Annotated in this window: 107 protein-coding genes and 2 tRNA genes (2 of these 109 running past the window's edge); 60 read left to right on the top strand and 49 right to left on the bottom strand. The window is 36.7% G+C overall.

Annotated elements, in window-relative coordinates:
* Positions 1-1,999, bottom strand: partial view of a hypothetical protein gene (locus tag fad_RS03590; RefSeq protein ID WP_081141854.1) — the 5' portion only. The gene continues 293 nt to the left of window position 1, outside the view; the window shows 1,999 of its 2,292 coding nt (coding positions 1-1,999); its start codon is at positions 1,997-1,999; its stop codon lies off the left edge, out of view.
* Between the two features lie 160 nt (positions 2,000-2,159).
* Here fad_RS03590 and fad_RS03595 point away from each other — a divergent pair, with 160 nt between their 5' ends.
* Positions 2,160-2,918, top strand: coding sequence for an MBL fold metallo-hydrolase (locus fad_RS03595; RefSeq protein WP_081141855.1), 759 nt, complete (start codon positions 2,160-2,162; stop codon positions 2,916-2,918).
* 171 nt (positions 2,919-3,089) lie between these two features.
* Here the strand turns inward: fad_RS03595 and fad_RS03600 are convergent, their stop codons facing one another.
* Positions 3,090-3,755: an HAD family hydrolase gene (locus fad_RS03600; RefSeq protein WP_081141856.1), complete on the bottom strand. Its 666-nt coding sequence runs from the start codon at positions 3,753-3,755 to the stop codon at positions 3,090-3,092.
* Between the two features lie 313 nt (positions 3,756-4,068).
* Between fad_RS03600 and fad_RS03605 the strand changes: the two genes are divergently transcribed.
* A complete protein-coding gene (locus fad_RS03605; protein ID WP_081141864.1) occupies positions 4,069-5,019 on the top strand; it encodes a 3-hydroxyacyl-CoA dehydrogenase family protein in 951 nt (316 codons plus the stop codon).
* Positions 5,020-5,056: 37 nt separating this feature from the next.
* Here fad_RS03605 and fad_RS03610 read toward each other — a convergent pair whose 3' ends face one another.
* A complete protein-coding gene (locus fad_RS03610; RefSeq protein ID WP_009887800.1) occupies positions 5,057-5,248 on the bottom strand; it encodes a hypothetical protein in 192 nt (63 codons plus the stop codon).
* Positions 5,249-5,414: 166 nt separating this feature from the next.
* Here fad_RS03610 and fad_RS09460 point away from each other — a divergent pair, with 166 nt between their 5' ends.
* The 3 genes from fad_RS09460 to fad_RS03625 are packed head-to-tail and all read left to right on the top strand — an operon-like array spanning position 5,415 to position 8,118.
* Complete coding sequence (locus fad_RS09460; RefSeq protein ID WP_236940610.1) at positions 5,415-6,572, top strand: MFS transporter; 1,158 nt, start codon at positions 5,415-5,417, stop codon at positions 6,570-6,572.
* Between the two features lie 17 nt (positions 6,573-6,589).
* Positions 6,590-7,705 (top strand): RNA-guided endonuclease InsQ/TnpB family protein, encoded by a 1,116-nt coding sequence (locus fad_RS03620; protein ID WP_081141882.1) that lies wholly within the window; start codon positions 6,590-6,592, stop codon positions 7,703-7,705.
* 29 nt (positions 7,706-7,734) lie between these two features.
* Positions 7,735-8,118 carry an MFS transporter gene (locus tag fad_RS03625; protein ID WP_335589201.1) on the top strand — a complete coding sequence of 128 codons (384 nt, stop codon included), beginning with the start codon at positions 7,735-7,737 and terminating at the stop codon, positions 8,116-8,118.
* A 55-nt stretch (positions 8,119-8,173) separates the two neighbouring features.
* Here fad_RS03625 and fad_RS03630 read toward each other — a convergent pair whose 3' ends face one another.
* The 4 genes from fad_RS03630 to fad_RS03645 all read right to left on the bottom strand — a co-directional run bounded on the left by fad_RS03630 (position 8,174) and on the right by fad_RS03645 (position 13,032).
* A complete protein-coding gene (locus fad_RS03630) occupies positions 8,174-8,959 on the bottom strand; it encodes a glucose 1-dehydrogenase (RefSeq protein WP_081141886.1) in 786 nt (261 codons plus the stop codon).
* 76 nt (positions 8,960-9,035) lie between these two features.
* Positions 9,036-9,842 carry an aldose 1-epimerase gene (locus tag fad_RS03635; RefSeq protein ID WP_081141888.1) on the bottom strand — a complete coding sequence of 269 codons (807 nt, stop codon included), beginning with the start codon at positions 9,840-9,842 and terminating at the stop codon, positions 9,036-9,038.
* Between the two features lie 114 nt (positions 9,843-9,956).
* Positions 9,957-10,868 (bottom strand): transposase, encoded by a 912-nt coding sequence (locus fad_RS03640; protein WP_081141890.1) that lies wholly within the window; start codon positions 10,866-10,868, stop codon positions 9,957-9,959.
* 124 nt (positions 10,869-10,992) lie between these two features.
* The gene (locus tag fad_RS03645; protein WP_081141892.1) at positions 10,993-13,032 is read right to left on the bottom strand and encodes a xanthine dehydrogenase family protein molybdopterin-binding subunit; all 2,040 of its coding nucleotides are present in this window, start codon (positions 13,030-13,032) and stop codon (positions 10,993-10,995) included.
* A 191-nt stretch (positions 13,033-13,223) separates the two neighbouring features.
* Here fad_RS03645 and fad_RS03650 point away from each other — a divergent pair, with 191 nt between their 5' ends.
* A complete protein-coding gene (locus fad_RS03650; protein WP_081141894.1) occupies positions 13,224-13,553 on the top strand; it encodes a TA0956 family protein in 330 nt (109 codons plus the stop codon).
* 16 nt (positions 13,554-13,569) lie between these two features.
* Here fad_RS03650 and fad_RS03655 read toward each other — a convergent pair whose 3' ends face one another.
* Positions 13,570-14,730: a glycosyltransferase family 4 protein gene (locus fad_RS03655; protein ID WP_081141896.1), complete on the bottom strand. Its 1,161-nt coding sequence runs from the start codon at positions 14,728-14,730 to the stop codon at positions 13,570-13,572.
* Positions 14,731-14,988: 258 nt separating this feature from the next.
* Between fad_RS03655 and fad_RS03660 the strand changes: the two genes are divergently transcribed.
* Positions 14,989-15,912: an IS5 family transposase gene (locus tag fad_RS03660; protein ID WP_081141898.1), complete on the top strand. Its 924-nt coding sequence runs from the start codon at positions 14,989-14,991 to the stop codon at positions 15,910-15,912.
* A 355-nt stretch (positions 15,913-16,267) separates the two neighbouring features.
* Here the strand turns inward: fad_RS03660 and msrA are convergent, their stop codons facing one another.
* Positions 16,268-16,804 carry a peptide-methionine (S)-S-oxide reductase MsrA gene (gene msrA, locus fad_RS03665; protein ID WP_081141900.1) on the bottom strand — a complete coding sequence of 179 codons (537 nt, stop codon included), beginning with the start codon at positions 16,802-16,804 and terminating at the stop codon, positions 16,268-16,270.
* An 82-nt stretch (positions 16,805-16,886) separates the two neighbouring features.
* On the opposite strand from msrA, the gene fad_RS03670 reads away from it, so the two are divergent.
* On the top strand, positions 16,887-18,086 hold the full coding sequence (locus fad_RS03670; RefSeq protein ID WP_081141902.1) for a CaiB/BaiF CoA transferase family protein: 1,200 nt from the start codon (positions 16,887-16,889) through the stop codon (positions 18,084-18,086).
* A gap of 5 nt (positions 18,087-18,091) precedes the next feature.
* Here fad_RS03670 and fad_RS03675 read toward each other — a convergent pair whose 3' ends face one another.
* Positions 18,092-18,277 carry a hypothetical protein gene (locus tag fad_RS03675; RefSeq protein WP_081141904.1) on the bottom strand — a complete coding sequence of 62 codons (186 nt, stop codon included), beginning with the start codon at positions 18,275-18,277 and terminating at the stop codon, positions 18,092-18,094.
* 234 nt (positions 18,278-18,511) lie between these two features.
* Here fad_RS03675 and fad_RS03680 point away from each other — a divergent pair, with 234 nt between their 5' ends.
* Positions 18,512-19,474: an aldo/keto reductase gene (locus tag fad_RS03680; protein ID WP_081141906.1), complete on the top strand. Its 963-nt coding sequence runs from the start codon at positions 18,512-18,514 to the stop codon at positions 19,472-19,474.
* Positions 19,475-19,476: 2 nt separating this feature from the next.
* Here fad_RS03680 and fad_RS03685 read toward each other — a convergent pair whose 3' ends face one another.
* A complete protein-coding gene (locus tag fad_RS03685; RefSeq protein WP_155951101.1) occupies positions 19,477-20,640 on the bottom strand; it encodes a glycosyltransferase family 4 protein in 1,164 nt (387 codons plus the stop codon).
* A gap of 106 nt (positions 20,641-20,746) precedes the next feature.
* Here fad_RS03685 and fad_RS03690 point away from each other — a divergent pair, with 106 nt between their 5' ends.
* From fad_RS03690 to fad_RS03700, 3 genes are all read left to right on the top strand, one after another.
* Positions 20,747-21,610: an IS481-like element ISFac5 family transposase gene (locus tag fad_RS03690; protein ID WP_009886695.1), complete on the top strand. Its 864-nt coding sequence runs from the start codon at positions 20,747-20,749 to the stop codon at positions 21,608-21,610.
* Positions 21,611-21,843: 233 nt separating this feature from the next.
* Positions 21,844-22,644 (top strand): glycosyltransferase, encoded by an 801-nt coding sequence (locus fad_RS03695; protein ID WP_081141910.1) that lies wholly within the window; start codon positions 21,844-21,846, stop codon positions 22,642-22,644.
* Positions 22,645-22,910: 266 nt separating this feature from the next.
* Entirely contained in the window at positions 22,911-24,434 is a 1,524-nt protein-coding gene (locus fad_RS03700) for a thiamine pyrophosphate-binding protein (RefSeq protein ID WP_081141912.1), read from the top strand.
* A gap of 57 nt (positions 24,435-24,491) precedes the next feature.
* Here the strand turns inward: fad_RS03700 and fad_RS03705 are convergent, their stop codons facing one another.
* Positions 24,492-25,691, bottom strand: a complete 1,200-nt coding sequence (locus fad_RS03705) for a M20 family metallo-hydrolase (protein WP_081141914.1) — start codon at positions 25,689-25,691, stop codon at positions 24,492-24,494.
* A 267-nt stretch (positions 25,692-25,958) separates the two neighbouring features.
* Here fad_RS03705 and fad_RS03710 point away from each other — a divergent pair, with 267 nt between their 5' ends.
* On the top strand, positions 25,959-26,381 hold the full coding sequence (locus fad_RS03710; protein WP_081141916.1) for a CBS domain-containing protein: 423 nt from the start codon (positions 25,959-25,961) through the stop codon (positions 26,379-26,381).
* A 63-nt stretch (positions 26,382-26,444) separates the two neighbouring features.
* Positions 26,445-27,314, top strand: a complete 870-nt coding sequence (locus fad_RS03715; RefSeq protein ID WP_081141918.1) for a 3-hydroxyacyl-CoA dehydrogenase NAD-binding domain-containing protein — start codon at positions 26,445-26,447, stop codon at positions 27,312-27,314.
* A gap of 2 nt (positions 27,315-27,316) precedes the next feature.
* Here fad_RS03715 and fad_RS03720 read toward each other — a convergent pair whose 3' ends face one another.
* The 3 genes from fad_RS03720 to moaC are packed head-to-tail and all read right to left on the bottom strand — an operon-like array spanning position 27,317 to position 29,138.
* A complete protein-coding gene (locus fad_RS03720) occupies positions 27,317-28,213 on the bottom strand; it encodes a dipeptidase (protein ID WP_081141920.1) in 897 nt (298 codons plus the stop codon).
* A 30-nt stretch (positions 28,214-28,243) separates the two neighbouring features.
* Positions 28,244-28,714: a MogA/MoaB family molybdenum cofactor biosynthesis protein gene (locus fad_RS03725; protein WP_236940627.1), complete on the bottom strand. Its 471-nt coding sequence runs from the start codon at positions 28,712-28,714 to the stop codon at positions 28,244-28,246.
* A complete protein-coding gene (gene moaC / locus fad_RS03730; RefSeq protein ID WP_081141924.1) occupies positions 28,698-29,138 on the bottom strand; it encodes a cyclic pyranopterin monophosphate synthase MoaC in 441 nt (146 codons plus the stop codon). Before moaC ends, fad_RS03725 begins: the two co-directional genes overlap by 17 nt.
* A 185-nt stretch (positions 29,139-29,323) precedes the next feature.
* On the opposite strand from moaC, the gene fad_RS03735 reads away from it, so the two are divergent.
* Both fad_RS03735 and fad_RS03740 read left to right on the top strand, forming a co-directional pair.
* Positions 29,324-30,124 carry a class I SAM-dependent methyltransferase gene (locus tag fad_RS03735; protein ID WP_081141926.1) on the top strand — a complete coding sequence of 267 codons (801 nt, stop codon included), beginning with the start codon at positions 29,324-29,326 and terminating at the stop codon, positions 30,122-30,124.
* A gap of 151 nt (positions 30,125-30,275) precedes the next feature.
* The gene (locus fad_RS03740; protein ID WP_081141928.1) at positions 30,276-30,734 is read left to right on the top strand and encodes a D-glycero-alpha-D-manno-heptose-1,7-bisphosphate 7-phosphatase; all 459 of its coding nucleotides are present in this window, start codon (positions 30,276-30,278) and stop codon (positions 30,732-30,734) included.
* On the opposite strand, the gene fad_RS03745 is transcribed toward fad_RS03740, so the two are convergent.
* The gene (locus tag fad_RS03745) at positions 30,731-32,011 is read right to left on the bottom strand and encodes a hypothetical protein (RefSeq protein WP_081141930.1); all 1,281 of its coding nucleotides are present in this window, start codon (positions 32,009-32,011) and stop codon (positions 30,731-30,733) included. The two genes, fad_RS03740 and fad_RS03745, sit on opposite strands and share 4 nt — an antisense overlap.
* Positions 32,012-32,135: 124 nt before the next feature.
* Here fad_RS03745 and fad_RS03750 point away from each other — a divergent pair, with 124 nt between their 5' ends.
* The gene (locus tag fad_RS03750) at positions 32,136-33,833 is read left to right on the top strand and encodes an Hsp70 family protein (protein WP_081141932.1); all 1,698 of its coding nucleotides are present in this window, start codon (positions 32,136-32,138) and stop codon (positions 33,831-33,833) included.
* A 1-nt stretch (position 33,834) separates the two neighbouring features.
* Here the strand turns inward: fad_RS03750 and fad_RS03755 are convergent, their stop codons facing one another.
* The 5 genes from fad_RS03755 to fad_RS03775 all read right to left on the bottom strand — a co-directional run bounded on the left by fad_RS03755 (position 33,835) and on the right by fad_RS03775 (position 39,713).
* Positions 33,835-34,929 carry a mevalonate 3,5-bisphosphate decarboxylase gene (locus fad_RS03755; protein WP_081141934.1) on the bottom strand — a complete coding sequence of 365 codons (1,095 nt, stop codon included), beginning with the start codon at positions 34,927-34,929 and terminating at the stop codon, positions 33,835-33,837.
* Between the two features lie 56 nt (positions 34,930-34,985).
* Positions 34,986-35,723 (bottom strand): carbon-nitrogen hydrolase family protein, encoded by a 738-nt coding sequence (locus tag fad_RS03760; protein ID WP_081141936.1) that lies wholly within the window; start codon positions 35,721-35,723, stop codon positions 34,986-34,988.
* Between the two features lie 24 nt (positions 35,724-35,747).
* Positions 35,748-36,341 (bottom strand): nucleotidyltransferase family protein, encoded by a 594-nt coding sequence (locus tag fad_RS03765; protein ID WP_081141938.1) that lies wholly within the window; start codon positions 36,339-36,341, stop codon positions 35,748-35,750.
* Between the two features lie 370 nt (positions 36,342-36,711).
* A complete protein-coding gene (locus fad_RS03770) occupies positions 36,712-38,202 on the bottom strand; it encodes a MutS-related protein (RefSeq protein WP_081141940.1) in 1,491 nt (496 codons plus the stop codon).
* On the bottom strand, positions 38,199-39,713 hold the full coding sequence (locus fad_RS03775; RefSeq protein WP_081141942.1) for a MutS-related protein: 1,515 nt from the start codon (positions 39,711-39,713) through the stop codon (positions 38,199-38,201). Before fad_RS03775 ends, fad_RS03770 begins: the two co-directional genes overlap by 4 nt.
* Positions 39,714-40,010: 297 nt before the next feature.
* On the opposite strand from fad_RS03775, the gene fad_RS03780 reads away from it, so the two are divergent.
* Positions 40,011-40,421, top strand: coding sequence for a hypothetical protein (locus tag fad_RS03780; protein WP_009887859.1), 411 nt, complete (start codon positions 40,011-40,013; stop codon positions 40,419-40,421).
* Positions 40,422-40,481: 60 nt separating this feature from the next.
* On the opposite strand, the gene fad_RS03785 is transcribed toward fad_RS03780, so the two are convergent.
* Positions 40,482-41,696, bottom strand: a complete 1,215-nt coding sequence (locus fad_RS03785) for an MFS transporter (protein ID WP_009887860.1) — start codon at positions 41,694-41,696, stop codon at positions 40,482-40,484.
* A 50-nt stretch (positions 41,697-41,746) separates the two neighbouring features.
* Between fad_RS03785 and fad_RS03790 the strand changes: the two genes are divergently transcribed.
* The 6 genes from fad_RS03790 to fad_RS03810 all read left to right on the top strand — a co-directional run bounded on the left by fad_RS03790 (position 41,747) and on the right by fad_RS03810 (position 47,578).
* The gene (locus fad_RS03790; protein ID WP_081141944.1) at positions 41,747-42,331 is read left to right on the top strand and encodes a winged helix-turn-helix domain-containing protein; all 585 of its coding nucleotides are present in this window, start codon (positions 41,747-41,749) and stop codon (positions 42,329-42,331) included.
* A gap of 567 nt (positions 42,332-42,898) precedes the next feature.
* Positions 42,899-44,437, top strand: coding sequence for a tetratricopeptide repeat protein (locus fad_RS03795; protein ID WP_196795618.1), 1,539 nt, complete (start codon positions 42,899-42,901; stop codon positions 44,435-44,437).
* An 81-nt stretch (positions 44,438-44,518) separates the two neighbouring features.
* Positions 44,519-44,683 carry a hypothetical protein gene (locus fad_RS09240; protein ID WP_155951103.1) on the top strand — a complete coding sequence of 55 codons (165 nt, stop codon included), beginning with the start codon at positions 44,519-44,521 and terminating at the stop codon, positions 44,681-44,683.
* A gap of 265 nt (positions 44,684-44,948) precedes the next feature.
* The gene (locus tag fad_RS03800) at positions 44,949-45,953 is read left to right on the top strand and encodes an NAD(P)/FAD-dependent oxidoreductase (RefSeq protein WP_196795619.1); all 1,005 of its coding nucleotides are present in this window, start codon (positions 44,949-44,951) and stop codon (positions 45,951-45,953) included.
* 125 nt (positions 45,954-46,078) lie between these two features.
* A complete protein-coding gene (locus tag fad_RS03805; protein WP_081141950.1) occupies positions 46,079-46,639 on the top strand; it encodes a DJ-1/PfpI family protein in 561 nt (186 codons plus the stop codon).
* 120 nt (positions 46,640-46,759) lie between these two features.
* Entirely contained in the window at positions 46,760-47,578 is an 819-nt protein-coding gene (locus tag fad_RS03810; protein ID WP_081141952.1) for an isoaspartyl peptidase/L-asparaginase, read from the top strand.
* 159 nt (positions 47,579-47,737) lie between these two features.
* On the opposite strand, the gene fad_RS09570 is transcribed toward fad_RS03810, so the two are convergent.
* Together fad_RS09570 and fad_RS03820 are read right to left on the bottom strand one after the other, a co-directional pair.
* Entirely contained in the window at positions 47,738-47,977 is a 240-nt protein-coding gene (locus fad_RS09570; RefSeq protein WP_081141954.1) for an antitoxin VapB family protein, read from the bottom strand.
* Between the two features lie 35 nt (positions 47,978-48,012).
* Positions 48,013-49,002, bottom strand: a complete 990-nt coding sequence (locus fad_RS03820; RefSeq protein ID WP_009887872.1) for a GHMP family kinase ATP-binding protein — start codon at positions 49,000-49,002, stop codon at positions 48,013-48,015.
* A 116-nt stretch (positions 49,003-49,118) separates the two neighbouring features.
* On the opposite strand from fad_RS03820, the gene fad_RS03825 reads away from it, so the two are divergent.
* From fad_RS03825 to fad_RS03850, 6 genes are all read left to right on the top strand, one after another.
* Positions 49,119-49,433, top strand: coding sequence for a hypothetical protein (locus fad_RS03825; RefSeq protein WP_009887873.1), 315 nt, complete (start codon positions 49,119-49,121; stop codon positions 49,431-49,433).
* A 101-nt stretch (positions 49,434-49,534) separates the two neighbouring features.
* Positions 49,535-50,929 (top strand): MFS transporter, encoded by a 1,395-nt coding sequence (locus fad_RS03830; protein ID WP_081141956.1) that lies wholly within the window; start codon positions 49,535-49,537, stop codon positions 50,927-50,929.
* Positions 50,930-50,949: 20 nt separating this feature from the next.
* A tRNA-Arg gene (locus fad_RS03835) sits at positions 50,950-51,023 on the top strand.
* Between the two features lie 103 nt (positions 51,024-51,126).
* On the top strand, positions 51,127-52,236 hold the full coding sequence (locus tag fad_RS03840) for a cytochrome P450 (RefSeq protein ID WP_081141958.1): 1,110 nt from the start codon (positions 51,127-51,129) through the stop codon (positions 52,234-52,236).
* 59 nt (positions 52,237-52,295) lie between these two features.
* Entirely contained in the window at positions 52,296-52,976 is a 681-nt protein-coding gene (gene sfsA, locus fad_RS03845) for a DNA/RNA nuclease SfsA (protein ID WP_081141960.1), read from the top strand.
* Between the two features lie 34 nt (positions 52,977-53,010).
* On the top strand, positions 53,011-54,204 hold the full coding sequence (locus tag fad_RS03850; protein ID WP_081141962.1) for a M20 family metallo-hydrolase: 1,194 nt from the start codon (positions 53,011-53,013) through the stop codon (positions 54,202-54,204).
* A 52-nt stretch (positions 54,205-54,256) separates the two neighbouring features.
* On the opposite strand, the gene thrC is transcribed toward fad_RS03850, so the two are convergent.
* The 3 genes from thrC to fad_RS03865 all read right to left on the bottom strand — a co-directional run bounded on the left by thrC (position 54,257) and on the right by fad_RS03865 (position 56,337).
* Positions 54,257-55,420, bottom strand: a complete 1,164-nt coding sequence (thrC, locus tag fad_RS03855; protein ID WP_081141975.1) for a threonine synthase — start codon at positions 55,418-55,420, stop codon at positions 54,257-54,259.
* A gap of 90 nt (positions 55,421-55,510) precedes the next feature.
* Positions 55,511-55,678 carry a preprotein translocase subunit Sec61beta gene (locus fad_RS03860; protein WP_009887883.1) on the bottom strand — a complete coding sequence of 56 codons (168 nt, stop codon included), beginning with the start codon at positions 55,676-55,678 and terminating at the stop codon, positions 55,511-55,513.
* Positions 55,679-55,740: 62 nt separating this feature from the next.
* Positions 55,741-56,337 carry a hypothetical protein gene (locus tag fad_RS03865; RefSeq protein WP_081141977.1) on the bottom strand — a complete coding sequence of 199 codons (597 nt, stop codon included), beginning with the start codon at positions 56,335-56,337 and terminating at the stop codon, positions 55,741-55,743.
* Between the two features lie 99 nt (positions 56,338-56,436).
* On the opposite strand from fad_RS03865, the gene fad_RS03870 reads away from it, so the two are divergent.
* On the top strand, positions 56,437-57,270 hold the full coding sequence (locus tag fad_RS03870) for a S26 family signal peptidase (RefSeq protein WP_019841795.1): 834 nt from the start codon (positions 56,437-56,439) through the stop codon (positions 57,268-57,270).
* Here fad_RS03870 and fad_RS03875 read toward each other — a convergent pair.
* Positions 57,257-58,225: a mevalonate-3-kinase gene (locus fad_RS03875; RefSeq protein ID WP_009887886.1), complete on the bottom strand. Its 969-nt coding sequence runs from the start codon at positions 58,223-58,225 to the stop codon at positions 57,257-57,259. The genes fad_RS03870 and fad_RS03875 overlap by 14 nt on opposite strands.
* 138 nt (positions 58,226-58,363) lie before the next feature.
* On the opposite strand from fad_RS03875, the gene fad_RS03880 reads away from it, so the two are divergent.
* Both fad_RS03880 and fad_RS03885 read left to right on the top strand, forming a co-directional pair.
* Positions 58,364-59,209: a CBS domain-containing protein gene (locus fad_RS03880; protein ID WP_019841797.1), complete on the top strand. Its 846-nt coding sequence runs from the start codon at positions 58,364-58,366 to the stop codon at positions 59,207-59,209.
* A 1-nt stretch (position 59,210) separates the two neighbouring features.
* Positions 59,211-60,635, top strand: coding sequence for a glycine--tRNA ligase (locus tag fad_RS03885; protein WP_081141979.1), 1,425 nt, complete (start codon positions 59,211-59,213; stop codon positions 60,633-60,635).
* Positions 60,636-60,640: 5 nt separating this feature from the next.
* On the opposite strand, the gene fad_RS03890 is transcribed toward fad_RS03885, so the two are convergent.
* Positions 60,641-61,603, bottom strand: coding sequence for a S1C family serine protease (locus fad_RS03890; RefSeq protein WP_081141981.1), 963 nt, complete (start codon positions 61,601-61,603; stop codon positions 60,641-60,643).
* Between the two features lie 66 nt (positions 61,604-61,669).
* Between fad_RS03890 and fad_RS03895 the strand changes: the two genes are divergently transcribed.
* On the top strand, positions 61,670-61,993 hold the full coding sequence (locus fad_RS03895; RefSeq protein ID WP_155951104.1) for a winged helix-turn-helix transcriptional regulator: 324 nt from the start codon (positions 61,670-61,672) through the stop codon (positions 61,991-61,993).
* Between the two features lie 62 nt (positions 61,994-62,055).
* Here fad_RS03895 and fad_RS03900 read toward each other — a convergent pair whose 3' ends face one another.
* Positions 62,056-63,015, bottom strand: a complete 960-nt coding sequence (locus fad_RS03900) for an asparagine synthetase A (RefSeq protein ID WP_009887893.1) — start codon at positions 63,013-63,015, stop codon at positions 62,056-62,058.
* Between the two features lie 93 nt (positions 63,016-63,108).
* Here fad_RS03900 and fad_RS03905 point away from each other — a divergent pair, with 93 nt between their 5' ends.
* Both fad_RS03905 and fad_RS03910 read left to right on the top strand, forming a co-directional pair.
* Complete coding sequence (locus fad_RS03905; protein WP_081141985.1) at positions 63,109-63,552, top strand: Lrp/AsnC family transcriptional regulator; 444 nt, start codon at positions 63,109-63,111, stop codon at positions 63,550-63,552.
* 22 nt (positions 63,553-63,574) lie between these two features.
* Positions 63,575-63,658: transfer RNA gene (locus fad_RS03910), tRNA-Ser, on the top strand.
* Here fad_RS03910 and fad_RS03915 read toward each other — a convergent pair.
* Both fad_RS03915 and fad_RS03920 read right to left on the bottom strand, forming a co-directional pair.
* Complete coding sequence (locus tag fad_RS03915) at positions 63,640-67,464, bottom strand: DUF4011 domain-containing protein (RefSeq protein ID WP_081141987.1); 3,825 nt, start codon at positions 67,462-67,464, stop codon at positions 63,640-63,642. The genes fad_RS03910 and fad_RS03915 overlap by 19 nt on opposite strands.
* Before the next feature lie 312 nt (positions 67,465-67,776).
* On the bottom strand, positions 67,777-68,979 hold the full coding sequence (locus fad_RS03920; protein WP_009887896.1) for an MFS transporter: 1,203 nt from the start codon (positions 68,977-68,979) through the stop codon (positions 67,777-67,779).
* Positions 68,980-69,414: 435 nt separating this feature from the next.
* On the opposite strand from fad_RS03920, the gene fad_RS03925 reads away from it, so the two are divergent.
* From fad_RS03925 to fad_RS03950, 6 genes are all read left to right on the top strand, one after another.
* The gene (locus fad_RS03925; RefSeq protein ID WP_423782681.1) at positions 69,415-70,308 is read left to right on the top strand and encodes an IS256 family transposase; all 894 of its coding nucleotides are present in this window, start codon (positions 69,415-69,417) and stop codon (positions 70,306-70,308) included.
* A gap of 369 nt (positions 70,309-70,677) precedes the next feature.
* Positions 70,678-71,643, top strand: coding sequence for a cobalt-precorrin 5A hydrolase (locus fad_RS03930; RefSeq protein ID WP_206599889.1), 966 nt, complete (start codon positions 70,678-70,680; stop codon positions 71,641-71,643).
* Entirely contained in the window at positions 71,633-72,994 is a 1,362-nt protein-coding gene (locus fad_RS03935; RefSeq protein ID WP_009887899.1) for a cobyrinate a,c-diamide synthase, read from the top strand. Before fad_RS03930 ends, fad_RS03935 begins: the two co-directional genes overlap by 11 nt.
* Before the next feature lie 24 nt (positions 72,995-73,018).
* Positions 73,019-74,119 carry an alkaline phosphatase family protein gene (locus fad_RS03940; RefSeq protein WP_081141989.1) on the top strand — a complete coding sequence of 367 codons (1,101 nt, stop codon included), beginning with the start codon at positions 73,019-73,021 and terminating at the stop codon, positions 74,117-74,119.
* A gap of 105 nt (positions 74,120-74,224) precedes the next feature.
* Positions 74,225-75,658: an MFS transporter gene (locus tag fad_RS03945; RefSeq protein WP_081141991.1), complete on the top strand. Its 1,434-nt coding sequence runs from the start codon at positions 74,225-74,227 to the stop codon at positions 75,656-75,658.
* Between the two features lie 44 nt (positions 75,659-75,702).
* Positions 75,703-77,118 (top strand): APC family permease, encoded by a 1,416-nt coding sequence (locus tag fad_RS03950; RefSeq protein ID WP_081141993.1) that lies wholly within the window; start codon positions 75,703-75,705, stop codon positions 77,116-77,118.
* A gap of 119 nt (positions 77,119-77,237) precedes the next feature.
* Here the strand turns inward: fad_RS03950 and fad_RS03955 are convergent, their stop codons facing one another.
* Positions 77,238-78,452, bottom strand: coding sequence for an MDR family MFS transporter (locus fad_RS03955; protein WP_009887903.1), 1,215 nt, complete (start codon positions 78,450-78,452; stop codon positions 77,238-77,240).
* 380 nt (positions 78,453-78,832) lie between these two features.
* On the opposite strand from fad_RS03955, the gene fad_RS03960 reads away from it, so the two are divergent.
* Both fad_RS03960 and fad_RS03965 read left to right on the top strand, forming a co-directional pair.
* Complete coding sequence (locus fad_RS03960; RefSeq protein WP_048074242.1) at positions 78,833-80,557, top strand: APC family permease; 1,725 nt, start codon at positions 78,833-78,835, stop codon at positions 80,555-80,557.
* 48 nt (positions 80,558-80,605) lie between these two features.
* Complete coding sequence (locus fad_RS03965; protein WP_009887907.1) at positions 80,606-82,039, top strand: APC family permease; 1,434 nt, start codon at positions 80,606-80,608, stop codon at positions 82,037-82,039.
* 13 nt (positions 82,040-82,052) lie between these two features.
* Here fad_RS03965 and fad_RS03970 read toward each other — a convergent pair whose 3' ends face one another.
* Entirely contained in the window at positions 82,053-83,399 is a 1,347-nt protein-coding gene (locus tag fad_RS03970) for a hypothetical protein (protein WP_009887909.1), read from the bottom strand.
* Positions 83,400-83,750: 351 nt separating this feature from the next.
* Here fad_RS03970 and fad_RS03975 point away from each other — a divergent pair, with 351 nt between their 5' ends.
* Both fad_RS03975 and fad_RS03980 read left to right on the top strand, forming a co-directional pair.
* On the top strand, positions 83,751-85,136 hold the full coding sequence (locus tag fad_RS03975) for an RNA-guided endonuclease InsQ/TnpB family protein (RefSeq protein WP_081141997.1): 1,386 nt from the start codon (positions 83,751-83,753) through the stop codon (positions 85,134-85,136).
* Positions 85,137-85,341: 205 nt separating this feature from the next.
* A complete protein-coding gene (locus fad_RS03980) occupies positions 85,342-85,920 on the top strand; it encodes an MFS transporter (RefSeq protein ID WP_081141999.1) in 579 nt (192 codons plus the stop codon).
* 39 nt (positions 85,921-85,959) lie between these two features.
* On the opposite strand, the gene fad_RS03985 is transcribed toward fad_RS03980, so the two are convergent.
* Positions 85,960-86,445, bottom strand: a complete 486-nt coding sequence (locus fad_RS03985) for a GNAT family N-acetyltransferase (RefSeq protein WP_081142001.1) — start codon at positions 86,443-86,445, stop codon at positions 85,960-85,962.
* 190 nt (positions 86,446-86,635) lie between these two features.
* On the opposite strand from fad_RS03985, the gene fad_RS03990 reads away from it, so the two are divergent.
* A complete protein-coding gene (locus fad_RS03990; protein WP_081142002.1) occupies positions 86,636-88,105 on the top strand; it encodes an FGGY family carbohydrate kinase in 1,470 nt (489 codons plus the stop codon).
* Positions 88,106-88,158: 53 nt separating this feature from the next.
* Positions 88,159-90,114 carry a M13 family metallopeptidase gene (locus tag fad_RS03995; RefSeq protein ID WP_081142004.1) on the top strand — a complete coding sequence of 652 codons (1,956 nt, stop codon included), beginning with the start codon at positions 88,159-88,161 and terminating at the stop codon, positions 90,112-90,114.
* 146 nt (positions 90,115-90,260) lie between these two features.
* Here fad_RS03995 and fad_RS04000 read toward each other — a convergent pair whose 3' ends face one another.
* From fad_RS04000 to fad_RS04030, 7 genes are all read right to left on the bottom strand, one after another.
* Positions 90,261-90,617, bottom strand: a complete 357-nt coding sequence (locus fad_RS04000) for a nucleotidyltransferase domain-containing protein (RefSeq protein WP_081142006.1) — start codon at positions 90,615-90,617, stop codon at positions 90,261-90,263.
* Positions 90,593-91,000, bottom strand: a complete 408-nt coding sequence (locus fad_RS04005) for a HEPN domain-containing protein (RefSeq protein WP_019841806.1) — start codon at positions 90,998-91,000, stop codon at positions 90,593-90,595. The genes fad_RS04000 and fad_RS04005 overlap by 25 nt, the downstream gene beginning before the upstream one ends.
* A gap of 251 nt (positions 91,001-91,251) precedes the next feature.
* A complete protein-coding gene (locus tag fad_RS04010; RefSeq protein ID WP_081142008.1) occupies positions 91,252-91,875 on the bottom strand; it encodes an HAD family hydrolase in 624 nt (207 codons plus the stop codon).
* Between the two features lie 119 nt (positions 91,876-91,994).
* The gene (locus fad_RS04015; protein ID WP_081142010.1) at positions 91,995-93,467 is read right to left on the bottom strand and encodes an MFS transporter; all 1,473 of its coding nucleotides are present in this window, start codon (positions 93,465-93,467) and stop codon (positions 91,995-91,997) included.
* Between the two features lie 159 nt (positions 93,468-93,626).
* Positions 93,627-94,592 carry a 4-hydroxythreonine-4-phosphate dehydrogenase PdxA gene (pdxA, locus tag fad_RS04020; RefSeq protein ID WP_081142012.1) on the bottom strand — a complete coding sequence of 322 codons (966 nt, stop codon included), beginning with the start codon at positions 94,590-94,592 and terminating at the stop codon, positions 93,627-93,629.
* 12 nt (positions 94,593-94,604) lie between these two features.
* The gene (locus fad_RS04025; protein ID WP_009887925.1) at positions 94,605-95,018 is read right to left on the bottom strand and encodes a nucleotide-binding domain containing protein; all 414 of its coding nucleotides are present in this window, start codon (positions 95,016-95,018) and stop codon (positions 94,605-94,607) included.
* Positions 95,019-95,543, bottom strand: a complete 525-nt coding sequence (locus tag fad_RS04030; RefSeq protein WP_009887926.1) for a hypothetical protein — start codon at positions 95,541-95,543, stop codon at positions 95,019-95,021.
* Between the two features lie 149 nt (positions 95,544-95,692).
* Between fad_RS04030 and fad_RS04035 the strand changes: the two genes are divergently transcribed.
* The 5 genes from fad_RS04035 (at position 95,693) to fad_RS04055 (ending at position 101,587) form a co-directional block, all read left to right on the top strand.
* The gene (locus tag fad_RS04035) at positions 95,693-96,643 is read left to right on the top strand and encodes a hypothetical protein (RefSeq protein ID WP_081142014.1); all 951 of its coding nucleotides are present in this window, start codon (positions 95,693-95,695) and stop codon (positions 96,641-96,643) included.
* 391 nt (positions 96,644-97,034) lie between these two features.
* On the top strand, positions 97,035-97,973 hold the full coding sequence (locus tag fad_RS04040; RefSeq protein ID WP_081142016.1) for a hypothetical protein: 939 nt from the start codon (positions 97,035-97,037) through the stop codon (positions 97,971-97,973).
* 131 nt (positions 97,974-98,104) lie between these two features.
* Positions 98,105-99,400, top strand: coding sequence for an MFS transporter (locus fad_RS04045; RefSeq protein WP_081142018.1), 1,296 nt, complete (start codon positions 98,105-98,107; stop codon positions 99,398-99,400).
* Positions 99,401-99,450: 50 nt separating this feature from the next.
* On the top strand, positions 99,451-100,143 hold the full coding sequence (locus tag fad_RS04050) for a cysteate racemase (protein WP_081142020.1): 693 nt from the start codon (positions 99,451-99,453) through the stop codon (positions 100,141-100,143).
* Between the two features lie 43 nt (positions 100,144-100,186).
* Positions 100,187-101,587: a pyridoxal phosphate-dependent decarboxylase family protein gene (locus fad_RS04055; protein WP_081142022.1), complete on the top strand. Its 1,401-nt coding sequence runs from the start codon at positions 100,187-100,189 to the stop codon at positions 101,585-101,587.
* Positions 101,588-101,602: 15 nt separating this feature from the next.
* Here the strand turns inward: fad_RS04055 and fad_RS04060 are convergent, their stop codons facing one another.
* On the bottom strand, positions 101,603-102,556 hold the full coding sequence (locus fad_RS04060; RefSeq protein WP_081142024.1) for a PLP-dependent cysteine synthase family protein: 954 nt from the start codon (positions 102,554-102,556) through the stop codon (positions 101,603-101,605).
* Between the two features lie 226 nt (positions 102,557-102,782).
* On the opposite strand from fad_RS04060, the gene fad_RS04065 reads away from it, so the two are divergent.
* The 4 genes from fad_RS04065 to fad_RS04080 are packed head-to-tail and all read left to right on the top strand — an operon-like array spanning position 102,783 to position 107,051.
* Complete coding sequence (locus fad_RS04065) at positions 102,783-103,892, top strand: glycosyltransferase (RefSeq protein ID WP_081142026.1); 1,110 nt, start codon at positions 102,783-102,785, stop codon at positions 103,890-103,892.
* A 59-nt stretch (positions 103,893-103,951) separates the two neighbouring features.
* Positions 103,952-105,322: a cysteine--tRNA ligase gene (gene cysS, locus fad_RS04070; protein ID WP_081142028.1), complete on the top strand. Its 1,371-nt coding sequence runs from the start codon at positions 103,952-103,954 to the stop codon at positions 105,320-105,322.
* Positions 105,323-105,347: 25 nt separating this feature from the next.
* Entirely contained in the window at positions 105,348-105,890 is a 543-nt protein-coding gene (locus tag fad_RS04075) for an isochorismatase family cysteine hydrolase (protein WP_081142030.1), read from the top strand.
* Complete coding sequence (locus fad_RS04080) at positions 105,891-107,051, top strand: nicotinate phosphoribosyltransferase (protein WP_081142032.1); 1,161 nt, start codon at positions 105,891-105,893, stop codon at positions 107,049-107,051.
* Here the strand turns inward: fad_RS04080 and fad_RS04085 are convergent.
* Entirely contained in the window at positions 107,046-108,557 is a 1,512-nt protein-coding gene (locus fad_RS04085) for an APC family permease (RefSeq protein ID WP_081142034.1), read from the bottom strand. The genes fad_RS04080 and fad_RS04085 overlap by 6 nt on opposite strands.
* A gap of 182 nt (positions 108,558-108,739) precedes the next feature.
* On the opposite strand from fad_RS04085, the gene gck reads away from it, so the two are divergent.
* The 3 genes from gck to fad_RS04095 all read left to right on the top strand — a co-directional run bounded on the left by gck (position 108,740) and on the right by fad_RS04095 (position 112,446).
* Entirely contained in the window at positions 108,740-110,011 is a 1,272-nt protein-coding gene (gene gck, locus fad_RS04090) for a glycerate 2-kinase (protein WP_081142036.1), read from the top strand.
* A gap of 29 nt (positions 110,012-110,040) precedes the next feature.
* Positions 110,041-110,202: a hypothetical protein gene (locus fad_RS09390; RefSeq protein ID WP_171481599.1), complete on the top strand. Its 162-nt coding sequence runs from the start codon at positions 110,041-110,043 to the stop codon at positions 110,200-110,202.
* 147 nt (positions 110,203-110,349) lie between these two features.
* Positions 110,350-112,446 (top strand): thermopsin, encoded by a 2,097-nt coding sequence (locus tag fad_RS04095; protein ID WP_081142038.1) that lies wholly within the window; start codon positions 110,350-110,352, stop codon positions 112,444-112,446.
* A 71-nt stretch (positions 112,447-112,517) separates the two neighbouring features.
* On the opposite strand, the gene fad_RS04100 is transcribed toward fad_RS04095, so the two are convergent.
* The 5 genes from fad_RS04100 to fad_RS04115 form a co-directional block, all read right to left on the bottom strand.
* A complete protein-coding gene (locus tag fad_RS04100; protein WP_081142040.1) occupies positions 112,518-113,267 on the bottom strand; it encodes a nucleotidyl transferase AbiEii/AbiGii toxin family protein in 750 nt (249 codons plus the stop codon).
* Positions 113,264-113,836: a type IV toxin-antitoxin system AbiEi family antitoxin domain-containing protein gene (locus fad_RS04105; RefSeq protein WP_081142042.1), complete on the bottom strand. Its 573-nt coding sequence runs from the start codon at positions 113,834-113,836 to the stop codon at positions 113,264-113,266. Before fad_RS04105 ends, fad_RS04100 begins: the two co-directional genes overlap by 4 nt.
* Before the next feature lie 147 nt (positions 113,837-113,983).
* On the bottom strand, positions 113,984-114,778 hold the full coding sequence (locus tag fad_RS04110; protein WP_081142044.1) for a nucleotidyl transferase AbiEii/AbiGii toxin family protein: 795 nt from the start codon (positions 114,776-114,778) through the stop codon (positions 113,984-113,986).
* A 4-nt stretch (positions 114,779-114,782) separates the two neighbouring features.
* A complete protein-coding gene (locus fad_RS09435) occupies positions 114,783-114,944 on the bottom strand; it encodes a hypothetical protein (protein ID WP_155951106.1) in 162 nt (53 codons plus the stop codon).
* A 34-nt stretch (positions 114,945-114,978) separates the two neighbouring features.
* Positions 114,979-115,343: the final stretch of an IS256 family transposase gene (locus tag fad_RS04115; protein WP_081142046.1), read on the bottom strand. The gene runs 796 nt beyond the window's last position; only the last 365 of its 1,161 coding nucleotides appear in the window; the start codon falls outside the window, past its right edge; the stop codon is at positions 114,979-114,981.

Consider the following 115,343-nt stretch of genomic DNA (forward strand, 5'->3'; position numbering starts at 1 on the left):
GTATGGCAAAAACACCTGTAAACCCGGCGTAATATGGCAGGTTTCCAGTATAATAAACAATCCTCGAATCTGTATATGTTTTCCCGCCATCAGTTATTTTTACAGATATTTTATCAATTCCTGTGCTCAATTTTGTTGTAAGGCTTTTTCCTGTATTAGAGTATTTACCATTTACATACCACGCAATGGTTGCATTGGCTATTAGGTTTCCATTAATTTTAACATAGAATTTGCCATTGTCATTTATTATTCTTACGTTATTTATTGCAGTAACAGTATTATTCGATATGTATTTGCTATCGTTATACTGAAAAACATAGCTACTATTATATGTATACCCTGCAATGTTCGCCGCCATAAAATCTATGGTGTAATACCCGCTGTGAATGCCTGTAAATGTAAGGTTTAGGGTGCTGTTATTGGTATTGTATGTTTTGTTTAATGCTACAGCTACGATATGGTATGGTAAACCTGAGTTTATATCCAGAGTTAATATTGTGCTGTTGAATTCCACTTTTTCATTAACAGACCTGATAGTAATCTTATACGGCGATGCTATTGTGAAATTGCTATAGAGTTCTATGTTCTGTCCATTCGCGGCTATAATTGTCCCATTTGATGAAGACATGGTATCCGGAGCATTAACTCCAAGTGCCTCCACACTACCCTGGCTGCTTTGTACAATATTGCCATTATCAATGCCTATATTATTTGCAATATATGAAAAATGATAGTATAAATAACCATTTATAGACCTTGATAAGTTGCCCCTCTCAAAGTATGATGAAATCCCATTGTTGATATAGAAATATTTAATGTTATAATGTCCCGTTATTCCCTGCTCACCGGTGTTTAAAATCTGGCCATCTACAGTAACGGTATAGCTCTCAATGCCGGTTTTATTCTTGGCTATAATGTTAATGGCCCTGGAAACATTAACTTTCAGGATGGAAACATTGGCAATATTGATCTTATCCCCATTTGCAAAGGTCATATCCCCGTTCAGATTATAAAATACATAGTTTCCATTGAAAAATAGTAGATGTGTCATATTATAGTTTCTATAAGTATAGTTTTCCACACTCAGATCAGTTTTATTAATTGTGTATATACTGGTAAATGAATTGTTCCACGTATAATAGATATAATGGCTCCCGGATTGGATAGATGATATATTTTCAGTCTGGAAATTGTGTATCTCCCCAAGAGTTGAGTAATTATTTGTATAATAATTATAACGTTCAATTACGCCCTTATAGTGAATATAAATTATGGAATTTAAGCTGGAATCTAAAAAGGCAGTCTGATTCTTTTTAATAGGTGCAGGGTTTAAGATGAAAGATTTTTTATATGTTAATTTATGTGTGTTCTGGCTACCTGGAAGTAGAAGGCCAGTATAATGCTTAACCGATAATTTTCCTATAGTTTGATTTGAGAATTGTCCACCAAACATGAATGATATATTGCCAGGATTATAGGAATTTTTAAGGGCAATAACGTGGGGGATTGCCGGTTCTTTTCCTTCCCAGATAAGGGCATGGTTTTGTATATCGTTGTTCATTATTATATGGACACTATACATTATATTCTCCCCGGACAGATTTAATATCCCATTATAATCCTGTGAACCGGAAACAGTTGTAATTGTATCCTTTCTCCCATACGAAATGCTAAAAAGTGTTTTGTTCTCCTGTTTTAAAATAATATAATTTTCCGTACCACCATTGTTATCCGGGTTTATCCCGCCGGTTACGTTAAATGTATATTCAGTGCTATTACACGCGCTTTCGTTTTCAATATAGTAAGAAGGGGTAGAACTTGAAGTAACAATATTTACACCGCCGTTGGAGACATTGCTGACCTGTGTAGTAGTTTTATCTCCAGAAATATATGTGGGTGATATAGCATTATTAAATCCATCAGATGCATGAACCGGAAACACGGTTACAAATATCAATATAAATATAACAACCATCACATGAAATGGCTTTAATCTCATTCCTGGTAATTAAAATAAAATATAAAAAGTTCTTTTCCGTCATTAATTTTCTATAATAATGTATGAACTTATAATAGAAATGGGAAAACAATTAATTAGGAAATTGCCTTTAATGTCCTATGTCAAAAATTGCAAATATCTATGAAGGAGGTAATTTTCCATGGAGATAAAATTTCTCGGAAACTGGTCTTCCCATATTCAGGCAGGGAAAAGAAATGTTTCCATGATAATTGATGGCCACATTCTTCTGGACTGTGGTCCGCATACAATAGAATCTATGCTTGAAAGTGGGATCGACCCGGTACAGGTGGATAAAATACTGATTAGCCACATGCATCTTGACCATTATGGTGGACTTGCTGAAATACTCTGGTATAGGGCAGCCAGAGAAGCAAAAGATGAAGTAATAATCCTTGGCCCGAAGGGAATAATGAAAAATACTGAACAGCTCTTGAAGATATATAACACTCCTGACCATTATATGTTTAGCATGAAATCTAATTATGTTGAAATAAACAACAATGGAGAGATATATGAAGTTAAAACAAAGTTTACGGATAAGGTTAAAAATGATTATATTGAAGCATTTGTAGGGAATCACAGCATTCCTGACAATATGTACAGGCTGGAATATCATGGTAATACTATAGCTTATACAGGGGATACCGCTTATAATGATAATATCGCACAGGTAGGGGAAAAGGCGGACATATTTTTACATGAGATGACGTTTACAGATCAGGACGCTGAAATAGCTAAACTATCCAAACACTCAACATATTCATCTGTATTGAGAGGTTTCAGCGAGAGCCATGCAAAGAAATTGGTGCCGGTACATCTTACAGATAAAACGGTTTCAACTTTAAAAGCGAAGTCCAGGGAAAATATTATCCTGCCATTTACTGATATAAATTTGTGAGTGCCATATGCAAACTAAAAAATGAATTACGATCCCTTAGGAGAAAGCCAGCGTTTAGCTCCAGGATGAACGCGTAAATGTAATGATAGTATTAATTATAGGTGGGCTTGCTGAAGTGGTGCTGGGGCCGGAATTAAGAAGGGAGAGCCTGGAAAAAGCATCAATGGATAATTAATTTTTAAGGAAATCAATTAATTTATTTATATCTTTAAAATTTTTCAGGGTCAGATCAGCTCCATTCAAATCGGTGATAGGATATACACCAGTAGCAATGCCTACAGCCCTGGTTGAAGCCTCCCTTGCAGCCTTTATATCCAGCGGAGTATCCCCTATAAGATAAATTTCAGATCTGTTAATATTCTTTCCATATCTCTGTATTGCATAGTCAACAAGTTTCGACCTTATTATACTATCACTTCCATACCCACCGGTAAGAAAATACTCTTCTATACCAGCATGCTGGAGCCGTATTTCAGCAATAGGCTGTAGATTCCCTGTAAGGATACCAGAGATATACCCATTAACCTTTACCGCATCAAGCATATTTTTAACATTGTCAAGCAATTTATAGTCTGCAGGTTGAAGGTTAGTTGATACATAGCCTATCAAAGCCTGAAATGCAATATCCAGTTTAGCTTTAATTTCTACTTCTTGAATTCCCTGTTTTTTCAATAATCCATACATAATGCCAGTATCGGTCATCCCATGCCTCGGGAATGATTCTATATCTGTATCCACGCCGTAAATTTCTTTGCATACGTAATCAAAAGCTGCAGTATGGGTGGGAGATTCTTCCATTAATGTACCGTCTATATCAAATAAAATCAATTTAACCATACAGCTAAATACAAATTTAATTTATAGTTTTTCTTTCATTATTTTAATGTACTTTACCATCTCTTAGCTGAAAGTCCACACACTTTAGGGAGTATGTCAGATATCAGCTATATACAGTTTCAGCTTATCATATCTGGCCGATAAAATATATGTGAATGTTAAATGGAGAATAGTTTAAGTCTGTGGTATTTAGCTTCTTAACATAGCTATCTATTTTCTGTTATGACAAGTGCTATACAGTATTTCTTAGCATTCCCTATTGTCATTCTGCAAAATTTTATATATCCAGTGAAAATGAAATGGCGGTGTTAAATTGATAGAAAAAATAGGAATAATAGGTGCAGGAGCAATGGGTTCTTCTATTGCCGAGGTATTTGCTTTTAATGGTTACAGTGTATATTTAAAAGACCAGAATATGGAATATGTCAACAGGGGTATTTCCCATGTGAGAAAGGTGCTGGAAGATTATCAATCATATATGGATTCCATGCCCGACAAGGAAATAAAGAGAATAGAAAGAAATGGGATAGAACTTACGGAAACCCAGAAAAATAGTATTAAAAAGAATCTTGGCAAGCAGCTCGATATAGATGGAATTATTTCCAATATACATCCGGTTGAATCATACAAAGAACTGTCACAGTGTGGGCTTGTAATAGAGGCTGTTTTCGAAAAACAGGAAATCAAGAACGATCTGTTCAGGGAACTATCCGGTTATTTTGGTGAAAATACGATTCTTGCTTCCAATACCTCATCCCTGAGTATAACAGAGATGGCAGCCAATTATAAATATCCGGAGAATAATATCATTATCCACTTCTTCAATCCTCCATACACAATGCCACTGGTTGAGATTGTACCGGCTCTCCAGACTGGGAGTAAAACTGTTGAAACCGCATATTCACTTATTTCTGGATTGAGAAACCACAGGGATACAATGGTTCCGGTAAAAGCGAAGGAAAGATCGGGATTCATCGTGAACAGGATATTAATACAACTTATAAATGAAGCAATAAAAATAGTTGAGGAAGGCATAGCAGATGAAAAATCGGTTGATATAGGAATGAAGAAAGGAGCAGGTTTTCCAATGGGCCCATTTGAACTTGGCGATTATGTCGGGCTGGATATTGTCTATGACGTATTGAAGTCATTTAACAAAGCATATGGAGATGCATACATACCTCCGGAAAGGCTAAAAAATATGGTCATAGCAGGATATCTTGGAAGGAAAACTGGAAAAGGGTTCTATGAGTACACAAAATAAAAATTAATAACATTTATAGTATAAATATTTAATGCATTTAGTTTTTCTTTTTCATTGAAAATTTATTTATTCCTTCATATCCCTTATCTGTATAGAATACTCTTCCACAATTTGGGCATACGTAAGCTTCAAATTCACCAAGAGTAACATTATTCTGTTCGTAAGGTGCAGTTTTCAATTCCATATCCAGATTGCAGTGCGGACACACTGTTATATTATTTATAGACATAGTCAAAAGATGCATTTAATATATATAATATATTTGTGGCAACAGGATAGTAGGAAAGTATAATATGTGCAAATTTTTAGATATGAGAATATTAATGGTTTAAGTATTTTCAGAATATAATCACTGAATTAAATGGCTTTATATACAAACACTTACTTTTATTTTTGTGAATAACACTTCTAATGAAACTACAGACCCGGTTTTAAATGAATTGAACGGTAAAATTACCACAAAATTTTACTGGGCAGTGACATTGCTGGCTACGATAGGTGGTTTCCTATTTGGATATGATACTTCCAACATAGGAACTGACCTAAGTTTTATACCCTTTGCGAAAAATCTTGCAGCAACAGACCCATTTGTATACGGCTATTTAATAGCAGGTGCCTCACTTGGTGCCGCAGTAGGTGCATTAATAGCCGCACTTCTTACGGATAAATACGGAAGAAAATTCCTGCTAATAACAGATGCTGCTATATATACAATAGGGGCACTTTTATCTGCATTTTCCGTGGATCTTGTAATGCTTCTCTTATCAAGGACGCTTATAGGCCTCGCAGTTGGTGCTGATTCAGCCATTGCAACAGCATATATAGCAGAATATGCTCCGAAGAACCGCAGGGGTCACCTGTCCCTTATGCAGCAGTGGATGATAACATGGGGAATTCTGGGTGCATACTTTGTGGGCATGGGTGTATTTTTCATAGCTCCACAGCTGGCATATACGGTTGACTGGAGAATTCTTCTGGGAGTGGCTGCAATACCATCTTTGATAGGGCTGGTGTTCCGTTTCTACATGCCAGAATCTCCAAGATGGCTGATACTGCATGAAAAATACGACAAGGCAATAGCAGCATTGAAACGTTTTAATGTTACGGCAAAGCTGTCTGAAATTAAAACTACACACGATTACCTTGTTGAAAAAGAAACAAAGATAAAGGCAACGCCGGGAATAAAAAGGGCTTTTGTTATAGTCGGGCTTTTTATGATGTTCCAGCAAATTACCGGTATAAACATTCCGTTCTATTATGGTCCAACTGTTATTGCGAAACTCCACATATTCGGTTCAACAGGCGGAACGGCTATATCAAGTGCAGTTTTTGGAATTGAAGCATCATCAATACTTGCTATTATAAACGTACTTGCGACACTTATAGGTTTCCGGCTTATAGATTCATATGGCAGGAGGTCCCTGGCATTTCTAGGATACTCTGGCATGGCATTTTTTGATGTGCTGGGTGCAGTACTGTACCTTTCACGATCCATTCGCAAGGAAGCCTATGACTTTAGTCACAGGAGGAATTGCGGCAATTTTATATATTGAATTTATATTTGAATATTGTGCTTAAAACCCTTCAAATTAAATTGCTTCCAGACGATAATCAGAAGGCTCTACTCCTTGGCACATTTAAAAAGTTCAATGAAGCATGTAATTTTGTATCCAGAATAGCATGGGATAATAAAATATATAATAAAATATCCCTCCAGAAATTGGTATATTATGATATCAGAAACAAATTCGGATTATCAGCACAGTTAACCATAAGAGTTATTGCAAAGGTTGTGGACACTTATTTAACTGATAGATCAGTATTCCATGAATTCCGGGAATACGGTTCAATAGTATATGACCAGAGAATTATGAGTTTTAAAAGCATGTATGAAGTGAGCCTTAACACCATTAAGGGAAGAATAAGAATACCTATAACCATTGGAAAATATGGTGAAATACCATTCAATAGAATGAGGGGCCAATGTGACCTTGTAAGGAAACATAAAATTTTCTATTTAATGGTAAGTGTTGATATAAAGGAACAACCAGTTATAGAACCTAAGAATGTTATAGGGGTAGACATGGGTATAGTAAACATCTCCGTTGATTCCACCGGAAAATACTATTCCGGAGATAGAATCAGTGAAGTAAGGGAACATAATTCAGACCTCCGTTCCAGATTGCAATCTGTTAATACTAAATCAGCAAAAAGGCATCTTAAAAAGCTTTCAGGAAAAGAGCATAGATTTGCCACCAATACAAACCATATAATATCTAAGGAAATAGTAAATAAAGCCAGAGGCACCTCTTCTGCAATTGCCATTGAAGATCTCAGTGGCATAAGAATGAGGGAAACTGTTAAAAAAGGAAATAAATACATCCATAATTCATGGGCTTTCTACCAGCTCAGGCTGTTTATTGAATACAAGGCAAGAGAAGCAGGCATTCCAATAATCGTTATAGACCCACATAACACAAGCAGGGAATGCCCCAACTGCCATACTATTTCTAAAAAGAACAGGCCTGAGAGATCTGCATTTAAATGCATTTCCTGTGGCTTAGAGGGAGAAGCAGATTATATTGCTTCATTAAATATCAGGAACAGGGCTGTTGCCAACCAGCCTATTGTAGCGGGTGATTTTTTTGTCCATTGTGACACCCCAGTTGCAAGCTCACTGCTTTAGCTGTGGGTAGTTGACATATAGATATCGGTCTGCTTATAGGATTTGCCGGGTTCATAATATTCTTTGCTTTCGGTGTTGGTGGTACCGGCTGGATCATCCAGGGAGAATATTTCCCGACACAGTACAGGGGATTATTTGCATCCCTTATCGCCGTTGTGGACTGGATATCAAACTTTGCAATAATTGAGCTGTTTCCCGTGATGGATCTGAAAATAGGGCTTGGATATACAATGGCTGTGTTTGCAGTGCTTTCAATAATGGCAGTTGTTATCTTCTTCTACATAATGCCAAAAACTAAGGGCAAGAGTGTGGAAGAGATCAATGATATATTTGAAAACAATACTCTGGCCACAGTTAGGAACGCATCCATGGCCGGATATTCCGATAACTCTAAAACAGATAAAAAACAATAAATATTTTTTTTAAAATTTATTTACATTTAGTTAAAAATTTTTTTATATGATTAATTTATCCGCCATGCCTGAAATCTGGATATATCAGCATTCCGCCATCAACAACAATTGTAGTTCCTGTTATGTATTTCGCCATATCACTTGCCGCAAACAGGACTGCATCCGCTACATCTTCTGCATCCCCCGGGAATCCCATGGCTATTTTTTCATCAAGGTCTTTAAGGGTATCCGGATTTTCCCAGACAGATTTATTTATAGCAGTTTTTATGGCACCTGGAGCAATTGATATAACTCTGATGCCCATAGTTGCAGTTTCCTGTGCCAGTGTTTTAGCCATCATGTCCAGGCCTGCTTTTGAACTGCAATATGCACTGTAACCCTGCCAGGGAATATTCACATGGTCGGATGTAATATTGATGATTACTCCCTTATTTTTCTTCTTCATTCTCTGAATTGCCATTCTGGAACAGAAATAAGGCCCGTAAAGGTTTACAGATATTACCTTTTTCCAGTTTTCTATATCATCATCCCCCAGCATTGCCCGGACACCATCTATCCCTGCTGAATTCACCAGAATGTCAACTGTGCCAAGGGAAGAATCTACCTTCCTGAACATTTCTTCCACTGCAGCCGGATCTGCCATATCTGCACTAACTGCGATGGCTTTTCCCTTAGCTGCCACAATTTTATCCACTACTTCATCTGCAGCATTTTTGTTCCTGCCAAAATGGACCGCAACGGAAGCACCTGCAGATGCCAGGCTGATTGCAATAGCTTTTCCAATTCCACCACTTGCACCGGTTACAATGGCTACCTTTCCGGTTAAATCTATTTTTCCCATTTCTATCAGTAAAACAATTCAATTAAAGATATAAATATATGTTATAGGATAAATAATTTCACTGAAAATACTTATTTTATATAACCTCTATGGAATAGGAACATACAAATTCAGCATTCTTTTCAAGTGTTACAAGGCCTACATGGTTATGATACACATCCGGTATTCCCGTCATAGGTTCAACAGCTATAGAATCATTGCCTGCATACTGGCCATTGTACAGTACAAGGTATGGCATATTCTTCCTGACCATCCTGATAGAATGTTTTTCATCTTTTAAAATGACTGTAGAATCAAGATAAAAGCAGTTGTCCAGAGGAATCTTATTTAATTCCTTGCCGTTGTAATCGACATCAACAGTGCTTCCGTCTGGAAAATATACATCTTTATAATTGAATTTTTTCATTCTGCTGTTATATGATATTGAATAACTGCCATGTACATTGAAGTATGGATGAAATCCTATTTCAACCGGAATTATAGATGTCAGGGATTTAACATAAAAAGAAGTAACAAACAGGTTTCCAGTTATTTCATATTTTATCTTAATATAAGCTTCCCCGGGGTAAAACATAGATTTAAAATGGCTTGAAAATTCGATAAATTTATCGCCAGAATTTGAGTCAAATGCAAGTTCCCTGACAAGTCCATGTATGCTATTTTTCCCATCATTCTCCGGTAGCGAATACTGTTTATTGTTAAAGTAGTATTCTGCATTTTGAATCCTGTTTCCGAATGGAAATAAAACAGCGGCCCCACCATGTGTGCTATTTTTATCACTACTCTTTCTAATTATAGAGGTACCATCCTTCTGCAAATCCTCAAGATATGCCCCAACGGGGTTGAAATTAGCGTGAAAACCATTATATTCTAATTTTATCATAAACTATCATCTTGTTATGCTTAAAAAGATATCGGGCGGGTTAAAAATATTCAATAACTTTCATTTAGATGTAACAAAAGGCTTAGGGTTATTATATATAGGGTGTCTCACATTTTAACAATTGACGATTTTCATTATCTCCCTCGGTTTTTCTCCCAGTTCCATGTTTGATATTACCATTAGATTGTATGCAATTGTTTTCAGGCCTATTGCAGTATCATAGTCCCTTTTCACAGTGTACCATATATACTCTGCTTTCAAAATCTCCTCAAGTATGCTGAAAGTACGCTCTATTTCCCATCTAAGAGGATACATTGAAGCATATTCTTTTCTCAGTTTAATTCCTATTTTCCTGTTTAATGGCAACCTATTATCTACTATTCCTCTTCTCTTATTTGTATCAATAACAGGTAAAGCATGTGTATTTTCAAACACATAGTCATAAATATCCGATGCATCATAAGCTGAATCTGCAAGAACATATGAGAAATCTCTAACAGAATCCACAATATCATGGGACACATGTGAATCATGCATATTTCCCTTTGTTACCATCCAGTCCATTATAATGAGAGAATCAACATCAATTGCCATATGGCATTTTCTCCCATATGACCATCCCTTAGTTGTCTTTGACCATCCTGATACCGGGTCTTTGTAATTGCCCCATATTTTTCTCCTGATTGCTGTTGAATGCTTGCATGTATGGATCATAAATGAATCTATTGCAGCTATTGATTCTATTGAATATAGAGAGGCAATGTCGTTGTTTACTGCATGAAGGTCTATCATTCTGGCTCTCCTTGAGAGTGTCTGGAAGCTTGGTATTTCCTTGATTCCAATCATTCTTAGGTATTTCTCATGACTTGTGAGGAATATTCTGGCTGATCTATAAGATATATTGAAAATCTGTAAAACTATCAGTACCTTCAATATCTGTCTATCTGTGTACTTTCTTTTCCTGTCATCAGGCGAAACAATATTATCTATGATTTCCATAATCAATGGGATTTGCTGTGAGGGCATATCCCATTATTGTTTTTTTGTTAATAATGTTCGACATCTGTCTGATATTTTATGAAATGTGAGACACCCTATTATTATATAGATAAAATACCAGGAATGTAAAATTAAAAATATTATTATATTTTTACTGGAAATTTTCTATATCTTCCAGTTTAATAGGTGTATTGACCACCCTGTTTCTGGTGATCAGTTCCACCGCACGTGCCAGTGCCGCCGGCGTTCCAATTGTGGGTGCCTCCCCCAATCCTTTTGCCTGGCTTGGTGAAGGTGATCCGTTTTCAACCCATTTTATATGGCAATTTGGGGCGTAATCCGACGTTAGAAGCCCTGCATCAGAGATGCTTGTTGTCATTAATTGCCCTTCAGGTGAATACCTTAAAGATTCAGAAAACATCTGGCCAACACCTTCAAGCACTCCGCCGGTTATCTGGGCTATAACATTTACCGGGCTCAATACATGGCCAAGGTCGTAATAGCTGTACCAGTCTTTCATGGTCACAAGTCCGTTTCTATTTCTCTCAGCGGTAATCATGTTGAAGTTTACGGAATTAACGTCGTAATCTATTTTCAGGAAGTCATAAGCACTGTAATTGCCGGATAATAATTTCTCCGGGCTATATTTCCCATATTTTTTAATTACCTGTTCCTTTATCTGGCCAGCCACTTTCATCAGGGCCGATGCCCCTGCAATTGCAGTTCTGCTTCCCCAGCTGCCAACCCCGCTCTCCATTTCAGCTGTATCACCGTTTTCCAGGGAAATTAAATTCTGTTCAACCTGAAGCTCATTTTCCAGAATGCTCTTAACAAACAGTTCATGCCCCTGGCCATGTACATTTCCTCCAAGCTGGGCAGTAATTTTCCCATTGGAAACGTCTATTCTCGCACTCTCGCCAGGACGGGATGCAGGAATCAATACAAAAAATGCAATACCTGTTTTCTCCTCCCTTGAAATTTTACTGTAATTTACTTCTGCAAGTGCTTTTTCCAGGAATGGCCTTGTGGCCTCCTTTACTGTCAATCCGGTGGGGGATGTGAAAGGTTCAGTGGAGGCGTTGACAAGCCTTACTTCTGAAATGTCCATCTGCAACCTGTCGGCTAAAAGATCCATCATTCTTTCCATGAAAAATGCAGCCTCCGGTCTCCCAGCTCCCCTGTATGGGCCCATAGGCGCCTTATTTGTGAGAACAGAGTAAGCACGCATATACGCCTTTTCTATGTGGTATGGCCCGGTTATCTGGTATGCTATGAATCTTGATGCGAAACCTCCTGTACCCGCGTCATAGGCTCCTGCATCCACATACACATCTCCCTTTATGCCGGTTATTCTTCCATCATTCCTGGCATAAATTTTTATTCTGGCTTTCGCTCCACGCCCGGGATATGCAGCCTCCAGGTGTTCCTTTCTAGTTTCTATCCATTTTACTGGTTTTCCGTATTTCTTTGAAGCATATGCTGCCATTACATATTCAGGATAAAATGAACCCTTTGAACCGAAAGCTCCCCCCGTATCTGCCTGTATTACCCTGACATCTTCAGGTTTCATACCCAAAGCCTGCACCAGTCCAGCCTTAACTGATTGGACAGATTGGGTAGACACATAGAATGTGAGTTTAGAATCCTTATAGTCTGCTATGCATCCCCTTGTTTCCATGGAATTAGCTATTATCCTTTCGTTGAAGAAAGTGTCTTCCAGAGTAAGATCAAAGTCAATGTCATTTTCATCAAAATCTTCACCAAGTTCAGCTTCCGCCAGTATATTGTTTTCTGTGCCTTCATGCATGGGTGGGGCCTTAAGGGATTCATCTATTCCGGATACTGCCTGCATTGGTTCATAATCAACTGATACTGTGTTTAGCAGGTCTTCGCTTTCATATCGGGTTTTACCAAATACCGCAGCTATGGGCTGCCCCTCGTAATTTACATTGTCTATGGCGAAAACAGGTTCAAGATAAGCCGAATTTGATTTTCCCCCTAGGGAAGCCATTTCTCCCATAGAGGACTTATAAAAGAGCTTTAATTCAGAGGCATTGAACCCTCCTTTTACACTCTTAATTTTAGCTTTCCCATAGGGGCTCCTGAACACATTCATATAAAGCATATCATCAAAAGTCATATCATCTATATATTTTCCCTTACCATCAACGTATCTGTCTCTATAATCCATAAATGGATATATACAGGCTCCCTTATTAAGATTTTTATAAGATAGTATGCAAAACTATTTTAAATATAATGCCATTTTTACAGCTTTTATGAGTAAATATCCTGCCAAGAACTGCAAAAATTCTTCCATGTATAAATGGGCTGATCTTAATAAAACAGATAATATTATATTTCAATGAAAAATAGTCTGTTATGGCTAATTGTGTTGCTTATAATATCAGACATAGCTTAAAATCATCGACTATGTGTGTTCCACTTGCAGAGCTGAATGGAAGCCTTGATGACCTGTGTGCCAATATAAGAAAACTACAGGGATTTATTGATAAATACGGGAAAAGTGCCGGGGTAAATAAGGATGATGCAAATGTTGGAATAATAATTGTCAATCCTGGAAAAAAAATAGTGGACATGTCATTTTCCCAGAATCTTGGAATAGATAAAATGAAGGTTAATTCATCGGCAGAAGAATTGAGAAAAAATAAATTCACTGTAACAGTCCATTTTCCTTCCACACCTTTTTAATGCTGGTATTTAACACTCATTTGTTTATACCTTTGCTTTCATTATAAAATTTCATCATATAACCATAAAACTTTTTTGATATTACAGGCCAGTCGTAATTATCTTTTACATAGCTGTATTCTTCACTTTTATCATGTTTTATTATATTATTGTTCTTTATTATTTCATTAACCCTGCTATACCATTTTTCTATATCCAATGGCAAATATTCCAGGTACTTATTTTCAAAATCATCAAAATTCCCTTTTAAATAATCTGAGCACATTACATATAATCCAGAAGATAATGCCTGCAAAGTAACGGCAGGAAACGCATCACTGTGACTGGGATAAATAAATACATCACATTCACGGTATAATTTTGACAGTTCAGAATTACTCAATATTCCGTGGTATATTACTTTTATATTATTTTTAATTTCATCTGCCATTGGTCCACCACCAGCTATGTGGAACTCCGCCCTAGAATTATCTATTTTTTCAATTAAAGGCAACAATATGTCCAAACCTTTCCCACTTGAGAGCGATGCAACAAATAGAAATTTTAATTTTGTGTTTTTTACTGCATAATCCGGATAATACAATGAACAATCAATACCTGGTGCTAACACCATGTTATATTTTAAATTTAGCATTGGCAATAACTGGCTTTTGTTTGGAAAAACGTGATATCCATTAATATTTTTAAAGTATATCTGATGTAAAAATTTAAGATATATTCTATAAAAAAAAGTATTTTGTTCTTCATAAACAGATAGTTCAAGCCCTGATGTATGGTTTGACCCTATTACTGGAATGTTCATACCATTAAAAAATACAGCATATTCATTGTATAATAAATATGCGATGTCTGTATCTCTAATCTCCTCCAGCACAGGTTTTGAAATAGACTTTAAAGTTCTAATTGCCGGTTTATCTATCAAATCCCTATATATCCTATTAATCTTCCCAAACTTTTTTGATTTATAGGATTTTTTCTGTATTTTTATCTGTTTTGAATTTTTTATCAAATCCTTAACATTTTTATCGGAAAGAATGAGAGGGTTATTTCCAGGGTCATCTGTATATACAATAGTCGCATCTATACCTTCAGGTTTGTATTTTAACAGGTTAAATATAACAGTTTCAGTTCCCCTACCGACCTTTAAATCGGTAAATGTAACGAAAGTTAATTTCATGGTTTAGTATAAAACAGTTACTTATAGAGTTATCGCGCTGTAGAACATGAGTAAAGTTTAATTTTGCAAAAATATTTCTTATCGGATATATTATTATTTCCCAGTTTCATGTGATCAAATACATATAGAATATATTATAAACATTATAAGCTCAATTAGTGTGTTGCATAATTCATTCTAATTTAATAATTATCCCATAATAAATTTAAAACTTAAAAGGAAAAACCCCTATATAGTGAAATATAGGGGTGATTTGCTTTGACTCCACAAATCAATAATAAAATAAATAGAAGTATAAAAAGATACTGGATTGGTTCAAACAGGAGATGGGAAAAGTATAATGAATCACTTGTAGATAGAATAGAATACCTTACAGATTTATCATTCATTAAAGATTATGATACTTTACTGGAGGAAAATAATAGTGGAAAAATAGGCCATCCATACAAAGTTCCTGATGCATTAATAATGTATTTAGCCAGATTGCGATCTATATTCAATATACCATTTAGAACTCTTGAAGGCATGTTAAGATCCTTAGCAATTATAGCTAATATAAAATCAATATCATACAGTGAAATATTCAGGAGGATAAGGAGAATCAAGCCTGAATTGAATAATATTAACAGTAAGCTGGATTGCATTATAGATTCTACTGGATATAAGATAACAATAAGGGGAGATTATTTAAGGCATAAATGGCATAGGAAAAGGAAGGGATGGATAAAACTGCATGTAATAATATCATTAAAAGATGTTACTGTATTATCATTCACAATTACAGATGAGCATACACATGATTCTAAGGCTGCCAGAAAACTATTGAGTAAGATGAAAAATAATATTCTAAGAATATTTGGAGATAGGGGATATGATTCAAAATATATCTACAATATGTTTGGATATAATGCAGTAATACCACCCAGGAAAAATGCTTCTACCAAATCCAGAGGTTCATATGCAAGGGCTAAGATTGTGAGATTTATAAAAAAGAACTCCATGGAACAGTGGAAAGAGAATAATAGCTATAGCAAAAGGTGGATTGTAGAAATATATTTTTCAGGATTAAAAAGAGTAATGACAGAGATAATTAAAGCTAAGAAAATAGAGTATATTATACAGGAATTAGCTCTTAAGGTAGTCAATTACAATATTATGAGGGGGATGACACATGCCTATTAATTATGCAACACACTAAAGCTCAATAAAAAATTATTGTAACATAAATATGCCATGTATATACCCATTTTTTTTAGTGCTGTTCTCTCTATTTTTAAATTTTCTACTTTCTGATTGGTAAAACGAATTTTTATGTATTTTCGGTAACTTATTCATTTTATTTATCCATATTTTAATTCACACATCGTGATTATTTTGGATTTTTTGTTGTTAGCCTGATTTTGAAATTAGAAAATTAAATAGGATTATCTCCCATATTATTGTTGGTATATTACATAAATATTTTGATGTAAGATTGAAATTTAATTTAATCATACATATGTTATTTACCAGAAATGGTTGTATAGCTTATTTTTCGTTATTTTTGAAGTTTCAATATATTTCCGTGTTTCATTATGAAATCATTTACTTCAGGTTTTATCACCATTGCACAGTATGGATTTGACTGATTATTTGCAAAATAATTGTGGTGGTAATCCTCTGCTTCGTAGAACCTATCCAGTTTTTTAACCTCTGTAACTATAGGTTTGCTGTAATTTTTCTGATGCTCCTTAAGAAAATCCTTTATTACTTTTCCTTCCGCATCATCATTATACAGGATAATTGACCTGTACTGTGTTCCAATATCATTCCCCTGCTTATTGAGGGATGTCGGGTCGTGTGTAGCCATAAAAAGTTCAAGAAGTTTTTCAAGGCTAATGATATCAGGGTCATAGGAAACTTTAACAACTTCGGCATGCCCGGTTTTATCAGTACATACCTCCCTGTATGTTGGATTCTCAGTATGCCCGCCTGCGTATCCCGGGACTACATTATTTACACCTTTAATCAATTTGAAAATTGCTTCGCTGCACCAGAAACACCCTGTTCCTATAACCAATACTTTTTCAGACATAGGAAAACATTGCCGGGTTGGTAATAAATATTTTCAATGGCCTATCAGGCAAATAATATATACATATGAGTATTGATTTATTATGGAAAACGCCCTGAAAGGAATAAAAATACTGGATTTAACCCAGGCCATGTCCGGACCATTCGCTACTATGCTGCTTGGAGACCTTGGAGCCGATATAATAAAAATAGAACCTCCAGATGGCGATCAGACAAGATCATGGGCGCCACCATATATGGAGGGAATTTCATCATACTTCATGAGCACAAACAGGAATAAAAGAAGCCTGGCAATCAATCTTAAAACTGAAGAAGGAAAACAAATATTCAGGAAACTGATTGCCGAATCAGACGTACTGGTTGAAAATTTCCGGCCAGGCGTTATAGAGAAACTTGGATTTTCATATGATATTGCAAGATCTATCAATAAGAATATTGTGTACTGCAGCATATCCGGGTACGGGCAAACTGGCCCTATGAGAGATTATCCGGGATATGACCTTGCTATTCTGGCTATGAGCGGGCTTCTTGGAATCACAGGAAATCCAGGAGAATCTCCAGTGAAGTTTGCTGTTCCAATTGCGGATATTACAACCGCGTTATTTGCAACGGTATCAATACTTTCGGCACTTTATAACAGGGAACGTACAGGTGAAGGGCAGTATATTGATCTTTCCATGCTTGATTCGAATTTCCTTGTATTGACGCATCAGTTAATGTCATACCTTTCAACAGGAAAAAATCCGGAGAAGCTGGGTTCTGCCCATTCCAGCATTGCGCCGTACCAGGCATATAAAACACTGGATAGTTATATAGTTATAACTGTGGGTACCGAAAAGCTCTGGAAAACATTCTGCGAAACAATAGATCCAGGACTGGAAAACCGCACCGAATTTAAAACCAATGTGGATAGGGTTTCCCACCGTGAACTGTTGAAAAAGGAGATAGAGGATGCATTAAAGAAGAAAACCACAGAAGATATCTACAGGACGCTAGTTCAAAATGGAATTCCATGTGCGCCGGTAAACTCTGTAGCTGATGCTGCATCCAGTAGCCAGATAAAATTCAGGGAAATGATTATCAATATGGATACGGATTATGGTAAAATCAGAATTCCAGGCACCCCATTCAAATTATCAAAGACACCGGGGGAAATAAGATTTCCGCCACCATCTCTGGGAAGTGGAAATGAGGAAATTCTCCAAGACATAGGAATGACATCCGGGCAGATAGAGGAGTTGTATAATAAAAATATTATCTTCAAAAGAATGAAAGATGAATGATTGCATTATTCATCGTATCTGAACTTTATCAATTTTAAATCTTTCATATAATTTTTCATTATATATTTTGGAAGTTCCAATCCCGATTCCTGAGCTTTCAGGCATAGATCTACAGTTTCGTCATGTGTAAGAATTACAGACCTCCCTGATCTGTTGTATAAAATCATGTATCCCAGATCCTCACAAATCATGTTTCTATATGATATTTAAGGATTAGAATATTTGGATTTAACTATTGTAGTTCGAATAATTGTCCAGGAAACGTTGTTCCACGAAAAATGTAATTATTATAATATGTGTGAACCGGAAGAATTCTGTACTTATGGCAATAGAGCTACAACTCTATTGGAGATTAAACAAAGACTAACTATTTCCCTGTTGAAGCATTTAACCAAATTTTAAATATAAAATTAGGTTGTTATATTATGGAGTATACTAAATTAGGATATACAGATTTAAAAGTGTCCCGGCTTTGCCTTGGCGGGATGTCATTTGGTAGTTCAAAATGGATGGCTGATCCTGAAACATCAGGGAAAATAATTAAAAAAGCCATAGATTACGGCATTAATTTTATTGACACAGCCAACATATATTCATCCGGGGAATCTGAGAAAATCATAGGGGAAGCTATTACAGGCTACCGCTCCCAGCTTGTTTTGAGCACAAAAGGTGGTGGAAAGGTAAATGATTTCACACAGGGATTCAGCAGGGCAATTCTATTCAATGAAATAAAAAACAGCCTTAAAAATCTCAGAACAGATTATATAGATATTTATTTCCTGCATACAATATTTGATAATGTGGATTTCAGGGATACGGCACACACGCTATCTTCTTTTATTTCATCCGGAAAAGCTGGATATATTGGGCTTAGCAACTTCATGGGGTACCAGCTTGCCGAATTTTCAACAATAATGGAAATGCAGGAGAATATAAAACCGGCAATACTGCAGAACCATTATAATGCAGTTTACAGGGAAGACGAAAGGGATGCTATACCATTCTGTGAAAAACATGAAATTGCATATTCTCCATTCTCGCCTATAGCTGCTGGTTTTCTCTCAGGGAAATATAAGAGAGGATTGGAGAATGAAACGGTGCGGACAAAAACATATCCAGTAATGAAAGAACGGTATTTCAGTGATTCAGATTTTGATATACTTGAGAGTGTTGAGGATATAGCAAAGAAAAAAGGGGTAAATGTTCCACAGCTTGCCCTTGCATACGTGCTAAATAAAGGATTCATACCTGTCATAGGTGCTACAAAGCTGGAATACCTGGAAGATGATATAGCTGCACTGGATATTAAACTGGGGAGGGAAGAGATGGAAGCTATAGACCGGAATTATAAACCGCATAAAATTGTAAAAGGAACTGCCGGTTATTAGATTTACCTCTTGCTGTCTTTTATGGCATCATTGAAAAGATCTACCAGTTCTTTATCAACAACGTTGGCATCAAACATTTTACCGGCTATTTCACGCCTGAGCATTTTTTCACTGTAAAAATCAGTTTTGCTTCTTTCTTTAATTATTTTTATCCTTTCTATCTCCTTAATAAAATTTTTTGGATTTCTAGGTACAGCAACTCCGAAAATATTGTCCTGCCTTACAATGTACCTCGGGCCCATGGAAGTGGATGAAACTATAAGGTAAAGCCCGGATGCCAGCCCTTCTATGGCAGAAATAGATAAAGACTCATTTATTGATGGGACAATCATCACATCGCTCTCCGCAAGGAGTTTTATTTTCTCTGCGTTGGAAACATATCCATGGATTACAGTATTTTTATTTTTCATCTGCTGGAGTTTTTCCATGTAAGGTCCCTTGCCTATAATATGAAGATTTATGTCTGCCTTCTTTTCAAGCTCAAGCAACATATCAACCCCCTTACTTTCCATAAGACGACCTAGGTAAACTACGGAAAAATTGTCGTTATCCAGGCATTTATAGCCACTGAATTTGACATTATTATATGGAATTTCCCTTATATACGAACGATTGCATTTTATTTTTTCATAATACTGTGCCTGATACTTATTCTGTACATGAATGTAGAATTTCATTTTGTTCTTTAAAAGCTTATGGAATATCATGGTTGTAAGTATTTTAGAATAGGCTTTGGATGCAAAACCATACATATCAAGAACCTCAAAGTATGTTCCATGATTTCCAAGCACAACGGTTTTGCCTTCTTTCATCAATCTGTAACCCACATTTCTGAAAAGTAAAGTTGGGGAAACAAAATAATATACATCGAAATCCTTAATTTTTTCATATATACGATTATAGGTGTATATTCCTATAAGCCCCATGGATAATATATGTGAGAATTTCAAAACAGGGCCGGTTGCCATTATGTCAAAAGTAAAAGCATCAGGAACATAATTGAATGAATATTTGCCCGCTTTCGTTTCATACCCTTTCGGGATCCCCGCACCGAATAGGGTTACATCATATCCCTGCCTTACAAACAACTCTGCAATATCACGGGCATTTGCCTCGCCACCGCCTGCGAATTCAAGATTCATTGACCCTACTATAGCTAACTTCAACTGTAAACAGAGAAGTAATTAATGAATTATATTTTAAATTATATTGTCCCGTAAATATTTCCTATATATACCCTCTAAAAATATAATAAAAGAATATAAGCCCAGAATGAAGTTAAATGAGAAAAAAATAAAATATATAATAAGGGAGAAAAATAAGAGAAGATCATCTACAGAAATAGCTAAGGAAATGAAAATAACAACAAGGTATGTAAATTACATATACAAAAAATACAGGGATAATGGAGAATATACAATAGGTAAAAGGAAACATAGGGAATTAAACAGCAAGGATATAGAAATAGTTAAAAAAATAAGATATGAATACCCTATGTCAGGACCTGAAAGAATAAGGAAATACCTTAAAAGAAAGGGGATAATAATAGCTAAAAACAATATATACAGAATACTGTTATTATTAAATATGGTTGATAACAGCAATAATAAGAAGAAACAGAGAAAATATATAAAATATGAGAGGAAACATAGCAACTCACTATGGCATATGGACTGGACTAAATACAGTGACAGTGAGAAGTTAATAATAATAGAAGATGATGCTTCAAGGTTCATAGTAGGAATGGGAATATACGGTGAGGAAACAATAGATAATACAATAGAAGCACTGGAAATAGCAATAAACACTTACGGTAAGCCTGAAGAGATATTAACAGACCATGGAACACAGTTCTTTTCAAATGGTAAGAATGGAATACCTGGAGATCACAATAAGTTCCAGGAATACTTAGATAACAGTAATATAAAACACATACTTGGAAGGGTAAAACACCCTGAAACAAATGGAAAACTGGAGAGATTAAACTATACCATAAAACGTTTAAGGCCATATTTCAGTACCTGGGAAGAGGTAGTATACCATTACAACTATGAAAGGATGCATGACTCACTGTCAGATGGTGATAATATAGTTACACCAGCAATGGCATATAAAAATAAAATGGTGGTAAAATGAAAAAATATAAATTCATACAGTATATAAAGGAAATAATAATGGGACAGTACAAATTATATTTTAAATATTCTATGTTTAATCGTAATTTGTAATATCTTCTATTATATTTTATAACGCATATAACCGTATTAACGGTTAATTCATTTATATATTGCAATTAATTTATTTAATCTGGATTAGAATTTGTGATAGTTAAACACTAAATTAAAATACCCCTTATTTATGTAATTTCGATGCTATATATTTATGGAACAGTGTTTAATAATCAAGGAACTTTAATTAGTTCAATAGAATCATTATCTAAAATAAATATTGAAAAGCAATTTTTAATAGTTGATAACTTTTCAACCGATGGAACATATGAATTACTGGATAAAATTAAAGAAAATTACAATATCGTCATCAAAAGGATTAAATGTTCACGTGGCTCTGGGAGACAGATCGCAATGGAAATGGGATATGACAAAGCTACTAATGAAGATTTATTTATGACCTTTGACCTTGATACCACTTACACATCTAGATTTGTAACACTCATAGAATATGGTGTTAAAATTTTGAACCATAATGAGATATTCTTAAATCAATTATGTTTTAAACAGGCAAATTTTACAGTACAATGGAAAGACCTTAATAACGGTGAAGATTGGGAGCGAATGGCAAATTTTTTATACTCTGGATACGGAATAATCAATGTTCCGGACAAGTATTATGATCTTGGAAATAATTATGCCGGGAAGAAAAGAGAAAAAAGATATGCAACTGGCATAAATTATTATACAAGGATGATAAAAAATCAGATAGACTTATTTCGTGGATGGAACATAAGCAGCTATAAAAATTTAAAACAATTTATGGAATATGCAGATGCAAAAAGTTCACATTTTATCCCTCTGCTTCTAATATTAATATACATAAAACTCTTTAATCACGTTTATAAATATTCAGATGAAATAAATATATTGTACGTAAAACATAAAATGCAGTTTATCGATGTTCCATATACTGATAAAGAGGACTTAAATCTGTTTTAAAATTAAACTATATATCTACTTAATGATACATTTCAATTAATTCAAAGTGCCCAATAGAAGAAATTTTTTTGATCATTCCGAGTTTTTGTGAATTGTTGGCGTGATAACTACAACAATGTATATTGTTATAAATTTCATTCTTGATATAAAATATATGATTATCTTTTAAATAACATTGTAATTGCTGGTGATAATACAAGTATCAATGTTTAATTAAAAAAACTTATATTTTGTAAACTTATCTCAGATTCAGAGAAGCGATAATTATGCTAGGTTATACAATTTTCACTAAATCACTGAAAAATATGAAATTAACGCCGGTTTTTGGAAACCCTGGAACTACAGAAATACCAATGCTGGAAGGCGTATCCAGTGATGATTATATTCTTACCCTCCATGATTCTATTTCTGTTGGCATGGCAGATGGAAGGGCACAGTTAACCAGAAAACCTTCATTTGTAAATCTGCACAGCATTCTTGGCGTTGGTAATTCCATGGCGTTTATTTATTCGGCATTTGTGCATAGGGTCCCGGTTATAATTACTGCAGGTGAACAGGATTCAAGGCATATATTCTATGATCCTCTGCTCTCCGGAAATATAGGTGATATGATTTCACCCTATGTTAAATACAAATTTGAAGTAAATTCTGCAAATGACATAGAGAAGTCAATTAGAAGGGCATATATAAGTTCAATGACACCTCCATATTCTCTCTCTTTCCTTGGTTTTCCAATGGATATTATGGGTGAGGAGGGAAAATATTCAGGATTAAACATGCCTTATATCAATTCAAACGTCGTGGATATTAATGCGGTCAAATCTATTGCGGAAAAGATTAATAATTCAAACAACCCTGTTATGGTAACAGGGTATGAACTGGACATGTATGGGGGAATACAGTATGCAAGGGATCTTGCGGGCAAACTTGGAATTCCCGTATTTGCAGAGCCTTTTGCAAGCAGGGCGCCCTTTCACTCTGGCGATAAAAATTACGCCGGTGATTTGCCACCTGTTGCAGCTTTAATAAATGACAAACTTTCAGGATATGACCTGATTATTATTGTTGGCGGTGATATTAATCTTTATCCCTATAGCATGGCTGACCTCCTTGAAGGAAAAGAAATAATAAAGATAGGAATGGATATATCAGGAAAAATTGGGGATTCCTATTTCATGAACCCTGCTGCCTTCCTTCAAAGTGCAATAGAGTACATTAAGCCCAGGAAGCCTTCTGTGATGCCGGGTAAACCTGCAATTGATAAAAATTCCCAGATTCAAAGAGTTATGCTTAAAATATCAAAAAACTTCGGTGATTATACCATATCCGACGAATCCATATCTGCATCTCCTTTCCTGAGAAACATTGTAGGATATAAACCGGATTCATATTTCATAGGGAAATCAGGACAGATTGGCTGGGCACTTCCAGCAGCTGCGGGCATGGCAACGGTAAAGGATAATGTATTATGTGTTATAGGTGATGGTGCATTCATGTATACAAGCCAGACACTGTGGACAATAAAGAACTATAACCTCCCTGTAAAAATTATAATACTGGACAATCATGGATACGGGATACTCAAAAAATTCTCTGATGTCAACTATAACGAAAGCAAGAAATACCTTTCATTTTCCATTGAATTAAAGAAAGTACTGGATTCCTTTAATATAGAATCAAGGGAAAATGATGAAACCATGGAAGATATTGAATGGCTCAGGAATATTAAAGGCCCTGCTGCACTTATTGTCAATGTCGATAAACCATATGGGTATAATCTGTTCGGATAAAGAGAATTTGATATTTTCTCAATTCCCACATGGATATAAATTTATAATTTTATTTATCTACAGGTTTTCAACAGTCCTTTTCAATACAGAATATCCATTAATTAAATCCTGATCAGATGAATATTCTTCCTTTGTATGGCTCCTTCCATTATGTGATGGAATAAAGATCATGGCAGTTGGAACTACCCTGTTCATATACTGTGCATCATGCCCTGGCCAGCTATATAATTCTTTATATTTCAGGTTGAGCGATTTGCAGGATTTTATTATTTCCTTCCTCATATCCTCATCGAAGATTGTAGTTTCCGTAGTCCACTGATTTTTGAAATCTACCGGCACACCTTCCTCTGAAGCTATTCTTTCTGATATTTCCTTTGCCATTTTTGAATATTCTTCTGCTGTTTTCTTATCCGGGCTCCTGGTATCAAGGTTCATTGTTACTTTTCCAGGGATAACATTGTATGCATTGGGGAAATTGTTAATTTTTCCTACCGTCATTGTTAATTCCTTTCCTGATGATTTCGCCATGTCCCTTACGGCTACGGTAAACCTTGATGCGGCTACCAGTGCATCTTTTCTTACCTTCATGGGTGTTGGTCCTGCCTGGTTGGATTCACCGGTGAAGGATACATTGTCAACAACCATTGTTACTATGCCTTTCGGTATGCCTATCTGGTAATTTTCCAGTTCCAGAACAGGGCCCTGCTCAATATGCAGTTCCAGGTACCGTGTTATGTCCTGGTTTTTAACCCTGTTCTGCTCTTCTCCCATGTATCCAGACTTCTTCAAGGCTTCTTCAAATGTAATTCCTTCGCTGTCTTTCCTGGAATACGTAAATTCCTTTGTCAACACACCTGTTGACATTCCTGAGCCCAGAAGTGATGGTTGGAACCTGGCACCTTCTTCGTTGGTGAAATCTATAGCTGTAATTTTCCTGTTTTTTAATGTGCTTACAAGATCCTTTAAAAGCTGCATGCCGGACATTACGCCAAAGAAGCCATCAAACCTTCCGCCATTAGGCACAGAATCCATGTGTGAACCTATAGCCGTATTGTCTTTCCCTGAACCCAGTGTTCCGAATATTAAACCGGCATCATCATGCTTTATATCTGCTTTTACTGCCTTCATTTCATCTTCAAGGTTTTTTCTGGCCTGTATATCATACTCATTAAGTGCAAGCCTGTTCACCCCATTTTCCTCAGACCATCCTACTGATGTGAGCCTGTGGAACATTGTTAAAAAATCTTCATTAACCATTTTAACTACCCTCTAAATTTATTATTCATTAATATGTTACACACTTAACTTTTTTTGTATTTAGAGAAAAATATTGTTATGAACGTCTACGAATAATTATTGCACCCTGTATCTTAAAAAACAGCTTAAAAATTAAATGCCAAATCATAGAATAAAAGTATGCAACTATTTTCTATATACAAATGAAATCATTAATTATTGCAAAAATCGATTTTTGGATTTTTGTCCTCCACATCGATTTTAAATATTAACACATAATTAACAGATATGGTGCTTTATGCAGAGGACATAATGAGGAAAAATTGCCAGATTATAAACGGGAATACCAGTGCACTGGAAGGTTCAAAACATATGGCAGAGAATCGGGAGGGATATATTATTGTTGGAGATGGAAAAATACCTGAAGGAATAGTCACAGAATGGGATTATATTAACAAAGTCTTATCACAGGAAGCTGACCCGTCCAGGGTTCTCCTGAAAGAAATTATGACTGCCCCCTTAACCTCTGTTACATCAGATACACCTATGGAAAAGGTTGCAAGCCTGATGGCAAAGAAGGCTATAAGGCGGCTGCTGGTCATAGATAATAATAAGCTGTCAGGGATAATCACATCGAGGGATATACTTAAGTTTTTCAATGAATATGTAGAGGACATGGTTGAAATAGCATCAAAGTTCGGGACAAGATAAAAATACTGCCTCAACTAATTGTTCAACTGTCAAAGTTTTTATTATTCCAATGTATAAAGCACTATGGCAAAAAAAGTAGCTGTAATAGGTTCAGGAATAATGGGCCAGGGCATAGCCCAGGTTTTTATGAGAAACGGAATGGATACACTTTTAATTGATATAAATGACCGCATTCTGGAAAATGCTAAGAATAGCATTGCGGATGGAAAATTCGGCCTCTCGAGACTGGTTGACCGTGGAACAATAACGGAAGACCAGAAAGCAGAATATATGAAAAATCTATCTGTATCCACAGACTATGGAATGTTAAATGACAGGGAATTTGCAATAGAAGCCGTACCGGAAATCATGCCGTTGAAATTGAAGGTAATGGAAAGCATTGAGAAAAATATACCTGAAAAGTCCGTAATAGCATCAAATACCTCCGGAATCATGATATCTGAGATTGGAATGAATATTAAAGACAAGTCAAGGCTTATAGGGATGCACTGGTTCAATCCGGCACCGGTGATGAAACTTATTGAGGTAGTTAAAACACGCTTTACATCAGATAATACAGTAAATATGATACTTGATATGGCAAGGTCAATGGGCAAAGAGCCGGTGGTGGTAAACGATTATCCTGGATTTTTCACAACAAATTTTGTCCATTCATGGCTTGTTGAATCACTCAGATTGTATGAAAAAGGAATCGCTGGCAAAGAAGATATAGATAAAATGGTAAAGCTGGGATTCGGTTTTCCCATGGGACCCTTTGAGCTCATGGACACTATCGGGCTGGATACCATGAAAGAAATAGGTGATTACCTTTATTCTGAAACCGGAGACATGAGAATGCTTCCGCCACCCATACTGAAAGAAATGGTGTACGCAGGTTATAAGGGAAGCAAAAAGGTAAAAATGGACAGCAAAGGCGGCTGGTACGATTTATAATTTTATAAATTTGCTTTTATAACGCGGAGTGCATTGTTGAAAAGTACATCCTCTGAATGAGTTCCTATCATTTCCTTTAATTTTTCTATTGCATTAACATCAGTGAAGCCATCAGGAGGTTCAGGTATGCCCAGGAAATCAGTACCGAGGCTCACATGCTTCCATCCAAAGTTATCTCCAAGATAAGTAATGCTCTCTAACATTCCATTTATATCAGGCGTATGCAGGGAAGGCCTTATTCCTGTTATGCCCATGACACCGCCTGTGTCCACTATGGCTTTAATTGAATTCTCGTCTATATTCCTTGGATGGTCTTTCAAAACCTTAAAATTTGTATGCGAATCCAGTACAGGTTTTGATGCGACATTGCATGTATCCAGTATTGTCTTTTTGCCTGCGTGTGCCAGATCTATAATTATTCCGTAACTGTTGCATATTTTTACAAGGTCTTCACCGGAACCTGTCAGCCCGTAGTCTTTCTTAGAGTAACAGGATGATGCAAATTTTGTATCATAATTCCATGTTAAACCAAGGTTTCTCAGCCCCATGGAATGAAACATTTCTATATCCTCCGGCCTGTTTAAAATGTCAGTTCCTTCCATAGATAGTAAAAAATTTAATTCCGAATCCACGGGCTTATTTCCCTCTATAAGGTTAATTCCATATTTTTTAGATATTTCCCTGTAATAATTCAATTGCTGGTATGCAAGGGTTGTATTAGGTATTGATGTTCCATATTCTTCACCGTACTGCATATTGACATGGGGAAAAACTACCGAAAAAATAATTGAGCCCGGGAATCTTTTTAGCATATCTATCCCGGATTGACCGGTTCCATGAATAACATCCCTGTACATGGAAGAATAAGCGATATCCTCATGCAAATCTATAAATTTCATAAAAATACAATTGGCGAATTGTTAATAAAATTATTCCTTAGTTATTTCGTGGTACAGATGCGGGACTATCTCTTTTATTATACTATATGCTATTTCCTGAGCATCTGCAGACCCCGGAAGTGTAAATATTATTTTCTCCCTGTAAATGAATAGTGAAGCATCGGATAAGTATGGGAATATGCCACCCGACTTTTGCCTGAATAGTTCGCCGAATCCAGGCATTTCTTTATCAACTATTTTTCTCAGTGCCATTGATGTCCTGTCAAGCCGGGAAACTCCTGTTCCACCAATATATATAAAAACATCAGTATCGCTATAATTGAGGAAAAACTCTGAGAGTATTTCCTTCTCGTCGTCCCTGACAAGTGACCTGGAAGAATTGTTGCCAATATAACTCTCCATTTTATCACCGGAAATATCAGTATCCCGGGTCCTTGATGACGATACAGTGATTATTCTGTACCTGAGATTGTATTCATGCTCCTCATGATGTATATGCATCACCTTTTCTTTTGTATACCACAGCAACATTGCCGATGGATGTATCCGGGTAGTTGCCAGTTTCATCCTTTTCCAGATATTTAACCATGTCCCATATAGTTAGAAGAGCAACCTGCACCCCATTTATTGCTTCCATTTCCACGCCTGTCCTGTAAATTGCCTTTACCCTGCAGGTTACAACAATTTTTGAATCCTCAACCTCAAAATTGAAATCTATGGACATTACAGGCACCGGATGGCAATATGGTATCATCCCCGATGTATTTTTAACCGCAATGGTACCTGCAATTTTAGCAGTTTCTATGACATCTCCTTTCTTTACCTGCTTTTCCCGTATAAGTTTTATTGTTTCTTTATTCAGTTTTATTGTTCCGGTAGCCATAGCCTCACGCTTAACTGTATTTTTATCAGTAATGTCAATCATATGGATAATATGCTATTTTTCTAAATCAACCTATCGATTTCGTATACAGGTTTAAGGCTGTTTTTGTGTATCAATAAGGGAAAAATCACCAGTGATATCTGTTTTTTTCCTGATATTTAAAATAAACGTTAATTGTTGCCTCAAAAGCAAATATAAATTTATAAGCATTTATTCTATCTCCCCAGATGAGTCAGACAAATTATAAGGCAGATTATAAAAAAGCCTATGTAAATTACAGGCATGTAAAACTCGATCTTGCCACAAAGAAGGAGCACATAAAGATAATTGCAAGGAACGGTAAAGATTCCTTCTGGAACAGGCAAAAGACCTATCTGTATGCACTCTGCGTAGAAAACGGGTTGTGCAACGGGAATCTGGATTTCTTCACATTCGAAAATTCAATTGTTCCAGGATGCATGAATTTCAAGTATAAATCAGGGCAGCTATTTATGTGCAATATGGACCAGAATCATAATTTCCTCGGTACATTTGGAGCAGATGAATATTCATTTTTAAAGGTTGCCGGAGAAATTGTACTGGATATTGGCAGTAAAGTAGGGGATTCACCAATATACTTCACATTGAACGAGGCTAAAAACGTCATATCTGTTCCTGAAGACTCTTTCTACGAAATACTGATGAAAAATGTTAAGGCAAATGATCTGGAAAAAAGGATAGTTATTTCAAATGCCACGTACTGCGGTGGGAAAAAGGACTTATCACTAAAGGAACTTGCAGAAAAATACGGGATTGACAGCGGTGTATTGAAAGTCGACGGAGAAAACTCCATAAAGAAATTGCTGGCTGAGGACAATGAAAGCCTGAAGATTTTTAAAAGAATTCAGATACTGTATGAAGGCAGTTACGCCGATATAGAGAAAAAGCTGCAGGAAGCAGGGTTCAAAACACATATAGAGAAGAGGGCTTTGCAAAATCTGGCAGGTGACACAGGATTTATCTGCGCCGAATACTCCAATCCTTCATAAATAGTCCGGATCTTGTAATTAATTTTACATTTACATGTTTAATTTTCATTGCAAAACATTGTTATCCGTATAAATAAAAAATAATGCTATCACTATTTGAAAAATAAAGGAAATTGGGAAAATATTTTAATACATTATAGATACCACGATAATGGCAGGCAAAAGAAAAGCTGTGTTTGTTGACAGGGATGGTACCCTGAATTATGATACAGGATATACACATAAATTATCTGACCTCAAAATTTACGATGATATAATTCCTATTTTAAAAGAATATTATGATCAAAATTATATTATCATAGTGGTAACAAACCAATCGGGCATTGGCAGGGAGTATTATACAGTAGAAGACATGGAAGCGTTTAATAATAAACTGGCAGAGGAATTGATGAAATATGGCGTTAAAATAGAAGAGTTCTTTTATTGCCCGCACCTTCCCGATCAGGGATGTAAATGCAGGAAACCTGGAACTGGAATGATAGAGGAAGCAGCAAAAAAATATAATATTGATATTAAAGACTCTGTTGTAATAGGAGACAGAAACAGTGTTGATGGAACGATGGCTAGAAAACTGGGGATAAAATTTATTAAAGTCCACGGATACGATTAATTTTTAATAATTTCAAATCCGTTCCCTTCACTCTCATTCGAGGCTTTAAGAATATAATCCGTGTAAAGCCTTAAAGCATCCTGGTTCCCATCCTTAAGGAATATTATGCCCATGCCATTGCTTCCAGCATCATAATACTTGAAAAAACTGCCCCATAATTCGTTTTCATAAGCCGGGACTCCACCGGGTGATAGGGGGACAATATCATTAGCTGAGTTAATCACTATCAATGGATTGCGAAGTGATTCGGTTCCAGTAACTATTGCAGCCCATAGTTTAGAGGCAAGAGCAGCCGCATCAGCAGCTGAATCTACAATTCTCTGGTCATAATATTCCTGGCTGATATCAAATCTTTTAATGCTGAAGCTGGAGTTTCCGTTTATGATACTTTTGAACGGGTCGAACTTCCCGGTATTCAGTATTGCTATTTCCCGGCCGGTTTTTTCTGCACCTGACATTATTTTTGCAGCCAGGCCAATTTTGCCGTCACCAGCAGGTCCAGTAATCAGTGTTGTTTTTTCTCCACTTGCTATAGCATTTATTGCTTCTGTCTTTGTATCCAGTATCATTCCAGTAGGTGATTCATCTCGCTGAAAATCTATAAATTCCTGTGCCGTCTGCTGTGGTGCTGCGAGTTTAGGCTCTTTCATGCTGTAATCCAGTTCCAGGAAATCTTCAATTTTTGCCTTATAGGTGTAAAGTATTTTTTTGTTTCCAACAAGAAGTGGTTTCCTGAAATTTCCGGAATACAGGCTATATTTTTTGCCTTTTATCTCTTTCCAGTTAATGTCAGCCCTGATGCAATCCTGAATCTTTCCAAGGATAACATTGTTTAAATCTTCATCAGGCTTTTTTTTCATATATTTGTCATTTCGCTGCATGAATATTATCTTCACGAGGTATTTATCTTCCTGGAGAACATACTGATCCTTATCCGGTTTCTGGTTGTAATACAGAAACCAGAACATCATGCCCTGCCCATCAGCAAGTTTTTCAATTACATCCCTTATGTTTGTAAATTCAACTCCTGTATCATAATAATCCTTTTCTTTTCTGCTTTCAGAAACAAAATAATGATTCATTACAGGCATAGCATCAATAGGGTCAAGTTCAACAGATTGTTTTATAAATGAATATCTGGTGTTTGTGTTTAAAAATATATGTATACGATTTTCTTTATTAAAATAGAATAGGCCAAATTTCTGCCCCATAATGCTATAGAGCTTCTTATTATACACAGAATCTGCAGAACCGTTAATTACTTCATACCATGCCATTTAAATGCACAGTACTTATAATATGTAATTGTACTTAAATTTTGTCATCCATCTGTCATACAACAATCTTTATAAAAGCATATATTATTAATCTCTATTTATGTATAATATAAAGGTGTTATAAATGTTTTCCATTGGAATTGACCTTGGCACCAGTAACACATCAGCCGCCGTAGCCCTTATTTCCGGGAGCGAATATAAAACTATTGCAATTCCTCTATCCGGTAAGAAAGCTGGAAGTTCCCTGAAAAGTTCTATAACATTTGGTGGGTCAGATATTATGTTTACCGGAACTGATGCAGATAAGATGCTCAAGAAATATTCAGGTGGAAACGTTTCCGGTTTTAAAACAAGAATGGGAAGTGAATACCTGTACCGTACCGGGGAAAAATTCCATTCACCTGTAGAACTGAGTGCAATTATTCTTGCAAGGGTCAAAAACATTGCTGAAGACTATATGCATGACAGGGTAAAGGATGCTGTAATAGCCGTACCGGCTTATTTCAACAATAATCAGAGAAATGCTACACGTGAAGCCGCATCAATAGCCGGAATAAAGGTAAAACAATTTGTCAGTGAACCTGCTGCAGTAGCAATATCTTACTGGAATAGTGCATCAAAGACAGAGGCAAAAAATATACTGGTTTTTGATATGGGTTCAGGGACAACAGATGTGAGTATTGTAAGGGCACAGGGGAAGGATTTCAGAGTTATTGCGACATCCGGAAACACAGGGCTCGGTGGTACCGATATGGATAGGCGTATAGAGGAAATGATGAAATCTTTTCTCCGGACTAATGGTATATCCCCATATCCTCCAGACCTTAGAAAAGAGGCAGAAAAATTGAAAATTTACCTCTCAAATCATGAAGCAGGGGATTCACTGTTAGGGAGTACAAAAATTAAATATACTATGGATTCAAAACAGCTTGATAGCATAGTATCTGATATGTTGCCTGAAATTTATAGATGCATAGATATGGCTATATTGAATTCAGGCATAAAGAGAAATGAACTGGACACAGTTATAATTACAGGAGGCCCTACTAAAATTCCTTTTTTATTTCATTCCATTGAAAACTATCTTTCTACCAGGGCAGTAAAACACGGAAAGTTTGACACAGCTGTGTCTACCGGAGCTGCAATACTAGCCTCAGGATTTATACGCATGGGTACAGGTGAAATATCTAAAATTAAGGTTAGTGATGTTGTGCCCATATCGCTGGGCAGTGTCACACGCAACGATATTGTAGTTACCATGATACCTGCAAATACGCCGGTACCCTGCAAAGCAACAAGGCCCTTTACTACGATAAGGGACTACCAGAGCGAAATAGAGGTAAAGGTAGTCCAGGGCGAACGGCCACTTGGCACAGATAATATTGTGCTAGGGCATTTTACACTTTCAGGCATAAAACCGGCACCCAGGGGGGAAGTTGCTATTGATGTGACATACAGTGTTGATAAAAATGGCATACTGACGGTATCAGCAAAGGACAATGACACCGGTGCAATAAAAGAGATTAAGATAAGTGAGACTATGCAGCACAGCCAGGAAGAAATAAAAGAAATGAAGGAAGCGGTAAAGAAATATTTTAAAGTAGATGCAGAGCGGAAGAAGATGGCAGAAATTATGAACAGATCAGAGCAGCTTCTGCACGAATTGAAAGGCATAGCAAATAAGCAGCTTTTATCTGAAACAAAATATTACAATATCAATACAGATATATTAATGGTAAGCAGGGCAATTAAAAATAATAATGTTAAACTCTTATCCCAGTTATTGGCAAAAATGGATAAAGAATATTCTTTGAAAATTTAATTTATATTGATTGAAAATATTCTTCTGATTCTTTGCGGAATTCATTTCCCCTTTTTTTATGGGCTTCAGGGTGGTGTGAACCCACTATTTTTGGATCATTCACTGTTTCAAGGAACTGGTTTAAAAGTGATTTATCCGCAGACATAACCATTAATGAAGGGCCAGTGTCACCTGTTATATAAATTCCCTCATGCTTTTTTGAAAATTCTATAAAATTCTTCAATAAACTGATGCTTTCGGCTGTCTGGATAACATTTCCCCGTGATAGCAGCACAGAATTAAGTGCATACATATCCTCCATTGCACGGTTCATCATCAGTTCAATGTTAAACCCTCCATCAATAATTTCATTTAATTTATTATATTTCTCATTTAACCAGGAATTATAAAATATTGATTGTACAGCTTCAGAATGTGCATTAGAGGTCCGGTAATCTATATTTTTAGGAAATATGGCATAGTTTATTTTATCAACATCAGCTGGAATCTTTACAGCAAATGAATTCTGTTCCTGCATTCCCGGATAAGACAGCCATATGGATGGCCCATTAATTGCTGCCCTTGTACCGGATCCGGATACTAACCTTGCATAGCGGGATACGTAACTATCATCCTTAGCGGCCATTTCACCGAAAACATTCTTTATCAAACTTCTGGCAACAGCGGATGCCACGGCGGAAGATTCACTTAAGCCTTTAGCTTCACTGTATTTTCTATATCTTTTAATATTGAATACAAAGCTGCCCCTTATGCCGGTATTTTTTCTGAATATTTCAAGTGGTTTTTCATACCTATCAACATATCCTGTTGCAGGTTTTCCATCAAGAATAACCATGTCAGAGTTGTCTTTTTTAGTGTACATGCAGGCACTGTAGACAAATGAGAAATCCGTGTTAAATGATGTGGAGGGATTATTTGCAATTTTGTAGTAATTGTCATAATAACCCAGAAATTTCTCGAAGGCTTTAATGGGATAGCTGTAACCGGTTGAAATTTTTCCCGGTTCCAGAACAGTATCGTAATTTATGAGTTCCCTGTACAGGCCCATATCTACCAGTTTGTGTTTTATATTTTCCCCTTCAAATTTAAAATCCATATAGGGTTATAATAGCATAAAATAAAAACCTAACATAAATATGCAATACTTTTAACTTATTCTGGAGCTTCAAGGAAGTTTACATTCTGTATATTGAGGTTTTCTTCACGCAACCTCTGCTCTCTTGCTTTTGAATAATCTGATGTATCGAATTGATATACAATATCATCACATTTTGATGTGACGGCATTTATTCTAACACCCCCTACTCCTTCTTCCGGTGCCACCACTATTGAGTCTCCCTGAAAATCATCTGAAATTGAATTTACAGAAATAATTGGTATCCTGTTTTCAAGTGCCCTTGTTTTAACGTAGAGATGCCATTCACTGTGGAAATCTCTTCTGATCAGGGAAGGATTAAAAATAACATCGCAATGCTTCCTGAAAAGTATCCTTGCATAATCGGGGAAATCCAGATCGTAGCATACCAGTATGCCAATTTTAAGTCCTTCAATATTAAACAGTTTTAGCTGGTTGCCCGATGTATATTTTGTGCTTTCTGCCTTATATAAATTTATTTTATCCTGCCAACCGATTATCTCTCTATTCCGGATCAGGAAAGACCTGTTATATACAAACCGGTCAACATATGAAAGACTGCCCAGTATAATTGTATTTTTTATTTTAATAGAATTCAGTAAACTGCCAAGTGAATTCATGTCTACTTTTGTAGTTATAAATTTCTCAGGAAACACAATGATTTCATTTTCGGGAAAATTTAAAGAGGAAATGTACTCCATTGCAGATTCCAACGGCATTCTACGCGACTGCAAAGCCCTGATAGCTATTTTCATGTTTTTCTATTGCCGTACATTATTTTAATTTTTATGTTTTATTAAGTTTTTAAATTTTAACGCGTCATCCATGGTGTCTATATCAATAAGCAGGTCTCCAGAAATTATCATATGAGAAAAATCACCGTAATGTTTCACAATGATTGATTTTGCACCTTTGTCTCCACCGAGTTCCTTAAGTTCACTGAAATATTTTCTGGCAAATATTACAGGGCTGATTATAGTTCCATTATATTCAAATCCAGATATGCCCTTACCTGAGGATTTAAAATGCTCTATTAATCCATTAAATGTGTTACTATCGAGTAGTGGCATATCTCCAGGGATAATCATAGCTGCCTCAATGTCAGGAGAAACATTTTCAATTCCATGTATAATTGAAGATGACATGCCATTTTCGTAATCTTTGTTCCACACAACTTTATACCCAAATCGCTCTGAATAATCTGATATTTCTGGGCTCCTCAATACTATAATGCGCTGCTGGAAATTAGACCTTGCAACATTATCTATCGCATAATATATAATGGGTTTTGAGTTTACCTCATATAGAAGTTTATTTGATTTAAATCTCATGGCTTTGCCTGACGCCAGAACAATAGCTGCAATTTTATCCATATTGTGTCTATATAATAATATAAAGATAATTGTTTCGGAGCGAATTTAATATAAATTATCCCGAAGGATGAACCGGAATGACATCATCATAAAATAAGGTAGTGGCGTAAATCAACACGTAAACAGCATAGAGTTAAATGGTACAGAATACAGGGAAAGGAACTGGGGTATTTCAGTGGTGCCGTATATTGGTATATTAGAAAAATTTACTGAGCTATATTCCCAATCCCTCCTTTGGGTATTTAATTAAAGTAATATGCTTGCTATATTGAATCAATTTCCCACGCACTACCAAATTATCAGATGATGAAACAATATATCTGTGATTGCATTAAATCCTTTTATAAATCATAATAAGTTTAGCAAAACATTATCTAAATATTTTCCTGTATAAATCCATTCCATAACCAGTTATTGACGGGCTCCCCTCAACTATTCTATAGGTATGTTCACCGTTATCCGCCCGTTCCGCTATTAAGAATACTGAACTCTCGTTATTCTGCTCCATCATTGCCGAAGCAAATTCAAAGAGATGTGACACAAAGAATATTTTTATTCCACTTTCCAGCAAAGCCTTTGTGATTCCCATTGCAACTTCTGCACCTTCACGTGTGTTGGTAGATGAAAATGACTCATTAAACAGTATCAAACTATTTCTTCTAATGTGATCGGCAATAAGATTCATTGTTGACAATTCATCATCAAATTTTCCCCTTTCCATTGTTTTGTCCTCTTCATGCTTGAAATGTGTAAATATACCGGAAACCACGCTTCCAGAATAGCTTTCAGCTGCAACAAACATTCCTGCCTGCATCATCAACTGTGCCTGCCCTATACTCCTCAAAAAGGTTGATTTTCCTCCACGATTGGTTCCTGTTATTACAAATAAATTCTTTCCATCTCCATCCAGGTTGTTAGGAACAATTTTAGAATTCGTAGTAAGCATGAGCCCCAGATCGTACAATCCTGAAAATTCAAGTGCAGTGCTTTCTGTTTCCTGAGGTTCAGGAAAACAGTATTGGCCGGATCTGGATTTTAAATGCTCCAGAAGGTTAATTGATGATATATAGAACCCAATTTCACACCTTAACTCTTTAAAAAATTCCATGCAATTCTGGGCAGACCTTTTCAAAACCATTGCCGTTTTTTTCACACCCCTGTTCCTTATATCTGTTATTTCTTCTCCACCGCTAATATCCCGCTCTGGAAGTGTATATGTATAATGCTGCCCGATTTTATCACCAACGATCTGTTTGATATTCTTTTTTCCCGTATCCGGTTTATGGAGTATGTAATCTTTCCCTTCGTTGCCCATTCCCAGAGATACGCTCATTGTTATGCCGTCTTTAAACTGCAGCCTTTCAAGATTCTCCAGTATTGTTGCCATATACTCCGGGCCAAATGTATCAGATACAGTACTGTAAAATTTCTTTAATCCCGTAGATTTTGCTTCCCCAATCATATTGCCTATTATTTCCCTGATCTCAGCAATCTTTTCTGAAAACAGTTTTATTATTCCTATAGATATCTGCATGGACAGTGAAGCGTTATCGCTGAACCAGAAAAATTGCTTCTGTGCCTCTGTTATGAATGAAACGGTGATGTTATATATTTTATCTGCGTAATCACGGTGTTCTATAAAATCCTGCATTACCTGTTGCCTGTACTTTATATTTTCTATGGAATTCAGGCTATTGAGAATGAACGTGGTTGAATTTTTCAGGAGAAATTGATCGCCGGAAGACATTGCATTTAATATTGGATTTAACCCGAGGTCGCCTATTAGTGAATCGCTATTCCATGGCAAATCCTCTTTATATCTGTCAACTCCATCACTGTCAAGCAAATATGTTTTTATCATGATATCCTCCCCTTCAATATTTCATATGTAAGGTTATACTTCCTCGCAAGTGCCATTGCATATGCCATACCGTTAGATTTCATTGGAAGAACCTTATATGTCCTTTTCTCCGGGTATTTCCTGTCAACCTGGCTTACGTAGCTAACCACTCCGGGCAAATCAGACAATTCATGAATAAAGGTGACATACATGCAAATAGATTTCATTTTCTTTATTTTATCTATTATATTCCTGCCTATTTCAATTCCATCCTTAAGCGTGGTTGAACTCAACATTTCATTAATAATAATGAGGCTCCTTTCCGTTGCCTTTTCAAGTATGCCATGTAATCTTTCCAGTTCCTCTTCAAGCCTGCCCATATTATTTTCTGGATTTTCAGATATTTCAAAATGTGAAAATATATTATCAACATGAAGTATAGTTGCCTCTTTCCCGGGAACCGGACAGCCCAGCAGGGCAAGATAATGTAACTGCCCGAATGACCTGGCAAATGTTGTTTTACCACCATTATTTGGCCCGGTAACTATAATCACGGATGAATTTCTATTTACAATAATATTGTTAGTAACAGGAATTTGCTTGCGTTCATTAAGTTTGGCAGCAAGTGCAAGATCAAAAAATTCCAGGCAATATATTCTATCCGTTTCACCTTTAATCTCCGGTATGCAGAACTGCAATCCGGATTCCTCAAGTGGAGTTATATATTGTAAATACTTCAAATAAAAAAAGATTTCATGAAGAAATCTGGAAATTACAGGATCCATGAAATTTAACCTTCTTTTATAAAAGTCCTTTAATCTATTGAATTGCTCTGGATAGAATTTTGCCACCAGTTCCACTACAGCAGCTTCTACATGGCCAAAACCCGGAGTAGAATCATATCCCGGGATTGTTTCATCCTCATCCAGGAACCTTGAAAATGCCTCTTTAACCTCAGATGCATAATCTTCTGAATCCCGGTCCTCCCTTACAGTTATTTTCACGCCTTTGATATTTATGAGATATCTTATTGATGATAGTTCCTCCTCAAGTTGTTCTGCGTCATTTTTAAGTGATTTAAATTCATCCGAGGCAACATAAGCATCCAGATAGTTTATGAACCCGGTGAACCCTCTTGATTTTGCTCCTGCTTTTCGCATATTGTCTAACATATTTTCAATTGATCGGGAATACATATAAACGGAGTCCAGTAACCACCGTTCACGCTGCAGGTCATAAAGATCTTTTAACCTTTTGATATTATAAAATATCTGTGACCCTGTGCCAGCAAATTGTGTAATAATCCTGTATATCTCTGGATTTTCCAGGTCTTTAAAGATTTCCTGCCTGTAGAAAATGTCATCAATGTTCCTCAATGGCATGTAGAGGAGCCTTTCCAGTTCATCATTCCGGGTATTTCCCATGAATCCTGAAAAAATATTTCTCAAAGAAAAATCGTCAAATATTGTATTATTCCTGTCCAGCTCCTGCAGATTTATGGAACTACTGAATGTTATGCTTTTAAACTCCATTAACTCATCTCCTTTTATAGCAAACAGGAGTCATTAGCACGATTGCAATCAATGGAACTCCATCCATTCATTATATTGATTGATACTTAGGATTTAACATTTCCTAATGTTAATTTATAATTATAAGCTGCAAAGGCAATTGAATTCTACGGGTGATTCAGTAAGAGAAAGGTTTTTGTTTATAATATGAAGAAACAATCCTTTGTGTTATCCGAAAATCCCGAAATTATTAGATAAGAATAATCCATTTCAATGAGATAATACATAGGTTTATATGCACTTTCAAATTTTGAATGTATGTCTAATGAAATGGATTCTTTTGAGAACGAAGCAAAGAAAAATTATGATAAAATAGGCGAAGATTTTCCCAGGGGCAGCATTAAAATTCTTTCCCCTGATATTATAAATATTTTGATAACAAATGCCAGAAAATCAAAAACTGTGAATTATAAGGCCGGAGATACTGTATACACGGCCACATTTAGCAGCTATACATTGCTTGATAAGGATGGAATGGTAGGTGTATATTCAGACGTTCCGGAAGATACCAATATCAGGGAAATAACTTTTATTGTAACTGGATTTCATGCCAAATGGGATACAGAAGTCACATTCTCCGGAGAGTATATGACTGTAATGCCCGATAGGGAACTTAAGCACCTTGTTAATTTCCAACGGGCAATAATGAAGACAGGGATATCCAGGTAAAATACTAATAGGGCTTTTATACTTGTTAATAGATATGATATTTTATATGTCACGGTTGAACTAAAACAGTTCCGGATTTTCCTTTTCTATTTTCTCCATGGCAGAGTTGAAACCTTCCATTATTTTTATTACGGTAAAAGATGAAAGTAGCATTATTACACCAACTACGGTGATTATGTAGGGAAAATAAAGAAATCTTGAAAGCTCTCCAAATACGAATGCCATTACAGGAGACGAACTTACAGAAAACATTGCGGTAAGTGCGTTAAATTTCCCGGTAATGCTGCTCGGTATGGAATTTATTATCATAGTCTCAATATAAACATTGATAAATGCCAGTATAACCCCGGAAAGAAATGTCAGTATTCCATCCATCACCGGGAGCCTGTTAAAAGATATCAGGATAAATATGACACCCGTCATAAATATGTAAAATGCCATCATTCGTTTATTTCTCTGATATGGACGGTAAAAACCATGCATGGAAATAAGCCCGCCTGCAAGCATACCCGCAGGGAAGCCAGCTATAAAAAATGTGTAATAGATGGATGATGCATGCATTATTATGTTTATGAGCCCGGAGGCAAACACGTCTATAGCAACAAACATGCCATTTAATAGCAAGGTAAGCAAAAGAAATGGAAGTATATTTTTCATTATCTTTACAGTACTCCTGAATCCATTCTTAACGATGCTCCTGTGGGAAACTTTTATAGTTCGGGGAACAAAAATAATTGCAAGGGCGAAAATAGAGATGCCTATCAGGGCAACATACACCGTTGAATATCTCATAAAAATGAAGGCACCACCGAGAATTATCCCTGCAAGGGTGAATATTCCTGAACTTAACTGGTCTGCAGACTGGGCTTTTGCCATATGGTCAGCTGGCATGATCTCCTTGGTCAATGCCCTGAAATCATCGGAGACAACCCACATAAATGTTGAGGACAGAAAATCTACTGCATATATAATAAACAGGCTACGCCCGAAGAAGAGGATAGAGTAAGTTAAAACCATCAATATATTTATGCCAATATAAATCAGGTGCCTGTCGTACCTGTCAATTATGCTTCCCTCCGGAATAGCTATAATAAGATAACCGAGAAATGAAAACCCGGGAATAAGGCTTACAAGCAATACAGAATGGTAGTTTGCAATTATTTCCCACATGAAATATATATAATATGCTGTGTTGGAGAATCTCGCTATATTCCTTGAAATAAGGTATCTGGCATAGGCATTCCTGTTATGCCTGTATAAGTCTGATGTTAACATATAATTTGTGCTTATACGTATATTTATATCTTATATATAGATTTATCCAGATGGATGAAAAATACCGGGAGATACTGGAAGCTTTCCGGAACCCTACTAAAATGAAAATCATTACATTGCTGGTTAACAACAATAAAATGACGGTTACAGGGATGTCAAAATACATAAAGACAACCCGTTCCAACCTGTATCAGGTAGTTTCTAATCTTGTCTCCAGTGGAATAGTAAATGAACCGGAGATCAGGCCAAAAAAGAATTACGTTGAAAAGTATTACAGTTTGAATGACGATTATTTTGCTTTTCATGATGAAAATATAGATGATGAAATAACAGGGCTTCCGGATAGCGAGTACAGGGAAATTTTAAGTTCATTTTTTATGGCACAATCCTTGAACCTGGAAATTATAGGAAAGTCTATTGAGGCTATGACGCAGAAAGAAATTCAAAATATGAGAAAACATGAAAAATATACAGTTTTTTCCTATGGAACATGTTCAAATTCAGTTTTTGAAAAACTTTCAATTGCTGTAAAAAACGAGCTTAAAAAATCGGTGGATGATTCAGGAAATGAGGGAATGTTTCTATTTCTAATGCTTCCATCACTTTTTCCGGATACATTGAACCGTAAGAAATAAATGTTCACGATCAAGTGGCAGGGAAGCACATTTGTTTTATGAAGGAATTGAGACACGATTACATACTATTCTGTTATTAATTTTATAATAAAAACCTTCCGACTCACATGGATTGTGTCTTAGGTTGCTCGACTGGCGAGGGCAATGTTATCATTTGAAAGGACTGGTAAGGGTTGTTCCCTGCAGTCAACCTGCCTATTGCGCTCCGTTCCCGCAGGGGGTTGCCATGCCAGTAAATCTGGAAGTGCAAGCTCACTGCTTTGATGTGTAGTTTACATAGTATTCTACACATTCAGCTTAACACAGGCATCCTGTGCATAGTATAATGAAAAATACTACATTTCTTTGCAATATAAGGCAGATGCGTATAACGTTACTAGTCCGCCGTATAACAGGCAAATCAAGCTAACATTCAGCATAGTTTTGATAGCACGGATTTATATAATTGAAGTTTATGCATCGAATGTATGGCGGTTACAAAAACGCAATATTAAAATGGCTGCCTGGACGAATAATACAATATGTAATGACACAAAAAATAATATATATTATTCATATAGTTTTGGTATGCCTAACAAATCTATTCAACCAGCTGCATCTAAAAATATGGAAAAAGCCATTGGTTTAATGGAAAATTATGATTATTCAGATGCAAAAAAGAGAATAGATATGGCCTTAGCACTTGACCCTTTAAATTACGAATATCATTATATTAAGGTAAATCTTTTAATTGAGCGAAGGGACTATGAAGGCGCATTGAAGGAATTGCATGTTATGGAAAAACTTGTCCCGGACAAAGCTTCTGTTTATTCCCTGGAAAGCAGATGTTTAATAAATCTAGGGAAGAACTTTGATGCAGTTGGTAAAGCCGATGAAGCACTTGAGCATGACAGAAATTATATGCAAGCTTATGAAAATAAATTAATCGCATTGCAGAATATAGGTCTAATAAATGACGCATTTGATGTATATTACAGTGCGTTGAAAGTTGATCCACAGGATGCGGAATCCTATGCTGTCCTCTCGGAGCTACATATGGAAATGAAAAATTTTGATGCTGCACATGAATCAGCTAAAAAGGCTATAAACATTGAAAAAGATAACATCAAGGCCAATAACATGCTTGTTTCCATAGCGAGGGTTGATGGTGGCATTGAGGATTACATCAAGGCACTTTCGGACGCATATGTAAATACCCATTATGAGGGGTATATAGTACAACTTACTAACTGCTTATATGAGTCGGGAAACCGTGAAGATGCTGTAAAAATTGCTGAGAAATTTTATAAAATCAATCCGGGAAATATGAATTCCGCCCATAATCTTGCACACATATTTATCCTCGAAAATAGAATACAGGATGCAGGGAAAGTCTATAAAAATTCAATTAAGTTAAACAAAAGTGAATTTACCAATTTGCAGTATATTACATTTCTGAACGAAACCGAACAGTATGCAACAGTGCTAAAGAATGTAGATGAGTTAATAGAGAGGTATCCTGATAATGACGGGTTTTTGTATAACAAGTTCTATGCACTTTCCAGGAGTGGAGACCATAAGGATGCATTAATTATCATTAAACTGTTATATGGCCAGAATAAGGATTCAATTTTGTATAAAGTTGAATATGCACTTGAACTGGCGTTAACAGGAAATTCTGACGAATCCCTCAGGATACTGGAAAATTTTGAAGAGTTATACATTGACCCGTGGATTTCAATGTCTTTATGGAGTTTATACTCTATGCTCAATCAGTATGACCGTGCTAATGAATACGCCATATTAGCCATGGAAAATGGAATCGGCGATGAGTTTCTTGGTTCATTTCCACTTGAGGTAATAGAAACTTATCTTGAAAAAGGGTGGAAAATACAGGCAATAAAATTTATTGATGCCTTAATAGAACGGGCAGAAGGCGAATTGCAGGATATCTGTATTGCCTGCAAGGGATGTATTCTTGGAATAGACGACTACGATAAAGGACGTGATATTTTAGAACAAATCGGTTCAGCTGAGAAAATACGATATTTACTGTTGTTTAAACTTAAATTCACAGATGTAGAAATCAATAATTTCATTAACAGGTATAAAAATGAGAAATTATGAAATAAACGACATTATAATATTCGCCAATTGACGTATTCAATATTCACAAATTATATATACCATAGTATTGATTCACATATAATGCCTGAAATATTTGTAAGAGATGAAATATATAAGAATATAGCGGATAGTCATAGTGATGTTTCCAAATTTGTAAACAACGTTCTGGGTCAGTACCTGGATGCCTTTAAACCAGAAAGCAGAGATGTTATGGACCATTACACAAAACACGGAAACGGAGACTGAATACAGAAGTTCAGTTTCAGGAAATATCCTGGCATTTTTAATTATATACCATATTTTTGAAATGTTCAAACTTTTCAAGTTCTCAGAGTGATATCGGCCAGAACGTGAAAGCCTAACCTATGTACTTCTAACAGTATTTTTCAGTTCCTTGTATCCGGCGCCATATATTTTATAATGACCTGCTTAAATATAATAATCCCGCGTTATATGTTTCTGTTAATGGCATATATGGTATGTTTATAATATGATAAAAGGATTCAACCGCATGGCTAAACAAATATATGTTCTCGGTGGAGGATTGTCCGGAATTTATGCTAAACTTACAAATCCCGATGCCATGTTAATTGATAGGGATGACCATATTACAATATCAACAAGATTAATCACCCTAATAGGCGGTATGGAGAATTCCTATGCATACAAGCCGAGAAATATTGATCTGAAAGAAAATGTTAAGGATATAAATTTTGAAAACAGGGAAATTGTTACTGATAATGGAAAGCACGAATATTCAAAGTTAATAATTGCACTCGGGCACAGCTTTAACGTTAACAATATCAAAGGTTCAACCAACATAGCCAAACTTGAAACTATAGATGACGCCGTTAATATACGTAAAAGATTGCAAACTTCAAAAAACGTTGCAATCATAGGCGGCGGATACCTTGGTGTCGAGATTGCATCACTGATAAATGGAAAAAAAGTTACAATAATAGACCCGCATGACAGGTTGCTGAACCATTCATCTCCTGAAGCTTCAGAGTATGTTAATAATATGTTGCTGGCAAGGAATGTAAATATAACGAAAGGTACAAAGGTTATGGAAGTGACAGGGAAATCTGTAATCACAGATAACGAAGAAATAACATCAGATTTAACAATATATGCAGGTGGAATTTATGGCAATTCAATAATTTCAGGTTTGCCAATAAAAACTAAAAATTCAAAGATTCTCGTTAACAGCAAAATGCGATCACTATCATATGATGACGTATTTGCCTGTGGCGATTCAATGGCCATAGATGGGAAATCATTTCCCGCAACGGCATTCACTGGAAGAAAATCGGCGGTTGTAGCCATGAAAAATGCTATGGGGAATGATATAGAATTTAAATATGAAAATAACGGAAATATATTGAATATAGACAATAATTACATATTTGTTAAGAAAAATGGATACAGGAAAAGTTTCATGGTTAACCTGATAAAAAAATATGTCAATGGGAAAACAGACAAATCCTTAAATAAACTTGCCAGGTTAAAATCCTGAGTGCTAACATTTCATGCCAGTTCCAATTTTTGTATAGTTAAGTGAAGTGATAACCGCACACATCCGCAGGCTAACATAAAATCATGAAATACAAAAAATAATATACACTGAAAACATAATTTTTTATGGCAAAAATATTAATTCTAACAGGGGACGCAGGTGAATCACTGGAAGTTATGTACCCATTGCAAAGAATGAAGGAAGAAGGATTCGATATGGATCTGGCTGCACCGGAAAAGAAGAAAATCCAGCTGGTTGTACATGATTTTGAAGATGGTTTTGATACATATACTGAAAAGTTAGGTTATAAGGTTCAGGCAGACATTGCGTTTAAGGATGTTGACCCATCCCAATATGATGCACTTATAATACCTGGCGGGAGGGCACCTGAATATATAAGGAATGATAAAGATTTTATCAGAATTGTACAATATTTCTTTGAAAAGAATGCACCGGTTGCTGAACTTTGCCATGCACCATTGGGATTAGCTGCAGCAGGTGTTTTGCATGGGAGAAAAACGGCCGCATATCCTGCACTTGCTCCAGACGTAACAATAGCAGGCGGGACGTTCGTAGATGCTGCCGTGGTAGTTGATGGGAATCTAATCTCTTCAAGGGCATGGCCTGATCACCCACAATGGATGAGGGAGTTTATAAAATTATTGCATGAAAGAGATATAAAATAATTAGCACACATCTTTTTGTATTATACCTTTGTAATTATTATCCATATTTTCCTATAAATTCTACAAATCAGTGTTGTTTCCATGTAACTAAATTTATAATGTGAATTGAAATGCATTATAATGAAAAATCAGATAGTTATCCACGGTGGTGCTAATAGCCCCTCAACGCTCAATGAAAAGCTTCAAAAGATACTGGATAATCTGGATGTGAATGGTTCTTCCCTGGATTTAGCAGTAAAATCTGTTGTAATGATGGAGGATGATCCAACATTCAATGCAGGAACCGGTTCTGTGCCGAGGATTGATGGTTCCATACAGATGGATGCCGCAGTAATGTCGGATTCGGGCTTCGGCTCTGTTATGTGCATAGAAAATGTGAAACACCCGGTTATGGTTGCAAGGGATGTAATGGAGAAAAGCCCACATATAATGCTCGCCGGGGAAGGAGCTGTTGAGTTCGCACGCAAGCTTGAATATGAATATTATAACCCTGAAACCGAGAAAAGCAGGGAGATGATGGATAAACTTAAAGCTTCTATTAAAAACAATACACTTCCTGAAAAATTTAAGTTTATGGTTAAAAGTTCCAGTGATACAGTTGGGGCTGTGGCAAGGATTGATGATAAATTTGCTGCTGCAGTTTCGACAGGTGGAGCTTTTCCCATGTTAAGGGGAAGGGTGGGCGATTCTCCAGTTATCGGTGCAGGCATATACCAGGGCGAAAAAGGTGCTGTTGTGGCTACCGGCATAGGTGAGGACATAGCAAAGGACCTATTATCTTTCAGAATATACCAGCAAATTGGAACAGATGACCTGAACGAAATAGTTAAAAAAGAAATAGATAAATTTAAAGTTTCTGTGGGAATCATAGCAATCAGCGATAATGAATATTCTGTATATGCCAATACGGATATGGCACATGCGGAAAGAGAATTATGACATACCTGCAATAAGGTATTATCCTACTGTTTCAGCAACTACTGGAAGCGGGGATATTTTTTATTATACCATATTTCAATTGGTGGAATATCCTTTACTTAACCTTAAACGTATGGTGGTGCAATTATATACTTAAAATTGATAAAATCTTTAATTATCTCAATTTCTATTCATTGATCTCTTTCTGTTATTACTGGTATCATTTTCAATTGTGTTTGCTTCTTCCTCGCTTAAAATTCCAATACAATTATCCAGTATTTGTGGATTCCCCTTTTGATTGTTCAGGAGTTCTTCTAAAATGGCTGGAAAGGATTTATCTCCCTTCAATGCTTTTAATTCTGCATAAATATCATAGGTAATAGAAATTACTTTTACCGTACATATTATACCGGCATATATTTCATTTTTCCATCTTCTTCTTTCTCCTAGCCTGGCTAAATATAGTTATTTATTACCCTCGTTCCGCAGTTGTCAAAACGGACGCGGATTACAAAATCAGATTTTAACATCATTTTCCTCTGAAGTGAATCTATGCCATTCTTTTCTCCAATTAAAAGAATAAAACCTTCAGAACCTCCGCCAAGCAATTTGGCTGATTTTGCCCCATTTTCCTTTGCATAGCTTATTATTTCATCTATGCGCTGGTTTGTTACATTTGCTCCAAGAGATTTTTTAATATTCCACCCCTCATTAATTATATTGCATACCTCATTTCTATTATGCGCGCTAATGGCTTTACTCATTTCCAGTGCAAGGTGTTTGATTTTATTCAAATTTTCCATTGTTTGCTCATCACCATGTTCAGATTTAGTTACCTGATCCTGAAGGCTTCTGGAACTTTCCCGCGTATTGCCTGTATAAACCAGCAATATGGAACTCTGGAGATCTTTCACGAATGGATCCGACAGGTCAAATTTCTGTGTACTATCAACGTTTTCTCGAAATTCCATATACTTTAAACCACCAATAGAGATTGCATATGGATCCTGTTTGCCCAGTATAATGTTAAATTTATCCTTTTCAGTAAGATATGATTCTTTTGCCAGTTCATAGGGGTCTACATTCCTTTTTTTTATTGCATTTATCATTTTTAATATTCCATTTATGAGTGCAGAACTGGAGCCAAGCCCTGAACCTGGAGGGACATCACTATTCATTATTACCCTGCCGGTGTTTATGCCGTTTTCCATGAACATGTCAATAATTTTGTTTTCCATAGTTCTGTTATTTGTTGAAATAAGCGCAGTTCTCAGGAAATCTCTGGATGAAACCTCAAGCGAGCTACCATCATCCTCATAACGTATCATAATTCCCCGATCTATTGTAGTGTTCAGGACTGCACCACCGTACCTTTCGTAAAATGGGCTAATATCTGTGCCTCCTCCTGCAAAACTGATTCTCAAAGGGCTGTAAACCGTTATCATATAATTATATATGAACACGTCCTATTAAAATATTGATATTGCCATTATAGTTGACATACAAAGTTAAATATGTACATTGTGTATACGGTACAAAATTAAAAATACTGGTGCAAATAATGATAGATTTCAATATAAATTCGGGCAAAATACAAATTCAGGAAAATCTGAAAGATATCCTGAGCAAAAAAATTCTGGTAATGAGGGATAACGAGGAGACTGTATCATGTGATGGCGGGTTCTGTGAGACAATACATGATATTTCTATAAAGGTAAAAAGGCATTGCAATGAGCCTAAAATGTATTATTTTATCAATGATGATATTGAAATAGCTATGGATGAGCACATATTTGACCTGCTTGCCCGGGAAAACATTCTTATAAAAAAAGAAAAATACCTTGTTGTTGAAAGAGTAAAGCATAATCCGGTATAATTCCAGAAATTATTGCCCGCACATCTGTTTTAATACCAAGGGAATTCCAGTATTATTTTCCAATCAGGTAAGTAATTTATAGGTTTGTGGCATGTCCAGAAATGGATCACAGGTATGGAATTCTGACGGTGACCACACTGAGTACATTGATGGCCGCTATAGATTCTACTATCGTATATCTTGCCCTCCCGGCCATGGGGCAAACATTCCACTCCGGGATATCATACCTGACACTTGTAGTGGCTGCATATATAATTTCAACAACGGTTATGCTGGTACCTGCAATAGAGATCACAAAGAGGATCGGCAACAGGAATTTCTATATAATCGGTTTTTCTATATTTACCGTTTCTTCACTTATTATTGCAGTGTCATTGAATATTGCAATGGTTATAATTTTCAGGTTTGTGGAAGGCATTGGGGCCGGAATAATGACATCTTCAGATATACCAATAATCCTAGGAGCTTTCAGGAAAGGCGAAAGGGGCAAAGCCATAGGGTTGAATTCTATTGCATGGTCTATAGGAACTCTTATCGGCCCTGTTCTTGGAGGATTCCTTGTTGCAATTAACTGGAGATATATTTTTCTCATAAATGTCCCAATAGGCATAGGCACAATGTTTGCCGGTTATAAAATAATAAAGAAAGATAAAGTAGATAAATTGCCAATCAAATACAAATCTACAATTTCAATGGCATTGTTTTTAATACCGTTAATTATGGGAATCGCACTGATAAATGAATACTATCTGCTTATTGCCCTTATTATCCTGCCAGTATTTATATATGTTCAGATAAAGCAACCTGTAATAGACAGAAAATTGCTGGGAAATATAAGGTTCTCCCTGATAACCCTTGCATCTTTCCTGGAATCTTTTGTCTTTTTCTCTGTATTATTCGCTCTGAGCCTTTATTTCCAGAGTGATCTGGGATTAAGCAGCATAGATACCGGGCTTATAATATTTACATATCCGGTAGCTTCTATAGTTTCAAGCCCCATAGGAGGGATATTATACGACCGGTATAGACATCCCGAGACAATTATGGCAATAGGGACAATACTTGAATGTGTGCCTGTACTTATAATTGGAATTTATCTAAAATATATACCTGAACTACTGCTTATAGCAGGATTTGGCGGTTCATTTTTCTGGTCTCCTTCCACAACAATGATAACGGATGCCCTTGGAGAGAAATTCCGTGTCCAGGCGAACAATGCAATGTTCATATTGAGAAACATTGGAATTATTACTGCAATTTCAATTTTGCCACTGTTTATTCTTCACTTTTCAAGAATCAATGTTAGCATTGGTGAAATATTTGTATCAAAAGCCAGGATAGATATTTCAGCCGGCATCGGCGCATATCTTGTTTTTACCGCAATAATCTCCCTATCATCACTGATTTTTATATTTGTATATCATCGCAGGGCAAGGAGCAGCAATACTATGGATACAGCAGGTGTTGTAGACCTGCAACATCGAACTATTAAATAACAAATTAGCAATATACATAAGGATCCGTGGGGTAGTTAGGATATCCTGCTGGCCTTCGAAGCCGATGACCCGGGTTCAAATCCCGGCGGGTCCGTCTTGTATATTTCCATGGAATCATGGATGCAATAAACAGTACTAACCTTTTGTTTATTCTACCCATTTGAAAATCTTATAATAGAATTAGATTATTATGAAATATGGAACATGACGTATTCCAGTATTACAGGAAAATGAGAAAGGAAAGCCCTGTGCATTTCAATAATGATACCGGTTCATGGGATGTATTTGATTATAAATCAGTTTATTTTGTTTTAATGAACCCTGACACATACTCATCAGATCCATCATATGCCGGAAATATCCCGGAAAACAGGCAGGGCCCCGGGGCAAGTTTTATTACAATGGACAACCCTGACCATAAAGAACTCCGCAATGTAACGGTACCCTATTTCCTTACATCTAAAATAACTGGATACCGGGATATGATAGAATCTACATCAAGGAAGCTTATGGCAGGCATTAACAAAGATTCAGACTTCATCAGGGACTACGCAGTTATGTTGCCGGTAACTGTAATCTCAGAATTGCTCGGAGTTCCTGAGAACGATCGCAGCAAATTCAAGGAATGGTCGGATTATATAATTGGAAACAGGTCAGATGCGGGAATCCAGGATCTGAACAGGTACATGTATTCTACAATGGCAGAAATTTTCAAAACTAACACTGAAGACAATATTATTTCTACAATCAATAAAGGGTTATACCACTCAGAGCCCCTATCAATTAACCAGAAAATAGGATATGTTATGCTGCTTGTAATAGGGGGAAATGAAACAACAACGAATTTAATAGGGAATATGGTTAAGGTTCTCTCTGAACATCCTGAAATTGCAGATAAGTTGAGGCAAGAACCGGAACTTAAAAAGGGATTCATTGAAGAAACACTGAGGTATTATTCACCTATTCAATTCCTCCCGCATAGATTTGCTGCACGGGATTCTGTTCTCAATGGACAGGAAATTAAAAAAGGCCAGAGGCTATCCATATGGCTGGGATCAGCAAACCGTGACGGAACGAAATTTGAAGACCCTGATACCTTTAATATGGAAAGGGAGAAAAATGACCATCTTGCTTTTGGTATGGGAATACACATGTGCCTGGGTTCGCCACTCGCCCGCCTGGAAGCAGAAATTGCCCTTAATGATATTCTCAATAAATTCAAGCATGTAAAGATCAATGCAGAAAAAACTGCCATGTTGAAAAATCCTATGGTTTACGGATTCAGCACTATGCAACTGGATGATTAATCTATTCATTATCCATTATTTTTTCCAAAGTTATATATAAAAATTGAAAATAAAGTTTAATGTATCCATTTATAGAGAGGGAATCGGGATATGTTGTTGCAAAATTTCCGGACCTTATTGAAGCAAAAGTTGTCTCCCGTCCAAATAGATTCATGGTAAAAGCAATGGTAGACGATAAGGAAGTGGATGTTCATATACACGATCCAGGAAGGCTTGAAGAACTTATATTTCCCGGGAATTCAATACTGATAAGGGAAACTAATGGTACAAAAACACATTATTCTGTAACTTTTTGCAAAAATGGTGATATCTGGACATTTAACGATTCCAGATACCATTCCGGTATAGCCTCTATGTTTATCCAGGAAGGGTGGCAGAGGGAGGTTAAAGTTGGGAACAGCAGATTGGATTTCAGGCTTAACAATGCATACATAGAAGTAAAGTCTGCAACACTTGTAGAAAATGGGATTGCCAGATTTCCCGATGCACCCACCCTGAGGGGAAAAAAGCATCTTGAAACCCTTATGGATCTTATAGCCTCGGGTTATGAATCATTTGTTTTATTTCTCATTTTCAATGAGGATGCTAAATGTTTTCTTCCAAATACTGCCAGGGACCCTGAATTTTCACATGCATATTATTCAGCTCTGGAACACGGGGTAAAATTCCAGTACCTTGTATTTTCCTCACGTGGTGGTGAAATTGTTTTAAAAGATTCAATATCCATGTGCAATCCCTGAAAAACTCTTATATCATTCAAATGTATGACAAGGCATGGAACTGGTTAAAGCATCAGATAGGGAATTTATAGTTGCAGTTGCACAGAGACTATTAGCCATTACATCTATTTCACCACAATCCGGTGGAGAAGGAGAGCTTAAAAAATCTCTGGAATTAAAAAAAATCCTGAACGAACTTGGCTATGACAGTTATAACGAGTATAATACCACGGACAATACCGGGACAATAAGGCCGAATATTGTATTAAAATTAGGGAGTTCCAGTAAAACCTTATGGGTCATATGCCATATGGACACTGTTCCTGTGGGGGATATATCACTCTGGAAGCATGAGCCTTTTAAGGCTACCATAGAAGGAGATAAAATTTATGGTAGGGGGTCAGAAGATAATGGCCAATCAATATTTACCATGCTTCTTTTGCTCAAGCATATTAAAAGAGAGCAAATGAAAATGAACCTTAACGTAGCATTCGTATCGGATGAGGAAACAGGAAATGATTACGGAATTAAATACCTTATCTCGAAAGGCATATTCGCTAAAGATGATCTTATTATCGTTCCTGACGCAGGAACAGAGGGCGGCTTTATTATAGAAACAGCAGAGAAATCCACCATGCAGTTAAAGTTTGAAATAAATGGCATTCAGGGCCATGCCAGCATGCCTGAAAATTCATTGAATGCCTTCCGTGTAGCGTGCAAATTCATAGACCTGATGGATTTCAACCTGCATGATCAGTTCGGGAAGACAAATAAATTGTTCGTGCCGCCATATTCCACATTTGAACCAACAAAGCACGAACAGAATATTGAAAACATTAACACTATACCGGGCAGGGATGTTTTTTACTGGGATTTTAGAATACTTCCCCAGTACCCTGCAGACGAAATATTAAAAAGCATAGATGGTCTCATAGAGAAATTTTCCAAAACATCCGGTGCCAAAATTAAATACACTGTTATTGACAGGGTTGATGCACCGGATCCAACACCTGATGGTGCTGAGATAGTAGTATTGTTAAAAAAGGCAATAAAATCTGTTATCGGGAAAGATGCCTTTACGGTAGGAATTGGTGGTGAGACATTTGCATCTTTTTTAAGGGGAAAGGGGTTTTCTGTTGCCGTATGGTCAACCACCGTAATTGAGAGTGCGCACATGCCGGATGAATACTGCCTTATACCACATATATTGCAGGATATTGAGGTCTACAAATATATTCTTTATAATTAATAAGTTATTTTTTTAATTCCATCATGAAAATATAGTTAATAGATTTTAACTTTTATTGAAATATATCCTGTATACTCAATGTCTTATGTTCAGAAACCAGGCTAACGTCCTTCAGTATGTTTCCTGTTAGTATGGATGCCACTGTATCTCCCCTGCTTATTATTCCAGATTCCTTCAGTTTTTTTACACCGGCTACAGATGCAGCGGAAGCCGGTTCACACCCGATTCCCGACCTGTCTATTTCTCTTTTTGCTTCCATTATCTGTTCATCCGTAACCTTTTCAACTATTCCCTTTGTAAATTCTATGGCCCTTTTAGCTTTTTTGTAATTTACCGGATTTCCAATTTTAATTGCACTTGCTATGGTTTCTGCCTTAACCGGATGAATAGTGTCTTCTTTTCCATTGATATAATCATAAAATGGTGACGCGCCTGAAGCCTGGATTGCAACAAGCTTTGGCACATAGTCTATAACTCCGAGGGCTCTAAGGTCCATGAGGGCTTTGCCAAATGCAGATGTATTCCCGAGGTTTCCGGCAGGGAACGTTATAAAATCCGGTTTAATCTTTTCCATGATCTCGTATATTATTGTTTTTTGCCCCTCTATTCTCCATGGATTTAATGAATTGAGAATATAAAAATCATTCCGTTTAGCTATAGCTTTCTTCACATTCTCCATGGCGGTGTCAAAATCACCTTCAATATCCACTATGTTTGCACCGTATGCAATAGCCTGGAATAATTTATTTGCCGAGACATTTTTGCCAGGAATCATTACATAACTCTCTATGCCACCAAAAGCACTATAGCTTGCAGCAGCCGCTGATGTATTTCCGGTAGAGGCACAGAGGGTTTTATTAAAGTTAAGCCTTACAGCTTCAGAAACAGCTACTGTCATTCCCCTGTCCTTGAACGACCCGGTTGGATTTTCACCCTCGTGTTTGAGGAATATTTTATCAACTCCGGAGTAATTTGAAATTCTGGCATTGCGGTAAAGCATTGTATTGCCTTCTCCCCTTGTAATTATAGCTTTTTCCGGGATTTCGGGATGTATAAGATTCTTATATTTCCATACCCCCTTCATATTTGTTAATGAGTATTCCATATTATTATGGAACACATCAAGTATGTTTCCACATTTCCCGCATATATATATGTTGCTGTCTATGGTATATTCGGCATTGCAGGAAGGGCATTTCAAAACAGAATGAGTCATCTATTGGTTAATATAAAGTTATATAAATTATTTGTCAAAACAGAAATGAAAAATATCCATGGAACTGGTTATTGATAATAATTAATAAATCTAGACTGGCCAGAATACCTTTGCAAGTTCAACTATTACTCCCATGGCTATTCCAATATAAATAATTAATTTCGGGTCTATGGCAGGACCTTTAATTTCCTCTTCATTGAAATAACGTATTAAACCCGCTCCTGACTGGAAGTTTTCATTCTGGTTGTCCTTTGCCATACTTGTCATTAATTTAACACTATAATTTAAGTGTTTTGGTATGGTTGTAAAAGTAAACCCATTTAGCTTTTCCTTGAATTCTGTATAGCGTCTATGAATCTGTCCGTGCTTATCTGGAGAACTATAATCCTGTATATTCCCGAATCCGTTAATATTTCAAAGTAATTGCATTTAATCATGGATGGCAGTTCAGGATTAATAATAGAGTGGCTTTTTTTCCCCTGCCTTATTCCTGTTATGGAAAGGGAATTTATTTTTAGAAATGGTATATATGATAGCACATATGGATGTGAGTACTGATAAAATTCTATGAAATGGCCAACAAAAGCAACCTTTGCATCAATATATTTTTCATGTTCCAGTCCCTGAATAATGTCAAAATTATTATTCTTTATTGATACATTAAATGTTGCTGTAGCATCCATAATATTGATAATCTGGCCCGGAGGGTATTTAGGTATTTTGCTAAGTACTCTCAATTCCGAAAAATGGTTGTAATAGACGAATGGAAAAACGGTAAATGAAACACCGAGAATGAAAAATATGGCAGTGTAAAGAAGGAAAACTGCAATAAAGTTCCTGGAGCTAAGTGAAACTATCAGGCCCAGTACAATTGACCCGGCAAATACTGACAGAAAGTAATATAGTTTCCTTATCATATATTTATAATAGTTCAGAATAAATAATAATTTTGTTACTATTTAAAAAACCCACCAATAAGCAAAATATTTTAATATATAAAAATGCCATTACTGCATATGGGAAACGCAGGAAATAAAAGGAAATACAGGGTACTTACTATCATTTTCATTGCAGCAGTGATTATTGCCCTGGTAGGCATAACTGTATATTCCGGCGTTTTCCCTCCTGCATCAGTTGTGGAATCGTACAGTATGGAACATTCAGCTCAATGGCAGTATGGAATTATAGATGAGGGAACTGTAGTGCTGGTAAAAAAAGTCAATAATATAAACGATATAGTAACCTATGTCCAGGGAAGAAGCAGCAATATTAGTACATACGGCGAATATGGAAATGTAATACTATACCACAACAGTGCACTGAATGTTGTGACCATACACAGGGCTATATTCTATCTGGAATGGAATGGAACCAGCCCGGAAATAGCAGGATACCATAACCAATCCTATATCCATTTTTATAAAGACAATATAGTTCTGGATGGCATAGGATATGCACATAGAAATCTTATAGTCAATGTATCCGGTTACGCAGGCGATTCTGGATTTATAACTGTTGGCGACCACAACCTAGCGTGCCTTTCTTATAATTCTGGCTACTATAACAGGACATACAATGCATATTATGCTTCTGACCAGAATATCTGGGGAATCAAGCCAGTGTCACTGAACCAGATAGTTGGCAAAGCTTATGGGTATGTACCATGGTTCGGGCTGGTAAAGCTAAATATTCTAAGGCTAGAGGGTGAGTGGCCAAGGCAATATTACACACATGTTCCTGAGTATTCATATGCCGGGCTATTTCTCTCCATTGCAGCCATACTGACAATTATCCTGTTCCCCTATGGAAAGGTATACAATAAAGTCAAAAGAAAGACTAGAAATTCTTAGATATAACGTCCGGTTTCCCTGCTACCTTAAGATACACCGGTGTACACTTAAACTCCATTGCCGCATTTTTCATCTTTTCCATATTCTTCCTTTCCACTGCAACAAATACATTGGTTCCACCGGTCACTATATACGCATTCCAGAATTCAGCTTTCAGCTCCTCAACTTTCTCTATAAGCCTCTGCATTTCATCGGTAATTATAGACACACCAACTTCCCTTAGCATGGAGTGGTATTCCTGCGTATCTTTTTCACCTGCTTCAAATATGCCTTTAATATCGCCGCTATCGGCCATTTTTTCAAGTTCCTTCGCCCTCAATTCAGAGTTTTTTACCCTTTCCGCATATTTTTCATGATTTATGATATTGCTGTGTATGGTATCAGACGGTTTTCTATCCTCCGAAAATTTGCATGCAACTATTACAAAATCCTCAAAGTCCTCAGGCCCCAGGATTTCATCTGTTAATGATTCCTTTCCGTTGGCATGATTTATTGTAAAGCCGCCGAACATGCTTCTTCCAGCACTTTCAGATATCTGCTGCAGGTCGTTTTCGAAATTAAATATATTTATATTGTATTCAAATATAGATTGTATGCACTCGCCAATTGCGGCAGCACCTGCATCAGAACTCCCGCTGATCACGTTTTTGTTTTCAGATACAAATGAAACTTCAGAATATTCCGGATGGCGCATAAGAATCTCATGCCTGTATTTGTCTATGACAACAAATGGGGATCGTGGAGAATCAGGTGAAACCTCCTTTCCGTTTATAATGCCTGATTTCTGGTTAGAAAGGTACAGATCAGTTTTGACATATATATCATCATCAAGCCCTGTATATGCTATTCCTGCAGTTGTATGCCTGGGGAGGCGTTTCTTATTGTCCGATACTCCACCCAGAAGTAATATCCCTATAGTAGGATATGCCTTAACTTCAACGTAATATTTTTCCATATTCTGAAATCAACTATAAGATAAAACCATTTTGTCTTAAATGGTAAAAATATTGCCACAGTACCGGTGTAATTTCCTTTTAAATGAATATAAAAAGAACCACCTAAACAATTATCTATAAGAAAAACATTACCTCACATGGATTATAAAGTCTCAGACATTATGACAAGAGACCCGCTTTGCTATACTGTTCCCAGTGCAATTTCAGACGTAATACAGGTACTTATTAAAAATAATATAACAGGCATACCGGTAAAGGATAATCAGAATCATTATCAGGGCGTAATAACGAGAAGGGATATTTTTTATAATCCGGATGAGACACAGACAGCACTGGTGATGAGAAAAGCTCCTACTGTCAATGAAAACGATTCCATTAACACAGCAGCCAGGCAGCTTTATACGCAGAAAAAAAGGCATCTTGTAGTGGTTAATGATAAAAATGAAGTCACAGGAATCCTTACTCCGCAGAATTTTTTAAACATTATAAAGGAAAAATACGGGAAAGTAAAGGTTAAGGAGGTTCTGGAATACATATCAGTGCCCATATGGGAGGATACACCTTTATCTGTTGCACTTCTTACTATGAACCTGTCCCAGATTTATTCCTTCCCTGTTGTAAACAGGGGAGGCAAATTCACTGGCCTTGTAACGGACCGTGATATATTTGACAAGGTTAAAATGTACCAGACCATAGAATCCTCGGAATCAGGAATAGCAGATGATGAAGACCCCTGGTCATGGGATGGAATAAAGAATGTGTTTACATATTTTATAGCAAAATCAAATATTACAGTTCCTGACATACCTGTAAAAAAACTTATGGTGGGTTCACCTAAAGTAATTTACCTGGAATCTGACCTGGAGGACGCCGTTAAACTGATGTCAAGCGAAAATTATAACCAGCTACCAGTCCTTACAGGCCATGGTGAGATTTACGGTATGCTATACGATATAGAAATCATGAAAATTTTCAAGGATTAATATGTACGATGATATAGTTGAACTGGCAAAAAGGCGGGGATTTTTCTGGCCATCATTTTCAATATACGGTGGGTTCGCTGGTTTTTATGATTATGGCCCCCTTGGCGTATTATTAAAAGACAATATTATACGTACATGGAAGGAATCCTACATGGAGGATGGGGCAATATTCCTTGATTCGCCGAATATAACTCCTGAACCTGTCTTCAGGGCATCCGGGCATCTTGCAAGATTTTCAGATCTGGCTGCTGAATGTGAAAAGTGCAAGAGCAAATTTAAATTTGAATCAGTGCTGGCATTCAATAAACAGGATATTATCCCGGCGAATCTTGAGGAAGCAAAGAAAATCGCATCCGATACCTATCTCAAATGCCCTGTATGCGGGAGCCGCATAACAAACATTTATGATTTTAACCTTATGTACAAAGTATCTGGCGATTATTATCTGAGGCCGGAAACTGCACAGGGAATATTTGTAAATTTTAAATTGCTTTTCAATTATAACAGAGGCAAACTTCCAATGATAGTAGGACAGGCAGGGAAAGGCTTCAGAAATGAAATTTCGCCCAGGCAAAGCCTTATCCGGCTCAGGGAATTTAACCAGTGTGAAATCGAGGTTTTTCTTGACCCTGAAAACCTTGAGTTTAAAAGCCTCTACGATTATAAAAAAATTAAAATAAAGCCAAATACCGGAGAGGAGCTGGATATTACTGTAAAAGAAGCATTTGAGAGAGGATTGATCAGCAGCCAGGCATTTGCATATTTTGTACTTAAAACCCAGAACATACTTGAAAATATCGGCATTGAAAGCAGCAAACTGAGATTCAGGCAACATGATCCAGATGAAAGGGCGCACTATGCTTCTGATTCATGGGATGCTGAAGGGTTAATAGACAATGAATGGTTCGAAATTGTAGGGATTGCAAACAGGACAGATTTCGATTTGAACAACCACCAGTCAAGTTCCGGTGAGACCATGACAACAAAAATAGAGGAAAGAGAATTCATTCCATATGTCATAGAGCCGTCATACGGGATAGACAGGATTCTTCTCACACTGATGGCACAGTCACTTGAAACCAGGGATGGAAAGAATGTCCTTAAAATCCCTTATCCTGTAGCCCCATATCATTTTGCAGTGTTTCCACTGATGAAAAAAGAAAATTTGAAGGAAAAGGCAGAATATATTTATGAAAATATGAAAAAACAGGATAAATATATAGTATACGATGAGGCGGGCACAATAGGAAAAAGATATGCAAGGCAGGATGAGATTGGAACCCCATACTGCATAACCGTTGATTACCAGACACTTGAAGACAATACAGTAACGGTAAGGTCAAGGGATACGGCAGAACAAAAAAGAATAAAAATAGAAGAACTGCTGGATCTGGATTTTATAAATTCATATATTTATAAAAAATAAAATTTTTATGCATCCAGTATTTCTATACGTTTTTTAGTTTCCTTCTTATATTCTATGGTTGTCCTGTATTTTGACCCTCCACGGATGAATATAACATCTGTGTTGCCTTTCATCTCAGCTACACCTTTAATAAGGTCTCTCATAGATTTTACGGGTGTTCCGGCAAATTCTGTAATCACATCCCCTGGCCTCAACCCGGCATCGTAAGCAGGTGAATATCTGTCTATTCTTGCAACCATAACACCATTTTCCAGTTTGACGCCATATCTCCCTTGAGACGATTCATTGATCTCAATTCCAGAGATGCCTATATAATTCCTTTTAACTTTGCCGGTATTTATTATATCATTCAGTTCCTTTTTAATGGTGTTTACCGGAATGGAAAATCCTATTCCATTTGCCTGTGCTATCATTGCCGTATTTATTCCAACAGCTTTGCCTGTTAAGTCTACCAGAGGGCCTCCACTGTTTCCTGGATTTATTGCAGCATCTGTTTGCAATAGCCCTTCAAATATGAAGTCTGCCCATGGCATTGGCCTGTTTTTGGCACTTATTACGCCCATTGATACAGTATGCCCGCCGGGAAGCCCCAGCGCATTGCCTATAGCCAGTACTATTGAACCTACCCTTATCTTTTCAGAGTCTCCAAGTTCTATTACGGGAAAGTCATCTCCCGGGATTTTCACAAGTGCCACATCGGTCTGGGGGTCTGTTCCGGCTATTTCCCCCTTGAATTTTCTTCCGTCATTGAGTACCACATCAACGGTTTCGGCTCCTTCAATAACGTGGTTGTTTGTAAGTATATACCCATCATGGCTGATAATAAAGCCTGACCCTGCTCCCTTCACAGGTGTTATGCCATAGCCAAAATTGCCGCTGTAGATTGTGCTGTTTATGCTTACCACAGCCCTGCTTGCTTTTTCTGCTATCTCTACTGTGTTGTTGTTTAATTCTTCTATGTTGTTCATGATATGTTAATTATATTCAAGTTTAAATATTAGAAAGTATTATTAAAACGATCAGGTGAAGTTGAATTGACCTACTTGGAATTAAAGGAGATTGGTTCAGGAAAAGAATTCCTGGATAAATATTCTGACATTATGCGCATGTGGACAGTACCTATTATGCTGGCTATAGAAAGGCACGGGGAAGCTGGTTTTAACCAGATTAAAAAGGATGTTAAGGGCATAAATTCCACAACACTCTCAACTACCCTGGGAATGCTGGAAAAGTATGGCCTGCTGGAGAGAGTTATAATACCGGCAAAACCTGTGCGTGTAAAATACTCATTGACAGATAAGGGAAAGGAATTGTATAAAATATCATTAAACCTTGCAACGCTTATAGACGATCTTTGATTGAATATTTTTAAAATTTTATTCTTTTAATATAGATAAATTAAAAAATAAATATTGTGTTTCTACAGGGAAATTCTTCCTGGAACCTTTGGAAATGTTGTAACATCCTCTATTTTTTCAACGCCACAGACGAACCTGGTGAACCTTTCTATGCCAATTCCAAATCCGGCTGTATATTTTATGCCCTGTTTTGCAAGCTCGATAAACCATTTAAACTGCTCCTCTGTCTGCCCTTTCTTCTGGATTCTATCCAGTATCTGTGACAATTCGTATTCCCTTTCACCACCGGAAGATGCCTCCTCAAACCCTTCAGGCCATATAAGGTCCATATCTCTCAATATTCCCGGCTTTTCAGGATATTCACGGTCGTAGAATTCCCTCTCTTTCAATGGGATATCTACAACCCATACAGGCGTGCTGCTCTCCTTTGATAATGGTGTTTCAAATCCTTTTCCATATTTCTTTTCCGCTTCCTCGAATGTTATCACAGGGAATGGCTTTGCATAATCTGGCAGTGTTCTGTGGAAGTATTCCAGCTCTTCCTTATGTTCTTTCTTCAACCTTGATATTGTATATATTATCATATCCTCTGCAAGTGACATCATCTCCTCTCTTGATTTCTCTAGGGCCTCAACATCAATCTGGGTAAATTCATAGAGGTGCCGCCCGGATTTTGATTTTTCCTCTGTTTCAAGCCTTACGTTTGGTGACATGATAAAAATTTTTTTAAGTTCCTGGACAGCTATCTGCTTATGGAATATCATGCTCTGGGTAATCCACATATCGCCGCCGTAAGCATGGATTTTCGGGTCATAAACCGGATGGTTCAGTGGGTCTGTCAATGGAGAAATAATAATCGGTGCAATTTCAATATATCCTGCTTCCCTCAGGAAATCTGTCACATATGACCGTATATAGCTCTGTACTTTTATTGCATGCTGCACACGCTTATCAGAAAGGTGTTGCATTGATCTTGTAATTTCTTCCTTTACATACTCTTCATTTTTGTTTATCGTTTCCATAACATATTAATTAAATCACAATTTATAAACATTTTACATGGTTTTCCGTGTTTAAAACAAATCTTTTATATACTGCTATATCATTTTGCCTTAATGTTAGAGAATATCGATAAAAAGGACATGAAAATAATTGAATATTTGAAGGAACACGGCAGGGATAAAAGTTCTGATATTTCCAACGCACTTCAAATTCCCCGTGCTACTATTTTCGAGAGGATGGAACGCCTGAGGAAGGACGGCTTTATTAAAAAGTATACAGTTGACCTTAATTATGACAAACTCGGGTATTCTGTTATGTCATATATTATGATACAGTATAACCCCAAAGCATCCATAGACCAGAGGACACTGTGTTTAAATTTATCAAAAATGGACAATGTCATATCGGCCTCAATTGTAACCGGTGACTGGGATATAGTGCTGCTTACCGCACAGAAATCAATGAGGGATCTATCAAAATTTGTGCTTGAACAGCTAAGGACAATGGATGGGATAGAGAAAAGTGTAACCATTCCATTATTCGAAAGGGTATTATAAGAAAAATCTATTAAGGGTTAAAGCTGGGATAGCCTAGCCTGGTAAGACGCAGGTCTGGAAAACCTGTGCACGTAAGTGCCCGGGAGTTCAAATCTCCCTCCCAGCGCTTTTTGCATTTTCGCCATTTCCAAGCCTACCAACCGAGTTAATTAAATCATGCAATACTTTTTCAGGGTTTTTCATATAGTCAATAGACCATATACGGTACAGGTTCCATCCCCTGTCTGTAAGGATTTTCTTCCTTATGCGCTCACGCTCCGATGCGGTTTTCATACTATTGTATATTTTTCCATCCGTCTCTATGCCAAGTATGTAATGGTCCTGATCATCCGGGTCTATAATGGCCAGTGGTATATTGTTCCTTGAATAACCTACATTTTTAGCTACTTTGAATCCTTCCTGCTCCAATTTCAATGCAATATCGTTTATAATTGCATCATTATTCTTGAATTCTTCAAGATGCTCATTGTTTCCCTCATTTTTTGCATAAATCATGTACTGCTTCAAAAGGTCAGGGCCTTTGCCAGAATTTGCCGGAACCCTTATATCTTCAGGATCCATGGACGACACAACTATGAATTTTTTCCGTGCCCTTGTTATGGCCACGTTCAGCCGTTTTTCACCCCCAGTCGTATTGATGGGGCCAAAATTCATTGTTATTTTTCCATTTTCATCCCTTCCATAGCCGGTACTGAGTATAATGACATCCTTTTCATCTCCCTGCACATTTTCCAGATTTTTTATGAAAATTGTATCATTATTAAGAAGTTCAGCCAGAACCGGGTCGTGGCGCGAATAGGAATTTAATGTATCCTCCACGGCAACTCTCTGTGATTCGCTGAGTGTAACGACGCCGATGGAATCTGTATTTGAAAGTTCCTCTTTTATTACCCTTACAACCTCATTCGCCTCGGCTTTGTTTGTCTTGCTTTTGCCTCTGGTATACACTCCCTCAACCCGGACAAACTGTATTCCAGACTCCTTTGACTTTCTATAGGAAGAAGGAAATGTCTCAAGCAAATTATCATAGAAATACCTGTTGGAGAAAGCTATCAAACGGTCATCGACGCTTCTGTAATGCCATTTGAGCCATATTTTGGAGAGCCCTATGGCATCGAACTGGTCAAGTATATTATCAAGAACCACATAGTCATCTTCATACTTTGATGGATTAACATACTCAAAAAATGTGGTGGGTGGCAACTGCTGCGTATCCCCGGATATTATTGCCTGTTTTGCCCTTATGAGGGAACCAACAGCATCCGGCGGGGTGAGCTGGGATGCTTCGTCAAATATAAGCAAATCAAAGCTCGCATCATTTTCCAGATAAGCAGCAACATTATCCGGGCTCATCATAATGCATGGCTTCAATCCGGGCAGTATATCTTTTAATTCCGAAAATAAAACTTTTAACGGTTTTTGAAGCCTTTTTTTGGCATTTTCAGTTTTGATCACCATGGCTGACCCCGGATATCTGGAAAGTGCTTCTTTCCTCCGGGCTGATAACTCAACAACAAGGTTTGCACTGTTTATTTCTATTCTCTTCCGATCAAAATCTATAAACATGCCTATGAGCCTTTCGTGTGAAGATGCTCTGAAATTCTTTAATTCGGGATCATTTCTTACATAATAGGTGGCGAATTCATGGTTAAAAATGTACCTGAAGGAATGGAGAATAGAATTCATGTGCACCCTTGTATTTAAAAGTGGGGCAATATCAATTCCGGAAGTTTTTACCCCCTCGTATAGTTCCCTGAATTTAACATACCTGTCAATATCAAAGGAGGAAGCCGCATCAATTGCCTGCCGCATCTGTTCCATGGTGGCTGTGTTTAATCCACTGTAGGACGGGAATATATCCGAGAGGTAATTTATTCCATCTATGAGTGAGCTGTGAATTGATTTTATGTCCTCAATATATTCTGGGTCAACAGGATGGGATATAAGCTCTCTCAGGCCATCCTTCAATGCATTTTCCGGAAATATTGAAATTAATTTTCTGGCATACCTTATTTTTTCTGATACATTGGAAGCGCCAATATCTCTGGACGAAATTTCTTTTTCTACAACGGAGAGTTCATCCTGTTTTGCCTTTATTTTTAATGCAAATGTAATGTCTTCCAATATCTCTTCGTATTGTTTCCTGGACTTGTCCTCTGTATTTTCCATGATTTCATTCAGGAGTTTTTTGTATTCTCCTGAATGTCTTTTCCATCTTGATGAATAGGTTTCCTCCATGTCCTTCCTGATGGAATTCAGGTTCATGTCCAGAAATTGCTTTTTCCTTTTTTTCAGGAATATCCCCATCATGTAATCCAGTTCAGACCTGATTTTTTCCCCGGAATCCAGCAAGGCAGCAGTTTCTTTAATGAAATCCGGGTTCGTATATGCTTCATCCAGGGTTATTCCAGCGTTAAGGACATTTACGAATCTGTATAGCATATTGATATCTTCCATTGACTGTATATCTACCCCAGTTGTGGTGAGTATAGCTGGAGCTATTTCTTCAATTCGATCCAGCGCGTTCTGAATTAACTCCAATCCTCTGTAGTAATGCTCGGGGTCTTCACGGTATCTGTCAAGCCTGAAATTCTCAGGTATCTTGCCATAATTTTCTATGATGTCAAGGTAATCGTTGAATTCGGAAATTTGGAACTCGAGGGAATCAAGTTCTTCACCTGTAAGGTCAAGAAGGCGCCTGTCTATTTTTATATCCAGATTTCCCTTATTTTTGAGCTCTATCTGGCATGCGTCATAGATGGACCGCCCGAGCTTTCCTCTTTTTTCATGTATTGCACGTACATAGGAATTCAGTGTTCCTGAATACCTGTCTGTTGGCACAAGGGTTCTCTGGGCATGTGTGTCATTTTCCACCGAACGGTGAAGTGATTTAATTATTTCGGATTTAGGGGTATTTCCATGAAAATTTAAAATGAAATCCCCCAGGCCAACCTCTTCCAGCCTCCTTTTTACCACTTCAATAGCTGCATTTTTCTCACTAACAAATAATACGCTTTTATTATTTTTCATTGAATCCGCTATGATATTCGCAATGGTCTGGCTCTTGCCTGTTCCAGGAGGGCCGTTAAGAATAAAACTCGAGCCGCTTCTGGCTGCATATATAGCCATAAGCTGGCTTGAATCGGCATCCATAACTGTATTGATATTATAATCTATTTCAGCCGGCATTTTATCGTTAAGTTTCTTAATTACCTCAAAGTCCCCGGCGAGTGCTCTTGTCAGGTCGTTCTTTTTTATTGCGTCGTGGTTTCCTTTAATATCATTATAAATGGTGTTATTTGTGAATGAGACTATACCAAGATAGGAATTCCTCCCAACTGTCCATTTAGAATCCTTTACCGTGAGCCTGAAAGTTTTGATTGCTTCAGACAGGTTAAGGTTATCATCAAAGTTGAAATCAAACTTTATACCGAACTGTTCCAGTTTTTCCCTGAGAACCGGATTAAAAAATATATCGCCTTCCATGGATTCTATTGAATAGTTATTATACATTTTCCTGTTAAGCGTGACAGGGACAAAGAAAAGCTGTGTTTCCACCTCTTTACCATTTTCATCGCTCCATTTGAGGACACCGAATGATATATACAGTACATTTGAACCGTGTTCCTTTAATGACGCATTAGCCTGGTAAAACAAATTACCTAAAGATTTCGATATATCTTCATTCTTCGAAAATATGAGCTCGTCTTTCTTCCTGTTTTCCTCTGCGCCTGAGAGGTGTATTTTCATTTTTTTGTCCTTGTTAACAAGGTCATCAAAGAGGAATAACATTGATGGCGTAGTTATTTTAAGAAATGATTCTGGATTAAAATAAAGCAGCCTGTTGTTTTTTGATGTGTCTATAACATCTTTTTCCCATTTTTTAATACTCTCGTCTATATCTATATCCATTAAAGGTCTTATCTTAATAAAGAAAAGTATATATTAATTTTCGTGTGCTATTGTCAAATCAGTTTTTACTTAAAAAATAGAATATTTTTCCCAGAATATCACGGGGATTTTTATAAAAAAAGACTCACAAAATCAAAATATGTCAGCTTATCTGTTCAGATTTCAGTTTCTAATAGATATTATTAAATTGAACATTCCTCAGGCCTTTGTTATCTGTATAAATGATTCATATTCATATGCGGAGTTTATGTATCTATGGGACTATTGTTTTTAAAGGTGGCTTTAACTTATCTGAGAAACTATAATCCCGATTCAGGCTTCCGGATAATCTATATTGACCTTAGCCGTCTCAATTCCATAGTGGTGCCATACTATAGCTGCTATGAATCCAAGTAGCCACAGGCCTACATTTATGATTATAAACACTCTAATTGAGACATTGCTTGTAAGATACACAAGCAAGGGATATACAATCATAGGTGCAAGCCTTACGGTACCCATAAAAATTCCACGTATCCGTGTTGGCGAGAGTTCTGGCTCCAGGGTAGTTCTTGAAGCCCAGGCAAATTCACTCATCATCATATTAAAAAACAGAAGCGGGTAGAATATCAAAACGTTATTGAGAAGTGGAATAACGAGGAAAATAGCAACAGTTGATATAAACCCAAGCCCGTATGAATATAATGTGTATTTTTTCCTTCCCCTTGTGATAAGCGGTGCAGCAATAAATCCTGCAACAGAGGCACCTAGAAGTGCAACGAATATAATCATGTCGTCCGTAAAAACTCCGGGGAATTCATACGGCCCTATTATATATGCCATAAGCCCGAACGTTGTATACTGTGAGATTGCCATAGCCATAAGCACGGAAAGGGTCAATGTGTAGGATGGTTTTTTAACAGTTTCCCCGGCAGAATCTATATAAAGGCTGGATCTGGTTTTTATTGAATTTTCGACTTTTCCATGGATATTTTCCCATTTGAACGATTCCGGCAAGGATAGCCGGGAAAATATCATTACAATAATCAGAAAAGATGCCGCTAAAAGCAGTACAACCCTATCTGCAAAGGAAGTTACCAGAACCAGGAAAAGCCCTGCAATTATGGCACTTCCAATATTGTCAAAATCAGATATTATTGTTAGCCATTTTGCTCTCTGGGATATTGGGGAATCCTCAGAAACGAGGGAAAGGGAAGGAATTTCTTCTCCACCAACCCCGAATTCAGCAAGCATAAGCCCTATAATAAGAGGGATAAATGTATAGCTTAAAGATATTATTACAATGCCGATGCCATACATAATCATGGTGATTAAAAAAATCTTCTTTCTTCCAATACGATCTGTGAGTATCCCCATTGTAAAGTTTCCGAAGGGCACAAACAATGGGCCTATGAGAAGAACAAGAACCTTATAACTATGTGGAAGAACACCTATGATGGAACCAGCCGCAGCCAGTGGCCCCAATGTAGCGACTATGCCCCAGAAAGTAAGTCCGGATGCGCTTGACATTAACATGAAGCGCTGCTTCGAACTTAGCGTATTATACACCTTTCATTTATAAACTGTTTATTCGTATCCATCTCCCTCCGCCGGTATTGTCCGGATCAGGTTGCACGGGTCGATCCTTATCCTCTCAGCATTTTAGCTCCCCGGTATAACTCTATTTTTAGAAAATATAAATATTTATCCATTGATACTAGGGTAATTATATTCCATTAACTAATTATTTTTTATACCATTTTATAGTATATAGGTTGTGTATGTAATTTTGTGTAAATATAAACCCCCTGTTATCAATGAATTTAATCATTAAATAACAGGGAAGGATACCTCTTTTGATCAGGGAGGTAATAAAATATGGAAAATACACATATAAACATATCGGCTCTTGATAATGTAGATATAGATAAAATACTGAAGCAAACAATAAAAGAGAAAATAGAGAAATTAATGGAAATAGAGTTAAATGCATATTTAGAGGAGAATCCAGGAGTAAAGAATGGAAAATATAAGAGAGACCTAAAAACAAAGTATGGTGAAATAAAACAATTAAATATCCCAAGGGACAGGGATAGCAATTTCCATACACAGGTAATAGAACCATATAACAGGTCTATAGGAATGGAAGATCTTATAGTATCAATGTATTCCAATGGCATATCTACAAGGAGAATAGCAGGTATACTTGAAGATATTTTAGGAAATAAATATTCTAAATCCACAGTATCAAGAATAACAGATTTAACCATGGAAGAGGTTTATAAGTTTATTAACAGGCCACTGGATAAAAGGTATATAGCAGTATTTTTAGATGGTTTATTCTTCTATTTAAGAAGGGGGAATGTAGATAAAGAACCCGTAATATTTGCATTAGGAATTAAAGAAACAGGAGAGTATGAGTTATTAGGATTCTATTTAACAGTTAAAGAATCACATAATGCATATAAGGATGTACTGGAAGACCTCTATAATAGAGGATTAAAGGAGCCATTGTTAATTGTAGCAGATGGAATAAAGAATTTAGATGAAGAAGTAATGGAAATATATCCCGGATCAGAGTTCCAGCTATGTACAATACACTATGCAAGAGGATTAAAATCCAATGTAAGGGAGAAAGATATTGAGGAAATAACTATAGACGCAAATAAGATGTTTAAATGTGATAATAAGGAAGAAGCTATAATAAGATTCAATGATTTTAAATACAAATGGGAGAATAAGTATAGTGCGCCCCACTTACATTTGGACACTTTGAATGATATAGTTAGATTAATGAAATCCTTTATTTTACTATATCTACATAGGCAAACACTATCATCATATTTTTGCAGTATATCCTTGTGATTTTTACTGGGTTGCCAGATATTTTAAGTTCCTAGAATGGTTAACCTGCATATTCTATATATGGCAATAATCATTAATATAGCAGACTCTTAGGATATTGTCATATCTTTATATATTCTCAATGATAACTGTCCTAAATTAAGTGGTGCAGATCACCTTTATAAATACACAGAATTCTGGACACAATCAAACAATTCTCAATTTCAGGTAATCATATACAAATATATGAAATTATGAAGCAATTCCGTTTTAAGGAAAATTCCATTATTACCCTTATTTATACATCGGGCTATAATTACCATGGGATACAGCATAAATATATTATAATATATTTAATAATCCCCAATGGAAAAATACGGGTTGGCAATTGTGGCAATCACTGAAAATGGCCTGGAAATTAGCAGGAAGATTTCAGAGAGTTTTCCGGCAGATATTTTTGCAAGCCAGAGATTCCAGCCTGAAAATAAAGTAAAGATATTTGTTTCATTGAAAGAAACAATAAAGGAGTTATTCACCGGTTATGAAACTATAATATTTATAATGGCACTGGGCGCGGTTGTCCGCCTTATAAGCCCATATATCAAAAATAAATTTGAGGATCCCTGTATAATTGTCATAGATGACGGGGGTAAATTTGTTATTCCGGTTATCGGGGGGCATCATGGTTCAAATGAACTTTCAAAGGGTATTGCAGGAATATTGAATGCTTCAGCGGTGATAACCACTGCTTCCGATGTAAATGGAGTTCCATCACTGGAAATGCTGGCGAAAAAATATTCAATGTCTATAAAAAATACTCAAAATCTCCCTGCGGTTTCCATGGATCTGATAGACGGCCTTCCAGTACAGGTAACAAATAATACAAATATTGTGATACCTGAATTGAATAATTCAGGCAGTGGTAAAAGGATAACAGTTTCCTATGAAATAGAGGATAATAAATATGGAATAATATTGATTCCAAAAGTGCTTGATGTTGGTATCGGCTTTTCCACAGATGCCACGTATACTGATATGAAAAACGCTATAGAATCAGTTTTCAGGAAGTACAGTCTCTATCTTGAAGCAATAAGGTCCATTTCAACCATTACAATTAAAGAAGGGAATACAGACCTTAAAGTGCTTGCTGGAGATTTAAATTGTATGCTCAATTATTATCCACCGGAAAAACTCAATGAAAATTCAGTAACCCGGTCTGCGGCAGTTTACAGGGCAACAGGCGCATACTCTGTTAGCAACGCATCTGCAAGGATATCCTCATCAGGCGGTAAAGAGCTTGTATCAAAGGAAATTATTAATAACACAACAATATCGGTGTTTTTGCATGGGCATTAAGGGATTGATGATAGCTGCACCTTCCAGTGGTACGGGCAAAACTACAGTGTCAATTGGAATCATGAAGGCATTAACCGATATGGGGCTGAAAGTACAGCCATTCAAGGTTGGCCCGGATTATATAGATACAGGATTCCATTACTTTGCTTCAGGAAATGAATCACATAACCTTGACAGTGTCATGGGAAGCAACAATACCGTGAAGGAAATATACTATCATAATTCAGAAGGAAAGGACATATCAATTATTGAAGGAGTCATGGGCCTATTTGATGGAAAGGCAGGCAATTCACTGAAAGGCAGTTCCTTCGAGATATCACGCATTCTGGGAATTCCCATTGTAATGGTAATAGATATTTCAGCTTCAGGAAGAAGTGCAGCCGCAGTGGTAAAAGGGTTCAGGGATTTTGATAAAAGAGCCCTCCTGAAAGGGGTTATCCTCAACAGGGCAGGTTCGGATTACCACTGTAGCATGGTAAAGGAGGCAATTGAAACAACAACCGGGATAAAAGTTCTGGGGTGCATAAAGAGAAATAATGAATTAAAACTCGGTTCCAGATATCTGGGGCTTGTAACCGCTGCTGAAAATCAAATAAACGATGCATATTTAAAAAATTTATCATCCCTTATAAGAAAAAGTATTGACCTGGAACAGATTGTAAAAATTTCATCTACGGCATCTAAACCATCAAAATATAAGCCAGTTATTTATAATCGCCGGGAGAAGGAAAAGTGCACAATAGGAATAGCATACAATAAGGCATTCACATTTTACTATCCAGAAAATATTGAACTGTTGAAAAAATTTGGTGCGAAAATCATATATTTTGATCCAGTAATTGACAGAAAACTACCACATATGGATGGAATTTACATCGGTGGCGGCTATCCTGAATTATATGCAGGTGAACTCTCTGGCAACAGTGCATTGCTTGCCGAAATTAAAGAAAAAATTGATGATGGCATGCCTGTATTTGCTGAATGCGGGGGTTATATGTACCTATCTGAATCCATAAATTATGGCGATGCTGAATATCCAATGGTCGGGGCAATACCTGCAAGAACACATATGGAGGGATTATCACTGGGATACCGGAAAATATATCCTGCAGCACCGGGAGAAATACTGAAAGAAGGTGAGAAAGCAATGGGGCACGAATTTCATTATTCACGTATAGTTTTCAATAAAAGCCATAGTGAAGCATATAAATTTGAGAATGGGAAATCAGAGGGCTACTCCTCTAAAAACATACTTTCAGGATATGCACATTTATATTTCCCTTCCAACCAGAACGTTCCGAAAAGATTTGTAAAGCAGTGCGTGGAATATAAAAATAAAACCGTGGAATAATATATTAAAAAAACATATGGAAGCATGGATAAAAATTTTATTTTGCCGGAAGAAAAGACACTGGTAAACCTTTCAAGCGATATATTCGGGCATTTTGGATTGCGTACAGAATCGGAGGGCATTGGCCTGAATTATAAAAATAAAAAACTCTGTTTCATATTGCTGGATGGCCTTGGGTGGAATATATACAGGCAAACAGGCATTGAGTTTAAAAATGAGATTAAAGGCACATCAGTTTTTCCTTCAACCACATCAAATGCATTGTCATCATTTTTTCTGAATAAATTTCCAGGGCAACACGGGATTATAGGATATCAGCTGTATATCAAACAGCTGGGCTCTATAGTGAATATACTGGGCTATACTTCATCCGCTGCATATATGCGGGATTCAATGGAAAAGGCATATCCAATGAGCAGCATATTTAATTTTGAGTCTAAGGTAACATCATTAAATCGTGCAGGCTATTCTACCGTTAATATTATTCCGGGGTTTATTAACAAAACATCATTCTCAAATATTTTATATGGAGACAATACAACCGACACATATGCAAATATGGTGCACAGCTTCTATGTCCTTGAAGAAAATTTAAAGCAGGGAAGGGATTTCATTTCCTATTATGCAGCTGATGTTGACCAGATAGCACACAAACTTGGTCCGAACAATCCATATACCATTGAAAACGCGAGGTATATACTTCAGCAGCTTTCTATGATCATGAAAAAATATCCTGAATATGATTATGTTATAACAGCTGACCATGGCCATGTTGAGGTTGGAAATACAATAAATCTCGGCAATGATTCCGGGCTCAGGGACATCTCGATACTCCCACCATATGGAGATTCACGTGCATTATTCCTGGAAAACAGGAAGGATATTAAAGACTATCTGGAAGAGCATTATACCAACCTGGAATTAGTGGAAAAGGGAAGCCAGAATTACTACCAGCTTCTTGGAAAAGTGGATGCAAATACACTGAGCAACCTTCCGGGGGTAATTGGGATTGCTAAAAACAATGACATATACCATTTTCCCCTCAATCAGAGAAAATATACGATGAAGGGTGCACATAGTGGCCTTTTGAAGGAGGAAATGGAGATTCCTGTACTCGTCGTATAAAGTCTTAATATTGAATTTATTTATCAAATTTTTTAATATTGAATACGGATTTGTATTGTTTCGTTTTAAAAAATGTTTATTTATAAATTTTATATATGCAAACATATGTCTGAAATTAAAATGTCTAAGAGATCAATAAATATCACCATTGCATTAATGGCTTTTTCCGGCCTGCTTATCATCTATGTAGAGACTATGATTGTCCCTGCAATTCCTGTATTTATAACATTTTTCCACTCTACCTACAGCAACGTTTCGTGGATACTTACTGCTTATATTATTACAGGTACCGTATCCGCTGCTATTTTCGGGAAGGTGGCTGATATAGTGGGAAAGAAAAAAGTTTTCCTGCTTCTAGGAATAATATATACAATTGCCATATCATTCGGCGGGTTTGCACATACGCTGGATGAGCTCATAGCTGTAAGGGCTGTTCAGGGGATCGGCTTTGGAATGATTCCAATAGCCTTTGCCATAATAAATGACGTTGTTCCAAGGGAAAAACTTGCACTTGCACAGGGAATAATGAGTGCAACTTTTGCAATAGGGTCAGGCATAGGGCTGGTTCTCGGGTCATACATAACAGAAACCCTTGGATGGCAGTGGGATTTCCATACAGCAATACCTGTAGCAATAATTCTCTTAATATTAACGTACATATTCATACGGGAAAACACTGTAACAGGCAAGCAGAAAATCGACTTTGCCGGTGTTTCAATGCTGGGTGCAGGGCTTGTGTTGCTTATATTCGGATTGTCCGAAGGTGAACATTATGGATGGTACTCACATCTTATAATTGGAATGTTTATCCTGGCATTCATCCTCTTCGCGGCATTTACATATTTTGAAAGCCATTACAAATATGCTTTTATAAACATGAAGCTATTGAAGAAAAGGAACATATTTCTTTCCAATATTGTTGGATTATTTGCAATGGCTGCCATGTATTTCCTTTTCTTTACCGTTCCTACGCTTCTGCAGGACCCTTCTCCTATTGGGTTCGGGAAAACCGTGTTCTATTCCGGGCTTATACTGTTCCCGGCAACTATAATGAACATGATCTTTGCTCCGGTTGCTGCCAAAATTATAAAGCACAGAGGCCCCAGGCTATCCATCATTATAGGCCTTTCAGTTGATATTATAGGATTCGGATTGCTGTACTTATACCGGGCAACCATACCGGAAATTCTGCTGGACACCATGTTCGTTGGCGCAGGGATTTCTTTAATGCTGGTAGGAATTATAAACGTACTTTTAACATCCACGCCAAGGGCAAATGCCGGAGAAGCTACAGGAATGAATACGGTATTCAGGGATATTGGGATGTCCATTGCCCCGGCAGTGGGAGGGGCGCTTGAAACAATGTATACAATAAAGGTAACTGTTGGTGTACAGATAATAAATGGTATACCAACGAAAATCCAGCAGGCTTTCCCTGATAGTACGGCTTATAACTATATATATCTAATTGGTGTAGTATTCGTTATCCTCGGATTTATATTTACTGCTTTTATGAAGAAAACTAAAATAGAAAGTTAATTTTCGCCTATAAAGTTTTAAATATAGATGTATCTTAAGCCTCTATGGTTGAAGTGGATCAATTAAAGAGAAATTCACTTGGAGGTTTCAGATTAGTGTGGCAGGCGATGGGTACTCTCTCTGTTGCAGCAGATGCTGCATATTTATTAACTGGAGTAGTAGAATATGCACTGGGGGCCACTCCACTTGCACTGTTGCTTGGCGTTTTTGCATACCTCTTTATTATGAATACCGGTTATCAATTTTCCAAGCATGTGAATTCAGCCGGGTCGTACTATACATTTGCCGGGAAAGGTCTGGGAGGGATAGCCGGAACATTTCAGGCGTGGAATATGGCTTTTTACGGGTTAATTGGATATGGCAGCTTCGGATTTCTGGGGCTTGCAGCTTTTATAACCCTGCTCGACCCTGCTTATAAAGGCATTGTTTTCTGGCTTCCTGTTGCCTTTTTTGCTGCCCTTATATCATTTATTTTCACCCATCGCGGCATGAAGGTATCCACGGATTACCAGATAACAGGAGGCGTGATAGAAGTTGCAGTTCTTCTTATTGGCTCTGCTCTTATAATAATTCATGCAGGAAACCTGAATACTCTGGCTGTCTTTACAACAAAGTATGTTTCAGGTGCATCTCAGCTTCTTTTTGCCATGATTTACTCCATGATTCTTTATTTCGGCACCACTGTTTCTATAACTGCAATGGGAGAAGAGGCAGTATCGCCACAGAAGACAATTAAAAAGGCCCTTATAGGAACAGTAATACTCTCAGGAATAACACTTATCATCGTATCATATGCATTTACAATCGGATGGGGACCATCTGCTATGGCATCATTTGCAACCAGCCCTGACCCCGGTATCATTCTCTTCAGGAAACTCAACCCTGTAATATACATCCTGCTGATTCTGGTTACTGTGAACAGTTTTATGGGATATAATATATCTGTAAGCAATGCGGATTCCAGAATTTTTTACAGTTTTGCAAGGGATGGAATTCTCTTTCTCCCTGAAAGTATAGGGAGGATTCATAAAAAATACAAAACTCCATCAAATGCCGCACTTGCAATATTTGCATTTTCTCTTGTAATTGCAATAATCTTTGGTGTACTATTCGGGCCTGTGAAGGGTGGACTTATGATGCTGCTTATCAATGCCTATGCAGCTTATGTGGAGCACATTATAGCTTCAATATCACTGCCTGTAATGATGAGGCGCATACACAAATTTAAGGTGATTGAGCATTTAATTATTCCTGTTATTGGTATTGTAATTCTCGTTATAATAATGGCAGGCACAGTAATATCGCCAGGTAAATACCCGGAGAATCTTGCCGTTTATATTGGAATTTCATGGATTCCCATTGCCGGGATTTTAACCTTTATTGAGTACAAAATACATCCAGATAAGGTAAGAAATGCAGCTAAAATGTCCATAGAGGAGGAGGCACTGGAACCAAAATAATTGTGACATTATTGCTATGAGGCTAAATACAGGAAATTAATATTAACATCATGTATTAATTTTTTAGATTGTGAATTTCTTATTTTTCTAAAATATATAATGTTATTAATGTTGATAATTCAGGTTTTTGTTCCCCTTGCAATGTATGTATTTCCAGATTTATTGTAGCTTATTGCAAATATTACAATGACAATCGCAGAGAATACGCCAAATATAGCTATGAGAGACCATGTTGCCAGCCCGTTATAATGGAATGTATACATTATATATGTTCCCATGGATGGCCCGAATGCCCGCCCTATGGAATTTACCATTGAGTTAAATCCCATATACCTTCCTGTTTTTCCAGGAGGAGACATTTTTGATATAACAGTATTAATTGTAGGTGTAGTCAGGTTTTCTCCCATTGTTATAATAACCATATCAAACATTAACCCGTATAAATTGGTTGAAAATGCTATTATAAAGTATCCAAGGGCATAAAAAAGTGCCCCGGCTATGAAGGTAATGAGATCCCCGAAACGGGCAAATAGCTGAATTAAGGGATACTGGCCGATAACCACAACCAATCCGTTAATCGCGTAAATATAGCCAAGGTCTGCAACGTTAATTTTTATTGCAATCTCGCTGTACAATGGAAGTGAGACCGAAAACTGTGAGGAAAGCAGTATTATGAAGAAAGTTGCAATACTGAAAATAAACAGGTATTTATCATACACAAGAAACGGGTTTCTCGTTCCTTTTCCTGTTTTAAGCACATTCTGTTTCTTTACAAAAAGAATTATTATAGTCTGCAGGATGCTTGCCACAACTAAAGCATAAAATATGTAAATAATGCCTGTAGAATAAATAAAAGAACCCATCAACGGCCCGACAGCCCATCCCACATTGGACAGTATCCTGTATATTGAATAACCGCCTTCCCTGCTTTCCGGGTTAGTTACATCTGCAATAAGGGCACTGGCCGAAGGGTAAACAAGAGACCCTGAAAATGATGAGAATATAAATAATATAATGGTTAAAGTATAGATGTGGAACAGAAATGTTAGGGCAATGGAAAGGTAAATAAAAATACCGGAAATGCTTCCAAGCATAAGTGTAAATTTTCTGCCCTTCAGATCTGCCAGATACCCTCCCAGGATACTGAATACCATTGACATCAGTGAAAGAAGTGTAAATATGATTCCCACAATGTAAACAGCTAGATGGATATACAGGCTCAGGAAGATGGCCATAAAAGGCCATGAAGCACCCATGCCCAGGGATCGCATCATAGAAGAAAGGCTTACTATGACTACCTGCCTGTTGCGTATATCTGATGAAAATGAAACCATTCCGTGACATTACTAAATATTATAATAATATTATTCCAGGCACGTTAAGGCAATCATGGACTATAGTATAATATGCGGTGAACTACCTCATGGCAAATCATAGAGGCTTCCTGGTATAAGGTTAAACAGAATGTGGAAAACAAGTCCAGCAGCTATAAGGCTTTATCAGGAAATAAAAGGCAGGGTGTAAGGTTAGATTATAAATTATTTCATTAAATGATAGAACTTTTCAAACAATAACCTCACAACATTGTCCATAATAAAACGTTTCGCCTCAACATTTCACCGAGGCCGGAGTTTATATTATGAATAATACTATTGCCGACATATGTCTGGCAGTTACGGGGAAAATATTATATTATGTTTTTCCATACTTTCAAATGCGCGATACTGATAGCCTGCATTCAGGTTCTATATCCAATGATAAAAAATTAAAGAAAGTGCTTACTTCATGGGATTTATATTTCTTAAGCCTTGGCGCTATAATTGGATCAGGATGGCTCTTTGCCGAATCAGCAGCTGCTGGCACAGCTGGCCCTGCTGCTATACTGTCCTGGATAATAGGGGGTGCTATAGTCCTGGTTCTGGTACTTGTATATGCCGAAATAGGTGCAATGATACCCAGAAGTGGATTTATAACAAGATACGGGCATTATTCCCATGGAGGCATTGCAGGGCTTTTTTTTGGATGGGGATATTTTGCGGCAAGGGTTGCAGCACCCGCCCTGGAAGCTGAAGCCGCTATAACATATGCCGGATCATATATAACAAAACCAGCACTCATATACTACGCAAAAAATCCACTTGACCCCTCGTCAAGTGTTACCCTATTATCAGGCTACGGCATTCTTATTGCAGCTGCACTGATAGCGGGTTTTTATTTTCTGAACTATTTTGGCGTAAAGTTAATGGGGAAGACAAACCAGGGCATCACCTGGTGGAAACTCATCATTCCATCAATTACCATAATACTGATGGTTTTCCTGTTATTCCATGCAGGGAACTTTAACAATCCTGCATTAGGTGGATTTCTTCCACATAACAATATTTCATTAGTGTTTGAAGCCATATCAACTGATGGGATAGTCTTTTCATATTTAGGATTCAGGCATACATTGAATTTTGCAGGGGAGGCAAAAAATCCACAGAGGGACATACCGAGGGCATTAATTTATGCTATGCTGACATCTATAGTAGTTTATGTGCTGCTACAGTTTGCCTTCATTTCCGCCATCAACCCATCACTGTTAACTGCATCAGGTGGGTGGCTGGGGCTTTCGTCAGCTTCTGCCGGAACATACGCAAAAAGCATTGATAGCGCTCCTTTTGCATTCCTGGCAAAATCCTCCAGCCTAGCCATTCTGGCTGTGTTAACATACCTTCTCTATGCAGATGCATATATATCACCTGCCGGAACACTTAATATTGCAGCAGGGACCGCTACCCGATCTCTGTATGGCCTGGCAGAAATTGGATATTTTCCCCGTACGTTTGGAAAGGTAAGCAAAAGGACAGGGGTTCCAGTATTTTCATTATTAATAAGCCTTGTTCTGGGTTTAATTTTCCTGGTGCCATTGCCAAGCTGGTATGTGGTTGTTGGCCTTGTTTCCGGTGTGGCAGGCTTTACTTATATACTGGGTGGTTCAACATTAATGGTACTGAGGCGAGAGGCATCTGATCTGAAGAGGCCATTTAAACTGCCATACGCACGTATCCTCTCACCTGTTGCTTTTATAGGTGCTTCCCTGATAGTCTACTGGACCGGGTGGCCAACCGTTGCGTATATCGCTATAATATTATTTGCCGGCTTCGCTGTTTATCTGGTATTCCTTGCATTTCATCATGTTGACAATATATTCACAAAGGAAAATATACAAGGCGGATACTGGGTGCCACTTTTAATAATTGCATTAACTATTCTCTCATACCTTGGTGAATCCAACTTTGGAGGAATAAATCTGTTTCCATTTCCATATGATTTCCTTGTAGTAATGGTGGTATCCCTGATATTTTACTTCCTTTCTGTAAAATCAGGATTCAGGACATCTGAAATTACCGATATGATCGAATCTGGAGAACAGTATATTGATGAATACGCTGAATAGAAATGTAATTTTCAGAAAGCCTTAAATTAATAATAAAATACGGGATTCATGGAAAGAATTTCTGAAGGCAGAACCCTGAAAAAGGGGGCGGCTGGATTTTACTCGTTGCTCGGGCAATCCATCGCTATGATTTCTCCGCTCGGTGCAGTGGCAGCCACAATGACAGGTGCAGCCGAATTCGCGAAGGGTTCATTGCCACTTGCTTATATAATTTCTATTTTTGGTGTTTTAATATGGATTAATACACCCTACCAGTTCTCAAAAAAGATAAACGGCGCAGGCGGGTTTTATACATTTAACTCCCAGGGTGCAAGCCCAACTTATGGTTTAATAATAGGTTATATGATGTGGTTCAGTTATTTTATGGTCATAACAAACGCCATACTATTTACATCCGGGGTGTTTATACCCGGAACCATATCCTACTTCCTGCATTTTAACATAGGGTCATATACCTGGATTCCAATTATGACAGCATTTATAGTAATATTGACTGTAATTGCCTATCTTGGAATAAAGCCATCACTGGCATATAGCTTTACAGCATCCGTTATAGAAATAGCCCTGCTTGTTATTACATCGGTGGTTATAATTGTAGCACTGGGTTCAAAAAACACATATGTACCATTTACCGCGGGGCCTGCAGATGGCTTTGCCGCAGTAGCAGTGGGAATGGTGCTTGCAATATTTTCCATGTCAGGCTCATCTGCAGTCGTAACACTGGGCGAAGAGGCACAGCAGCCAAGGAAAAATATCAAAAAGGCATTGCTGATCAGTTTCATTATTACCGGGGTTGTATTTGTTCTTACTTCATATGCGCTTACCGTTGGATGGGGTGTATCGAAGATGTCCACCTTCTTTACATCCAGCGTACCCGGGCTCATCGTGTCAGATAAATATCTGGGGCTGCCATTTACCATAGTGCTCTTCGTATTTATCATAAATAGTTTATTTGCCGGTTCCCTTGCACCATTAAACACAAGTTCAAGGATGATATTTTCCATGAGCCGGGACGGCCTTGGCCCTTCCATGTTTTCTAAAGTGCATCCTGTACACAAAACTCCATATATAGCAATAATAACAATGGCCGGGGTAGCCTATGTAGTGTCTCTGGCAGCGGGATTGCTTATTGGCCCGGAAGACGGTTTCCTTTATCTTGTTACCGCATCATCTGCAGCACTTTTCGTAGGCCATATACTGAGCAATTTCGGCCTTGGCGTGACCTATAAAAAATTAAAGGAATTTAAAATACTAACACATGCTGTGATTCCGGCTATTGCAACGGTAATACTTGCAATTGCAATGTTTTACAGCTTCGTGCCACCTGCATACCCTGTTGACTATTCCATAATAACTGCGGTGGTATTCATAATTATTTCAGCAATAGCCATAGTCATCTACGCAATTAAACATCCGGAAGCAATAAAGAGAGCAGGGTCTACAGATATGGAAGTACAGAATGATATATACAGGGAAAAATAAACTCATATAATATTTACTTTTTATTATTTAACTCACTGAACAGGTCCTTAGAAAATATTTTATCAGCAATACCGCCACCAACTGAATTCAAATCGGACATTATTGATTTTCCTATGCGGGGCAGGTACAGTTCACCCTTTACAAGATACATATTTATCGTGGACAGTTCGATCATAAGTGAATCCACCAGTTTGTGCCTCCCGGGATTTGGAATAATAGTATTCCTGTACAGTGACATATAGAATTTCATGGCAATAATGTTAAAAAGTACATATCCATCCAGTTCCATTTTACCTGATATCATCTTTCTGTCTGAATCCAGGCGGTATTTAGAACTTGATATGGATGAATACATGAATCTTTTAATATTAATTGCCTGGTACACCAATCCCTGGTCTATATCCATATTGGACAGTGCAACCATAATAGAGCTGTTGCCGGATACTTTGATGGACTCACTTTCCCCGTGATATGCATCATCCATGATAAAATAATGAAGGTTGCCCATGCTGATTCTGTAATAATAAATTGACCTGTTCAAAAGCGAATTAAAAGACCTTCTTAGCATTGTTTTCCCTGACGGGTCTACCTTATCCAGAAATTTTTTTGTTTCATCCGGCGAAAGTTCCACAATAAAAAATTTATTTTCCCGTATTAAAAGGTTAATGTCCTTTTTAGTAGAATGTAAGGAGTCCAGTATAAGAACCCCGTCATATTTTGCGGCTTCTTCAGTCCTTGAAATAAATCTGGAAAGCATATACTCGGACCCAGTAAAATATTCCACATTCAGTATCCGCATCTGGGCAGGCTCAAAAACTATGTCCAGTGTGATGTTATCACGTGCATATCTGCTTTTTCCATTAAATGCGTATACAGGTATTACTATTTCAACGTGCATTATTAATGAACTATCGTCATATTCCTCAAGATTCTCAAATGCAAGTTTGTTATATGCCAGATACCTTAGCATTGAGGTAATATTTTTTGGTTCAAGTTTCAATTTTGGCCAGTAATGGTAGAGTATGGTTTTTCTGTAGTATCCCTTTACATATTCAAGTGGAATGCGCCCTACTATTGTTATCAAGGCAGATGTAATAATTTCTTTCCAGTATTTATCGTAATTTTCCGATATTTTTTTAATTAAGTTATAGTTCATTGAAACCAGAAATGCCACATCACCGTACTGGTATGACCTGTCGGGGAGGTTCACCTTTCTTATGATCTCATTATTTCCATTTACTTTACCGATATACTTGCTTATTTTTATCTCTTTTTTATTTTCCCTGTCCCAGAGGTTAACTGTACTGTAAGCGTAATTCTGGCCCTTGATTTTTTTAATTTCCAGATGCTCTGTGGCCATAAACTAATATATAGAATACACTAATAAATATTATTGAAAAAAACAATAGAAATATTGCCGGGGAACATAGTTAACTAAGAGGAAATCAATTAGATAATGGTAAGTATAGCATTAAAAATGATACTGGTGGGAGTTCCGGAATAATTGCATAGAGCTAACAACATTTATGTGTTCTGTTTGACCGGTCAGGTAATAAATAATATGGGGGTTCTCAAAATCCTTTATTTTACAAATCATTCTACCAGAAAGAAAGCCACTGAGTTTAAGATGTGGATGGATTTCTGGAAATAAAGAAATAAATGGAAATAATTTATATATTAAATTGATATAATAAAATTAATAGAAGGAAGTATGATAGAAGAAAAGAGAAACAAAATTAAAAATTCATTAAGAATAACAAGAGAAAGAAGAAAAACACAGGATGTAATAATACTTAAACTAAAAATAGACAATGATAAATTAAATAATAATACTATAAAGGCATTAAACACAATCTTTTTAGAAGCTAAATGGCTATATAATTATGTTATAAACAAAGAATTCAACAATGATATTTTTAATATAGACCCTAAAATAAAGAATGTAAATGTATATGTAAAAGACCATTATGAAAAGAGAAAAATAAATTATTTATCATCACAGATGAAGGAGGAAATTATTAACAGGGCAATAGACAATATAAGAGGATTACATAAATTAAAAGAAAAGGGACTTAAGATAGGAAAATTGAAATTTAAATCATTTATAACATCAATACCATTGAATCAATATACTATAACATATAAAATAATAAATAATAATTATATTAAAATACAGAATATAAAGCAGTTGTTAAAAGTAAATGGCCTGGATAACTTAGAATGCTATTATGAACCGGCAAGTGCATTGCTAATCAATAAAAACAGTAATTACTATATTTACATAACAGCATACAGAAATAAATACATTTTAGAAAAACCTGTCAATAATCAAAAAATAATATCATTTGACTTAGGAATAAAGAACCAGTTGACATGCTCTAATGGATCAATATTAAACTATAATATACCAAAATCCAAAAAAGAAATAAGATTGCAGAGGTCATTATCAAGAAAAGCTAAATATGCAGAAGGTTCAAAGAATAAACTCAGTAAAAAACAATCTAAGAATTATTATAAAACTAAAAATAAATTAAACAGAGAACAGAATAAGACAACGAACAAAAGAAAAGACACTATTAACAAAATAACCCATTATTTAACATCCAATTATGATATAGTAATAACACAGAACGACAATATAAGAGGATGGAAGCATCACTATGGCAGGAAAATAGAATCTACAGGCATAGGTGGAATAATAGATGCACTTAAACATAAGGCATCAACACTTATATTACTGGATAAATTTATTCCTACCACAAAGGAATGTTCTAATTGCCATAATAAATATAATATAAAATTAGATGAAAGGATATATCAATGTACTAATTGTGGTTTTATTATAGATAGGGATTATAATTCTGCATTGAATATGATTTATTATGGAATAATAAAATTAAATGAATTATTAAAAATTAAAAATAAAAAATTAAATAATTATTTTAAGAAATATAATATAAATTTAAATGTACCTATGGAGTGTAGGGAACTAACGCCTGTGGAGATTATTGCCTCTGGCTTTGAAGGGCTTAATATAAGCCCCTATGTGAAGTTAAGCATGGTCAATGAAGCAGGAAGCCTATATGCTTTAGCATGAGGTAGCTCACAATGGGGCATTTGCTGCAGGCGGGGGTATTGAAATATTTGGATGGGCTATACTTGACCAGTACATAGGCTATAAAATTCCGTTCATAATAGCAGGGATAATAACACTGGCTACATTTATTCTGGTTGAAATTTCCTTCAGAGATGTAAGGAACATAAAGACAGATAGGGCAGCACTGAAAAATGGGTTGAAGCATGTGCTCACATCTAAAGTTATAATATTTATAGCATTAATCGGAATCGGTGCCAGAATATCAGAAACAATAATAGGGCAGTTTTTTGTATATTACCTTGAAACAATACGGTTCAGTCCATCATCAGCAGGCCTGGCGTCATCAATATATTTGCTCGTAGGGTTTTTAGGCGGCATACTTGGCGGATATCATTTTTCCAGGACACGATATAAAATAACAATGTTTGTCATAATTAATTTAATGCTGTCTTTTCTTCTTATATCACTGGGATTCGTCCACAATTACATAATTATTGTATTCTTCACTATTACCCTTGGAATGCTCACTATATATGGCTTTTCTGTAATGTATACTTTTATCAGGTATATTTCAAGGAGAGACCTGGTATCCTTATCTTTATCCTTTAACAACTCCATACAGCTGGCAATTGCTGCCATAGCTCCCATTATTTTCACGGGTATTGCATACAGCTATAGTTATCGTGCATCATGGATCGTTACAGGCATTATTCCCCTTGTTACCCTTCCATTGATTCTGTTTATCAAAAATGACCTTAAAAATGCAATACCGGAATTTAATTGACCAAACTATTGCCATAATTCTTTTTCAAAATTATATAAATCAAACACTTTTGCTCATATTTACAATTTCTTTCCACGAAGAATCGTAATAATTTTCCCCTGTTTCCTCATACCCCAGCGAATTGTAATAACTTTTAAGGCTTTTAACCGCTTCAATATCTATTCTTTTAATATGAAGAGCTCTGGCAACATTATTTTCGATGACTTTTAGCAAATCATATCCTGAACCAGAACTCCCGGCACTGGCAAAATTCCTTGCAAGCATTTCTACCACTATTCTCTTTGGATGATATATATTTGGCACCAGCCGGAACATAACAACTCCACTGAGTTTGCCATCGGGAGATTCATGGACGATGACAATGTTATTGTCTTCCCTGCTCCAGTCATAAAAATAAGATATTTTGTAATCACGCATTTTTCGATCTTCAGAGATAAATTCTTTCCCTGTATCGGATGCCTTTATTAATCTGAAACCATGTGGCAACTGCACAGTTATTGAATGGCCTATAACTACGTCTGGCATTGTTCCACCCTATAATAAAATATGAAATAGCTATTTATAAGCCTTTTGTATCAGTTATATTCAATTTGAATAGAAAGGAGATGACTTCAACTTAAAACAGTCATGTTTAAAAATTAAGAAAAGTTTGAAAATTTCGAATTATTCTATTTTTGTGTAAAAACTTATAATAAATGATTTGTATTGTAAAGGTATGGCAGGAGAATACATATTATCTATAGATGCAGGAACTACAAATTGCAAAGCCGTTATTTTTGATAGAAGTGGTGAAATAACTGGCAAATCATCCATACGCATGGTATCATATTATCCCAGGGAGGGCTGGGTAGAACAGAATCCCTATTTTATTATTTCTGCAGTGAAAAAAGTTATATCACAGGCAATAAAAATAGCTGGTATTGATCCGGGAGATATTGAATCGGCAGGAATTACAAACCAGAGAGAAACTACTGTTATCTGGAACAGGAAAACTGGTGTTCCGATTTACAATGCAATTGTATGGCAGGACAGGCGTACTGAAAATGTTATGAGAAAAATGGAAAATTATATAACAGTTATAGAGGAAAAAACCGGGCTCAGGCCAGACCCATATTTCAGTGCTGGAAAAATACAATGGATCCTGGATAATGTGGAAGGTGCGAGGGAAAAAGCATCGAAGGGAGAATTAGCATTCGGCACCGTAGATTCATGGCTCTTATTCAATATGGCTGGGTCAGGGCCTCACTCTACCGATTATACCAATGCATCAAGGACAATGCTATACAATATCCGTAAACTGGAGTGGGATAATGAAATGCTGGAACTATTTAATATTCCGGATTCCTTGCTCCCTGAAGTTGAGCCATCGCTCAATGATTTTGGATCAATTTCTATTTCTCCAGGAAAGGAAATACCTGTATACGCGATTATAGGAGACCAGCAGTCTGCCCTGTTTGGCCATGCTGCCATATCAAAAGGCATGGCAAAAAACACATACGGTACAGGTTCATTTATGCTGGCGAACACAGGAAATAACATCCCGGCAACCGGTTCCCTGATCGGGACTATAGCATACGGGTTAGAATATAAAAAAGTCAGTTACGCTGTTGAAGGAAGCATTTTCAGTGCGGGTTCTTCTATTGACTGGATGAAGAATATTCTTAATGTGAAATCTTACGATAAACTGGAAGAAATGGCATTGAAGGCGCACAGTTCCAATGCATACCTTGTCCCTGCCTTTACAGGGCTTGGCTCTCCATACTGGGATCCTACGGCCAGGGGAACTATTGTTGGATTGACCCATTCCACCGGCAGGAATGAGATGGCACGGATGGCATACGAATCAGTAGCTTACCAGACAGAGGACGTTTTGCAGGAAGTTAAAAAAGTAACACCGGTGAAGGAATTAAAGGTGGATGGGGGATTGACCCGCAGCCAATTTCTTATGCAACTCCAGTCAAATCTTTCCGGCTTAAATATTATAAAAACTAATACCACTGAAATTACAGCCACAGGTTCTGCATATATAGCAGGGCTTGCATCAGGTTTCTGGAAGCTGGACCAGCTGGGTGCCATGTCATCGACTGAAAGAAAGTTTTCTCCTGATAATAGTTCTGGAGGTGCACACTCAGGATATTTTGGCTGGAAACAGGCAGTAGCTATATCCTTTGGATGGGAAAACTAGCCTTATACCATACGGTTAACAAATATTTTTATAAAAGCCTGTTATAGGAAGGAATGGAAGAAGCTGAAAGTATTTTAAAAAGAGATATAGGTTTCTCGGTCAAATATATAGATAGGTCTAAAAATCCTGCAAAAGATTTTTATGGATATTGCAACGGGAAATGGCTTGAAGAGACAACTATACCCGAAGATAGATCAAGATATGGGGCTTTCGACATGCTTTACGAAAAAAATATGTACATACTGAGAAGCATACTTGAAGATCTTCAAAAGAATTCCCACAATAACATGGAAAAACAGCTTGGCGATTTTTACGCATCCGCTATGGATACAGAGAGGTTAGAAAAATTAAAATTCAGCCCGATAAAGGGCGAGATGGATAATATTAATAATGCTACAAAGGAAAAACTTCCCGAACTCTTCGCTGAATTAACCATGAAAAGCGTCCAGATTCCCTTCGATATAGGAAGTGCAGAGGATGCAAAAAATGCAGAAATATATTCACTATATATTGGCCAGGGCGGGCTATCTCTTCCCGATCGGGATTATTATTTAAACGAACAGATGAAACCAATCCTGGATGCATATAAAAAGCATATAGCCAGGATGTTTACCTTATATGGCTATACTCAGAATGATGCAGAAAATACGGCAGAGAGAGTTGTTTCACTGGAAACAGAACTGGCTAAGTTTAGCAGGAGCAAAACTGATTTAAGGGATGTAGAAAGGGCATACAACAAATATAGTATGGAGGAACTTTTCCAGAAATTCCCAGAACTAGGCTTTGACCGGTATTTTAAAATAATCGGTTCAGGCAATATGAATTATGCCATAATGGATGCACCGGAGTTCTTTGAACAAGCAGGTGCATTGTTGAAAAATACAGCAATTGAAAATATTGTTTCCTATCTAAAGTGGAAGGTATTAGCCGGCAGCGCAATGTTTCTGCATAAGGAAGCAGTTGATGAGAACTTCAACTTTTTCAAGAAAACACTGCTAGGGCAGGAAAAGATAGCTCCAAGGTGGAGAACGGTAGTCAATGTAGTAGATGCCTCTATTGGTGACTCTCTGGGGCAGGTTTATGTTGATAAGCATTTCGGAAAGGAAGCTGTTGAAAAAATAACCGTACTGGTCAATGATATAAAAGCCATTTTTAAAGAAAGGCTGGAAAACAATCCCTGGATGAGTAAGGAAACAAGGGAAAAAGCTTTGCTAAAATTCTCCAAATTCAATGCCAAAATAGGATATACTGAAAAATTCAAGGATTATTCTTCCATTGAAATTAATCCAGATGACTATATAGGCAATGTTGAACGTGCAGCATCATTCGAACTGAACAGGCAGCTCAAAAGAATTGGAACCAAGGTGGATAAAACAGAGTGGTACATGACCCCTCCCACGGTTAACGCATATTTCAATTCCATGGGCAATGAAATAGTATTCCCTGCAGGAATAATGCAGCCGCCATTTTTTGACCCTGAAATGGATGATGCGGTAAACTATGGTGGAATCGGTGGTGTAATATCACATGAAATAACACATGGATACGATGATCAGGGAAGCCATTTCGATGAAAATGGAAATATGGTGAACTGGTGGACAGACGAGGATAAGAAGCGTTTCGATGAGATGGCTGAAAAAGTAGTCAAACTTTATTCCTCCGTGGAAATCCTCCCGGGCCTGAACGTGAATGGGAAATTAACCCTGGGTGAAAACATTGCTGACCTTGGGGCCGTTTTGATAGCCTATGAGGCACTGCAGAAAAGGCTTAAGGCTGAACCGGCTAAGAACATAAAAATAGATGGTTTAACACCTGAGCAGAGATTTTTCATATCATGGGGGCAGGTCTGGAGGACTAAAATTAGGGATAACGAAGCAAGAAGGCTTGCGACCATAGACCCGCATTCACCAGGCTCTGTAAGGTCTGAACTTCCACCATGGAACCATCCGGATTTCTGCAAAACTTTCGGGTTGCCATCCTCTACAAAGGAAAAAATATTAATGTGGTGAATATATCATTATTTACCAGTTTACAATATATAAAGCTGGCGTTCTATAATTTTATCAGAATGAAATAAATTTTTATCATGTTACCATTGCAACACTTATTATCTAATGCAATTGTAATTTATAGCTATATAGTATATATAACAAATTTACCGTGAATTAATACTAATATTGGCAATTCCAAAATCATCCCTCAATACTATTCCCTGGCTAAATGCATCCTTTATAAATTTGTTATTCTTACCTGCCATTTTTTTTATTTCATCCGGAGTTAACAATACAGTTTCATAACCCGCAGGAAAATCAATATTTTTTAGTCTTTTTAAAGGATTAGCATCAAAATGCCCTATAATTAATATATCAATATCACTCCACAAATTGAAATCTCCGCGGGCGTAGGAGCCTATTAATATCACAGTACATTTAAAGTCAAGGGTTTTTGCATACTCGCCTGATTGATTTATTACACTATTCCTCTCCTTTATTCTTTTTTCAATGATTTCCATTTGCTTTCTACCTCCTCTATTATTATTCCTGCATTAGCTATGGCTTCATTTGCTTCATCGAGTGTATAATAATCTTCAGGCACACCTTCTGTCCAGGCATCTGTGTATCGGGTTGGTATATAATACTTATCTAGAACCTTGGCAATATTAACTAAATTCTTATCAAACCCTGCTTTATTTAATAATAAGGATACTGAATGTCCAAATGAATCGCTTCCCGTACCTCTTATGTACGCTTTAACTGCATATTCAGTAGCCTGCTGTGCTTTAAAACATGCCCAGTTATAAAATTCCGCTGACTTATCATTTTCTGCAGACTTCAAAGTATATTTTGCATTAGACATCCATCTCGCATATTCGTCTTCGTCTAGATAAGTGACCATCTCAATTAACTTAATATGATATTATTATTAATATTATCTCTATGTTCAGGCTTTTTACCTGTCTCATGGTTGTACAAAATATCAATAATTTGGGAACATAAAGGATTATTTTATTTCATATTTCTCCTGAAGGGGATACCAATATTGTTTTATGGTGTACAGAACTTATGGATTTGAAAAAATTATCAGAACTAATCTAGAAGGCCAAAACACTCACTGTAGCAGGAGGCCTGTGTTTAGTTGTAAGGGTTTCACCGCCATTTTAGCGTTTCAATTATTTTTATAATATCACCTATTTCGGATATTTCATAATCCTTGTGTTCTGCTCGTTTTTGAGTCCCATGTGAAACCAGAACCGCTACGCATCCCAGCAATTTAGCAGGGACAAGGTCATTGTCAATATCCCCCACAACTATTGTTCTTTCCGGTGTGCCATCCATAATTTTGATAGCCTTCTTATATGGCTCAGGGTCTGGTTTGCCTTTTTCCACATCATCCATGGTTACTATAGCTTCTGCATGGACATTGATTTTTTCAATCATATCCCTTCTGGATGAGGTAACTATTGCAATTTTAAATCCCATATTTCTAAGCTGTGAGAATGTACCTTCCACATCCGGATAAAATTTAACATCCGGCAGCATTTTTTCGAAATACATCTCTTCCCTTTTTTCTATTGCAGGGTCGCGTGCGTTCATTTTTTTAATCAGCATGGAGCCAGGATAGCCTATCATCAGGCGAATTACTTCAGGGTCCGTATCTATTCCGTAATCTTTAAACGCCAGCTGCCATGCCTTTATCCTGTATATTATTGAATTCCATATTGTACCATCGAGATCGAATATTATGGATTTATTAGCAGAAACTGTAGCCATAGATGTGTAATGTAAAAAGGTTAATTAAATTTACAGAAATATAAATTATGTGGCTATAACTCAATATAAAATTTAATAAAATAACTAAACTATTTTAGAAATTAAAAAAGTTAAAAAACTTACTCCTCAGAAGGAGTAACGGTGCTTTTTTTCACAACTTCCATCCTCCTTCCAAGAACCTCCTTTGACAGGAGTACTACAAATGCAGAAATCACGAATGTGAAGGCACCTATCATGAATGCATATTTGAATGCAGTCGCATCAGGGAAGGAAAATATCACATTTCCAGTAGCAGAATGTACAACGTCAACTGCAGTATACAGTGAAAGTACTGTTCCTGCTATGGGAGCCCCTATACTGCTTCCTATGTATCTGAATGTGCTGTTCATAGATGTGGCAAGCCCCATATCCCTTGCTTCTACCGATAATACAAGGAGGTTGATAATTGAAGCATTCATTATTGCCATTCCTGACCCTATTATGGCTTCATCGGCAAGTGTCATAACAAGCCCCGGGGATGCTGAGAGCATGAAAAATCCTATTGCTGAAACAATTGATCCTGCTATTGCCAGCGGTTTTATTCCAGTCCTGGAAATAAGTTTTCCGGTTACAATGGAAAATACTATCATTCCTGCAGCAAATGCCACCATTGAAATTCCTGTTTCCAGTATAGAAAAGCCAAATCCGTATGGTTCCGGTGTTTCAAAGCGGTATGACAATGCCTGCATTGACAGATACATTCCTATTCCTGATATCGTAAGTGAAATATTTGCAATAAGCACATTCCTCTTTGATAGTAATTTCATATCGAATATGGCTTCTCCACCATGGTGGTAATAATGCCTTTCGTATATAAACATAGGAATAAGCAGTACAATACCTGTTATGGCCATGCCCAGGAATAGTAATGAATGCCATCCCCATGATGAACCTTCTGACATTGCCAGGACTATTAATGCCAGTGGCACACCGAGTGCTATAGCTCCTACATAGTCTACCTTAACATCAGGCCTTCTGTATCTGGATTCCTTAACTTTCCACAGTGTGAGTATAGCCAGGGCTACTATAAATGGTATAGCAGTATGGTATGTCATTCTCCATCCATAATAATTGGATATGAATGACCCCAGTGGAAGGCTAACAGCAAATCCAACACCGAACATACCACTAATAAGGGCCTGAGCTCTTGGAACCATTTTTCTTGGAAACTCTTCCCTTACCATAGCCATTCCAAGTGGCATTATAGTAAGTCCTACGCCCTGGACTGCCCTGGATATCACCATAAATGTAAAATTGGGAGAAAATCCTGTTACGGATACAGCTCCGGCATAAATCAACATTACTATTGACATCATTTTCTTTTTCCCATAGAGATCTGCAAGTTTTCCAACGATAGGGCTTAGAGCCACACCGGTTAACAGATATGTGGAAAGTACCAGGCTCACCTGGTCAACTGTAATATGAAAACCCTCTGCTATGGATGGAAGTGATGGAGTCAACATTCCCTCAACATACATAACAGCAACGATTATCATAGCGAACAATGCCAGTACGAATCTGGCATATTTTTTATCATATGTTTGTTCTTCCATTTTATTACCCTTCAATACATTGTTCTATATCCCATTTAGTTGCTATAGGACAATACTTATAGTTAATGATAATAGAGTATTTAATAGTTACTAAAACAAACAGTTTATCTATAAAGTATATTTATGGCTTTAAAATTATCAGTGTAATAAAAAAAGGAGCTAATAACCCAGTAATTTCAATCTTTTTTTGTACGTAACACCATATTTTTCTGCTGTAAGGATGGCTTCCTTCATGCTAACATAATCTGCCATATTCTTTCCCGCTATATCAAATGCGGTTCCATGATCAACAGATGTTCTCAGAAATGGAAGGCCGATATTCATGCTTACAGTGTGGGCAAAATCATAGGTTTTTGCAGCTATATGGCCCTGGTCATGGTACAGTGAGAGAACTGCATCATATTTCCCCTTTGATGCCAGGTAAAAAACAGAGTCAGCTGGAACCGGCCCTATGACTTTCATAGTTTCCCTCGCCTTTTCAATTGCAGGAATAATCTCATTCTTTTCTTCCATGCCAAACATGCCTCCTTCACCAGAATGTGGATTAAGTGCAGCAACAGCAATGTCAGGTTCCATGAAGCCGAGAAGTTTAAGGCTTTTTTCAGTGTCAATTATAGCATTGTACACATTTTCATACTTTACAAATTTAACTGCATCCATTAAGGACATATGTTTTGAAAGAAAGGTTATCCTCAATTTTTTTACTTCAAATAAAGTTGTGGTGAATTTTGAATTTGTCAATGCCTTGAGCATGGTTGTATGGTCTATGTATGGCGATCCGGCTTTTATTATAGCCTCTTTGTTTATGGGGGCAGTTGAGATGACATCAACCTTTCCAGCTAATGCAAACTGCACAGCTGTTTCTATGCTTTTATACGCAATTTTCCCGGCATTTGCAGTTACCTTGCCAGTTTCAACCGGTTCACCTGTTCCTGTATTTATAAAATTAAGATTTTTCTGGTTTTCCATATGCAGGCTGCAGTAATCAAGTGTTTTATTGTAATTGTCCATGTCACCGAATAAAGTTATTTTGAATTTCCTGTTCTTTATTGCGTTAATTGATTTTGCAACAATTTCCGGGCCTATTCCAGCAGGGTCGCCCAGTGTAATCCCTATATTAACCATGGCATGTTATTTTTACATTGTATTTATAGATAGATGTTGAATCAATTTTATATAGATATCATCGTCGCCCAGGCTGCCTCCTTTGATCACATATCTCTTCCCATCAAGCATACCGCCATGCACAGTTCCTGTGGAGATAAGTGGCAATATCTGTTCTTCACTTTCAAGGTAGTTAAAACCGGAAGTATTCAGTACACAAAATGCTGTTTCTCCACCGCTCATAATTAATGCATTGCATTCCATGAGCAATGATATGAAGCCCATATCCTTTACAGTTGAAAAATCTGTTTCCTGGAGATAAAATAATTTAATTTCCGGGCAATTTTTAATATTCAAGCTATCTGAGCGCAAAGTACGTTTCAGATACTCCACCTGCTTTTCTGTTATGACGGTGAGACTGCCTATAATAATTCCTATTTTATCCATTTACTTCATCTCCAGATAATATTTAATCAGCACACCAGGATCTACAGGCATTAAATTTTCGTCCACGCATTTTTTAGCCAGTTTTTCAATATCTCCATAGGATTGCGAATCCGCAATTTTAACATAGGGGCTTAAGTTGTCAGGTAGCATTTTAATTATATTTATGCTTCCATTTCTGTTTATACTGGAACCATTGAAGGTATACATGCCGTATTCAGGAATTGTATCTGTGAGGAGTATATTTCCGTATTCTGCAATAAATGCCACAAAATCCAGTGTGCTACCCCTGAACAGGCTATCAATTCGTGCCAGAATGCGTGCACCAGGAAATGTGTGTTTAACCATATCCAGTCTTGGCCGCGGATCTTCTAAATTCCTGGTCTCCAGATCAATGGAAACAATTTCTGAATCCGGTTTGCCGTGGTCATGTAATCTGTTATATGGCACCACAGGAATATGGGGGGCGATTAAGGATGCCATACCAGCCGCGCCGCTCAGGTCATCAGAAATAATTATAGTAAGCATCCGGAAATAATACCGGAAAGATATAAGTATTTTTAGAAATATATAGAGTATAAAACCCGGAGGATTATAATAGTTTAAAAGAAAATTATGTATAATTATTGATTACTACCATAGAGTAATTATATATATACCGGTATAATTAATCATTGATGGATAGAAAAGATGTCAATTTAAAGATGGATATGAAGATGAAACTTGTCATATCCGGTAATGCAGATATTTTTCGATGGTCAAAGTTGCATAACATAACTATGAGCATTTTTATAAAAGAGGATTCACAGAATAGTGGAGATTATTATTTCGAGGCATTTATAGCAAAAGACCAGGAAATTGCTGGATTCAAGGAGCTTATAGACGCATATGGCGCTATAGAATCAGAACATTTCTTTCTTGTCGTACGCCCACTGGTAAACCAAAAAATATTAAATTTCATCAAGGAGTTATGGACTGTACCATCTATTTCCTTCAGTGAAACTAAAGTTGAGAATGGAAAACTAATCCTGCGCATAATATTCCACAGCAATTACAAAAAAGATTTATCCCTGATACTGAATAGATACCTTGTAATTCCATATTTTATTGATGACATCATACTAACTAAAAATGAAGGATTCACATATTTGCTCGAAAAAAAGAATAAAAGAGTGCCACTATCCATAATTCAGTATTCACTCCCCCTTTCTATCCATGATGGAGATGATATCTCAAGAATACTTGAAGAAAATAATGGAATAGCAGAGGTTGTGGAAAGCCCATATGATAGGGACAATTTTAAGTTACACCTGTTTTTGGAAAATCCTGTAGAAGAAAATGACAAAATCCGTGTTATATCACGCGAAGATAAAATTTATGAGGCATATTCCACAAATAAGTTACTCAGTACAATAAGGAATAAGGCAAATGAAAGGGGAATATTCAGGAATCAGCTATTTATTAAGATAAAGGATGGAAGAATTTATTCAAGTTCCTCCGTTAATACATATAGAGCGATGGAATATTTAAAATTAACATTTGCTTCCTCTATGGGCCTGTATGGGAAAAATTTTATCAGATTAGAAAACTGTACCGATTTTGACCCCTCTCTGCATGACTCCCTATAAATATAGCCGTAATAATTTTATACTTAATTGATTTGAATTAGTTTTATTTAATAAATAACTGGATTTCCCGCCAGAATATTCCGGTAAATACTATAACATTGTAAAATTTGCCCCCTATGGATTTTAGCCCCATAATACTTTAAACGTGCAATAATTACCATTATCATTATTTATCCAATCTCCTGTTTATTATAAGCCTGATTAAACTGAATTTCAACCTGCTGTTTCTAGACCCTTCTCCACTTTCCTATTGAAAAGTTAAATATTGCCACTATTGCATATTTTATAAAATAAACAACCAGGTATGGCAAATCCCGGCAATTTGAAATTTCATAATCGTCCGGGAAAGATGATAAGAATATTTTTATATACATATATATTATAAAGATAAATGAAACTCTCCCGTATTGATACAAAACTTAACAAATATTTCGAAATTGCACTTAACTTTAAATCAAATCACCTTGCATTAAGCCAGGCAACAGGATATGATGGGGCTGGTGCCCTTGTCAGGGACGGCGATGATTTATTTTTTGATTTTTTTATACTTAAATCAGAAGATATCGGGAGGCTAAAGCCTTTATTTCAATTAGCCGAGGTAAATGAAAGGGAACACTACTTCCTGGTAAGGGAAAAAATGACAGACCCTGCACTGGTGGAATTTTTCACTGACCTTGACAACATAAATGGGCTTGTAATTTCCTATGCCGGGATAGAATCCGGAAATATGATAATAAAAGGCTTTATGCATGAGAATTCTGAAATGGATTTTTCCAACCTGATTTATAAATATAACTATACAGAGTTTAATATTGTACAAATAACATTAAAGCCATCACCTGGTTTTTACTACTTCATGAAAAATACAGACACAGCTCTTCAAAGCATAATTGTAAGCCTTCCAGTTGCCGAATTTTCACAATACAGGGTAATTAAAATTTTAAAAGAAACAAATGCTACCGTGCAGTTTGTGGATAATAATCCGATCCATGGCTCTTTCAGGGCCATCATCTATTCAGATAGAGATTTAAGCAGTGTTGAGAACATGACTGTAATATCAGAAAGAGACCACATATATGAGACAAAGACAAACGATAGCATACTGCTTTTGCTTGCATCTAAAGCTATGAGTAATAATCTTACATTAAATTTTATGTTTCTGTATGTGTATGGTGACAGACTAGTTATTAATTTTATTCTGCCGACCTACAGGGCAAAAGATTACTTTAAGCAGATAATAGATACTGAAATTGATTTAAATAATTTTGAATGGCTTACCCTGGAATCCTATGGCCCGGTAAATGATGGAAATATGGAATCAGACCCGTAACTATTTTTCTATATTAACAAAATTTCTTATTATCAATGTTTTACTGGCTGATACATCCATTACACTGTATAAAAATAATGGTTTAAAACATTATATTTTAATATGGAATTCGTTTATCCCTACTAATTAATATGGATTCTCAACATAAAAGTTTACCTCACAGAAACTGGAGCCGGATTGACACATGGGCATTTATCTCATTTGCCATGGGAATGTTCATAGAATCATATATATTCGGAATGTCTTCTATAGCCACTACCTGGGTTAAAATTCCAGACAGCTATAAGGCATTGCTATTATCATGGTCTCCCTTATGGCTGATAATAGGCATAGGAATAGCAGGCCCTGTATCCGACCGCATTGGGAGGAAACAGGTTTTCTATATTACAATGAGTTTGTACGCTATCGGCGCAATAGGGATAACATTCAGTTACACATTTTACCTTATATTAATTTTCCTTGGAATTTTGCTCTTTGCCTCAGGAGGGGAAATGAATACAATTATGGCGTTATCGCAGGAAATTATGCCCAGGCAGCACAGGAGTTCAACTATGCTGCTGGAATTAAATTTTATTCCACTTGGCGGGCTGGTTCTTGCTGCAGTTGCATTTTCAAGTTTATACAGTTCTATTTATTTCCAGAGGCTTATGGTAGCCCTGACAATAATTATAGTCCTGGTTGTCCTTGTTGCTTCCCGCCGTTATTTGCCGGAGAGTTTTCTATGGCTCGCAAGCAAAGGGAAAAAAGAACAGGCAATAGCTGATGCAAAGAAATATTATGGCGAAGCAGGCTATCTGGAAAGGACAGACAACACAAAGGATCTCTCGGATAGCAGAGATCTGAATAAAACCAGCCACTTCTGGCTTAAGTTCTTTGCCACATTGACAACAGCATTTGCAGGAACCACGGGATTCGGGCTTATAGCCTATGAACTGGGGCCTATAATCTTTCCAAACCTTACAGATCTGATACTTCTGGTTTCCAGTGTAGCAGCCTTCGCAATGGGTTTAATAGGATTTTTCGGCGAAAAAATCAGCAGGAAATCAATGCTGCTATGGGGAAATCTGGGTGCACTTGCTTTTACTATTATAACGTATGAACTTATAGGCACCTGGTCTAAATATATTATACTGTTCTGGGCTCTCGTCGTTATATTGAATGCCTTTGTACAGTTAGGTTACCTGGCTGAGGATACATTAAAATCTGAAGTATGGGCTACAAAATCCAGAGGGAGCCTTACTGCGCTTGTAAGATTTCTTGGCATAGGCCTATATATCCCTACAATTTATATTACCTATACATACAATATATACCAGTATATGCTTTTCAACATTCTTGTATGGGTTATAGGTTCTGCAGGTGCTGTTGCATGGTATATTCTGGGCAAAGAAACAGGCAAGGGAATACCTATTGAACTAGCAGACTGAATGCCATGGAATAATTTAAATGATATTTGCTATTTCTAATATTGAGATTCATGGAAATAAATATTGGCATTATAGGTGGCATGGGCCCAAAGGCAACAAACCAGTTTCTGGACCGAATTACTGAATTGACAGAAGCAGCAAATGACCAGGAACATGTAAGATATATACTTTACAGTGATCCTGAGATTCCTGACAGGATAGGCGCTTATTTCAACGGTACCAAAAGCCCGGTGGATGCCATAAACAAAGGCATAGATTTTCTTGAAAGGAACGGCATAACAACAATAGCTATACCCTGCAATACGGCACATATATGGTTCAGTGAGTTTAAAGCAGGTGTCAATCTGCTAAATATGGTTGACCTTACAGTAAAAGCTATACTAGACTCTGGATACAAACATCCAGGATTTCTGGCAACTACTGCAACTATCAAATCCAGGCTTTACATTAAAAATCTGGAAGAAGCCGGTATCTCTGCCATAATTCCGGAACAGGAGGATACAGTAATGCAAGCGGTGAAGCTGGTGAAACTTGGAGAGATTTCCAGGGCAAAGGCTACCTTGAAGCCAGTGGTTAAAGAACTTGAAGATAATGGCTCGGATTCTATTATTATGGCATGCACTGAAATACCTGTTATACTGAATAGGGAGGATACAGAACTGCCATTGATAGATTCAGACCGCATCCTTGCTGAGAAAATAATATTATCTGCGGGAAAACGGCTCAAGCCTTATAATAAATAAACTTTGCCGGAAAATATTTTAAACTTTGCACGGATATTAAATTATGTTAAAACAGTTTCCGGAGAATGGCATGGACATACAGAAAATCCATGAAACGCTTGATGAACTTGGAAAAAATGATATAAAAAATAGCAGGGGAAGATTATTTACATATTTCTATGACCCGGGAATAGATGAATTAAATAAACTCCAGGATATTTTCCTGAAATTTTCAAACAGGAATGGAATGGATTACCACGCATTTCCCAGTACATTGAAACTTGAAAATGATGTAATAGCCATGATGGCTTCATTGTTGCATGGCAAAGAAGGAAGCGCCGGGACATTTACCACCGGTGGAACGGAGAGTATTATTCTGGCAATGAAAGCTGCAAGAGATAGATTTTTTGAAAAGCATCACGGTGTTCCTGAGGTAATATTGCCTGTAACGGCACATCCATCATTCAGCAAGGCTGTTGAATACCTGGGGCTTAAGGAAATACGCCTGCCTGTTGATGAACACTACCTGGCTGACCCGGAACTCATGAGAAAAGCAATTACAGAAAATACAGCAATGATAGTAGGTTCAGCACCTTCTTTCCCATATGGCACAATTGATCCTGTTAAGGAATTATCAGATATTGCCCTTGAAAATAATTTATGGCTGCATGTTGATGCCTGTGTTGGTGGAATGATTCTTCCATTTCTTAAAAGGCTTGGCCACAATGTCCAGGATTTTGATTTCACCCTTCCTGGTGTATCATCCATTTCCGTCGATCTGCACAAATACGGGTTTACTCCTAAGGGTTCATCTGTTATTATGTATAAAAATGAGGAACTTAGAAAGCACCAGATCTATGTAAACGCAAAGTGGCCAGGCTATCCCATGTCAAACGCAGGGATGCAGGCAACAAAATCTGCAGGGCCTTTAGCAGGCACATGGGCAATTATGAACTATCTCGGGTATAAAGGATATACTGATCTGGCTTCAAAAACATTATCTGCATATAAAACACTGACAAAAGGAATAGAAAATATTGGCTATGAAATTACAGGAAAACCGGATGCAACCATCTTCGCATTCCAGGACAACAACAATAGCATATTTACCACAGGAGTAAATATGATTGAAAAGGGATGGTATCCACAGATCCAGCCTTCAAACCTGGAACTTGGATTACCCTCAACTATCCATCTAAACGTATGCCCTGTGCATGTGGAAGTAGCAGATGAGTTCCTTTCAGACCTGGAAAATATACATAAAAATGCCGGAAAGGATTCCGGTTCACGGGAGCTTGCAGTTGAATCTAGGGATAAGGCTGTGGATTATCTGGTGAATCTGATTGAACAGAACCCTGAAAAGAAAACATTGTTCTTCCACATGATATACAATCTTGATCCTGAAAAAGGGGAAGAAATATTCAGAAAAATTACAGACATGGATTTTCATGCGGCCGAAGAATAAATATTTATAAAAAAATTAAAATTTATAGAGGTCGGAGGAAAGGTATTTCAATCCACTGTCAGGCAGTACCGTTACAACAATTGAACCACGATCCATTGTTTTATCAAGCTTCATGGCAGCAGCAACATTTGCACCGCCGGAAAAACCTGGAAATATGCCTTCCTTTGATGCAAGATGCCTTGCTGTATCAATAGCTTCATCATCGGTTACACTGAGATATCCATCGACAAGTGATTCATCCCAGTATGGTGGTTTCACGGCATGCCCGCCACCCTGAATTTTATGCCTGGTTGTTATAACCTGCTTTCCTGCTAAAAACTGTGCCGAATCAGGTTCAACCGGGTAACATTTTATATCTTTGCGGAATTTTTTAAGTGCACTTGATATTCCTACAAATGTTCCACCGGTGCCAACAAAGGCAACAAAGGCATCTATGTTTCCATCAGATTGCTTTATAATTTCACTTCCAGTTGTGTATTCATGGATTAGGTAATTTACAGGGTTTATGTACTGGTTCGGCCTGTAGGCGTGGAGCTCCTCTGTCAATTCATCTGTTTTCTTCTCAACAGCTTCATTATCCTTCCGTGATACAACATCCGGCTCCTCGCCTGGCTGCTGCGGAACAAGGACAACATGAGCGCCAAGTGCCTTTAACATTACCGTTTTTTCCATGGAATTGCCAGCAGACATGACAGTAATAAATTTATATCCCTTGACTGCACAGGCAATTGCAAGACCTATGCCAGTATTTCCAGATGTTTTTCCTATTACCGTATCGCCCTTTTTAAGTATGCCTTTCCGTTCTGCATCCTCAATCATTCCTATTGCTATCCTATCCTTAATGCTGAAACCGGGGCTATAGTACTCCAGTTTAACATAAATTTCTATGTTTCTGCAGCCGGTCCTGTTAAGCTTAACCAGGGGAGTATTCCCTATGGTGCTCAGGACGCTTGCTCTAACATCGTCCATTTAAATCATTTATTAATGCCCAATTACTATATAATATGTGCCCAATTAGCAAATTATGGCTTTATAGGATGATTCCGGGGTTACTAATTATTTGAATGCTCTATAGAGCCATAGGAAAAGATCGCCATAATAAAGAAAGGGCAAACAGCAGCAAAGATGAATTTTTAACCATGTACTGCCTTTACAGGAAAAGAACTTTTAAATATATCAGTCAATATCAACCTTAATGGCTACTATTAAAATCCTCCAGCTTTCACACGGGAAAATAATCCCTGATTACATATCTGCATATGCCATGAGGGTGAACCATCTTCTGGAAGGCAATTCATGGAAGATATGTTCTGTTGGCGGATTAATACTCCATGATGTTAAAGAAAATAAACTTGAAGAATACAGGTCATTGCTATCAACAACCTATTCCGTACTAAAAGGAAACAGGTCGCTGGAAATTGCCATATCGAAAGGGATACTTTTAAGGAAGAAATACATTAATTCTGTTAGAGCCCTGATTTCGGAAGCTGACGCAATTATTTTTGAAGGGCCCTGGGAATACCCCTTATTTGAAAAATTACTGGAAAATAAATTTGTAGTATACGATGCCCATAATGTGGAAAGCCTTCTCAGAACAGGAAATAAATATCATGATTACACAGAGGAGATTGAAGGGAAACTCGTTCAAAGGTCAAATTTATTAATTTCTGTATCTGAAAATGACCTTAAATATTTCAAAGAAAAATTTAATCCAGGAAATGCAATACTTTTAACACATTTGCTGAAAAACGTTAAATATCAATGGAATGGGGAGGATTCAAGGGATATAATATTTATAGGGTCGATTTATGGCCCGAATATAGAAGCTGTGGAGTTCATTTTATCGCTGGCCAGAACAATGCCGGACTTCCAATTCCATATAATAGGAAATGTAAATACACATGGATTTCCCCATAAACCTGGAAACGTACAATTCCACGGGCTGATTCAGGATGCAGAAAAGGATAACCTCTTCGGGAATTCCTGTATTGCACTGAATCCTATATTTACCGGAGGGGGAAGGAATGTGAAGATGATAGATTACATTATGCACGGGCTCCCTGTAATATCCACAGAGATCGGAATACGTGGATTATCACAGTATGATTTGTCCGGTGCTGTGGCAGTTGAAAAGCCAGAACATTTTAAAGAAACAATATTGAAACTTACCGGAAACAGAGATAAACTAAAATCAATGTCGGAGAACACATTTAAATTAAAGGAAAAAATTTTAGCCACTGAGAGTTCATTTACTGCATATGACATAATATCAAAAGAATATGAAAAGTGGAAGTCCGGGCATTAACTCAACCATTGTTCCGGATTATACATTAAATTTATTTATAATCTGCCGATTACAACAGGATGATAATTCATAATACACTTGGCCAGAAAGATGAGGATTTCAAACCTATGCATCCAGGCAGAATTAATATGTTTGTTTGCGGACCCACAGTATATGACCATTCGCATATAGGCCATGCCAGGACAAATATATTCTTTGATGTTATAGCAAAGTATCTCAGGGCTAGAGGATATTCTGTATTTTACCTGCAGAATATTACAGATATAGATGATAAAATTATTAACAGGGCAGCTGAGGAAGGCAAAGAATACAGCGAGGTTGCTGATCATTACTTCGAAGAATATAAGGAAATTATGGGCAAACTGAGAATAGACAGTATCAATTACTACGCAAGGGCAAGCCTGTATATAGATGAAATTATAGGTCAGATCAAAAAAATTATGGAACACGGGTACGCATACGAGACCGCTGATGGTGTATACTTCAATGTAAGGAAATTTTCTGATTACGGTGAATTATCAAATCAGAATATGGACCAGATAAGGGAAAATGCCAGGGGTGTTATAAAGGAAGAAAAAAAGTCCCCTGAAGATTTTGTTCTCTGGAAAAAGATGAAGCCAGGTGAACCATTCTGGGAATCTCCATGGGGAAAGGGTCGCCCGGGCTGGCATATAGAGGATACAGCTATAACAGAGGCATATTTTGGCTCTGAATATGATATACACGGCGGTGGAAACGACCTTATTTTCCCGCACCATGAGGCAGAAATTGCACAGATGAGGTCTGTAAGTGGAAAGAGATACCTTGCTAGGTACTGGATCCACACAGGCATGGTAAACATTAATAAGGAAAAAATGTCCAAATCATTAAAGAATTTTATCCAGACAAAAGACATACTGAAGAGCTATAAACCGGAAGAATTGCGGTTTGCCATGATTAATTCCAATTACAATACAGTTATAGATTATTCCACGCAATTAATGGAAAGCTCAAAGGATGCAGTGGAAAGGATTAACATATTTTATAACAAAATGAAAGAGCTTAATTCTACGGAAGGAAGTTATAATATAGATGCAGAGGAAATTATAAACCATTTCAACGCTGTTATGGACAAAAATTTTGATACCAGGTCACTTATCAGGGAATTTCTTGCTTTTATTTCAGATGCAAATAAGAACATGGAAAATATTTCATCTGCTGCTGCTTCTAAACTTATACATATTGTGGAATATGTAGACTCATTTCTCAACATAATCTACAGGAAGCAGAATCAGGAATCAAATATTATGGATATTATAATAGACATAAGAAACCATGCAAGATCACGGAAGGACTATGCAATATCGGATTACATAAGGAAGAAACTGGAGGAAAATAATATCTACATAGAAGACAATGGAAACAAAACGATCTGGTGGATAAAGAATTAATATATATTACCTATAACAGTAAATAATGGATAAAACTAAAAGTTGTGTTCTTGTTGTGGACATGATCAATGATTTTGTTACAGGGAAGTTTGGAGACAGTAATGCAGTTGAGAGTGTAAAACTTGCAGAAATAGCATTAAAACAGCTAAAGGGCAATATTCCCATAATATTCGCAAAGGATTCTCACATAAAGAATGACCCGGAATTTAAAGTATGGGGGGAACATGCCATAGATGGAACATGGGGCTCTGAAATAGTTGATGCGCTAAAGCCATTTCCTGACTATATTCTAAAGAAGCGCCATTACGATGCTTTTTTCGATACTGATCTCGATTCTCTCCTCCGTGCATCAGGCATAGCCAATATTTACATTTTCGGAATAAGCACAGATATATGCGTTGAGCACACATGTGCAGCTGCATTTTACCGTTATTATAATGTGAAAGTTATCTCTGACCTCTGCGCTTGCATTGATAACTCACACCAGATTTCCGCCTTAACCAACATTAAAATAAATTATGGATATACACATATAAATTCAGAGGAACTATTAAAAGAGGTTATATAAATGAACAGGTTCACCATGGCAAACGACTCGGATATAATGAATGGAGCGGTCACCGATGTGTATTTTGAAAAAACTATGGAATATCTCACCATGCTTAAGAAAAATCCCTATGTAACAATGGAGGTTACAACACAGTCATCAGCATATGAATATATAAATTTCACAGGGCTTAACGACGTACTGCCATTGCTTGAATCCCATAATGTGGATGTATATGCAATTCCGGAGGGTACAGTATTGAAGCCAAGGGACATAAACGGAATTCCTGTTCCATTTCTAAGAATATCCGGCAAATATTTAGATTTCGCTGAACTTGAAACACCCCTGCTTGGATTCCTCTGCCAGGCATCAGGAATATCATCCTATTCGTCACTGCTTAAAAAATCACTGGGCAATATACCATTTATATCATTTGGCATAAGGAGAATGCATCCTGCTATATCACCAATGATAGACCGTTCATCATATATTGCCGGTGCTGCAGGCGTATCCGGAGTACTCAGTTCGAAGCTCCTTGGCATCAAACCATCAGGTACAATGCCACACGCACTCTCATTGATCCTTGGAGACCATGATGCGTGGAAAGTACAGCATGACAATTCCGATTTCAGAGTATTTCTTATAGACACATTCATGGATGAAAAATTTGCCGCAATAAAGGCAGCAGAGGAATTCCCAGACATTGATTTTATAAGGCTTGACACACCATCATCCAGGCGTGGGAACTTCCCCAACCTTATAAGGGAAATACGGTGGGAGCTAGACATCCGCGGCCATAAAAATATTAAAATTATGGTATCAGGCGGAATAAAGCTTGAAGATATACCCGAACTCCTGTCTGCAGGCGTTGAGTCATTCGGAATAGGCACATCCATATCATCCGCAAAACCGGTCGATTTTGGAATGGATATAGTAAATATAGATGGCACCGATATAACAAAACGTGGAAAATTTTCAGGAATAAAAAACGTTTACCGCTGCAAGACTTGCAATGATGTTATTGCTGGATATTCTGATACTAAACCCACCTGCCATTGTGGTGGAACAATGGAAAATATATTGCAACCATACATGGAAAATGGCAAAATTATAAAAAATGAAGATATAGAAACAGTCAGGCAAAGATCTCTGGCACAGATAGAAAATGTTATGAATTTATAGAGAAAAATTCCCTATATCATCAAGATTTTTGTTATATTTTGTATACATTATTACAACTACAATTGCTATTACAATTACCCATACAAGCGCACCGTAAACACCGTATATGTATGGCGCGCTAAGATCAAAATATACTGCAGCAATTATTGCCCCTACAAGAGTTATGCTGGAAATTCCGGGTATAATAATGTGCCTGAATATGTGTGTTTTCATTTTTCTTTTCTTCAGGTACATATGCAGCGATGTGTTTGTAAGAATGTGTACTATGTATGAAATCGGGGATTCAAGCACCAGCAAAAAGACAGATGAATAAAGCAAAGCATCTATTATTTTTCCGGGATATAGCAATTCAAAGGATATTCCGGTAGCCAGGACGATAGCCAGTGATACTATTGTAATAAATAAAATGGCGTATACTGGAACGCCCTTTGTGTTAGTCCTTGATAGCTTTTCTGGAATTACACCTTCCCTTGATAATGAAAATATTACCCTGGATGCGTTTGTACCCAGTGATACTGTAGCCGTGAAAAAGGAATTTATTACAATTATAAGCAGTACAGCAAATGGAATAAGCCCCATGCCTGAGAATCCATCTTTGTATATGGAAAGTACCGGATATGCTCCTATGCCAGTGCCTGTCCCGAATGATACCATATTTCCATATCCCCATGAAATGACTTCAGCATATGCCGCAATAATAATGGTAACACCCAGAATTGCTATGCTTGCTATAATAGACCGGGGAACTGTTTTTTTAGGGTTTTTAGTTTCCTCTGCTATGGGTATTGAACCTCCGACACCAACAAATGAACCAATTGCGTAAACCATCATCGCCGCCAGAACTATAAAATTACCACCAACCGGAATAGCTGTAAACGGTTTGATGCTGATTGAAGTATGGTTAACGCCTATGAGATAGACTGAACTGGCAATGAAGAATATTACCTCAATGAGAATGGCATATGAGACGTATTTCAGAGAGGGTTTGATTCCTTTATAAATAAGAAAGCTCACAAATAAAATAAAAACAATGGTAACAGGGATCCATAGTATGTTAACATAGGGAACTGTAATGCCGAGGCTGGGAAGAATTGCGTAGGCAAATCCAATAAAACCAAGTATTCCAAAGCCTGTAAAACTCAAAATCTGGTAACTTATATACGATAATGCAGTGGTAAGGCCGAAACCTTTTCCAAGACCATTTGCCACAAATGTATAATATCCGCCAGAACTGGAAAGGTATTTTGAAAATTCAAAGGATGAATAACTCATCATTGAATAAACAATAAGGGCAAGCAACAATATTAAAGGAATTGAAAAAGCACCATCAGGATATTTAGAAAATGTAAATGTCAACAATGCTGCCGTTCCGGCCACGTAAAGGACAATCGTCCCTCCAGGCGCATTAAGCCCGACAGCCTGAGACACAGCATGCCTCAGTGATAGCTGATTATATCCAAGATGTTTATATTCCTTTTTGGGACGAAAAACTTCTTCCTTTATCACGTAACAGTTAATAACTGAATTATATTTTAATTTTTGTTATGAATCCGGATTTTAATTGATTACGGATTTCGCAATATATGTATAATATATAGGGAGCCAGGCATGTTTCAAGTTACGGTGGCTGGAATTCAGGTCTATTTCCCTATTGAAAAAAGTTAAAACCACCGGTAATATATATTACTATGCAGATTCTTAACATGGATAATATTGGAACAAATTCAAGAAGGGTATATGCACTGGAAAAAATTCAGAATGCTATTAATAATCTTAATCCAGCAGCTGCAATGTCAAGGAATTTCAATGTGGACACAGAAAAATTTGACCGTGTCTATGTAATTGGATTTGGCAAAGCTTCATTTAACATGTACTCCGGAATACGTGAACGTGTGCTCAAAAAACTATCCTATGCTGGGATTATTATACCTGATGACGAAGTACACAACGAGTCATATCAGGAACTGGAGATTTTGCGTGGTACTCATCCCTACGTTAGCAGTTTATCTGTAGAATCTTCAAAAAAATTGCTTTCACATTTAGATGGATTAACTGAGAAGGACCTTGTTATTGTGTTGATCTCAGGGGGAGGTTCATCCCTATTCGAGCTACTGGAAACTGGAATAGATGTCAATGACCTCAAGGATATATCGGCAGAAATCATGGAAAATGACGGTGATATATACGTATTGAACCGTCTCAGGTCATCGTTATCTGCAGTAAAAAACGGAAAACTGGCAAAATATCTTTATCCTGCATCTGTGGCTGGCTATATTATTTCCGATGTGGTTTACGATAACCTGAATATAATTGCTTCCGGACCTCTGGTAAATATCCCTGCACCGGCGAATTTGAAGGAACTGGCAAAGAAGTACATCAAAGATGCCAGATTGAGAGATATAATAGAAAAAGTAGATATTTCCAAAACACTGGACAGTAAATATTTTACTAATGTGAAAAACACAATTGTTTTAAAAAATCGTGATTTTGTGGATTATATTTATTCGGAACTTGAAGGTGAAAAGATAAATCTTGGAAGCAATATTAACGGAGATGTGAAAGTAGTATCCAGGGATCTAACTGACATTTTACGGAATATACTGGAGATCAAGGGGGAACCTTTCTGGTTTGTCTGTGGCGGCGAGACCACCGTAACAGTAACAGGAAACGGCAGTGGGGGTCGAAACCAGGAACTCGCGGTAAGAGTAATGGAAAATATGGGTGATAACGATTTTCTTTTTATTTCCATGGGCACAGATGGCATAGATGGAAAGAGCATTGCTGCAGGGGGAATAGTGGACAATTCCACAAGAATTGAAAATTTAGAAGAGTACCTTGCCAGTAGTGATACTTATACGGCTTTATCAAAAGCCCATGGTGCTATCATAACTGGCAGGACCGGAAATAATGTGTCTGATATAATGCTCGGGTTCTACGGGCGTACAAATAACAATTTTTAAATACTACAGGTAATTATGGAGTGATTGGCATGGAAGAGCTACTTTGCAATATTGAATTTGAGAAAGATGAAAAGGGATTTAGCGCCAGGTTGCGAACCGACATGGGTGGCTTGCGTGAATACAACGGTATGACATTAGAAGAAGTATTGAATGAGGTAATACTTGAGCTTCAGGAGGAATTCTCACCTTAAATTTATTTTAATTGAAAACAATAAGTAATGGTAAATTTTATTGGTCATTTTTGTGCATCATAGTTATTAACTAACATTTGCAATGGATAATATATGCGATAGAAAATATTCGAAGAATGAAATATATATACATTTATTTAATGATGAATGGTGCACGGAAAAAAATCAAAGTGGAAGAAAATACTTCCCATAGCAATTGCACTGTTATTTGTTTTAATGGCCGTCTCTTCTATAACCACTCATAGTACTGATATGCTTTCATCATCTGTTAATTCACATGCCTCTAAGGGCCCTGGGGTGACAAACAGTTCATCAGTATTGCCCTCAAATGAAAGTAATTATTCCTCTGTAAACCCGGAGAATTTATACAGGAATGAGCCTGCCCCTGTTGGCATGGCTGATTACGGACTTGGTACCGGGACCTTATTTGGCGGATATACCCCATATGAATATAATACAACATCATTCTTAGGTTCAGCTAAAATCTATAATCTGTCCGTAGTAGATAATTCAACAGGAAATAAATGCATGTCCGTTCAATTCAATGTAAATCTTGTTTTTAATAACAGTAATAATAAATATGTATACTGGGTCCAGGACGTTGCCTTCATTAACACATCCTCCAGGGCTATCACTTTTATTGACAATATCTGGAATATGACATCCAGTGGTGCAAGCATGTACAATTCTACTGTTAATGGGACCGGAACAGTTAGCAATTATTCAGATTCCGGTTATTATTATTCAATTGCATCCTGTACTTTACCGGGCAATGATATTAAATTACCAAATCTGGCAACCATAAATTTTATGGTGAATAGCACCATGAAAAACGGAAGTCCTGAAGTAGAGCTTATGTATAATGATGGATACGGATGGGTGACCTATGACAGCCCGGTTTTTATCTTTGCAACAAATGTAACTTCAGATCAGAGTTTTGTTGTTGATGGCTATAATTATGAACCGGACGGTTATTCTTTCTATGATGCAGAACTCATTCTTGGAGGACCCGGGGATGGTTCTTCAACCGTAGATATGTCTTCAAACATTCAACTAGGGATAGAATACTGGAATGGGCATAATTACCAGGAAATAACAAATGCCTTTAATTATGGCAGTGATACTGCAGAAACCATAAGCAACGTTACATCCACAGCAGAATATTACACGTCAAACGGAACTATTTTCGAAAATGTGACTGCAGGAGACGGTTCCTTATCACAGGTATACAGTTCAGCAGATATATCATTATTGAATATCTCAACACCATTTTCAAGCGGGAGTATAAGTGTAAACGGAACGGAATATAGTTTCGTAAAACACGAAGTTAACCTGACTCTTGCTCCTGGTGAATATAATTTATCTATTTATAATGGGACTATACTTTATAAAAATTTAACAGTTAATCTTACAGCTGGAGAATATTTGCCATTAAATGTGGCGCCAAAATACAATGTTGTCTTTACACAAACAGGATTGCCCGCAGGAACAGCATGGTCAGTTACTATTAACGGGAAGACAGAATCATCAGTTACCAATACCATTGTATTTGTACTGGCGAATGATACATACACATATACAGTAGAAACACCGGACAAGATCTATAAAGCCGAACATTATTCTGGGGATATCGTAGTAAATGGTTCTTCCTATAAGAGCATAATAAAATTCTCTAAGGTAACCTATGAAGTTAAATTTATAGAGGCGGGACTTCCGGGCGGATCAGTATGGTATGTCAATTTATCCAGTACAGTGAAATCAGGGCCAATAACAGGGAATTCATTTTCATTTGCACTTATAAATGGCACATATACATATAGAACTTCCATTGCAAATGAACCATATGAACCCGTACCATCCTCTTCCGGAATCTCTGTACACGGGGGCAACATCTCAACAACGATAACATTCTCTAGAATGTACACTGTAAAATTTGTTGAAACAGGATTGCCTGCTGGAACAACATGGTTAGTTACACTTAATGGAACTACGGAATCGTCCGATAACAATACCATACTGTTTGCCTTGCACAATGGAACATATACATACACCGTAAGCGGGGTAAATGGAAATAAAATATCAAGCAATTCAGGAAATGTAGATGTAAACGGTAAAAATGTTACAGTTAATAATATTAAATATACACCGGAACACAATTATACCCTATATTATGGGATTGGAGTTGTAGCAGCAATTGCAATAATCATTTCTGCCGCAATAGTAGCAATAAGGAGAAAGAAGTAAGATATATTCAGTAATCCCGTATATATAGGTGTATCTATTTGGTGGATTCCATATTTAAAGTATAAACTATTTTAGATGTTAATCCATGATGATACAATTTCAATTATTTTTTGTATTTCCGGTATTTCTCCCATTACTATTGGTTTTAATTCATTACTGAATATTTTTTCCTGTTTTAATATTTCATTAATAAATTCCATTTTATCGAAAATTATATTATAAAACTTTAGCTTCATATTAATTAATTCTGGATCAAAAATTACTTTTTTAAAATAAATTAAATAATATAAATCATATATATCTCTCGCTTTTTTCCTTGTATATATTGCCCTTACTTTTTCTGCTGCCACTTCATCAAGATTCATTCCTGATAATATTCTTATTGGCAAATTATATTCGGGAAAATCAAAATTTAATGCCATTGCCTGTTTAATAATTTTCTCTCTTCTACTTATTTCAACATAAACAGGAACCATACTCAAAATATTTGTATACAATGGCCCTTCTGAAAGGAGCCTGAATGATAATGTTATATTATCATTTTTAACAATTTTTAACTCATTATTAATCCCCTGTAATTTCAGCTCCTCCGAAACTTTATCAGGCAAATTACCTTTTAACATTGAATTTTCTGTAAAATCAAGATCCTCTGAAAATCTTCGTAAACCATGGAAAAGCCACAAATATGTGCCACCTTTAAATATCAAAGGCTCATTATAAATTGCATTTAAGACTACTGAAAGCATATACCTTTTTTCCTCCTGCCATGGCCTTAGACCATGCAATTTTGATAGTTTTATTATATCATCCTTATCAATCATTTTAATATCTCCATGATTTTTTTTATTTTTCTTATCTTAATATTCTTTAAATTCCGAATAAGATCTGAAAAGTCTATATTATTTTTGAATTCATTAATATCATTTTCTGAAAAAATATTCAGATATAATCCATCAAAGACTGCTTTATCTGGATTCGCAACAAAAATATAGCTATTATTATAATTATACCGTTTATATCCAAAAAATAATTCAGGCTTTATTTTATGATATGATATTCCCAATTTATTGTAATTTATTGAGTTTATCGTAGTAACACATTCCACCTTACCAGGAACCTGCTGCGCCAATTTATGGAATAGTAATGCAGAATTTGTAGAGATATACGATGGATAAATTAATTGTGATGCCATAATAAAATCGTCATTAATAAATGAAATTTTCCCGTTTACAGGCTTAGTTGCAAGGTTATTCCTAACTAATCTGTTCATGTATACAATAGCTACTTTATTGTTTTTCTGGATTAGATTTGCAAATTCATTTACATTATATACCGAAACATTATTTTTCAATGCCATATCCCTGATTTTGTATAATGTCAATTCTTTCATCATACCACAATAACAATATTGTTATATACACGTGACTTAAATACTTTTTCCCTGATTATTCGTAAAATTACGTATTCTTCATGTATAATAATTTGGAAAAATATAATAAAAAATTGGCAAATGTTAAAATTTTATATCGTAATTGTTTTATTTAATTATATAATCAATAACAGTATCTTTAACAGCATCAAACGGAATAATTACATTCAATAAACTTTCCATTTCAGTATTCCAGATATCCCCTATTGAAATTACTTTTTCCAGGAATTCATCTATATTAAATCCTTGAACTTGCGTATATTTTTGCAGTTTGTAATTTATCATTTCTATATTTATTTTAACATTGTATTTTGTGATTAGGAGCCATAAATCATATAAATCCCTGGCAACAGGGTTTTTTTTCTCCATAATTGCTTTTATTTTTTCTGCTGCGAATTCTTCTGCCTCTAATGTCAAAAGGAAATAGGGCCTTATTTCTGGATAAATTGTAGTTCTTAAAACCTTTTTAGGATTATAAAATGGCCGTACATACAAATTTATATCCAGTTTTATGGTCTGTATCGCTCTCACACTATGGGACATTTCATAAAAAGGCCCTTTAATTTTTAAATTATATCTAAGCATATCTCTTCTTTTAAGGGTACTATACTCTATAGGATAAAAATTATTAACTTCTTTAATTGCTTTTTTAACTCTATTTTCTACATCAGTTGTATCATAACTTTTATCAAAAATAAAATTAAGATCCTCTGAAAATCTCCCGGAACCATAAACTTTTGAAATAGCAGTGCCACCGATAAATATTATATCATTAACTGGACTAATATAAAAAAGACTGTTTAGAACAATTTCCTGAAGATAATCCTTTTCTGTACTGTACGAATTTTTAAATCCCATAATTTTTGTGTAATCTTTCCATTTCTTGATTTCAATATTATCCATAAAATTACCGCCTTTTATTAATTAATGCCAGAACTATTTCATATGTTTTTTTTGAGTGTACTTTTTCTGAATAAAATAATAATCTTTCTATATCTATTAATTTATTATCAATGCCATTATTAAGAGCTTCTTCTATATATGCAATGGGTGGGTTTGCTAAATACACAGAATCAACTGATTGTGTCCAGAATTATGTGTGTTTATAAAGGGTACCTCCTATTGAACATTTCTTTTATTTCATCATTGCATTTATAATATCCGTTCATCTTCCTGAATGCATGCTTTGAATTGTATTCTATTGATTTATAGTAAAATACCTTCATTGCTGAATCCTCATCAGGGAATGATGATATTGTTTTTACCCTTCTCCTTACCTCTCCATTAAATCGTTCAATAGCATTGGTAGATTTCAATGATCTCCATATACTGGAAGGATAATTATAGAATCTTAATAGCTTTCCCAGATTCTTTTCAGTATTGTATATTACCTTAGGATACTTGTTCTCCCATTTGTATTTAAAATCATTGAATTTTATAATAGCTTCTTCTTTATTATCACATTTAA

Source organism: Ferroplasma acidiphilum (genome assembly GCF_002078355.1).
In the GTDB taxonomy this organism is placed as follows: Archaea; Thermoplasmatota; Thermoplasmata; order Thermoplasmatales; family Thermoplasmataceae; genus Ferroplasma; species Ferroplasma acidiphilum.

Coding starts and splice junctions, on each gene's coding strand:
- fad_RS03640 (WP_081141890.1), bottom strand. CDS start 10,868: ATGCCCTCACAGCAAATCCCATTGATTATGGAAATCATAGATAATATT.
- fad_RS04050 (WP_081142020.1), top strand. CDS start 99,451: ATGGAAATAAATATTGGCATTATAGGTGGCATGGGCCCAAAGGCAACA.
- fad_RS03935 (WP_009887899.1), top strand. CDS start 71,633: ATGGGCATTAAGGGATTGATGATAGCTGCACCTTCCAGTGGTACGGGC.
- fad_RS03905 (WP_081141985.1), top strand. CDS start 63,109: ATGTTAGAGAATATCGATAAAAAGGACATGAAAATAATTGAATATTTG.
- fad_RS03900 (WP_009887893.1), bottom strand. CDS start 63,015: ATGGAAACGATAAACAAAAATGAAGAGTATGTAAAGGAAGAAATTACA.
- fad_RS04095 (WP_081142038.1), top strand. CDS start 110,350: ATGGTGCACGGAAAAAAATCAAAGTGGAAGAAAATACTTCCCATAGCA.
- gck (WP_081142036.1), top strand. CDS start 108,740: ATGCAGATTCTTAACATGGATAATATTGGAACAAATTCAAGAAGGGTA.
- fad_RS03770 (WP_081141940.1), bottom strand. CDS start 38,202: ATGATAAAAACATATTTGCTTGACAGTGATGGAGTTGACAGATATAAA.
- fad_RS03710 (WP_081141916.1), top strand. CDS start 25,959: ATGGTGCTTTATGCAGAGGACATAATGAGGAAAAATTGCCAGATTATA.
- fad_RS03850 (WP_081141962.1), top strand. CDS start 53,011: ATGGAACTGGTTAAAGCATCAGATAGGGAATTTATAGTTGCAGTTGCA.
- fad_RS03775 (WP_081141942.1), bottom strand. CDS start 39,713: ATGGAGTTTAAAAGCATAACATTCAGTAGTTCCATAAATCTGCAGGAG.
- fad_RS03795 (WP_196795618.1), top strand. CDS start 42,899: ATGCCTAACAAATCTATTCAACCAGCTGCATCTAAAAATATGGAAAAA.
- fad_RS04105 (WP_081142042.1), bottom strand. CDS start 113,836: ATGAAAGAATTGACATTATACAAAATCAGGGATATGGCATTGAAAAAT.
- fad_RS03670 (WP_081141902.1), top strand. CDS start 16,887: ATGGAAAACGCCCTGAAAGGAATAAAAATACTGGATTTAACCCAGGCC.
- fad_RS03780 (WP_009887859.1), top strand. CDS start 40,011: ATGTCTAATGAAATGGATTCTTTTGAGAACGAAGCAAAGAAAAATTAT.
- sfsA (WP_081141960.1), top strand. CDS start 52,296: ATGTATCCATTTATAGAGAGGGAATCGGGATATGTTGTTGCAAAATTT.
- fad_RS04000 (WP_081142006.1), bottom strand. CDS start 90,617: ATGGAAATCATTGAAAAAAGAATAAAGGAGAGGAATAGTGTAATAAAT.
- fad_RS03725 (WP_236940627.1), bottom strand. CDS start 28,714: ATGCATATACATCATGAGGAGCATGAATACAATCTCAGGTACAGAATA.
- fad_RS03790 (WP_081141944.1), top strand. CDS start 41,747: ATGGATGAAAAATACCGGGAGATACTGGAAGCTTTCCGGAACCCTACT.
- fad_RS03880 (WP_019841797.1), top strand. CDS start 58,364: ATGGATTATAAAGTCTCAGACATTATGACAAGAGACCCGCTTTGCTAT.
- pdxA (WP_081142012.1), bottom strand. CDS start 94,592: ATGGTTAATATAGGGATTACACTGGGCGACCCTGCTGGAATAGGCCCG.
- fad_RS03945 (WP_081141991.1), top strand. CDS start 74,225: ATGTCTGAAATTAAAATGTCTAAGAGATCAATAAATATCACCATTGCA.
- fad_RS03820 (WP_009887872.1), bottom strand. CDS start 49,002: ATGATAACGGTTTACAGCCCTTTGAGAATCAGTTTTGCAGGAGGAGGC.
- fad_RS03810 (WP_081141952.1), top strand. CDS start 46,760: ATGAAAAATCAGATAGTTATCCACGGTGGTGCTAATAGCCCCTCAACG.
- fad_RS04080 (WP_081142032.1), top strand. CDS start 105,891: ATGAACAGGTTCACCATGGCAAACGACTCGGATATAATGAATGGAGCG.
- fad_RS03915 (WP_081141987.1), bottom strand. CDS start 67,464: ATGGATATAGATATAGACGAGAGTATTAAAAAATGGGAAAAAGATGTT.
- fad_RS04015 (WP_081142010.1), bottom strand. CDS start 93,467: ATGGAAGAACAAACATATGATAAAAAATATGCCAGATTCGTACTGGCA.
- fad_RS03990 (WP_081142002.1), top strand. CDS start 86,636: ATGGCAGGAGAATACATATTATCTATAGATGCAGGAACTACAAATTGC.
- fad_RS04030 (WP_009887926.1), bottom strand. CDS start 95,543: ATGCTTACTATAATTATTTCTGATGACCTGAGCGGCGCGGCTGGTATG.
- fad_RS03745 (WP_081141930.1), bottom strand. CDS start 32,011: ATGGCATGGTATGAAGTAATTAACGGTTCTGCAGATTCTGTGTATAAT.
- fad_RS03610 (WP_009887800.1), bottom strand. CDS start 5,248: ATGTCTATAAATAATATAACAGTGTGTCCGCACTGCAATCTGGATATG.
- fad_RS03830 (WP_081141956.1), top strand. CDS start 49,535: ATGGATCACAGGTATGGAATTCTGACGGTGACCACACTGAGTACATTG.
- fad_RS03995 (WP_081142004.1), top strand. CDS start 88,159: ATGGAAGAAGCTGAAAGTATTTTAAAAAGAGATATAGGTTTCTCGGTC.
- fad_RS03765 (WP_081141938.1), bottom strand. CDS start 36,341: ATGGATAAAATTGCAGCTATTGTTCTGGCGTCAGGCAAAGCCATGAGA.
- fad_RS03705 (WP_081141914.1), bottom strand. CDS start 25,691: ATGGTTAATGAAGATTTTTTAACAATGTTCCACAGGCTCACATCAGTA.
- fad_RS03595 (WP_081141855.1), top strand. CDS start 2,160: ATGGAGATAAAATTTCTCGGAAACTGGTCTTCCCATATTCAGGCAGGG.
- fad_RS03650 (WP_081141894.1), top strand. CDS start 13,224: ATGGCTAATTGTGTTGCTTATAATATCAGACATAGCTTAAAATCATCG.
- fad_RS03630 (WP_081141886.1), bottom strand. CDS start 8,959: ATGGGAAAAATAGATTTAACCGGAAAGGTAGCCATTGTAACCGGTGCA.
- fad_RS03675 (WP_081141904.1), bottom strand. CDS start 18,277: ATGATTTGTGAGGATCTGGGATACATGATTTTATACAACAGATCAGGG.
- fad_RS03970 (WP_009887909.1), bottom strand. CDS start 83,399: ATGGCCACAGAGCATCTGGAAATTAAAAAAATCAAGGGCCAGAATTAC.
- fad_RS03920 (WP_009887896.1), bottom strand. CDS start 68,979: ATGTTAATGTCAAGCGCATCCGGACTTACTTTCTGGGGCATAGTCGCT.
- fad_RS03680 (WP_081141906.1), top strand. CDS start 18,512: ATGGAGTATACTAAATTAGGATATACAGATTTAAAAGTGTCCCGGCTT.
- fad_RS03740 (WP_081141928.1), top strand. CDS start 30,276: ATGGCAGGCAAAAGAAAAGCTGTGTTTGTTGACAGGGATGGTACCCTG.
- fad_RS03950 (WP_081141993.1), top strand. CDS start 75,703: ATGGTTGAAGTGGATCAATTAAAGAGAAATTCACTTGGAGGTTTCAGA.
- fad_RS03975 (WP_081141997.1), top strand. CDS start 83,751: ATGATAGAAGAAAAGAGAAACAAAATTAAAAATTCATTAAGAATAACA.
- fad_RS03965 (WP_009887907.1), top strand. CDS start 80,606: ATGGAAAGAATTTCTGAAGGCAGAACCCTGAAAAAGGGGGCGGCTGGA.
- fad_RS03700 (WP_081141912.1), top strand. CDS start 22,911: ATGCTAGGTTATACAATTTTCACTAAATCACTGAAAAATATGAAATTA.
- fad_RS03925 (WP_423782681.1), top strand. CDS start 69,415: ATGGAAATAGAGTTAAATGCATATTTAGAGGAGAATCCAGGAGTAAAG.
- fad_RS03955 (WP_009887903.1), bottom strand. CDS start 78,452: ATGGTTTCATTTTCATCAGATATACGCAACAGGCAGGTAGTCATAGTA.
- fad_RS03635 (WP_081141888.1), bottom strand. CDS start 9,842: ATGATAAAATTAGAATATAATGGTTTTCACGCTAATTTCAACCCCGTT.
- fad_RS04040 (WP_081142016.1), top strand. CDS start 97,035: ATGAAACTCTCCCGTATTGATACAAAACTTAACAAATATTTCGAAATT.
- fad_RS03750 (WP_081141932.1), top strand. CDS start 32,136: ATGTTTTCCATTGGAATTGACCTTGGCACCAGTAACACATCAGCCGCC.
- fad_RS04010 (WP_081142008.1), bottom strand. CDS start 91,875: ATGGCTACAGTTTCTGCTAATAAATCCATAATATTCGATCTCGATGGT.
- thrC (WP_081141975.1), bottom strand. CDS start 55,420: ATGACTCATTCTGTTTTGAAATGCCCTTCCTGCAATGCCGAATATACC.
- fad_RS03960 (WP_048074242.1), top strand. CDS start 78,833: ATGCGCGATACTGATAGCCTGCATTCAGGTTCTATATCCAATGATAAA.
- fad_RS03885 (WP_081141979.1), top strand. CDS start 59,211: ATGTACGATGATATAGTTGAACTGGCAAAAAGGCGGGGATTTTTCTGG.
- fad_RS04025 (WP_009887925.1), bottom strand. CDS start 95,018: ATGGATAAAATAGGAATTATTATAGGCAGTCTCACCGTCATAACAGAA.
- fad_RS03805 (WP_081141950.1), top strand. CDS start 46,079: ATGGCAAAAATATTAATTCTAACAGGGGACGCAGGTGAATCACTGGAA.
- fad_RS03985 (WP_081142001.1), bottom strand. CDS start 86,445: ATGCCAGACGTAGTTATAGGCCATTCAATAACTGTGCAGTTGCCACAT.
- fad_RS03645 (WP_081141892.1), bottom strand. CDS start 13,032: ATGGATTATAGAGACAGATACGTTGATGGTAAGGGAAAATATATAGAT.
- fad_RS03735 (WP_081141926.1), top strand. CDS start 29,324: ATGAGTCAGACAAATTATAAGGCAGATTATAAAAAAGCCTATGTAAAT.
- fad_RS09240 (WP_155951103.1), top strand. CDS start 44,519: ATGCCTGAAATATTTGTAAGAGATGAAATATATAAGAATATAGCGGAT.
- fad_RS03865 (WP_081141977.1), bottom strand. CDS start 56,337: ATGATAAGGAAACTATATTACTTTCTGTCAGTATTTGCCGGGTCAATT.
- fad_RS03825 (WP_009887873.1), top strand. CDS start 49,119: ATGATAGATTTCAATATAAATTCGGGCAAAATACAAATTCAGGAAAAT.
- fad_RS03695 (WP_081141910.1), top strand. CDS start 21,844: ATGCTATATATTTATGGAACAGTGTTTAATAATCAAGGAACTTTAATT.
- fad_RS03875 (WP_009887886.1), bottom strand. CDS start 58,225: ATGGAAAAATATTACGTTGAAGTTAAGGCATATCCTACTATAGGGATA.
- fad_RS03890 (WP_081141981.1), bottom strand. CDS start 61,603: ATGAACAACATAGAAGAATTAAACAACAACACAGTAGAGATAGCAGAA.
- fad_RS03720 (WP_081141920.1), bottom strand. CDS start 28,213: ATGAAATTTATAGATTTGCATGAGGATATCGCTTATTCTTCCATGTAC.
- fad_RS04075 (WP_081142030.1), top strand. CDS start 105,348: ATGGATAAAACTAAAAGTTGTGTTCTTGTTGTGGACATGATCAATGAT.
- fad_RS04035 (WP_081142014.1), top strand. CDS start 95,693: ATGGATAGAAAAGATGTCAATTTAAAGATGGATATGAAGATGAAACTT.
- fad_RS03840 (WP_081141958.1), top strand. CDS start 51,127: ATGGAACATGACGTATTCCAGTATTACAGGAAAATGAGAAAGGAAAGC.
- cysS (WP_081142028.1), top strand. CDS start 103,952: ATGATAATTCATAATACACTTGGCCAGAAAGATGAGGATTTCAAACCT.
- fad_RS04065 (WP_081142026.1), top strand. CDS start 102,783: ATGGCTACTATTAAAATCCTCCAGCTTTCACACGGGAAAATAATCCCT.
- fad_RS03870 (WP_019841795.1), top strand. CDS start 56,437: ATGGGAAACGCAGGAAATAAAAGGAAATACAGGGTACTTACTATCATT.
- fad_RS09390 (WP_171481599.1), top strand. CDS start 110,041: ATGGAAGAGCTACTTTGCAATATTGAATTTGAGAAAGATGAAAAGGGA.
- fad_RS04045 (WP_081142018.1), top strand. CDS start 98,105: ATGGATTCTCAACATAAAAGTTTACCTCACAGAAACTGGAGCCGGATT.
- fad_RS03760 (WP_081141936.1), bottom strand. CDS start 35,723: ATGAAAATAGCTATCAGGGCTTTGCAGTCGCGTAGAATGCCGTTGGAA.
- fad_RS03860 (WP_009887883.1), bottom strand. CDS start 55,678: ATGGCAAAGGACAACCAGAATGAAAACTTCCAGTCAGGAGCGGGTTTA.
- fad_RS03785 (WP_009887860.1), bottom strand. CDS start 41,696: ATGTTAACATCAGACTTATACAGGCATAACAGGAATGCCTATGCCAGA.
- fad_RS04060 (WP_081142024.1), bottom strand. CDS start 102,556: ATGGACGATGTTAGAGCAAGCGTCCTGAGCACCATAGGGAATACTCCC.
- fad_RS03655 (WP_081141896.1), bottom strand. CDS start 14,730: ATGAAATTAACTTTCGTTACATTTACCGATTTAAAGGTCGGTAGGGGA.
- fad_RS03940 (WP_081141989.1), top strand. CDS start 73,019: ATGGATAAAAATTTTATTTTGCCGGAAGAAAAGACACTGGTAAACCTT.
- msrA (WP_081141900.1), bottom strand. CDS start 16,804: ATGTCTGAAAAAGTATTGGTTATAGGAACAGGGTGTTTCTGGTGCAGC.
- fad_RS03690 (WP_009886695.1), top strand. CDS start 20,747: ATGAAGTTAAATGAGAAAAAAATAAAATATATAATAAGGGAGAAAAAT.
- fad_RS03800 (WP_196795619.1), top strand. CDS start 44,949: ATGGCTAAACAAATATATGTTCTCGGTGGAGGATTGTCCGGAATTTAT.
- fad_RS04005 (WP_019841806.1), bottom strand. CDS start 91,000: ATGGTCACTTATCTAGACGAAGACGAATATGCGAGATGGATGTCTAAT.
- fad_RS03600 (WP_081141856.1), bottom strand. CDS start 3,755: ATGGTTAAATTGATTTTATTTGATATAGACGGTACATTAATGGAAGAA.
- fad_RS04110 (WP_081142044.1), bottom strand. CDS start 114,778: ATGGATAATATTGAAATCAAGAAATGGAAAGATTACACAAAAATTATG.
- moaC (WP_081141924.1), bottom strand. CDS start 29,138: ATGATTGACATTACTGATAAAAATACAGTTAAGCGTGAGGCTATGGCT.
- fad_RS04100 (WP_081142040.1), bottom strand. CDS start 113,267: ATGATTGATAAGGATGATATAATAAAACTATCAAAATTGCATGGTCTA.
- fad_RS04055 (WP_081142022.1), top strand. CDS start 100,187: ATGTTAAAACAGTTTCCGGAGAATGGCATGGACATACAGAAAATCCAT.
- fad_RS03715 (WP_081141918.1), top strand. CDS start 26,445: ATGGCAAAAAAAGTAGCTGTAATAGGTTCAGGAATAATGGGCCAGGGC.
- fad_RS03755 (WP_081141934.1), bottom strand. CDS start 34,929: ATGGATTTTAAATTTGAAGGGGAAAATATAAAACACAAACTGGTAGAT.